At 36.1% G+C, this 94,028-nt stretch carries 86 protein-coding genes and 1 pseudogene (1 of these 87 only partly in view); 54 read left to right on the top strand and 33 right to left on the bottom strand.

The window, feature by feature from the left end:
* Positions 1 to 93: 93 nt before the first annotated feature.
* The 4 genes from AEQU1_RS11855 to AEQU1_RS11840 form a co-directional block, all read right to left on the bottom strand.
* Entirely contained in the window at positions 94 to 795 is a 702-nt protein-coding gene (locus AEQU1_RS11855) for an ABC transporter ATP-binding protein (RefSeq protein WP_111881372.1), read from the bottom strand.
* 194 nt (positions 796 to 989) lie between these two features.
* Positions 990 to 1,766, bottom strand: a complete 777-nt coding sequence (locus AEQU1_RS11850; protein ID WP_111881370.1) for an O-methyltransferase — start codon at positions 1,764 to 1,766, stop codon at positions 990 to 992.
* Positions 1,767 to 1,847: 81 nt separating this feature from the next.
* A complete protein-coding gene (locus AEQU1_RS11845; protein ID WP_111881362.1) occupies positions 1,848 to 3,719 on the bottom strand; it encodes an ABC-F family ATP-binding cassette domain-containing protein in 1,872 nt (623 codons plus the stop codon).
* Positions 3,661 to 4,008, bottom strand: coding sequence for a hypothetical protein (locus AEQU1_RS11840; protein WP_146743748.1), 348 nt, complete (start codon positions 4,006 to 4,008; stop codon positions 3,661 to 3,663). The genes AEQU1_RS11845 and AEQU1_RS11840 overlap by 59 nt, the downstream gene beginning before the upstream one ends.
* Before the next feature lie 16 nt (positions 4,009 to 4,024).
* On the opposite strand from AEQU1_RS11840, the gene AEQU1_RS11835 reads away from it, so the two are divergent.
* The 28 genes from AEQU1_RS11835 (at position 4,025) to AEQU1_RS11705 (ending at position 34,580) form a co-directional block, all read left to right on the top strand.
* Complete coding sequence (locus AEQU1_RS11835; RefSeq protein ID WP_111881360.1) at positions 4,025 to 4,819, top strand: polysaccharide biosynthesis/export family protein; 795 nt, start codon at positions 4,025 to 4,027, stop codon at positions 4,817 to 4,819.
* A 5-nt stretch (positions 4,820 to 4,824) separates the two neighbouring features.
* Complete coding sequence (locus AEQU1_RS11830) at positions 4,825 to 7,293, top strand: tyrosine-protein kinase (protein ID WP_111881358.1); 2,469 nt, start codon at positions 4,825 to 4,827, stop codon at positions 7,291 to 7,293.
* A 333-nt stretch (positions 7,294 to 7,626) separates the two neighbouring features.
* Positions 7,627 to 8,913, top strand: a complete 1,287-nt coding sequence (locus AEQU1_RS11825) for a nucleotide sugar dehydrogenase (RefSeq protein WP_111881355.1) — start codon at positions 7,627 to 7,629, stop codon at positions 8,911 to 8,913.
* Positions 8,914 to 9,001: 88 nt separating this feature from the next.
* A complete protein-coding gene (locus AEQU1_RS16385; protein WP_309300260.1) occupies positions 9,002 to 9,145 on the top strand; it encodes a four helix bundle protein in 144 nt (47 codons plus the stop codon).
* Positions 9,120 to 9,305, top strand: a complete 186-nt coding sequence (locus tag AEQU1_RS16380) for a four helix bundle protein (protein WP_309300259.1) — start codon at positions 9,120 to 9,122, stop codon at positions 9,303 to 9,305. Before AEQU1_RS16385 ends, AEQU1_RS16380 begins: the two co-directional genes overlap by 26 nt.
* Before the next feature lie 106 nt (positions 9,306 to 9,411).
* On the top strand, positions 9,412 to 10,386 hold the full coding sequence (locus AEQU1_RS11815) for an SDR family oxidoreductase (protein ID WP_111881353.1): 975 nt from the start codon (positions 9,412 to 9,414) through the stop codon (positions 10,384 to 10,386).
* A gap of 440 nt (positions 10,387 to 10,826) precedes the next feature.
* Complete coding sequence (locus AEQU1_RS11810) at positions 10,827 to 12,701, top strand: hypothetical protein (RefSeq protein ID WP_111881351.1); 1,875 nt, start codon at positions 10,827 to 10,829, stop codon at positions 12,699 to 12,701.
* 780 nt (positions 12,702 to 13,481) lie between these two features.
* Complete coding sequence (locus AEQU1_RS11805; protein ID WP_111881350.1) at positions 13,482 to 13,775, top strand: GIY-YIG nuclease family protein; 294 nt, start codon at positions 13,482 to 13,484, stop codon at positions 13,773 to 13,775.
* A gap of 458 nt (positions 13,776 to 14,233) precedes the next feature.
* Positions 14,234 to 15,079, top strand: coding sequence for an ABC transporter permease (locus tag AEQU1_RS11800; RefSeq protein ID WP_111881348.1), 846 nt, complete (start codon positions 14,234 to 14,236; stop codon positions 15,077 to 15,079).
* Between the two features lie 173 nt (positions 15,080 to 15,252).
* Entirely contained in the window at positions 15,253 to 15,603 is a 351-nt protein-coding gene (locus AEQU1_RS11795; protein ID WP_111881346.1) for a four helix bundle protein, read from the top strand.
* 110 nt (positions 15,604 to 15,713) lie between these two features.
* Entirely contained in the window at positions 15,714 to 16,961 is a 1,248-nt protein-coding gene (locus AEQU1_RS11790; protein ID WP_111881345.1) for an ABC transporter ATP-binding protein, read from the top strand.
* Between the two features lie 2 nt (positions 16,962 to 16,963).
* The gene (locus AEQU1_RS11785) at positions 16,964 to 17,719 is read left to right on the top strand and encodes a bifunctional 2-polyprenyl-6-hydroxyphenol methylase/3-demethylubiquinol 3-O-methyltransferase UbiG (protein ID WP_181566762.1); all 756 of its coding nucleotides are present in this window, start codon (positions 16,964 to 16,966) and stop codon (positions 17,717 to 17,719) included.
* 83 nt (positions 17,720 to 17,802) lie between these two features.
* Entirely contained in the window at positions 17,803 to 18,645 is an 843-nt protein-coding gene (locus AEQU1_RS11780; RefSeq protein WP_111881342.1) for a sulfotransferase, read from the top strand.
* Positions 18,646 to 19,506, top strand: a complete 861-nt coding sequence (locus AEQU1_RS11775; RefSeq protein WP_111881340.1) for a glycosyltransferase family 2 protein — start codon at positions 18,646 to 18,648, stop codon at positions 19,504 to 19,506. It begins immediately after the preceding gene.
* Position 19,507: 1 nt separating this feature from the next.
* The gene (locus tag AEQU1_RS11770; protein ID WP_181566761.1) at positions 19,508 to 20,443 is read left to right on the top strand and encodes a sulfotransferase; all 936 of its coding nucleotides are present in this window, start codon (positions 19,508 to 19,510) and stop codon (positions 20,441 to 20,443) included.
* Positions 20,444 to 20,445: 2 nt separating this feature from the next.
* Positions 20,446 to 21,192 (top strand): FkbM family methyltransferase, encoded by a 747-nt coding sequence (locus AEQU1_RS11765; protein WP_111881337.1) that lies wholly within the window; start codon positions 20,446 to 20,448, stop codon positions 21,190 to 21,192.
* Positions 21,193 to 21,239: 47 nt separating this feature from the next.
* Complete coding sequence (locus AEQU1_RS11760) at positions 21,240 to 22,088, top strand: glycosyltransferase family 2 protein (protein WP_111881335.1); 849 nt, start codon at positions 21,240 to 21,242, stop codon at positions 22,086 to 22,088.
* Positions 22,089 to 22,177: 89 nt separating this feature from the next.
* On the top strand, positions 22,178 to 23,290 hold the full coding sequence (gene gmd, locus AEQU1_RS11755) for a GDP-mannose 4,6-dehydratase (RefSeq protein ID WP_111881334.1): 1,113 nt from the start codon (positions 22,178 to 22,180) through the stop codon (positions 23,288 to 23,290).
* Positions 23,283 to 24,206: a GDP-L-fucose synthase gene (locus tag AEQU1_RS11750; RefSeq protein WP_111881332.1), complete on the top strand. Its 924-nt coding sequence runs from the start codon at positions 23,283 to 23,285 to the stop codon at positions 24,204 to 24,206. Before gmd ends, AEQU1_RS11750 begins: the two co-directional genes overlap by 8 nt.
* A 47-nt stretch (positions 24,207 to 24,253) precedes the next feature.
* Positions 24,254 to 25,066, top strand: a complete 813-nt coding sequence (locus tag AEQU1_RS11745; protein WP_111881330.1) for a glycosyltransferase family 2 protein — start codon at positions 24,254 to 24,256, stop codon at positions 25,064 to 25,066.
* A 69-nt stretch (positions 25,067 to 25,135) separates the two neighbouring features.
* Complete coding sequence (locus AEQU1_RS11740; protein ID WP_111881329.1) at positions 25,136 to 26,218, top strand: glycoside hydrolase family 99-like domain-containing protein; 1,083 nt, start codon at positions 25,136 to 25,138, stop codon at positions 26,216 to 26,218.
* A 123-nt stretch (positions 26,219 to 26,341) separates the two neighbouring features.
* Positions 26,342 to 27,247, top strand: a complete 906-nt coding sequence (locus AEQU1_RS11735) for a glycosyltransferase family 2 protein (RefSeq protein ID WP_111881327.1) — start codon at positions 26,342 to 26,344, stop codon at positions 27,245 to 27,247.
* Entirely contained in the window at positions 27,244 to 28,170 is a 927-nt protein-coding gene (locus AEQU1_RS11730; protein ID WP_111881325.1) for a DUF6625 family protein, read from the top strand. Before AEQU1_RS11735 ends, AEQU1_RS11730 begins: the two co-directional genes overlap by 4 nt.
* Before the next feature lie 35 nt (positions 28,171 to 28,205).
* Entirely contained in the window at positions 28,206 to 29,348 is a 1,143-nt protein-coding gene (locus AEQU1_RS11725) for a glycosyltransferase family 4 protein (protein WP_111881324.1), read from the top strand.
* Positions 29,348 to 30,481 carry a glycosyltransferase gene (locus AEQU1_RS11720; RefSeq protein ID WP_111881322.1) on the top strand — a complete coding sequence of 378 codons (1,134 nt, stop codon included), beginning with the start codon at positions 29,348 to 29,350 and terminating at the stop codon, positions 30,479 to 30,481. The genes AEQU1_RS11725 and AEQU1_RS11720 overlap by 1 nt, the downstream gene beginning before the upstream one ends.
* A 2-nt stretch (positions 30,482 to 30,483) precedes the next feature.
* Complete coding sequence (locus AEQU1_RS11715) at positions 30,484 to 31,506, top strand: glycosyltransferase family 4 protein (RefSeq protein ID WP_146743747.1); 1,023 nt, start codon at positions 30,484 to 30,486, stop codon at positions 31,504 to 31,506.
* 29 nt (positions 31,507 to 31,535) lie between these two features.
* Entirely contained in the window at positions 31,536 to 32,603 is a 1,068-nt protein-coding gene (locus AEQU1_RS11710; RefSeq protein ID WP_181566760.1) for a phosphotransferase, read from the top strand.
* Positions 32,604 to 33,401: 798 nt separating this feature from the next.
* Positions 33,402 to 34,580, top strand: coding sequence for a glycosyltransferase family 4 protein (locus AEQU1_RS11705; protein ID WP_111881316.1), 1,179 nt, complete (start codon positions 33,402 to 33,404; stop codon positions 34,578 to 34,580).
* A gap of 185 nt (positions 34,581 to 34,765) precedes the next feature.
* On the opposite strand, the gene AEQU1_RS11700 is transcribed toward AEQU1_RS11705, so the two are convergent.
* Positions 34,766 to 35,128 (bottom strand): endonuclease domain-containing protein, encoded by a 363-nt coding sequence (locus AEQU1_RS11700; RefSeq protein ID WP_111881315.1) that lies wholly within the window; start codon positions 35,126 to 35,128, stop codon positions 34,766 to 34,768.
* 280 nt (positions 35,129 to 35,408) lie between these two features.
* On the opposite strand from AEQU1_RS11700, the gene AEQU1_RS11695 reads away from it, so the two are divergent.
* The 15 genes from AEQU1_RS11695 to AEQU1_RS11625 all read left to right on the top strand — a co-directional run bounded on the left by AEQU1_RS11695 (position 35,409) and on the right by AEQU1_RS11625 (position 53,094).
* Positions 35,409 to 36,797: an asparagine synthase-related protein gene (locus tag AEQU1_RS11695; RefSeq protein WP_111881313.1), complete on the top strand. Its 1,389-nt coding sequence runs from the start codon at positions 35,409 to 35,411 to the stop codon at positions 36,795 to 36,797.
* A gap of 252 nt (positions 36,798 to 37,049) precedes the next feature.
* Positions 37,050 to 37,925 carry a bifunctional 2-polyprenyl-6-hydroxyphenol methylase/3-demethylubiquinol 3-O-methyltransferase UbiG gene (locus tag AEQU1_RS11690; RefSeq protein ID WP_111881426.1) on the top strand — a complete coding sequence of 292 codons (876 nt, stop codon included), beginning with the start codon at positions 37,050 to 37,052 and terminating at the stop codon, positions 37,923 to 37,925.
* A 95-nt stretch (positions 37,926 to 38,020) separates the two neighbouring features.
* The gene (locus AEQU1_RS11685) at positions 38,021 to 39,019 is read left to right on the top strand and encodes a glycosyltransferase (RefSeq protein WP_111881312.1); all 999 of its coding nucleotides are present in this window, start codon (positions 38,021 to 38,023) and stop codon (positions 39,017 to 39,019) included.
* A gap of 9 nt (positions 39,020 to 39,028) precedes the next feature.
* Complete coding sequence (locus AEQU1_RS11680) at positions 39,029 to 40,291, top strand: glycosyltransferase (RefSeq protein ID WP_111881310.1); 1,263 nt, start codon at positions 39,029 to 39,031, stop codon at positions 40,289 to 40,291.
* A 185-nt stretch (positions 40,292 to 40,476) separates the two neighbouring features.
* Positions 40,477 to 41,223, top strand: a complete 747-nt coding sequence (locus tag AEQU1_RS11675; protein ID WP_111881309.1) for a bifunctional 2-polyprenyl-6-hydroxyphenol methylase/3-demethylubiquinol 3-O-methyltransferase UbiG — start codon at positions 40,477 to 40,479, stop codon at positions 41,221 to 41,223.
* 130 nt (positions 41,224 to 41,353) lie between these two features.
* On the top strand, positions 41,354 to 42,292 hold the full coding sequence (locus AEQU1_RS11670) for a glycosyltransferase family 2 protein (RefSeq protein WP_111881307.1): 939 nt from the start codon (positions 41,354 to 41,356) through the stop codon (positions 42,290 to 42,292).
* Positions 42,293 to 42,331: 39 nt separating this feature from the next.
* On the top strand, positions 42,332 to 43,411 hold the full coding sequence (locus AEQU1_RS11665) for a glycosyltransferase (RefSeq protein ID WP_111881306.1): 1,080 nt from the start codon (positions 42,332 to 42,334) through the stop codon (positions 43,409 to 43,411).
* Positions 43,412 to 43,420: 9 nt separating this feature from the next.
* Positions 43,421 to 44,626, top strand: a complete 1,206-nt coding sequence (locus AEQU1_RS11660) for a glycosyltransferase family 4 protein (RefSeq protein ID WP_111881304.1) — start codon at positions 43,421 to 43,423, stop codon at positions 44,624 to 44,626.
* Positions 44,627 to 44,906: 280 nt separating this feature from the next.
* Positions 44,907 to 46,235: a glycosyltransferase family 2 protein gene (locus AEQU1_RS11655; protein ID WP_111881302.1), complete on the top strand. Its 1,329-nt coding sequence runs from the start codon at positions 44,907 to 44,909 to the stop codon at positions 46,233 to 46,235.
* Between the two features lie 119 nt (positions 46,236 to 46,354).
* The gene (locus AEQU1_RS11650; RefSeq protein WP_258455284.1) at positions 46,355 to 47,620 is read left to right on the top strand and encodes a glycosyltransferase family 4 protein; all 1,266 of its coding nucleotides are present in this window, start codon (positions 46,355 to 46,357) and stop codon (positions 47,618 to 47,620) included.
* Between the two features lie 98 nt (positions 47,621 to 47,718).
* A complete protein-coding gene (locus AEQU1_RS11645) occupies positions 47,719 to 48,852 on the top strand; it encodes a glycosyltransferase (protein WP_111881301.1) in 1,134 nt (377 codons plus the stop codon).
* A 58-nt stretch (positions 48,853 to 48,910) separates the two neighbouring features.
* Positions 48,911 to 50,209, top strand: coding sequence for an O-antigen ligase (locus AEQU1_RS11640; protein ID WP_146743746.1), 1,299 nt, complete (start codon positions 48,911 to 48,913; stop codon positions 50,207 to 50,209).
* Entirely contained in the window at positions 50,172 to 51,194 is a 1,023-nt protein-coding gene (locus AEQU1_RS11635; protein WP_111881298.1) for a glycosyltransferase family 4 protein, read from the top strand. Before AEQU1_RS11640 ends, AEQU1_RS11635 begins: the two co-directional genes overlap by 38 nt.
* Before the next feature lie 110 nt (positions 51,195 to 51,304).
* Positions 51,305 to 51,667 (top strand): four helix bundle protein, encoded by a 363-nt coding sequence (locus AEQU1_RS11630; protein WP_111881422.1) that lies wholly within the window; start codon positions 51,305 to 51,307, stop codon positions 51,665 to 51,667.
* Between the two features lie 35 nt (positions 51,668 to 51,702).
* Positions 51,703 to 53,094, top strand: coding sequence for a sugar transferase (locus tag AEQU1_RS11625; RefSeq protein WP_111881421.1), 1,392 nt, complete (start codon positions 51,703 to 51,705; stop codon positions 53,092 to 53,094).
* A 381-nt stretch (positions 53,095 to 53,475) separates the two neighbouring features.
* Here the strand turns inward: AEQU1_RS11625 and AEQU1_RS11620 are convergent, their stop codons facing one another.
* Together AEQU1_RS11620 and AEQU1_RS11615 are read right to left on the bottom strand one after the other, a co-directional pair.
* Positions 53,476 to 54,657, bottom strand: coding sequence for a DUF4105 domain-containing protein (locus tag AEQU1_RS11620; RefSeq protein ID WP_258455283.1), 1,182 nt, complete (start codon positions 54,655 to 54,657; stop codon positions 53,476 to 53,478).
* A 48-nt stretch (positions 54,658 to 54,705) separates the two neighbouring features.
* On the bottom strand, positions 54,706 to 55,773 hold the full coding sequence (locus tag AEQU1_RS11615) for a PorV/PorQ family protein (protein WP_181566759.1): 1,068 nt from the start codon (positions 55,771 to 55,773) through the stop codon (positions 54,706 to 54,708).
* Positions 55,774 to 56,006: 233 nt separating this feature from the next.
* Here AEQU1_RS11615 and AEQU1_RS11610 point away from each other — a divergent pair, with 233 nt between their 5' ends.
* Entirely contained in the window at positions 56,007 to 56,783 is a 777-nt protein-coding gene (locus AEQU1_RS11610; protein WP_111881295.1) for a phosphatidylcholine/phosphatidylserine synthase, read from the top strand.
* 150 nt (positions 56,784 to 56,933) lie between these two features.
* Positions 56,934 to 57,206: pseudogene (locus AEQU1_RS11605) on the top strand (GxxExxY protein); the annotation flags it as partial.
* A gap of 146 nt (positions 57,207 to 57,352) precedes the next feature.
* Here AEQU1_RS11605 and lptB read toward each other — a convergent pair.
* The 4 genes from lptB to AEQU1_RS11585 are packed head-to-tail and all read right to left on the bottom strand — an operon-like array spanning position 57,353 to position 60,371.
* Complete coding sequence (gene lptB, locus AEQU1_RS11600) at positions 57,353 to 58,093, bottom strand: LPS export ABC transporter ATP-binding protein (RefSeq protein WP_111881293.1); 741 nt, start codon at positions 58,091 to 58,093, stop codon at positions 57,353 to 57,355.
* A 60-nt stretch (positions 58,094 to 58,153) separates the two neighbouring features.
* Positions 58,154 to 58,507, bottom strand: coding sequence for a carboxymuconolactone decarboxylase family protein (locus AEQU1_RS11595; RefSeq protein WP_111881292.1), 354 nt, complete (start codon positions 58,505 to 58,507; stop codon positions 58,154 to 58,156).
* A 56-nt stretch (positions 58,508 to 58,563) separates the two neighbouring features.
* Positions 58,564 to 59,406, bottom strand: coding sequence for a twin-arginine translocase subunit TatC (gene tatC / locus AEQU1_RS11590; protein ID WP_111881290.1), 843 nt, complete (start codon positions 59,404 to 59,406; stop codon positions 58,564 to 58,566).
* Positions 59,406 to 60,371 (bottom strand): SIS domain-containing protein, encoded by a 966-nt coding sequence (locus AEQU1_RS11585; RefSeq protein ID WP_111881288.1) that lies wholly within the window; start codon positions 60,369 to 60,371, stop codon positions 59,406 to 59,408. Before AEQU1_RS11585 ends, tatC begins: the two co-directional genes overlap by 1 nt.
* A gap of 164 nt (positions 60,372 to 60,535) precedes the next feature.
* On the opposite strand from AEQU1_RS11585, the gene recQ reads away from it, so the two are divergent.
* Positions 60,536 to 62,767: a DNA helicase RecQ gene (recQ, locus tag AEQU1_RS11580; protein WP_408730906.1), complete on the top strand. Its 2,232-nt coding sequence runs from the start codon at positions 60,536 to 60,538 to the stop codon at positions 62,765 to 62,767.
* A gap of 80 nt (positions 62,768 to 62,847) precedes the next feature.
* Here recQ and AEQU1_RS11575 read toward each other — a convergent pair whose 3' ends face one another.
* The 6 genes from AEQU1_RS11575 to AEQU1_RS11550 form a co-directional block, all read right to left on the bottom strand.
* Positions 62,848 to 63,306, bottom strand: a complete 459-nt coding sequence (locus AEQU1_RS11575; protein WP_111881287.1) for a hypothetical protein — start codon at positions 63,304 to 63,306, stop codon at positions 62,848 to 62,850.
* 21 nt (positions 63,307 to 63,327) lie between these two features.
* Entirely contained in the window at positions 63,328 to 64,386 is a 1,059-nt protein-coding gene (locus AEQU1_RS11570) for a nucleoid-associated protein (RefSeq protein WP_111881285.1), read from the bottom strand.
* A gap of 85 nt (positions 64,387 to 64,471) precedes the next feature.
* Complete coding sequence (locus AEQU1_RS11565; RefSeq protein WP_111881282.1) at positions 64,472 to 64,987, bottom strand: IS1096 element passenger TnpR family protein; 516 nt, start codon at positions 64,985 to 64,987, stop codon at positions 64,472 to 64,474.
* A 74-nt stretch (positions 64,988 to 65,061) separates the two neighbouring features.
* Positions 65,062 to 66,075, bottom strand: a complete 1,014-nt coding sequence (locus AEQU1_RS11560; RefSeq protein ID WP_111881281.1) for a COX15/CtaA family protein — start codon at positions 66,073 to 66,075, stop codon at positions 65,062 to 65,064.
* A gap of 41 nt (positions 66,076 to 66,116) precedes the next feature.
* Positions 66,117 to 67,535 (bottom strand): CCA tRNA nucleotidyltransferase, encoded by a 1,419-nt coding sequence (locus AEQU1_RS11555; RefSeq protein ID WP_111881279.1) that lies wholly within the window; start codon positions 67,533 to 67,535, stop codon positions 66,117 to 66,119.
* Between the two features lie 4 nt (positions 67,536 to 67,539).
* The gene (locus AEQU1_RS11550; protein ID WP_111881278.1) at positions 67,540 to 68,106 is read right to left on the bottom strand and encodes an L-threonylcarbamoyladenylate synthase; all 567 of its coding nucleotides are present in this window, start codon (positions 68,104 to 68,106) and stop codon (positions 67,540 to 67,542) included.
* Positions 68,107 to 68,232: 126 nt separating this feature from the next.
* Between AEQU1_RS11550 and AEQU1_RS11545 the strand changes: the two genes are divergently transcribed.
* Complete coding sequence (locus tag AEQU1_RS11545; protein WP_111881276.1) at positions 68,233 to 69,018, top strand: glycosyltransferase family 2 protein; 786 nt, start codon at positions 68,233 to 68,235, stop codon at positions 69,016 to 69,018.
* Here AEQU1_RS11545 and AEQU1_RS11540 read toward each other — a convergent pair.
* Positions 69,013 to 70,149 carry a CDP-glycerol glycerophosphotransferase family protein gene (locus tag AEQU1_RS11540; RefSeq protein WP_111881275.1) on the bottom strand — a complete coding sequence of 379 codons (1,137 nt, stop codon included), beginning with the start codon at positions 70,147 to 70,149 and terminating at the stop codon, positions 69,013 to 69,015. The genes AEQU1_RS11545 and AEQU1_RS11540 overlap by 6 nt on opposite strands.
* 6 nt (positions 70,150 to 70,155) lie before the next feature.
* Positions 70,156 to 70,917 carry a glycosyltransferase family 2 protein gene (locus AEQU1_RS11535; RefSeq protein WP_111881273.1) on the bottom strand — a complete coding sequence of 254 codons (762 nt, stop codon included), beginning with the start codon at positions 70,915 to 70,917 and terminating at the stop codon, positions 70,156 to 70,158.
* A gap of 59 nt (positions 70,918 to 70,976) precedes the next feature.
* Here AEQU1_RS11535 and AEQU1_RS11530 point away from each other — a divergent pair, with 59 nt between their 5' ends.
* Positions 70,977 to 71,681 carry a polysaccharide deacetylase family protein gene (locus tag AEQU1_RS11530; RefSeq protein WP_181566758.1) on the top strand — a complete coding sequence of 235 codons (705 nt, stop codon included), beginning with the start codon at positions 70,977 to 70,979 and terminating at the stop codon, positions 71,679 to 71,681.
* A gap of 11 nt (positions 71,682 to 71,692) precedes the next feature.
* Here the strand turns inward: AEQU1_RS11530 and AEQU1_RS11525 are convergent, their stop codons facing one another.
* Positions 71,693 to 72,430, bottom strand: a complete 738-nt coding sequence (locus AEQU1_RS11525) for a glycosyltransferase family 2 protein (protein WP_111881271.1) — start codon at positions 72,428 to 72,430, stop codon at positions 71,693 to 71,695.
* A gap of 48 nt (positions 72,431 to 72,478) precedes the next feature.
* Here AEQU1_RS11525 and AEQU1_RS16335 point away from each other — a divergent pair, with 48 nt between their 5' ends.
* Complete coding sequence (locus tag AEQU1_RS16335) at positions 72,479 to 74,119, top strand: glycosyltransferase family 2 protein (protein WP_111881269.1); 1,641 nt, start codon at positions 72,479 to 72,481, stop codon at positions 74,117 to 74,119.
* A gap of 21 nt (positions 74,120 to 74,140) precedes the next feature.
* On the opposite strand, the gene AEQU1_RS11510 is transcribed toward AEQU1_RS16335, so the two are convergent.
* Positions 74,141 to 75,214 (bottom strand): glycosyltransferase family 9 protein, encoded by a 1,074-nt coding sequence (locus AEQU1_RS11510; RefSeq protein ID WP_111881268.1) that lies wholly within the window; start codon positions 75,212 to 75,214, stop codon positions 74,141 to 74,143.
* Positions 75,215 to 75,262: 48 nt separating this feature from the next.
* On the opposite strand from AEQU1_RS11510, the gene AEQU1_RS11505 reads away from it, so the two are divergent.
* The gene (locus AEQU1_RS11505) at positions 75,263 to 76,009 is read left to right on the top strand and encodes a lipopolysaccharide kinase InaA family protein (protein ID WP_111881266.1); all 747 of its coding nucleotides are present in this window, start codon (positions 75,263 to 75,265) and stop codon (positions 76,007 to 76,009) included.
* 437 nt (positions 76,010 to 76,446) lie between these two features.
* Here AEQU1_RS11505 and AEQU1_RS11500 read toward each other — a convergent pair whose 3' ends face one another.
* Positions 76,447 to 77,262, bottom strand: a complete 816-nt coding sequence (locus AEQU1_RS11500) for a 2,3,4,5-tetrahydropyridine-2,6-dicarboxylate N-succinyltransferase (RefSeq protein ID WP_111881261.1) — start codon at positions 77,260 to 77,262, stop codon at positions 76,447 to 76,449.
* Between the two features lie 144 nt (positions 77,263 to 77,406).
* Between AEQU1_RS11500 and ruvX the strand changes: the two genes are divergently transcribed.
* The 4 genes from ruvX (at position 77,407) to mazG (ending at position 79,930) form a co-directional block, all read left to right on the top strand.
* Positions 77,407 to 77,817, top strand: a complete 411-nt coding sequence (gene ruvX, locus AEQU1_RS11495; RefSeq protein WP_111881260.1) for a Holliday junction resolvase RuvX — start codon at positions 77,407 to 77,409, stop codon at positions 77,815 to 77,817.
* Positions 77,818 to 77,821: 4 nt separating this feature from the next.
* Positions 77,822 to 78,412, top strand: coding sequence for a peptide deformylase (gene def, locus AEQU1_RS11490; RefSeq protein WP_111881258.1), 591 nt, complete (start codon positions 77,822 to 77,824; stop codon positions 78,410 to 78,412).
* 64 nt (positions 78,413 to 78,476) lie between these two features.
* Positions 78,477 to 79,025: a DUF5606 domain-containing protein gene (locus AEQU1_RS11485; RefSeq protein WP_111881257.1), complete on the top strand. Its 549-nt coding sequence runs from the start codon at positions 78,477 to 78,479 to the stop codon at positions 79,023 to 79,025.
* Between the two features lie 131 nt (positions 79,026 to 79,156).
* Positions 79,157 to 79,930 (top strand): nucleoside triphosphate pyrophosphohydrolase, encoded by a 774-nt coding sequence (mazG, locus tag AEQU1_RS11480; protein ID WP_111881255.1) that lies wholly within the window; start codon positions 79,157 to 79,159, stop codon positions 79,928 to 79,930.
* Positions 79,931 to 79,994: 64 nt separating this feature from the next.
* On the opposite strand, the gene AEQU1_RS11475 is transcribed toward mazG, so the two are convergent.
* The 11 genes from AEQU1_RS11475 to AEQU1_RS11425 all read right to left on the bottom strand — a co-directional run.
* Positions 79,995 to 82,148, bottom strand: a complete 2,154-nt coding sequence (locus tag AEQU1_RS11475) for a DUF349 domain-containing protein (protein WP_111881254.1) — start codon at positions 82,146 to 82,148, stop codon at positions 79,995 to 79,997.
* Between the two features lie 103 nt (positions 82,149 to 82,251).
* Positions 82,252 to 82,983, bottom strand: a complete 732-nt coding sequence (locus tag AEQU1_RS11470; RefSeq protein ID WP_111881252.1) for a shikimate dehydrogenase — start codon at positions 82,981 to 82,983, stop codon at positions 82,252 to 82,254.
* On the bottom strand, positions 82,976 to 83,998 hold the full coding sequence (locus AEQU1_RS11465; RefSeq protein WP_111881251.1) for a DUF368 domain-containing protein: 1,023 nt from the start codon (positions 83,996 to 83,998) through the stop codon (positions 82,976 to 82,978). Before AEQU1_RS11465 ends, AEQU1_RS11470 begins: the two co-directional genes overlap by 8 nt.
* Positions 83,999 to 84,025: 27 nt before the next feature.
* Positions 84,026 to 85,012, bottom strand: coding sequence for a DUF368 domain-containing protein (locus AEQU1_RS11460; RefSeq protein WP_111881249.1), 987 nt, complete (start codon positions 85,010 to 85,012; stop codon positions 84,026 to 84,028).
* Positions 85,013 to 85,048: 36 nt separating this feature from the next.
* Positions 85,049 to 86,449, bottom strand: coding sequence for a tetratricopeptide repeat protein (locus AEQU1_RS11455; RefSeq protein WP_111881248.1), 1,401 nt, complete (start codon positions 86,447 to 86,449; stop codon positions 85,049 to 85,051).
* 146 nt (positions 86,450 to 86,595) lie between these two features.
* Complete coding sequence (locus AEQU1_RS11450; RefSeq protein ID WP_111881246.1) at positions 86,596 to 87,774, bottom strand: aspartate aminotransferase family protein; 1,179 nt, start codon at positions 87,772 to 87,774, stop codon at positions 86,596 to 86,598.
* The gene (locus tag AEQU1_RS11445; protein ID WP_408730908.1) at positions 87,774 to 89,522 is read right to left on the bottom strand and encodes an OstA-like protein; all 1,749 of its coding nucleotides are present in this window, start codon (positions 89,520 to 89,522) and stop codon (positions 87,774 to 87,776) included. The genes AEQU1_RS11450 and AEQU1_RS11445 overlap by 1 nt, the downstream gene beginning before the upstream one ends.
* A 53-nt stretch (positions 89,523 to 89,575) precedes the next feature.
* Complete coding sequence (locus tag AEQU1_RS11440) at positions 89,576 to 90,847, bottom strand: adenylosuccinate synthase (protein ID WP_111881243.1); 1,272 nt, start codon at positions 90,845 to 90,847, stop codon at positions 89,576 to 89,578.
* 5 nt (positions 90,848 to 90,852) lie between these two features.
* The gene (locus AEQU1_RS11435; RefSeq protein ID WP_111881241.1) at positions 90,853 to 91,323 is read right to left on the bottom strand and encodes a Fur family transcriptional regulator; all 471 of its coding nucleotides are present in this window, start codon (positions 91,321 to 91,323) and stop codon (positions 90,853 to 90,855) included.
* Between the two features lie 27 nt (positions 91,324 to 91,350).
* The gene (locus AEQU1_RS11430; RefSeq protein ID WP_111881239.1) at positions 91,351 to 93,555 is read right to left on the bottom strand and encodes a bifunctional (p)ppGpp synthetase/guanosine-3',5'-bis(diphosphate) 3'-pyrophosphohydrolase; all 2,205 of its coding nucleotides are present in this window, start codon (positions 93,553 to 93,555) and stop codon (positions 91,351 to 91,353) included.
* 128 nt (positions 93,556 to 93,683) lie between these two features.
* Positions 93,684 to 94,028, bottom strand: partial view of a hypothetical protein gene (locus tag AEQU1_RS11425; RefSeq protein WP_111881238.1) — the 3' portion only. The gene runs 12 nt beyond the window's last position; 345 of the gene's 357 nt are visible here — the last part of the coding sequence; its start codon lies beyond the right edge, outside the window — the gene reads right to left on this strand; the stop codon is at positions 93,684 to 93,686.

Genomic DNA, 94,028 nt, shown 5'->3' with positions numbered 1-94,028 from the left:
CCCAACCCACACCACCATACCCAATACCCACACCTCACTACTCACTACTCACTACTCACTACTCACTACTCACTACTCACTACTCACTACTCACTACTCACTACTCACTACTTCCTTCTTAGTATCGCTTTCAACAACTCCATCCCGAAGCCGAATGATTCTATGTGCATTTTCCGCGATTTCCTCTTCGTGGGTTACAAGTATAACGGTGTTACCAGCTTTGTGTATATCATTGAAAAGGTTCATTATTTCTTCCGAAGTCTTTGAATCTAAATTCCCTGTGGGCTCATCAGCTAAAATAATGGAAGGTTTGTTCACCAATGCACGTCCTACAGCCACACGCTGCCTTTGTCCGCCTGAAAGTTGATTGGGTTTGTGATCCATTCTGTCCGCAAGACCAACATCTGTCAATACTTGTTTAGCGCGTTCGGTACGTTCACTTTTTGAAGCGCCTGCATAAATCATTGGCAGTGCCACATTTTCAAGGGCAGTGGTGCGGGGCAGAAGGTTAAAAGTTTGAAAAACGAAGCCGATTTCTTTGTTTCTAATTTCGGCCAATTCATCATCGGTCATATTGCTAACGTCTTTTCCGTTAAGTTCATAACTGCCGGAAGTAGGCGTGTCCAAACATCCCAAAAGGTTCATCAGTGTTGATTTTCCAGAACCAGAAGGTCCCATTAATGCTACGTATTCACCGCGCTCAATATCAAGATCGATTCCTTTTAAAACTTTAACTATTTCATTTCCAAGTGGAAAATCTCTAGTGATATTTCGAATTTTTATAACTAAACTCATATTCGTTTTTCAGTGTGCTTTATAGGACGCAAAGGTACGTGGGTTGTTACAGATTTAGCTTAAAGCTCAAAGTTAAAAGTTAAAAGTGAAAAGGAATTAGCGGAAAATTAATTTTAAACTTCGCACTTCCAACTTTGTATTTCGTATTTCCAACTTCATACTTCCAACTTCATACTTCCAACTTCTTACTTCCATCAACCAACTCGTATTACAAAATGTTGCTTCGGTTGTTCTTTTCTAAAAAAGACCATTCCCCATTGAAAAGTGTCGATGCTAACAGTAACATTTTCGTCCGCTATTATTTGTTGCCAAGCGGCCGTCATATCTTTGCTCCAGTAAATATCGTCAAAAATTAGTACGGAATCATTGTGCACATTTTTTAAAAGCGATTTAAAATAGCCTAAAGTCCGTTCGCCATTGTGGTCGCCATCTATAAAAATGAGATCGTATTTTTCTAAAACATTGGCTGCAAGAAAGTCTTTAAAAACTTTTTGGTGGATTTCAATATTATGCAGATTGAATTTTTCAAAATTATCCTGTGCCTTTCTTAATGTATTGGGACAACCCTCCACAGTGTGGATAGCGGCAAATTCATTTGAAACAGAAAGAGCTACAGTTCCAAGCCCCAGTGAAGTGCCCAGTTCCAAAATATTTTCACTTTTAAAATAGGAAGCTAATCGGAAGAGCATTTTTTGCCGCTTCTTTTTCATCCCTGCATTTTTTACAACTGACGAAACTTTGCGGGCATTACCTTTAAAGACTCGCGAACCTTGACCAAAATCCTTCATTTCAATCATTGAAGGATCGCTTCGTAATGCTTTTCGGTAGGATTTTAAAATATGATATTCAGGATATTTGGTTTTATCGTTGAAACATTTTGTCACCAAATCATAAACAAAAGGCGAATGGACGCCGTGCTTGTTTTTTGAAAGCCGAACAAATTTTATATAGCTTTTTGATTGGTGAATCATTTTTTTATAGCTGTATACTTTAGGCAAAAATACAAATTCTATATATCTAATACTTACTGCCTATAGCCTATTGCTTGAAGCTTATTGCCCCATTTTTGCTGACAATTCAAACCAACGCTCGGTTTGTTTTTCAATTTTATCTATAATTTCCTGAAGTTTTATTGATTGTTTGTCAATTTCTGCTCCATCCCAGTTTTCGGTGGCGAATTTATTTTGAAGCTCCTCTCTATTTTTTTCCAGGTTCGCTATTTCCTTTTCCAGTTTGTTGTATTCCTTTTGCTCGTTGTAATTTAGTTTTGCAGGACTTGAATCTTGCTTCCAATCTTTTTTAGCCTTAGGTGCTGTCTCACTAGCCTCACGTTTTTCTTGAATGTTGCTATCTTCATAAACCCTAAAATCTGAATAATTTCCTGGAAAATCTTCTACTTCCGCATTTCCTCTGAAAACAAAAAGGTGATCCACAATTTTATCCATAAAATAACGGTCGTGACTCACTACTAGCAGACAGCCAGGAAAATCTAAAAGAAAACTTTCCAAAACATTTAGGGTAACAATATCAAGATCGTTTGTAGGCTCATCAAGAATTAGAAAGTTTGGATTTTTGATTAAAACGGTACATAAGTAAAGACGTTTGCGTTCTCCACCGCTCAGTTTTTCAACAAAGTCATATTGCTTTTTGGGATCAAAGAGAAAACGCTCCAAAAGCTGCGAAGCAGAAATCTGTCGTCCTTTTTTCAATGGAATGTAATCCCCATATTCACGAATTACGTCAATCACTTTCTGCCCATCTTTAATGTTGATTCCAGCTTGGGTGTAATAACCAAATTGAACCGTTTCACCTACAACAACCTTTCCCGAATCTGGTTTTAAGGCCCCGGTTAAAATATTTAAAAACGTAGATTTTCCGGTTCCATTTTTTCCAATAATTCCAACCCGTTCGCCGCGATTGAAGTTGTATTCAAATTTGTCTAGCAGTAATTTATCGCCAAACGATTTTGATATTTTATGCAACTCCACCACTTTGGTGCCCATACGCTCCATGTTCAGTTCTAGTTGTACTTGGTGATCGTTACGGCGTTTACTTGCACGATCCTTTATTTCGTGGAAATCGTCAATACGGCTTTTACTTTTGGTAGTTCGTGCTTTGGGTTGGCGGCGCATCCAATCCAATTCCTTTTTAAATAGTTGTTTTGCTTTCCCAGTTTCGGTGACTTCGTTTTCTATACGAGCATCGCGCTTTTCAAGGTAATAGCTATAGTTTCCTTTATAACTGTAAAGAACTCCTTCATCCAATTCCACAATTTCGTTGCAGACGCGTTCCAGAAAATACCGGTCGTGCGTAACCATAAATAGGGTGAAATTTTCCTTGGCGAAAAGATTTTCCAGCCACTCTATCATTTCAAGATCTAAATGGTTGGTAGGCTCATCCATTATTAATAAATCAGGCTTGGTTAGAAGCGCATTCGCCAAAGCCAAACGTTTTTTCTGTCCGCCGCTGAGCGTGGAAACCTTTGCGTGCAAATCTTCCATTTTCAGTTTAAACAGAATCTGCTTGTAACGCGTTTCAAAATCCCAAGCGTGATGAGCATCCATCGCGTCGAAAGCTTTGTGATAGGCTTCGGAATCGTCCGGATTTTCAATGGCGTGTTCGTAAGCCTCAATTATTTTCAGGATTGGATTATCTGAAGAAAAAATTGTTTGCTCCACAGTTAATTTTGGATCCAAATCTGGTTCCTGTGGGAGATAGGCTATTTTTAAACCTTTTCTGAATACTACATTACCGGTATCTGCTTTGTCATTTCCGGCAATTATATTTAGAAGGGAGGTTTTCCCCGTTCCATTTTTAGCTACGAAGCCTATTTTTTGTCCTTCGTTTACTCCGAAGGAAATATTTTCAAACAAAACCCGCATCCCGAAGGATTTGGAGATATTTTCTACTGAAAGGTAATTCACGGTTTAGATTTTCGGCAAAAGTACTGTAAATGTTTAATGAATAATGATTAATGAATAATTTGTTGGGAAGATTTGGTTGGTTTGGGACTGTGGATGGTATCCATGTTATGGATTCTGTTGCTACTATTGTTTTTATTTTTATTTTGCTGTTCTTGGATTTCAGGTTTGAAGCCTTGAACCTTGAACCTTGAACCATTCTTTTCTCTCTATTCTTTGTTCTATTTTCTAAAAACCCCGCTTTCCCGAAAATATGTTTCATTATTAAATACGTTACTTTATATTTGTCCATTAACAACCCTATCTTTATGAAGCTTACGTATGTATTGCTGTTTTTAATTGTCGCCTTGTGCGCCACTTCGTGTGTAACCACCAAGCAACTTACTTATCTACAAGAAAACACCAGTAATACAGATACATTAGCACTTTTAAGAAAAAGACAGGAACCATATCGACTTCAAATAAACGATTTATTGAGTATTCGCGTAAAGGCCTTGGACCAAGAGACTGTGGGTATTTTTAATCCTATTAGCGATGCCAACCCGAATGCTACGGGAGAGGAAAGATTGTATTATGACGGTTTTGTGGTAGATGATCACGGCAACATCCGTATCCCTAGTTTAGGCGAAATGAATGTTTTGGGTTATACCGTTGATGAGGTTCGGGAAAAGCTGGAAGAACGCTTATTGCAAGATTATTTTAAAGCGGAAGCAAATGTTTTTGTAACGGTTAAACTGGCAGGAATCCGTTATACTATTAATGGAGAAATTGGCGGTCCGGGTTCCAGAATAATTTACCGTGACCAAGTAAGCATTATGGAAGCTATAGCCAATAGTGGCGATATAACTCTTACGGGAGATAGAAGTGATGTTGTGATTATTCGCCAATATCCTGCGGGGCAGAAAGTACATCATATAGATCTTACCAAGCTTGACGCGATGAACTCGCCCTATTACTACGTAAAACCGAATGACCTGATTTTAATTAATCCGCTACCACAAAAATCTTTGGGTACTGGAACCACAGGTCTACAGTCATTCACAACAATTATTTCCATAACCACAGCCTTGGTTACAACAATATTGTTGTTCACCCGATTATAGAAAATATGAGCGAGGAATTCGAAATAAACGAAACCCATACTACCTTTGATTTTAAAGGTTTTCTCTTTAAGCTTTTACGCCACTGGCCGTTATTTCTTATTTCCTTGGCAATTGCTTTTTCAATTGCTTATTACGTTAATGTTCGCAAATTACCCATATACCAAATGGAAAACTTGGTTTCCATCAAGGATGACCAAAACCCTTTTTTTACAACCAATACAAGTTTAACCTTCAATTGGGGTGGCACTACCGATAAAGTAAATACAGCCGTTATTATCCTGCAATCCCGATCGCATAACGAAAAAGTTGTGGAGAGGCTGCAATATTATATGAGCTATCTACGCGAGGGAAAATATCAACAAGTTGATGCATATAAACAAACGCCATTTTTTGTGGAAGTTGATACTACAAAACCGCAAATGCTTAACCAGCAAATAAAAGTGGTTTTTAAGGATTCAGTAAATTTCAATTTAAGTGTTGCCTTTGAAGACGCCAGAAATATTCCACTTCAAAATTATGCCACAAAGGAAAAATATAGCAAGTTTGTGGATGCAGGTGAATTTTCTAAAGATTTCAAAATAGGGCAGCCTATATCCTTACCTTTTTTTAATGGAACATTTATGCCGAATCCCGATGTGGTCTCAAAACCGGGAACGCCATATTATATTGTTTTTAGGAATTATGACGGTATCGTAAAAAAATATCTCAACATCCGCGTTGATCCCGATAGCAAAGGGTCTTCGGTTTTAAAAATGAGGCTTACCGGAGATAACAAGGCTAAATTGGTGGATTATTTAAACACTTCTGTAGAAGTGCTCAGTGAAGATATGCTGGAACGCAAGAACCTGTTCGCCACCAAAACCATTAAATTCATCGATAGCAGTCTTGCCATAAAATCTACGGAGCTTTCCAATGTGGAAGATGAGCTTAATAAATTCAAAAATAAAAATGCCATCTTTGACCTTCAAAGTGAGGGTTCGGAAATAAACTCAAAACTTAACGGATTAGACCTTCGGAAAGAATCAGTTAATCGTGAACTGAACTATTTTAATACGTTGCAGGATTATCTTATAAACCGCTCCGATTACAGAGATGTACCTGCGCCATCAGTGGCGGGTATTTCTGAGGCTAGTATTGTGAGTGGTGTTGGAAAAATAGTAGCTCTCGCTCAAGAGCGGAACAAACTTCAATATTCCTTTAAGGAAGGCGCACCTATTTTCAATGACATTGATAGACAGATTGACGCTGTTAAGGCGGTTTTACTTGAAAATATACGCTCCTCAAAAAGTCTAAAAAACCAAGAGCTCAGTTCTATTAATAGCGATATAGGTCGTTACGAAGGTGAAATTAGAAAACTGCCCAAAGAGCAACAGGATCTTCTAAATATTGAGCGTCGTTACAATCTAAGCCAAGGCACTTACAACCTGTTTTTGGCAAAACGCAGTGAGGCAGGTTTGGTAAAGGCCGCCAATGTTAGTGATGTAATGATTATAGATTCCGCTAAAGATACAGGCGGTGGCCAAATAGGCCCCAATACGCAATTAAACTATATGATGGCAGGTCTTCTTGGGCTTTTCATTCCCTTATTGTTTGTCTTTGTGCGGGTGTTCTTTGATACTAAAATCAGTAATGTCAAAGAGTTGGAGCGAATTACGCCCATTCCATTGCTTGGTATTCTTGGTAAAAGCCATATGGATAATAACCTTGTTGTAATTAATAAGCCTAAATCAGCAATTGCTGAAGCATTCAGGGCACTGCGATCCAGTTTGCAATTTATTTATAAAAAACAGGGAATAAAAGGAGCGAAGACAGTGCTTGTAACAAGTTCGGTAAGCGGGGAAGGAAAAACCTTCTGCTCCATCAACCTTGCTTCTGTTTTTGCTTTAAGTGAGAAAAAAACAGTATTGGTCGGTCTAGACCTAAGAAAGCCTAAAATCTTTGGAGATTTCAATATAAATAATTCCATAGGGGTTGTGAACTATCTTATTAATGAAGTAAATGTTGATGACATAATTAGTAAGACTGAAATTGAATATCTGGACGTAATTCCTTCTGGACCAATCCCTCCGAATCCATCGGAACTTTTAATCAGCGAAAAACTTGATGAACTTATAGACAAACTAAAAGATCGGTATGACTATATTATTCTAGATTCACCCCCATTGGGTCTTGTGTCAGACTCATTGGAATTGATGAAACATGCAGACGCAACGCTCTATATGGCGCGCTTCAACTATACCCATAAAAATATGTTCACTTTCGTCAACGAAAAATACAAGACCGGGGAAGTGAAACACATTAGCATAGTACTTAACGATTATGTAGAAAAATCAGGCAGAGGCTACGGATATGGCTATGGTTACGGCTACGGTTATGGTTATGGTGGGTATGGAAACTACGGAAATGGGTATCACGAAAATGCAAAACCGCCCACACTTTTAGATAGGGTGAAGAAGGTTTTAAGGAAGAAATAACATCTCCCCCAAATCCCTTCACTTCAAGAGGCTCAGTGCAGCGCTTCGAAGAGGGGGCTTTTTATTTCTGCCTACAAACTCTAAAGTTCATCCAAATCAATTCCTCCATTTGAAGGCGATGTGCTGAGCCTGTCGAAGTTGAGGCTGGAGGATGTTATTCACAAACTGCAATGTAAATCCAAAACCTCCTGCATTTAAAAGCGATGGGCTGCAGGCTGGCAGGGATGTTTATTTAGCCAAATTTAACACTCCTTATTTCGATAAAACCCTTAATTTTGCCGACCAAAGAAACACATTGCCCCTAACTAACCACAGAAAAATAGCATCAATAGAATGAAACAAAACCCTACAATCGCAATCATAGGTCTTGGCTACGTAGGCTTACCCCTTGCTGCAGCCTTTTCGGAAAAGTATAAAGTAATCGGTTTTGATATCAATTCAAAAAGAATCCAGCAATTGCAACAAGGGATTGATAATACGCTGGAACTTTCTTCGGAAGAATTAAAAAAAGCGTTGCAGCAAACCGAGAATTCAGGGCTTATCGTTACCGATGATTCTTCAATAATGGCGAATGCAACAGTATATATTGTTACTGTACCAACACCCACCAATAAATACAATCAACCCGTTTTGATTCCGCTTCAAAAAGCGAGTGAAACTATAGGTATAATACTAAAGGAGGGCGACGTGGTAATCTACGAATCTACGGTCTATCCTGGCGTAACGGAAGATATTTGTGTTCCTATTTTAGAGGAACATTCAAACCTTACTTTTAATAAGAATTTCTTTGCTGGCTATTCGCCAGAGCGAATCAATCCAGGCGACAAGCAACATACGGTTACAAAAATTTTAAAGGTAACTTCTGGCTCCACACCAGAATCTGCTAAATATATTGATGATCTATATGCGTCCATCATAACTGCGGGAACGCATTTGGCTCCATCTATTAAAGTTGCCGAAGCAGCAAAGGTGATCGAAAATTCACAACGCGATATCAACATTGCCTTTGTAAACGAGCTTTCCAAAATTTTTCGCCTTTTGAATATTGATACTCAAGATGTTTTGGAAGCTGCGGCTACCAAGTGGAATTTTTTAAAATTCACGCCAGGACTCGTTGGCGGCCATTGTATAGGAGTTGATCCCTATTATTTGGCGCAAAAAGCCCAGGAAGAAGGTTATAACCCAGAGATTATTTTGGCGGGAAGAAGGATGAACGACGGCATGGGTAATTATGTGGCTCAGGAAGTTGTTAAGCTTATGATTGGTAAAGATTGTAAAGTAAAGGGCGGCAACGTGTTGGTGATGGGCATTACCTTTAAGGAAAACTGTCCCGATATTAGGAACAGTAAGGTAATAGATGTAATTGAAGAACTTCAGAAATACAATCTGAATATAGATGTATACGATCCATGGGCCAATGCAGATGAGGTGAAAAGTGAGTTCGGGCTTTCGCTTATTTCAGAAGAGGCAAGTTTGAAAAAGAACTATGATGCTATCGTTTTAACAGTTTCACATAAAGAATTTTCGAAAATTGACATAGCCCAATTTAAGGCTGGCGCCTGTGTAGTTTTCGATGTGAAAGCTTTTTTTGATAAGAGTACAATTGATGGAAGATTGTAGCTATTTATGAGTAGTGAGAATTGAGAATTGAGAAGTGAGAAGAGAAATGGATAATTTGAAAATTTGTTTTACCATTAATGCATAAATAATGGACCATAAAGAGCTGGATGTTTGGAAAAAGAGCATGGATTTAGTGGAATTAATATATTCACTAACTTCTTCATTTCCTATATCAGAACGTTTTGGTTTAACTTCACAGATGCGAAGTGCGGCTGTTTCAAATACCATCTAATATAGCAGAGGATAGTGCAAGAAAAAGTAGTAAAGAGTTATTGCAATTTTTGAATATTTCACTCGGCTCGCTTGCAGAGTTAGAAACCCAATATATAATTGCCATAAGGTTAGACTTTATTTTACAGAACAGGCAAGCCGAGAAATTGATGGACGATTAAAAACGCCTACTTTTAGGATATAGAAATTACATAAAGAAAAAATCCTAAACAGCGCAATCTTCTAACTTTTCACATCTCACGTCTCACTAATAAGAATAATAATTATATGAAAACTCAAAAATATCACACTCAAGACCTTTCAAAATTAAATTTCCTTATAACCGGCGGCGCTGGCTTTATTGGCTCCAACCTTGTTGCATATTTGCTTGAAAACAACGCTAAAAAAGTACGGGTGCTGGACAATCTCGCTACTGGGTTTATGAAGAACCTTGCCGCTTTTCAAAACAATCCGAGTTTTGAGTTTATGGAAGGCGATATCCGCGATTTGGAAACCTGTAAAAAGGCAATGGAGGGTATAGACTATGTTTCACATCAAGCTGCATTAGGCTCGGTGCCCCGTTCCATTAATGACCCACTTACTTCCAACGCAGTGAATGTTACGGGTTTTCTGAATATGCTTGTAGCTCAAAAGGAAAGCAAAACAGTAAAGCGTTTTGTATATGCTGCATCCAGTTCTACCTATGGCGACAGTAAAACCCTTCCAAAACAAGAAGAAAATATTGGCAAACCTTTGTCTCCCTATGCCGTTACAAAATTGGTTAATGAGTTATACGCCGATGTATTCCATAAAACCTACGGCACGCAAACCATCGGTCTGCGCTACTTCAACGTGTTTGGTCCAAACCAAAGTCCTACGGGAGCTTACGCTGCGGTAATTCCATTATTTATGCAAGCGCTAAAAGACGAAAAAGCACCAACTGTGAACGGTGATGGCAAACAAACTCGCGACTTTACCTTTGTCCAAAATGCGGTTCAAGCTAACGTGCGTGCCTTTTTTGCAAAGGAGGAAGCGGTAAACGAAGTTTTCAATGTGGCCTATGGCGATAGAATAAGCTTGAATACATTATGGAGCGATCTACAAACCATTTCCGGTAAAAATTTGAAAGCCATTTACGGACCAGACCGCAAGGGTGATGTACGCGATTCTCTAGCCAATATTGATAAAGCGAAAAACCTTTTGGGTTATGATCCTTTATTTTCTGTAAAGGATGGATTGGAGATTACTTGGAATAAATTTTAATGAATCGTCATCGCGGAGGTAGAGAAGCAGTCTCGTGAGTTAAGGTTCCATTAAGAATATTAGCTAAAGTAAAGCAGATTACTTTGTTATTTTCTCCCTCTAAACAACAACGGAAAACCGACAACTGAAAATCAACAACCCACAACATTTTTTTTCTTCCCCAAACCATTTTTTGGAAGAAATTTTCCTCATTTTGTAAATTTTCACACTGTTAAAGTTTCAATTAGCTACAATTGAATCATTTAGAAATAGGTGGTTTCCTACATATAAAATTCGTTTATCGAAATTTAAAAACATCTTAACGGATTTTTTAAGTATTTTTTAACAAAACCTCTACAACCTTAAGTATACCTTATAAAATTTGCATTTAGTATGCGGGTTTTATATTATTGTTTCGCCCCTTTGAGTTAATAATAACCTTATTAATTAAACATTTTTCAATGAAAAAAATGTACACTCCTCAAAGTTGCGCTTTACTTTTTTGCTTCCTTTTATCTCTTTTTTCTTTTAATGTTTTTTCGCAGGTCGGTATTGGAACCACAAACCCGAATCCGAATGCACTTTTGGATTTAGATGCCTCTACCACTTCTGGAGGTTTACTTTTACCGCGTTTATCATTAGCGGCTACTAATAGCTTTGCTCCATTAACAGCGAATGTAGCAGGGATGGTAGTTTATAATACTTCTACAGGGGGTATTGCGCCAAACAATGTAACCCCAGGATATTATTATAATGATGGGACAGGATGGGTGCGCGTGGGTGTGGCTAGTGTCGACTGGAGTATACTAGGGAATGCCGGTACTAATGCGACAAATAACTTTATTGGTACAACAGATAATCAACCTTTAACATTTAGAGTAAACAATTCAGAACGAATGGGTATTTTAACTAATGGTAATGTTGGGATGGGTGGTTATTATGGTAATGTAAAATTGAATATTACCGGAGGTACTAACGATTATGGTGTTTTTAGTACTGTAACTAGAAGTGGTGCGCAGGCAATTTATGCCAGTACCAATCAGAGCGATGGCTTGGGTATTATGGCTACGAATTCAAATACAAGTTCCAGTACTGGAATTGTAGGTATTGGAAATAACTCTGGAACATATGCTACGGGTAGTTTAGGAACTGGTATAGCCGGTACTGCTGCCGAAAATGGTTATGGTGTAATGGGATCACATTTTAATGGTACTAATACTAATCGATTTGGTGTTTTAGGTACTCCTTTGTATGGAGTTGGCAGTAATTTTGGTGCAAATAATTTTGGATATATGAATTCTGAAACAGAAGGATTATATACACAAAGAAATAATAATAATTATGCAATTTTAGCTAGTTATGATAACTTTTATGATGAAAATTTTGGAATAATGGCTTCTGCGAGTGGAGGCACTTATAATACGGGTTTGATTGTTCTTTCTGGTGAAACGGTAATATCTGCACATTTAGGAGCCAATAATAATAACCCCCAATTACCAAGAGGATATAATGGATCCATATTTTTACAGCGAACTGTAAATTTAGGGGGGGCTGGTAATCGTGGCAGAATATATTTCTCAGTAGGTAATGCAGACTGGTATATTAATTCAAGTGGAGCGGGTGATTATTCAGAATATTTTAAAACAAGTGACAGAACACTTGGCGTGGGTGAGATAGTAGCTATGGATACAAATAATGCGAGTGGCGTAAGAAGGGCCCGGCCAAGTGATGTATCAAAAACCGTAGGTATTGTCTCCATAGGGGGAACAAGAAATAATGACAACATTGGAGGCACAAGAGGAGGTGACCCCAATTATGTAAATGTAGGGCTTTTGGGGCAGGTGCCAGTTTTAGTTACTGTAGAAAATGGAAATATCAAACCAGGCGACCCACTAACTCTTTCAAAAACATATAGGGGAAGAGCGGTTAAAGCCACTGAAGCCTGTCGCATTATAGGCTATGCGCTAACGAGTTTTCCTTATGTTAGCGGAGAACAAAGTTATGAAACTGATATTAACGGCACAGATAAGTTAAAGCTTAGAGATAATCACGTGATGTGCTATGTAAATCCGGTGTGGTATGAACCTGCGGATGAAAACTTGGGTGACGGAATTGAAATTCTCCCATCCGAAAGCGCCTTTGATATGGACGCCAGAGTAAGTTCAGAACTAGAAGCTGAAAATCCAAAAAAGGGCTTAATACGCGATAGACCAAATTTTGGTTCAAACAAGCAAGAAATGGTGCTTAAAACTGTCGATAATTCAAGTGAAGTTAAATTAGAAAAACATCAAGAGGAATTGAATTCAAATGATGAAAATGCTAAAGATAGAAACTAAACTATCTAGTTTATTGAAAATTTTACTAATGCACAACAACTTGGAATTAAAATAAGTAATAAGAATTCCACACTACTAATTTGTGCTGATGATGTGTCGTCCTAAATAATCGATACAGATTATTGAATAAAAATAATTAATTAAACACCTGCATAGCATAGGCTTTGCGGGTTTTTTATTACTGACATTTTGTGCCACTGTCAGTTCTAGTGTTTTTCAATGCAGCGATAGCGGAGTTGAAAAATGCGCTGTACTGAGCTTGTCGAAGTATATCGAGAACGACTTCAACGACGCAACCCCTAACTCGGTCTCGATACAAATTTGAATCCGCTGTCGCTCCCTCAAATTCACTCGACTTGACATTCCGTTGCTTTATTTTAAATCCACTCGACTTGACAGCAATACTAAATTGTCAGTTCGAGTGTTCGCCGAGGCACGAGGGCGAACGTATCGAGAACGTTTTTTTAGTTTGGAAGCTTCAACTCAGTCTCGATACAAATTTAAGCTCGGCTATCGCCTCCCTCAAATTCACTCGACTTGACAATCCATAACCCGGTCTCGATACAAATTTAAAATTGGCTGCTGCCTCTTTTAAATCCACTCGACCTGACAGCAGAGATACACTTGTCAGTTCAAGTGTTTTTTATTTTGCAGCGATAGCAGAATAAAAAAACCTACCCCATGTCAGTTCGAGTGTTTTTTGTGAAGCGCAGCGGAACAAAAAATGTATCGAGAACGGCTTTTCAAGAAAATCATCAATTTTTTTCATAATTTCATAATATGAAAACCTATTACGTATACATCCTTTCCTGTTCAGATGGTTCATACTATACTGGTGTTACCTCCAATTTAACACAACGATTGGAGGATCATCAGCACAAAAAGCATTTAAACAGTTATACTTCCTCCAGATTACCTGTAGAATTAGCATATTATTGCACTTTTACGGAAATAACGATTGCTATTGCCACAGAAAAACAGATCAAAAAATGGTCTCGAGCAAAAAAAGAAGCTTTGATAAATGAGGAGTATGATTTACTTCCTAATCTTGCCAAAAAGAAATTTAAGAAATAGGGTCTCGATACAAATTTAAGCTCGCTGCCGCTCCCTTAAATTCACTCGACCTGACAGGAGAATTACTTATGTCAGTTCGAGTGTTCGCCGAGGCACGAGGTGAACGTATCGAGATTGGTTTTGTAGTTTGGAAGCTTCAACTCAGTCTCGATACAAATTTAAGCTCGGCTATCGCCTCCCTCAAATTCACTCGACTTAACATTTCGTTGCTTTATTTCAAATTCACTCGACTTGACAGCAATACTACCATTGTCAGTTCGAGTGTTCGCCGAGGCACAGGGTGAACGTATCGAAAACGACTTAAAATACTAGAGCCTTCAACCCGGTCTCGATACAAATTTAAACTCGCTGTCGCTCTTTTAAATTCACTCGACCTGACAACCGATAACCGATAACAGACAACAGTTAAACCAAATTCCCTATCTTAGCCCTAACAAAAACAAGCCTCTCCCCAAACAATGAAACTGGAAACCAAAATCTATCAAAAAGAAAACAATTTCCATATTGGCAAAATGCTGAAAGAGAGCTTGGCAGACATTGCTAAGTCTCGTTTTTTGTCTTTCCAACTTGCTAAACGGGACATACAGGCCCAGTACCGGCAGAGTTATTTGGGTATTATTTGGGCCTTCGTTACACCTCTAGCCACTGCCTTTGTTTGGATCTTCCTTAACAACTCTGGTACGGTTCGGGTTACTGATACTGGAATTCCCTATCCGGTCTATGCTTTTTCTGGAACCCTTTTATGGTCCATTATGACTGAGGCTATTAATTCGCCTATGAGTAGCACCAATAGTGCTAAGGGCATTTTGTCTAAAATAAATTTCCCAAAGGAAGCCCTAGTTATTTCCGGTATCTATAAGCTGCTGTTTAACAGTTCCATAAAAATAATACTGCTATTGTTTTTTATTTTCTTTTTCGGGGTAGGTTTTCACTGGAGTCTTCTCCTGTTTCCAGTTGCTATATTAGGCGGAATACTTTTTGGAACAACCATCGGGCTATTTATCACCCCTTTGGGAATGCTATATAAGGACATAGGCAGGATGATAAGTTTCGGACTCGGATTTTTAATGTACGTAACCCCCGTGGTCTATGCCATCCCCAAAACCGGCATTATGAAAACCGTAATGGAATTAAACCCTTTTACCCCAATAATATTGACCGCCCGCGATTTGGCAGTAGGAATGACTCCGATATATGGTACCTATTTTTTGATAGTTATTGTTTGCTGTATTCCTTTGCTTTTTATTGCTTTGCTGTTCTATCGAATTTCGATTCCTATTTTAGTGGAACGGATGAGTGCGTAATAGTGAGTCGTGAATAGTGAATAGTGAGTAGGGAATAGTGAGTCTTGAATAGTGAATAGTGAGTAGGGAATAGTGAGTCGTGAATAGTGAGTAGTGAATAGTGAATAGTAAATAGAATTTTGATAACGTCTTACGAATAACGATTCACGACTAACGACAAACGATTAAAGAATATGGATCACAAGGAACTTGATGTTTGGAAAAAAAGCATGGATTTAGTGGAAGTTGTGTATTCAGTAACTATTAACTTTCCAAAAGAAGAGCGCTACGGATTAGCGTCGCAAATGCAAAGAGCGGCCGTTTCTATTCCTTCTAATATTGCTGAAGGGACAGCTCGAAAAAGCAACAAAGAATTATTGCAATTTATTTCAATTGCAATGGGTTCTGCCGCTGAATTGGAAACACAGTATCTTATATCTATTAGGTTAGGCTACAATACTGAAGAAAATAAGATAATGACATTAATTATTGATGTAAAGAAACTACTATTGGGTTTTAGAAATTATATAAGAAATAGTGAATAGTGAATCGTCAAGACTCACGAATAGCGATAACGATTCACGACTCACGACTAACGATTCACGAATAACAATCCACGATTAACGATTCACGACTAACGATTAACGACTCAAGAATGAACGAAGTACTAGTATCCGTCGAAAACCTCTCCAAAAAGTTCTGCAAAGACCTTAAAACCAGCTTATGGTATGGGGTGAAGGATTTGGCTTCTGGACTGAGCGGCAACCGCAACGAGCGGGAATTGCGACCACAAGAGTTTTGGGCGGTGAAGGATATTAGTTTTGAGCTACGCCGCGGGGAATGTTTGGGATTGATAGGCCACAACGGAGCTGGGAAATCTACCTTACTTAAAATATTAAACGGACTTATTAACCCAGATGCGGGGAAGGTGACCATCAAAGGCAGAGTTGGTGCGTTGATAGAGCTCGGTGCCGGTTTTAACCCTATTTTGAGTGGAAGGGAAAACATTTATAACAATGGCGCTATTTTAGGCTTTACCCGAAAGGAGATAGACCAAAAGGTAGAAGAGATTATAGACTTTGCCGAAATACGCGAGTTTATAGATATGCCCGTACAAAACTACAGCAGTGGGATGAAGGTGCGCCTTGGCTTTGCCGTGGCGGCGCAGATGGAGCCGGATGTGTTGATTATTGATGAGGTTTTGGCGGTGGGGGATCTAGGTTTTGTATTAAAATGTTTTAAACAGATAGATACTATTTTACCTAAAACAGCCATTGTTTTTGTTTCACATAGTATGCCAATGGTTTCGCGGATTTGCAATCAAATTATTTTAATGGATAGAGGGGAGTCTGTATTTCAAGGAGAAGAAGTAGGGAAGGCAATTGATCAATATTATAATCGTTTTGCTTCTAATGAAAGAAATATATTATTTGATGATGGACGTATCTCTTTAGAATCAATATCCATAAAAGATGCTGACTATACTGAAAAAAATTTTCCTAAATTAAATTGGGGAAATGATTTAAATTTAATTTTCAAATTCTCCATTAAGAAAAATCTAGATTTCATCCCTTTTTTTAAAATTATATTGGTTGATAAAGAGCAAAGACCTGTAGCACTTTTTGAAGAAAATAACATAGATTCAAATTTGAAAATAGAAAAGAATACTTTAGAGTTTACAGTTTCACATAAAAATTTTCAGTTGTCAAAAGGAGTTTATTCATTAGATATTTTAGTAGCCGAAGGACCGATTCGAGCACCAATATTACGAATGAATGGAATTCTTAATTTTCAAATGCTACATGAAAAAGAAGTTTGGCCTTCATTTCTTTTAGCTTCAAATTTTAGTAGTAATGATTACATTATGATAGATATTATTAAATATAATTTTAATAAAAAATGAATTTGAAAAAGTTACAAATAGATAAAAAAGAAATAGCCTTCTTAAAAAAGGATACTGATTTAATTGAAAATAATACAATACAAAATTGGGCTCTAAATTATTTGAATGGGCATATAGATCATTATAATGGAATACTTCTGCAAGTCATAAAGGCGCTTAAATTAGGTGTCGGTGAACGGGTTTTAGAAGTAGGCGGTGTGCCAGGTCAATTAACAACTTATCTTTCTAAAGAAGGTTTTGATATTGATATGATTGATATTGACCCTTTTCGAATTAATGGTATTTTGGAAAAACATTCAATAAAAGCGTACAAAGTGGACGTTGAAAGAGAAAATCTGCCAATAGACAATGAAGTATACGATTTAGTTTTGTTTAATGAGGTTTTTGAGCATTTACATATTAATCCCTTACGAATTATTATTGAAATTAATCGAGTTTTGAAAAGTAATGGAATTTTGTTAATGAGTGTTCCAAATATAAACCCCTTAATGAGATGGGAGTTTTTATTTGGTAAAGACTATAATGATAATCTTAAAAAGGAATTTGCGAAAATTGAAAATATTGGACATATGGGCCATTTCAGACTTTATTCAAAATCTGAAATTATTTCAATACTTGAAGATTTTGATTTTGAAGTTATCGAATCTACATTTCAAGGAAAGATTTATGATAAAAAATCTAAATGGTTGAAGCTTTTTAAATTTTTATTCGGCAATAAAATGAAAAATCAACTTCACGTTATTGCAAGAAAAAAATAAAATTGAATTTTTAAAGTGTTTTTAAAAATTATATTGAGGTGATAAATAATTATATAATGTTCTTATATACAATTTAAGTTTTTATGAAAAATGTAGATTTTAAGCATATTCATCATATAAGCACTAGTTATTTGTCAAATTTTTATGCTTCATACCAACCTGTGTTTATTTTAAACACGGGAAGGTCTGGCTCTGCATTTGTGAATAACTTATTACATCATTTCCCAGATGTTAAATCGTATCACGAAGCTCCGCCAAATATGTTTCTTCAATCTAATTACGCATACCATAATCAGGAAAAAAATGAAGTTCTTAAAAAAATGTTTGAAGTTGCAAGAATTGAGTTATTATTGGATGCATCCATAAAAAATAAGATTTATGTAGAAAGTAATCAATGCTTGGTGTTTTTTATATATCAAATAAAAGCGCTCTTTCCGAAAGCAAAATTTGTACACCTTACGAGACACCCTGGAAGATTTGTGACAAGTGCAATAAAGAAGGGATGGCATAAAAATGATTCTGTTTGGGAATATGGAAGAGTTAAAATGGAAGATGATAAAAGGTGGATGGGTTTATCACAAATAGAACGATTAGGTTGGGTTTGGAGTGAAACACATAGTTACATTGAAGATTTTAAATCTTTACATGCAAATGATTTTTTGACGCTAAAACTAGAAGATTTAACAACAAAGCCTGCCTATATTAACATCCTATTAAAGTTTATAGGGTCTGAAAATAGGCTAGACGAGAAAAAGATAGTTTCAATAATGCAAAGAAAGATTAACGAGGTCAAAATTGTAGATGAACCCAAAAATATGCATAAGTTGGCTACATATCCAAAATATTCTAACTGGTCTGTTCCAGATAAGGATGAATTAAAAAAGTTTGTATCTGAATCTGCAAGTTTGTACCAATACGAGATGTAAATGAAAATATCTGTTTATATAACATCTTATAATCAAAAAGCCTTTTTACAAGAAGCTATTGAAAGTGTTTTGGCACAGACTCTTCAGCCTTTTGAAATTATTATTGTCGATGATTGTTCTTCGGATGGCTCTCAAGAATTAATCAAAGAATATTTTAATAAGTATCCTTTTATAAAATATTTCTTTCACGAAAAAAATCAAGGTGTTTCTCAAGTTAGAATTACAGCCCTTTCTAATGTTACAGGTGACTTTGTAACTTATCTTGATGGCGATGATTTATATCTTCCAAACAAGTTAGAAATAGAATCCCAATTAATGAAGAATAACGATTGCAATATTGTTTTCACTAACAATATGTATGTGGATCCTGATGATGTTAATGATGTAAAGTGGATATGGGCGACTGATAAAATTAAACTAAGTTCAAACTTATTTGCCCAAACCATATCAAGAGATTTTCCTAGGAGAAGTCTTTTTAGAATGGAATTAATAAATTATGAATTTTTAAAAAATATTGGTTTTCATGATTTAAACTTAAAAATATATGAAGATTACGACTTAAGGATTCGACTGGCAAAAAAAGCTAAAATTTCATGCTCCATAGAGCCTACAACCAAAATTAGGATCAGTAAAAATGGGTTGTCAAGAACGAATAGAGAAGAACATATTAAATCATATAAGTATATATACAGCAAATACGAAACAGATGTAAATAATTTGAATGAATCTTTAAGAAATGAAGTCAAATTAAAGATGGAAAGGAACTTAAATTCCTTGTACAAGCAAAAAAATGAGTTTAGTAATAAGACACTCAAAGAAAGAATTAAAAACAAACTGCAAATATTAATTGACAAAATATAGTTTGAAAGAAAAACAACTCATATTCATCATTTCCCAGCCCCGTAGTGGTTCCACCTATCTACAGAATTTGCTGTCTAACAATGCTGAAGTTAATACTTGTAGTGAGTCTTGGATGCTGCTTAATTTTGCGAATCAGATAAAGCCAGCATTGGTGCAATCAAAATTTGATAATACTCTGGCGGTTGGAGCCTTTAAAGAATACTTAGGCAAGTATCCCAATTTTAATTTCAGGGAAGCATTTCATGATTTTCTATTGAAATTGTATAGTCCCATGTTTGAGGGATACCAGTTTGTGGTAGATAAGACGCCTCGATATTGGGAAATTGCATCTGAAATAACGACCCTATTTCCAGGGAGTAAAGTTATTGTATTGCATAGAAACCCTATTGATGTTGCAAAATCTATGATAAAAACGTGGGGGTTTACTTCTTTTAAGGAATTAAACATGTTTAGAAGAGATTTACTACAAGGTCCAGAAAAGTTGCGTTCGTTTTCAATAGCGAATAAGGATAATAAGAACGTGTATAATCTTTCTTATGAAGACCTAATTAACGATACCCCGAATGAAGTACAAAAACTATACAACTGGGTTGGCATACCCTATGACGCTTCTGTTTTAGATACTCGGAAGAATGATAAATACAAAGGGGGCTATGGAGATCCTTTTCAAAATGCCGATGTTAATTATAAGACGGTGAAGGCAAGGACAGATCAGAAGGGGATAAATAAAGATTTTAAAGATTTTCTAAACGGATACGCAAATTATCTTGGTACAGATATTCAAAAGGAGTATAATGGCTTTCAGAATATAGCAATCAAGAATACAACCGCTTTTAACTACTTTATGCATTTAGGCGATGTAGCAGCTGAATCAAAAAAGAGAAGAAGTATTATTTGGCTTTTGAAAAAGCATCTTTATGAATTAAGATTTAAGTAGGTATGATTAAGAAGATTGTAAAAAATTTGCTTCGTAAAAGCGGGTATCAGATAAAAAAAATAGACCAGAAAACGATTCATATCCCAAAGAATAAATTTTCTATGGAAGAAGGTTTTAAGCGTTGTCTGTCTAGAGGATTAAATATAGCTACAGTAATTGATGTAGGAGCCTCAGACGGTCGCTGGTCTGAACGCCTAATGAAGTTTTACCCCGATGCAAACTATTTATTAGTAGAAGCCCAGCAAGGTCACTTGGAAGGACTAAAAGCTTGTAAGGAGCGAAACCCTAAACTCGATTTTGTATTGGCCGCAGCCGGAAGAGCAGCGGGAAAAATTTATTTTGACCATAATAACCTGTTTGGGGGCCTGGCATCAGATACGCCTCTTGAGGGCAATTGTATAGAAGTCCCGGTGATAAGTGTGGACCAAGAGATTAACAAAAGAAAACTTCAAGGCCCTTATTTGTTGAAGTTGGATACGCATGGGTACGAGATCCCCATACTTGAAGGCGCAAAAGAAGTGATTCAAGCCGCGGGGTTGATTATTATAGAGGTATATAATTTTCAGTTAACAAAAGATAGTCTTAAGTTTTGGGAAATGTGTGCTTATATGGAAAAGCTCGGCTTTTCCCCGGTAGAATTAGTTGACCCCATGTTGCGAAAAAACGATCGTGCTTTCTGGCAGATGGATTTGTTTTTTATACCTTCTAAGAGCCCCATATTTTTAAACAACACCTACGAAGCTATATAAGCTGTAGCTTTGTATTTATAGGAAAAATTTGAAACAATTTATTTAAATTGAACACTGTCTCCACATATCCAAAAATAACCGTAGTAACTCCTAATTACAATCAAGGAGAATTTTTGGAGCGAACTATTTCGTCGGTTATAGAGCAGGAGTACCCCAATTTGGAATATATAATTGTCGATGGCGGAAGTACAGATACTTCTGTGGATATTATAAAGAAATATCAGCAGCAATTACACTATTGGGTTAGTGAACCCGATAAGGGTATGTATGACGCTATCAATAAGGGGTTTTTACAATCATCTGGAGCTATCATGTGTTGGATTAATTCTGATGATGTTCTATGGGAAGGCTCGCTATACTACATAGCAAAGAAGTTTACAGAAAATAAAAAAGTTCAATGGTTGCAGGGATTGCCTTCCGTAATTAATGAAAAAGGGGCATTGATTTTACAGCGGGAACCCGTTTTTTCTTCCTGGTTCTTTTACCTTAAAGAGCACAGAAAACATTTTTCTTTTATACAGCAGGAATCTACATTTTGGTCTCGTCAGTTATGGGATAAAGCGGGAGGAGAACTTAGCCTGCAATATTCGCTAGCATCCGATTTCGATTTGTGGATGCGTTTTTTCAATTTTGAGACCATGTATTGCAGTAAAAGGCAATTAGCCGCCTTTCGGAAAAGGGAGGGACAAAAATCAAGTAATCAAACTGCGTATTTAGAGGAGGTCGAAAGGTCATTAAAAGGCAACTTCAAAGAGATTTCAGTATTAAAAAAGATAAATTTTTATGTAACACGTGCAGCAACAAAAATACTTAGTAAATTACCTTGGGGTGTTTTAAAGCGGCTTAAGAATAAATGGATTGAACATTTAATAGGTTCACCCAAATGGATAGATTAAATTTTTTACCTCGGTTAGATTGGCGAAATTTGTGACCTATACTAAGAATATGTTGAGTAGTATATAATTATAGCAATGAATTTAACTAAATGAAAAAAGCACTAATTACTGGTATCACTGGGCAAGACGGAGCTTATTTGGCAGAGCTGCTTTTGGAAAAAGGCTATGAGGTTCACGGAATAAAAAGACGGGCTTCCTCCTTTAACACTACTAGAATAGACCATTTATACCAAGATCCCCACGAAAAGAATATCCGCTTTAAATTGCATTATGGCGATTTGAGCGACGCGATGAACCTTACGCGTATCATCCAAGAAGTACAGCCTGACGAAATCTACAACCTTGGGGCAATGTCACATGTTAAAGTTAGTTTCGATACGCCAGAATATACAGCGAATGTAGATGGTTTGGGTACCTTGCGTATATTAGAAGCCGTGCGTTTGCTAGGGCTAACACAGAAAACGAAAATATACCAAGCTTCAACATCAGAGCTTTACGGCCTTGTGCAGCAAGTACCACAGACCGAGAAAACACCTTTTTATCCACGAAGCCCCTATGGAGTTGCAAAACTGTATGGGTATTGGATTACGGTAAATTATAGAGAGGCTTATAATATGTATGCCTGTAACGGTATTTTGTTTAACCACGAATCGCCCTTGCGTGGCGAAACTTTTGTAACCCGAAAAATTACCCGTGCCACTGCAAAAATCGTGATGGGTATGCAGGATACCTTATACCTTGGGAACCTAAATGCAAGACGGGATTGGGGCCATGCCAAGGACTATGTAGAAGCCATGTGGCTGATGCTCCAGCAAGATAAACCCGATGATTATGTAATTGCCACAGGAAAAACTACTTCTGTACGCGAATTTGTGCAAATGTCGTTTGGCGAAGTGGGGGTGATCTTAAATTTTAGTGGTGAAAGCGAGCACGAAATTGGAAGGGTTGTTTCCTGTAGTAATCCAGCATATCAATTGCCAAAAGGAAAGGTAGTAGTTAAGGTAGATCCAAAGTATCATCGCCCTACCGAAGTTGATTTATTGATAGGCGATGCTACTAAGTGTAAAGAAAAGCTGAATTGGACTCCAAAATATACATTGCCGCAATTGGTTGCCGAAATGATGGAGGCAGATTTAAAACTTTTCAAAAAGGAAAAGTATTTACAAGAAGGAGGACACGATACGTTGAAATATAATGAATAAAGACGCCAAGATATATATTGCCGGTCATAATGGAATGGTAGGGGCTGCTATTCTGAGGAAACTTAAAGACGAAGGGTATACCAACTTTGTTTTGAGAACTTCAAAGGATTTGGATTTACGAAACCAAAACGATGTTGAATCTTTTTTTAAGTTAGAAAGACCTGATTATGTTTTTTTAGCAGCGGCAAAAGTAGGTGGCATTCATGCTAATAACACTTTTCGAGCCGATTTTTTGTATGATAATTTAATGATACAAAACAATGTAATACACTCAAGTTATACCTATAAAGTTAAGAAATTACTGTTTTTAGGCTCCTCTTGTATTTATCCAAAATTAGCCACTCAGCCTTTAAAAGAAGACTATTTGCTTACGGGGAAATTAGAATATACCAATGAGCCATACGCCATTGCAAAAATTGCGGGCATCAAGCTTTGTGAGAATTACAACAAGCAGTATGGATGTAATTTTATATCGGTAATGCCCACCAATTTATACGGGCCAAATGATAATTACGATTTGCAAAACTCACATGTATTACCCGCTTTGCTTCGAAAATTTCATGAAGCTAAAGAAAAGAACCTACCTTCTGTTGAGGTTTGGGGATCTGGAACCCCCAAAAGAGAGTTTTTACATGTAGATGATTTGGCAGATGCGTGTTATTTTTTGATGCAAAATTATGATGGAACTGAATTCTTAAACATTGGAACGGGAATAGACCTTTCAATAAAAGAATTGGTAGCTTTAATTCAAAAAATTGTTGGCTATACAGGAGAGGTTACTTGGAATACCAATCAACCAGATGGGACTCCCAGAAAATTAATGGATGTGCAAAGGTTAAGTAACTTAGGATGGAAATATAGTATAAGTCTAGATGAAGGTATACAGAAAGTATACACCCAAAAGTTCTTAGTATAAATGGTTAATTCTTAAAAAAACATCCCTGCTATTTATTTTTAAATTCCATGAAAAACTATTTAATAACCATTGTAATACCAACTTATAACTGCCAGGGGACCATAAAAGAAGCCTTAAACAGTATTCTTAGCCAATCCTTTAAAAATGTAGAAATTTTAATCATAGACGGAGCCTCTACTGATAACACCCTTAAGATTCTTCAAGAATATAAAACACAAGAGGAAAATTTAATAGTGCATTCTGCCAAGGATGAAGGAATTTATGACGCTATGAATAAAGGAATAAAATTAGCAAAAGGAGAGTGGCTATATTTTATGGGTAGTGATGATACTTTATATGAAACAACAATACTAGAAAAAGTAGCAAAATTAATAGAAGATTTAACTTATAATGTTATTTATGGGAATGTCAAAATTATAGGCAATACAGGTTGGGCTAAAGATGGTGCTATTTATGATGGTAAGTTTGATACTTCAAAAATTTTAAAAACGAATATTAGCCATCAAGCTATTTTTTATAAAAGTAGATTTATAAAAGAAAAAATAGTTTTTTTTAATTTAAATTATTCTGTTTGTTCAGATTGGGATTTTAATTTACGGTGTTGGTCCAAAACAGATTTCTACTATTCTGATATTATTATTGCAAATTTTTTCTCAGGAGGTTTATCAACGAATGGGTCTGATAAACTTTTTGAAAAGGATTTTATAGCTAATATTTTAAAGTATTTTAAAATAGGTTTATTTCATAATTTAATAAACACGCCCGATTTTCGAAAGTATTCAAGAGTTAAGTTATTGCAAAAGAAATATTATCCAATTAAATTGAAGGTTTATAACCTTCTAGGGCGCATTAAAAAATAAATAAATTGACAGAAATATTAAACTGCTAACTTTAGATAATGAAACTTTATCTGTAAAATTTTAAATTGAATGACCAAGCTTAGACCCATCGCTTTTGTACTTCCCCAATTTCATCCAATCCCCGAAAATGATATATGGTGGGGTAAGGGCTTTACTGAATGGACAAATGTTACAAAAGCAAAGCCCTTGTTTGATAGTCATTATCAGCCTCATTTACCAACAGATCTAGGGTTTTATGATTTGCGGTTGCCAGAGGCACGATCGGCCCAGGCCAATCTTGCCAAAAATCATGGAATATACGGCTTTTGTTATTACCATTATTGGTTTAATGGAAAGCGCCTCCTAAATCAACCGATAGATGGAATGCTTTATCAAAAGGATTTGGACATGCCGTTTATGTTCTGCTGGGCAAATGAGAACTGGACCCGGCGTTGGGACGGTAGGGATAAAGAGATACTTATAGAGCAAAAATATAGTAAAGACGATGATATTGCCCATATAAGATGGTTGTGTGAATATGTGTTTTCCGATGAACGCTATATTCGAATAGATGAAAAGCCCGTGTTGATGATTTACAGGCATAATTTATTTCCAGATTTTCGAGAAACCGTGAAGTTATGGCGTGAGATAGCCACTAAAGAATTTGGATATAAAGATTTGTACCTATTGATAACAGAAAGCTTAAACGACACAACAAACCCTGAAAACATGGGGGTGGATGCAAGCGTGGAGTTTTCTCCACATGTTATTATAAGTGATCATCAACAAAATGCTACCCAACATAAGCCGTGGGCTAAATTCTTGAAACTTAAAAAAAAGACATCGCCAAAATATCGTCATTATAGAACTGGAGTGGAATGGGCCCTGAAAAGAAATCTACCAGATTATAAATTGTATAGAAGCGTTACACCTTCTTGGGATAATTCAGCGAGAAGAGGAGAAAACGGTATCATAGTCCACGGGAGCAGCCCTGAACTTTATCAGTATTGGTTACAAAATATTGTACGTGCATTTAGACCCTTTTCAGAGGAGGAGAACTTGGTGTTTATAAATGCCATGAACGAATGGGCAGAGGGGAACCACTTAGAGCCATGCATTAAATACGGCAGAGCATATTTGGAGGCGACCAAAAAAGCCTTGGACGATATTTAGAATCCCTCTTTAAACACCCCATATTTCATCCAATTCACCAATTCTTTTTCCTATTTTTGAACCTAACAAATAAAGGGTTAATACTCTTTTCCATTTGTTTAAGCATACTAAAGTTACTTATAATTGATAGCAATAGTCATTCCTTATTATAAAAAAGCATTTTTCCGGAAGACGCTTACTTCCCTTGCAAATCAAACAGATAAAAGATTTACGGTCTATGTTGGAGATGATGCGAGTCCAGAAAATCCTGAAGATTTAATATCAACATATAGCGACAAATTTAACCTAACATACAAAAGGTTCGAAAATAATTTAGGTAGTATTTCTTTAACCCAACAATGGAAAAGATGTATAGAACTATCGTTAGATGAAGAATGGATAATAGTATTAGGAGATGATGATTATTTCGGTTTAAACCTTATTGAATCTTTTTATAGACATCTTAATAAGTTTTCAGGAAAAGTTAACGTGCTTAGATTTGCTAGGCAAAATATTTTTAGTGATAAAAATAGTACTACCCAAATTCAGTACAATCCTGTTTTTGAAACGGCTGCGGATTCCTATTACAGAAGGATAACAGGGCGAACGACTAGTACGTTATCAGAATATGCTTTTACAAGAAAGGCATATGAAAAATTTGGTTTTTATGAATATCCATTAGCTTGGCAGTCAGATAATCGAGCATGGATTGAATTTACCGAAGAAAAACCTATTTATTCTATAAATGATGCTATTGTTACGGTTATTTGTTCTTCACAGAGTATAACAGGAAGCAACTTGTATGCTAATGAAAAAAGAAAAGCCAATTTGAGTTTTTATAAGTATTTAATTACCGAGAAATTGTACGTATTTAATAAAATCCAATCGATTAGGATTTTACATAAATATGAAAATGAAATAAAACACAGAGAAACAGTAACATTTAAAGTATATTGTTTTTTATTGCCATATTATTTAAAAAATTATGAGCGGCATGCTTTTAAGCAATTTTTAAAGAAAATTACTAAATCAGTTTTTCATTTAGGATGAAATCAATTCTTTTAATAGTACCCTATTTCGGAAAATGGCCTTTATGGTTCGATGCCTTTTTACTATCCGTTGCTGCCAACCCTACTATTAATTGGTTATGCCCCACGGACTGTGAAATTCCAAAGAGCCAGCCAGCCAATATTACTTTTTTGTCAACCACTATTTCTCAATTAAACCAGCATATTAATAATGTGGTAGAAGCTGAAGTACCTTTAAACCCTCGAAAATTCTGTGACCTTAAACCAGCTTATGCCGAAATATTCGCAAAGCAGGTAGTGGGATATGATTTTTGGGGATTTTGTGATATGGATATTGTATGGGGCGATGTTAGAAAATTCATCACTGAAGATATTTTAAGTGAGCACGATATCATTTCTAGTAGAAAAGAAAATATTTCGGGACATTTTAATTTGTTTAGGAATACACCACAGCTAAATTCACTATACAAAAGATTGCCGAATTATCGTGTTTTATATGGAGTGCCGGAATTCAAATGGACAGATGAGGTTATCCTCTCCAATTTCATAAAAACCGATCCAGCCTTTAAAGCCTTAGGAATAAAGGTATATTGGTCAAAAATTTTATGCAACCAAGAAAATGGCCGCGACTCTCACCAAGAATACTATTTGGACAAATGGCTTTGGAAGGACGGCAAGATGCTGCAGCTTAAAAATGGAGAGCCTATAGACGAGGTAATGTATCTTCATTTTATTAATTGGAAACGGACCATGAAATATAGTGTGGTGAAGTATGAAGATAGTCCAAACCAATTTTACATCAGTTTTAATGGGATGCATTATAAACCTCATATGGCGTTTGAGATAATACTCAACCGATATAAGAATTTATATAATGGGTATTATGTAAGGGAATCCCAACGGAAAGGAAAGACAAGAATTAAAAAATTTTTTAAAAAAAATTAATAGAAAAATTATAAAACTGCTTAAAATTAATTGAATTGAAAAAAATCTCACTTCTTCATCCATTCACCCCAAAAGCTGCTGGCGTAGTTGAAAAAAGTGTTTCTACCTATCATAGCCAACCGCATTTAAAGGCCATTGAGGTGTTTGTTGCCAAAACTGGACTTGAATGTAGTATAGAGTATTTTACTCCAAAATGTAAACACTACTCCTTTACTTTTAATAAAATTCAGTACGTTTTTTATCCTGTTGACTTTAAATGGAATGGTGACCATAAAAAATGGAAAAAGCAGGTGTCAAAAAAATGCTTGAAAATCTATACGGCAAATACTCCGGATGTTACAATCATTAATATGTCCGGACATTCCAGCCCATTTTCTTATGAACTCTCTAAAATAATACTTCAAAACAACAAACAATATATTGCAATGTTGGGAGGGCAGCATTATACCGATACTACCAGAAATAGAGATTATTATAGAAATGCAAACCACATTTTGGTGCATACCCATCTTCAAAAAATGGAAATGGAAAAAATGGAAATATTTAAGGGGTTGGATATTCGGGTATTCCCATTAGGTGTTGATTGTGATTATTTCAACCCTTTGGCTCGCAAGAACAGTTCTCCCAAATTGTTGTATGTGGGTAGAATTGTGGAATGGAAAAGAATCCATTTAGCAATTGAAGCAATTTCGACTTTAAAAGAAAATGGATTTCCTGAGGCTTCTTTAAAGATAATCGGTCCTGTAAGCTCACAGGAATATATGCATTCCTTAAAAAAAATGGTTATTGATCAAGGCTTGCAAAATAATGTTGAATTTTTGGGTCATAAAGAACATGCCGAGCTTCCTAAATATTTTCAAGAAGCTGATCTTTTTACACTGCCAAGTGATAAAGAAACCTTCGGTATGGTAATGATAGAGGCAATGGCTTGTGGCACTCCAGTAGCAGGAATGGATTGTCCGGGAGGTCCTTCAGATGTTATCACACATTTAGAAAATGGTTTATTAACTACCCCAGAAAAATATTCTCAAACTATTTTAGATTATTTTAAAAATCAAGATAGAATTGCTACAATTGAAAAGAATGCACGTAAAAAGGTTATAGATGAATATAGCATTCAAGCCACCTATAAAGTTTTGGAAGAATCAATAAATGCTGCACTTTCAAAAAAAATGTAATGTCCAATATTACCATAACCATCCACACCCCACAGGAACTCAATCATTCCTCTTATATTCAAACAGGGCTGTTTGAACTTGAACGTATGGGGTTAATTAGAGTTAAGGTCAAACTTTATCTAGAAGAAAACAAAGGGACATTGACTGTAAACAAAAACGGTGACATCATAAAAACCAAACGAGCACAGCCCAAAACTTCTTTTTATACATTGGTGGATAATTCAACAAACAAAAAAATAACTTTTGCCACCGATTTATATGATTTTGCAGAACATTTTTCTGAAACGGCTTTAACCCATTGTGATTTCTATTTTAAAAGGAATTACATAGCCCATTTTGTAATTCCAATTCAAAAAGACTCGAAAGCCAAAATCCACAAGTTGGGAATAACCTTTGGCACTCATTCGGAATACAAACAAGATAGTTTTAAATTTTTTCTTGGATTGTTTTTCACCAATTTACGACTCAATCTTAAACGAGACCGAAATCTATTAAAACGAATACTTAAAAGCTATAAAGCGCAAAAAAGACATTGGCAATTTATAAATACATCCCGAAAAATTAGTCGTTTTGAAAATTTTGAGAGATCGACTGAAAATAGTATTATGTTCCAAACTCGTTGTTTTCTTCACGAAAAGGATGAAGATGTAAGACAGATCCATCAACAACGTTACCATCTTATAAGATTATTGAGACAACACTTTCCAGATACATTTCTGGGCGGTTTTGTGCCCTCCGAAATTGCGAATGAAAACTACGGCGATGCCCTTACCAATGTGCCCACCGCTCCAGAGGAATATTTGGATGCCCTGAAAAAGGCAAAAATAGTGATCTATACGCGTGGACTGGCAAATTCGCCAGCTTGGAAAATGGCAGAATATCTTTCGCAGGGAAAGGTTATTATCGCGGAGCGTCTTACCACGGAACTTCCTGAACCTCTTACAGAGGGAAAAGAACTCTTGTATTTCAAAAACGACACGGAGTTAGTTGAAAAAATAAAAATTGTCTTAGAAGACGAATTACTCGCTACTCGTTTTTCAAAAAACGCCCGTGCTTATTTTGAAACCTACGTGCATCCCGTTCAAAATACAAAACGTATCTTGGAGCTTATGTTAAACAAACCACTTGTGTGATTTTGAAAATATTCTTGATTCATCACCGCTCTCCACACCATGCCAGCAATTCCGGCTATGGCAGGTTGATGGATTATATAGATGCCAAAGTGGTTTATGGCAAGACCAAGTTTCCGTTCCGCATTGCTAAATTTATAGCGGGATTCCATTCTAAAACCGCAGGCAATTACAATGTTGGGAGTGTATTAAAGGCCATTGAATTATACCACTTGCTTAAGAAACAGAATGGGCAGAAGAACATCGTTCATTTTTTAAATGGAGAAAGAGATATTCGGCATTTGGGATTTTTTAAACGCAGGTTTCCCAACACAAAATTTTGTGCAACGTTTCACAAACCACCTGAAATTTTAAGACAAACCATTTCCAATTCAGTTGCATTGCGAAAATTGGACGGTGCTATAGCTGTTGGTTCTAATCAAGTTGAGTTTCTAAAGGAATGGCTAGGTTTGGAAAAGATTGTTTATATTCCTCATGGTGTTGATACGGAATTTTTTATCCCCAAGCCAATTTTAAAGGAAGAAAACACTCTGCTTTTTGTTGGTCAACATTTGCGCGATTTTGACTTGTTCAATGCAACTATTTTCATGTTGCTGACTCAAGTCTCCCATTTAAAAGTAGAGATAGTTCTGCATCCAGCTTATGTTTCAAAGGTTATTCCCCATCCCCAAGTCCATATACATAGTAAATTGACAGATGGTGAGCTATTGACGCTTTATCAAAGTGCCACACTCTTATATCTGCCACTTTTAAACAGCACAGCTTGTAATTCTATTTTGGAAGCGATGGCCTGTGGATTAACCATTGTGACCAGCGATGTAGGTGGAAATTCTTCTTACTTAAAAAACACAAAATCAGTTCTTATTAACAATCGAAATGTGGAAGCTCATTTTTATGAGGTAGTTTCTATGTTTAATGATAAAGATGGTTTGAATAAAGCTGCTTCTCTTTTAAGGAAAAAAGCAGAAGAAATAGATTGGAGCAAGATTAGCAAAAAAATAATCCTTTTTTATGAGAATCTTTATTAATTGTTGTTTACAAAGAAATGCTTAAAGAAATGAAACATAAGATCGAGGAAATTGACCAAATTTTATGTGATAAATATAACTTGGTTTCTAAAAATTATACCTATCGTAGGTTCGGGTCGAATTATGTAAAGAGTGCTATTTGGCCTTTTGGAGTTTATATGAATATAAAGAGTCATTCAGAACTTTCCGTAATTCCTTCTACTTATAAAAGAAGATGGATAAATTTATTAGTTGGTAATCAAGAATATTCCTTAACGGATTTATCAGGACCTCTTTTGGGTTGGTTTTTCTTGAGAAGATATGTATTCCAAGTACAGGCAAATTTTATATTCTATAAAGAACAGCGTGCCGGATTAATATTGTTATATAAAGATTTGGATATTGTTTTAAAAGCGAATTTGGTAACAGATTTAGATAATGTCTTAATTGAATACAAACAAACGAAAGAAGCTTATAATCAGGCTGAGGTAATAGGAATATTAAAAGTTCCTAATGTTTTTTTCCATTTCTATGCTCCTAATAAATATTCTTTTTTTCTTCAAGAAAGAATAAAAGGTACCACGCTGCAAAGACTTCCAACTGAGGTAATAGCCAAGAATATTGAAAAAATGTGTGATTTCCTTTTTCTATTTTACCAGCAAAATAAAGTTTCTTTAAAAAGTCCCGAGATAGATATTGAAAAAATGGAAAATATAATAAGTCTGTTTTATGGCAAAGAAATTCTATTTAAATTTTTATCTATAAAGAAACATTTTCATTATATTTTAAAAGAAGAAAAAAAATGTTTTTGGGGTAAAATCCATGGAGATATTCATACTCGAAATTTGATAGTTGATAAGCATGATAATCTATGGTTAATTGATTGGCAGGCCTCTAAATATGATTTTATCGCTGTAGATTTTCGGAAAATAAGAAATAATGATTATTTATTTAAGAAGTTATTGATTCTTTTTCCTTCTCAACAAACAGAAATTATGAATATAATTGATCAAGTTTTCATAGGGCACTTGTTGCGATTAGAGCGTAGTTTATTTGAACATAAACGTGGAATATCTAAGCAGGTACTTGGATTTATTGATTTATTGTATAGATTATAAATTATTTTTCTAGTGATGGAATTTTGTTGATAAGTCGTTGATCTAAGCACGTTCCCTAAAAAAATTAATCAGGAAATAGTCTATGTTAATTGCTGAATTGAAATGCACACAGAGAAAATTGAAGCGGTTTTTTATGAGGTGATTAAGATTTGTGAGATGTCCAAATACAATTATCTTTTCAAGTTTATCGGAATGCAAATCACACCATTTTACCAAACATTTTTTTTGACTCTGTCACTTTTATTACTGAGACAGTTTCTAAATTATTTGGGATTTAAGAATTGATTAATTTTGCAATTAAAATAGAGCGAAAGTTACGCACCACAAACATTTTGACGTTGAACTACCACAGGAATTTTGAAGAATTTAATACTTGGATAATAGTATATAAAAGTATAGCAATGATCAAGATATTTGATTATTGAGTAGTATTTTGTTGAAAAAACATTGCGATGTGATAATCTATGACTGTCAGAGTTCGTTTTGATGAATTTTGATTCTGTTCAGTTTTCAACCTTACCAAATTTTATAATGAACAAGGGTTTTCATCTATGTTGATTCTGGCTCAAAAAGTTAAAGTTATCCATGAACGATTAGGTTACAAGATGATGGTTACAGCTTTCCATTTTCAAAATTTTGAGTCGATGGATAAATTTGGAAAAAAAATAATCAGAAAATTAGAACATAAGCGACTATATATATCTAAGTTTGGCATAATTTCATACAGATCAAGCCTAACAAATTTGATTGTTTTTTAAAAAATAATTTGGATATAAAGCAGTATCAAAAATTTATAACTTGAAACTTCTAAAATTAATCATTTTCGACGGCAGTTTTAAAACCACGCCCTTTATTAATCGCTTGGTTAGGGTTTTGGCATTAAATCATCAAATATATATACTAGGGTTTAATGAGAAGTTAACGCATCCCATAGAGAGGGTTGGCTATATTTCAATGGGAAGCAACCAAAGCAAGTTGAGGCTCGCCTTCACTTCCTTAGGTTGGATCTTTAAGTCTGGCAAGTTTCAAATGCTATTTCCTACTCTTAAGAAATTATTTCTAGGCAACCGCCAATCTCTTCAACAACAGAATTTAGATATTGCGCTTAAAACCATTTCACCAGATATTATTCACTTGCAGTGGCCGTCTGTTATTCCTTGGTTTGAAGAGGTGTTACTAAAACAAGAGATTCCAGTGATTTTAAGTCAGCGAGGTTTCCATAGTAATGTCCGACCTTTTGTTGATGAGGACAATTTTAAATATCTTCAGAAATGGTATCCTAAAATGGCTGGGTTTCATTCGGTTTCTAAAGCTATTGCAAGGAATGGAGATAAAATTTATACTACCCCAAAAAAGATTGACAAAGTAGTCTATACCGGATTGCCTTTGGAGGAAATGCCTTTTTCTGAAGAATATATTCGTTCAACCCCTTTGAAGTTAATATCAGTAGGAAGAGCACATTGGATAAAGGGCTATGATTATTCCTTGCATTGCTGTAAGGTATTGAAAGAAAGAAATATCCCCTTTAATTATACCATTATTGGGGGAGCGGGGGATGAGGAGTTACAGTTTTTGGTTTCAGACCTCGGATTGCAGGATTGTGTGTTTTTAGAAAAGCGGAAACCACAAAAGGAAGTTTTCAGAATGATGAGTGAAGCTTCTTTACTATTAATGCCGAGTCTGGAAGAGGGTATTCCAAATGTGGTAGTGGAGGCTATGGCTATTGGCTTACCTGTAATCAGTACTGATTGTGGTGGTGTACCTGAATTGATTACTGATAGTGAACAAGGGTGGTTGGTTCCTACTCGTGATCCGCAGGCGCTTGCTGAGGCGATTGAAAGTTTTGCTGATTTATCAATAGAAAAGATTGAGGAAGTTCGTTTGGCTGCAAAGAAAAAAGTGGAAGAGCAGCATGGTATGGAGCAGATGGTGTTAGGGATGGAGGGATTGTATTTTGAAGTTTTAGGGGGGCAATAAACCCTCCGTCCCGCCGGAGGCGGGACACCTCCCTTTTGGAAAGGGAGGAGCCTTTCTGTTCTTGCTAAAATCAAGACTTTTACTCAGAATAATATTAATAGTTCAAAACAAAAGGCTCCCCTCTTGTTAGAAGAGGGGTGTCCGCTAGCGGACGGGGAGTTAGTTGAGCCTTCCCCAATTACCACTCATTCTCTAAAATGCTCCTTAATCCCCGCCAGAACCGAAGGCAACAAATCAAAAACCATTCTATTTTCAAACCTTATTACGTTGAATCCTAATTCATTTAACCTTGCTGTTCTTGCGGCATCATATTCCTGAACTTCAGGATTCAAATGTACCTGTCCGTCAAGTTCTATAATGAGCTTTTCTGAAGCGCAATAAAAATCCACTATAAAATTCTCTATACTATGCTGGCGGGTAAAGCGTTTCCCCTCAAATTGCCGGGCTTTTAATTTGGACCATAAAAAAGCTTCGGCAGGTGTCATACGTTCCCGCAGTTCCTTGCGGAAGGTTTTGAGATATTTTAGGGTATGGATTTGTTTTTTCATTGTGGTTAGTAGTGAAAATGGTAGTTTAAATTTAATGAAATTTATTAAGGGGATCAAAAAACCCTCCGTCCCGCCGGAGGCGGGACACCTCCCTTTGAAAAAAAGGGAGGAGCCTTTGATTCTTGCTAAAATCTAGATTTTTAATTCGAATTATATTAATAGTTCAAAACAAAGAGCTCCCCTCTTATTAGAAGAGGGGTGTCCGCTAGCGGACGGGGAGTTTTTTGATCCCTCCCAACCAAAATATTTCATTACTTTTACGAATAACCTAAAAACCCAAATGCCCACAATAAAAACCCCAATAATCCCAACCCAGCAACAATTCGTTAAAGCTCATGCTCTACACGAATTGGACAAAAAAGCTATTTGCATTTTCGCCGCAACGGGTTTCTTTTTGGATACGGACACCTATTGGCAAGATAAAAAAGTATTACCCGCAGCTTCCGAATGTAATATTGATGATAACGGTTTTTTAATTAAAAGCAACCCTTGGTTTCAATGGCATTATAGTCCGAGGGATATTAGTTTTGATAAAGTTTTAGAAGAGTTTACTTTTCTTTTTGAACAAATAGTATCGGAACAAGTAAAAGATACTAAGGTAATTCTTCCCCTTTCTGGGGGCTTGGATAGCCGTACGCAAGCAGTTGCTCTGGCGAAACTAGAAACGCCTGTTACGTCTTATAGCTATTCCTTTAAAGGTGGTTTCTCAGAGAGTGGAATTGGGAAGGAAATTGCAAAAGTATGTGGATTTGATTTTAAGAAGTTTACTATTGAATCAGGCTATCTCTGGCCAAAATTGGAGGAGCTAGCTTCTATAAACCAATGTTATTCAGATTTTACTCACCCTCGTCAAATGGCAGTGGTGGAAGAATTTGAAAAAATGGAAGGTGTCTTTTCTCTCGGACATTGGGGTGATGTGCTTTTTGATAGAGGAGCTCCAGAAGGAACGAAGGAGGAGGATCTGTTAGACATTATTTTAAAAAAAATAGTTAAAAAAGGTGGGATGGAACTTGCCACTGCCCTTTGGCAAGAGTGGGAGTTAGAGGATGATTTTGAAAGTTATTTGCGGGAAAGGATTGTTACCTTGCTCAATACTATTGAAATTGAAAACCCGAGTTCCAAGCTGAGAGCATTTAAAAGCCTGTATTGGGCGCCACGATGGACTTCAGTTAACCTATCAGTCTTTGAGGCCATTCATGCTATTACATTGCCTTATTACGACGATAGGATGTGTGAATTTATATGTACGATCCCCGAGGAATATTTGGCAGACAGAAAGCTTCAAATTGCTTATATAAAACAACAAAGTCCAGCTTTGGCTAGAATAACGTGGCAGGATCATAAACCTTTTAATCTTTTTACTTTTGAAAAGAACAAAGCACCACACAATCTGCCATACAGAATTGGAAGCAAGCTGAAACGAGAAGTTAAGAATAAAATGGGCAAGCCCTACATACAGCGTAATTGGGAACTACAGTTTTTGGGGATGGAGAATGATGAAAAGCTACAAGAGCAACTTTTTTCTGAAAATCTGCATCCGTTTATTTCCAAACCCTTGCTTGCACGATTTTATAATAATTTTAAAACTGTGGATGCGGTTAAGTATTCGCATCCTTTGAGTATGTTGCTTACTTTGAAAGTTTGGGATAATAATTTACGGAATAAATAAACTTGTTTAAGTGGGGGTATAACTTCTATTTTACTTAGATAATTTGATGAAAGTGATTTCCATTTTTGAAAGAGATCATTTTTGATTTTTAAATGACAGTTTCTAAAACTAGCCATATGATTCATCATTTTTTCATTAATTAAAGCCTAGCCTTTTATATTATGTTAGGTATTAATTTAAACAAGAATCTTAATGTAATTAGGAGCTTATAAAAATATTTTAATTTAGTTTTATGCCCAAATCATGCTAAAAATGCTTTCACCAACTTCAGAAAATAACACCGATAAAAATAGACTTCATTACGATAAACGCTATGCTAAAATAAACATAAGCAAAATCCTTAAAATTGTGGAGCATGTTGATGAATATCTCGATGATGTAACTGTTGTTGATACTTCCTGGGTTTGCATGTATTCGGGAAATTTTAGAGAACAGCTTAAAGGGAAAAAGATATTGGAGTTAGGTTGTGGCAATTGTTATAATGTTGCAGTAATGGCGGCTCTAGGAGCGGAAGTGTTTGCTAATGATATATCAGATAAAAGCGGAGATATAATTGAGGCACTGAATGTGAGTGTAAATTTCAAATTCCCCATTAAATATCTTCAAGGTGATTTTCTTAAAATTGAATTGATGCCAAATGATTTTGATTTGGTAGTTGGGAAGGCTTTTTTACATCATTTAACCCATGAGCAAGAACACGAGTTTATGAAAAAAATTGTCGCTAACTTAAAACCTGAAGGCGGCGCTCGTTTTGTGGAACCAGCCGTAAATAATCTGTTTCTCGATAAATTGAGATGGATGATTTCTGTTCCAGGACGTCCATCTTCTATGAACATTAAAAAATTTAAAGAATGGCAAGCCAATGACCCTCACCCAATAAGGAATAATAGTGGTAAGCACTATAAAGCTTTAGGCTATAGTAGTTTTAAAGAGGTTACTATTCATTCTATAGGCTCTTTAGAGCGTTTTCACCGTTTATTTCCAAAGGCTAAATGGAACAGAAAATTCAGGTATCGTGCTTTAAAGCTTGAACAGTTACTGCCAAAATTCATACAATTTGAATTGGCACGAACCCAAACCATAATTTATGAGTTTCCCCGAAAAAGCAATAGTGAAATTTCCAAATAATTCATATTGGTATTGAAAGAATAAGTTGATTTTATTGATCAAAAAGATTGATGTTCTTTTTTTAGTATTTCTAATAAATAATGTTTTAAACATCTATGAATAGAGCAATAAACGGAGTAAGTGTAATAATTTGCTGTCATAATAGTGCCAAAAGATTGCTTGATACCTTAACCTATTTAGCAAAGCAACAAATACCTATTGGTTTTCATTGGGAATTGATTCTTGTTAATAATAATTCTTCGGATGATACTACTGAATTAGCGGAAAATATATGGAAATCTCTAGGATCGCCAACGACTTTAAAAATAGTGAACGAGAGGAAAGCAGGATTATCATATGCTAGAGAAAAAGGTATGCATGAAGCGAATTATGAATTTATAATTTGGTGTGATGATGATAACTGGCTTTGTGATAGTTATGTACAAACAGCTTATGAAATTATGAATGCAAACCTAAGTATTGGAACTTTAGGTGGCTGGTGTGAGGCAGCTTTTAAATCAAAAAAACCCGATTGGTTTGATACACAAGCCAAGTATTTTGCGGTTTCTAAACAAGGTAATCAAAATGGTGATATTACCAACAAAAAAGGTTGTGTCTATGGTGCAGGTATGGTATTGCGAAAATCACATTGGCATCAGTTAAAAAAACACGGTTTTAAGCACCTTTTGAGTGATCGAATCGGGAAAAAGCTAAGCTCTGGGGGGGATACCGAATATTGCTATGCTTTAAGACTGTTAGGTTATAAGGTGTGGTATGATGAGCGTTTGTATTTTAAGCATTACATGACGACCGAGCGTTTAAGTATAAAGTATGTGTCGCGAATACGTCATGCTATGAATGAATCTAATTTTACCCTATGGGCATATTTAGATTTGTTACAGGGGCGTACACAATCACGAAGTGATTTTATGAAAGAAGCAATAAAAGATTTACCTCGATTGCTTGTTCGAAAAACAGGAGCCTTGTTATTTGGTTCTTTTGAGCAGAAGGAGCAAGCAAAGCGCTATTTTAGATTGTTAAAATTGCGTTTGTTTCATTATTCTGAATACCGACGTAATCAAGAAAGTATAAAACGTTGGTTAGCTAAAAACTAGGTATAGGTTATGACTAAAAAATCGATTGCTTTTGTCGTAAAATACTTCCCTACTGTGTCGGAAACTTTTATTGTTAACCAGATTAATGGGGTTATAGATGCTGGTTATCAAGTGAGTTTGTTTGCGTATAATAGAGTGGATAATAAGGTTATTCACGAGAGTTTAAAGCGTCATGACTTGTTGAATAGGGTACGGTATTTTAAAAAGGCGCCAGTTTCAAAGTTGAAGCGTTTTTTTGTTTTTATGAAATGGACAGTAAAGCATTTCTTAAAAATACATTGGCCCACGTTTTTTAGAAGTATTAATGTTTTTAAGTATGGTAAGGAAGCTTATACTTTAAAATTGTTTTTTGAAGCACAATGGTTTTTACTTCATTATGATTTTGATCTGATTCATGCCCATTTTGGTATGAATGGGGAACGGATAGCCTATTTAAAAGCATATGGTATAATTCCTAAATCGGTTAAAATAATTACGACATTTCATGGATACGATTTGGAACCCAAAAATGTAGAGCAATATAAAATTACATATGCTAATTTATTTAAGTATGCCGATGCATTTACTGTGAACACGCCATATTTGGAAGGGCTATTACAACAAGTAAATTTTTGTAATATACCACATTATGTATTGCCCGTTGGCTTGGATACTCAGTTTTTTAAGCGTAAAAACGCTAAGCTTAAAACTTCTTTTTTTGATTTAGTATTTTGTGGTAAACTAATTCCTTTAAAGGGAGCCGACCTAGCCATTAAAATGGTAGGTGAATTACAAGATATGGGTTATAAATCAGTTCGCTTACATATAATTGGAGATGGAATTTTACGCGAACATTTAAAACGACAGGTACAAATGTGCCAATTAGAGGATTATGTTCTGTTTTATGGAGCACTAACACAAGAAAATATTAAAGGACGTTTAGAGCAAGCTGATGTTTTTATTATGCCTGGACGGGTGGATAAAGAAAACGGACGAGCTGAAACCCAGGGTTTGGTTTTACAGGAAGCGCAGGCCATGGAGTTACCAGTCGTGGTTTCGGATGTTGGCGGTATCAAATATGGTCTTTTACTTAACGAAAGCGGTTTTGTTGTTAAGGAAAATGATATCATTGGTTTCGTTAAAGCAATTGAACAATTGATATTAAATCCCGCACGTAAAAAATATATGGGAAAGATGGGACGAGATTTCGTAGTAAAATATTATGAAAATCGTGTTTTATTAGAAAAGCTATTGAGTATTTATACCAACAGTATAAACGTAAAAAATGATTAAAAATAAATACCATATCAATTTTAAAGAAAATAGATCTTGAATTTAAGATATGAATTCAAATGCGACACAAACAAGGGTTAACTTTATATTAGTTTGTATTTGAATCTTATCTTGATTCTATTTGCAACAGAAATTAATAGAATTATACAAATTAGGAATATTTATAATATGTGAACGAAAATAATATGAGTAAATATAAACATGAAGAGATTGTGCACAATTTAGATGCACCCAGTGAAATTGTCCCTATTATTTATGAGCTTTTAAAGCCAAATAGTGTAGTTGATTTTGGGTGTGGGATAGGTACTTTTTTAAAGGTGTTTAAGGATTTGGGGGTAGACGATGTTTTAGGTATTGATGGTAAATGGGTAAATAAAAAGAAGTTATATAATTATATAGAGCCGAATGAATTCTTAGAATATAATTTAGAGAAAGCCATTGTATTAAAAAAACGATTTGATTTGGTTTTAAGTTTAGAAGTTGCAGAACATTTATCAGAAGATTCTGCAGATATTTTCGTAAAAAATTTAGTTGATGCTGGTGAAGTAATACTTTTCTCTGCAGCCATACCCATGCAAGGTGGGCAAAATCATTTAAACGAACAATGGTTGACTTATTGGGAATCTAAATTTTTAAAATATGATTATGTAATCCATGATGTTTTGAGACCCATTTTTTGGGATCATCCAAAAGTTAATTGGTGGTATAAACAAAATATGGTTTTAATAACACCAAAAAATTATAGCTTAAAGAGTGATTTAAAAATTAATCCTATAAGAAAATTAGTACACTATGATTTGTTAATAAAAAAAGACAAGGCATTAAAAGACACAAAAAGACGATTAGCTGTTATTAAAAGAGGAGAGGCGGGAAGGTTATTTTATTTTAAGCTCCTGCTTAAATCACTCTTTAAAAAACCTATACTTAAATGACGAGTTTCCTAAACAATATTTGACCAATTTATTGCAGAAAATTACCAGATGGCTAATCTATTCTTATGGAGTAATTAGTAGTCTAGCATTATATTAGTATTTATATAAATTACCTTATGAACGATAGCCAATGTCAATCAGTATAATAACACCTCACTATAATGATCCTACTGGGTTACTAAAAGTTTATAAGTGTTTGTTAGAACAAACTCAAACTTCATGGCAGTGGGTAATAGTAGATGATTTATCTGACACAAATATTCGTGATAAAGTGCAAAACTGGCACCAGGGTATAAAAGACAATCGGGTAAAACTTATTTGTAATCCAAAAAAAAGCAATGCTTCGGTTTCCCGAAATTTAGGAGCAGATACTGCGCTTTATGAAAATTTGGTATTTTTGGATGCCGATGATATTATTACTCCCAATTTTATAGCGAATAGACAAATTGAATTTTACGATTTTGCGGTATTAAAAAACACTGCGGTAATCAATCAAAATAAAGAGGTTCAATTTTCTGCCGAGATAAAGGGAAACTATTTAAACTATTTTCTTCAGGCTCGCTTTATATGGCCTATAACAGCAATAGTCTGGAAAAAAACATATTTCGATTCAATAGGACAATTTAATCCACAATTACCACGGCTTCAAGATGTGGAATTGGCAATACGTGCAATGCAAAATAGTGAAAATTTTATAGTGGTTGATAATGAAGTTGATTTTTACTACAACGTGAAACCGATACGTTCGCGTAAGAATTTTTTAAAACCCGTTTGTGATGCCACCTATATTTTTATTGATGAATTACTCCAGACACAAAACTTAAGCCAATATCAATTATCCCTCTTAAGTGGTTATTATTTTATGTGCACAAAGTATTTAGAACGTTCAGAAAGTAGAAAGGAATCTCACTTAGTATTTCGAAATCTTAGGTTGTTTTATAAAAAAGGTCATGTTGGTTTTTTTCAATTTCTAATTGGGGGTATCAGTTTGAAACTATATGAGTGGCGTGTATTATCAGGAAACCAATTTTTGCGAGTGAACCGCTATGTGTTTAAGCCAAAAAATTGATTAAGGAATGTAAGCAATTTTGATAAATCGAAATTAAAGATGACTAAGAAAATACATATACTCTATACAATCCCTAATTTTGATACCGCTGGGAGTGGAAAGGTGGTATTCGACTTGGCGCGAAAATTAAACCCCGAACGGTTTAGAGTTTCTATAGCTTGTACCCACAACAAAGGAGCTTTTTTTAAAGAAGTAGAAGGCTTGGGTATCCCAATCCATATAATACAAATAAAAGTTCCCTTACGACCCTATTACAATTTAATATCAAGACTTAAACCATTCAAAGATTTTCTCAAAAAACAAGAAGTGGATATTGTTCATTCATGGGATTGGAGTAGCGACTGGAGTGAAGTTTTGGCATGCAGATTAGCTGGTGTAAAATTTGTTTATACTAAAAAGGCTATGGGGTGGGGCAACATCCATTGGAAAATAAAGAGTTATTTAACTAATTTTATTATTACGGTTAATACTGATATGCGGACATTTTTCGCATATAAGAAGCAACAAAAATTGATTCCTTTTGGCTTTGATACAGACTACTTTAATCCGAGTTTGATTACTAAGGACAGTTCAAAAGAGGTTTTTAGGATAATAACTGTTGCCAATTTAGTGCCGGTAAAGGGGATTGAAGTTCTTATTAAAGCATTAAAATTAGTTAATCCATCAATTTTATTAGACATTGTTGGCGACACTCGAGATCCGTATGCCAATACCTTAAAACAAATGGTTGTGGACCTGCAATTGCAAGACAGGGTGACTTTTTTGGGGAAAGAGCCAGATGTACGCCACTTGCTGAAAAATTCCAATCTCTATGTTATACCTAGTAAACAAGAGGGTATGCCTATGGCATTGGTGGAAGCCATGTGTATGGGAATTCCGGTTTTAGGATCAAATATTTCAGGGATTCGCTATGTTTTAAAGGAATTTGAAGACTTGTTATTCCCAGTTTTAGATAGTGAGGCTTTGGCCAAGAAGATAGATTTACTGTATAATCAAACACCTCAAGAACGCAACACTTTGGGGGTAGCTCTTAGGGAATACTGTCTTTCCAATTTTAATATGAATAAGTTTATTAAAACCCATGAGCTGCTTTATCAAGATATTAATAATGCTACTTAGAATGAAATTATGAAAATAGGCATCATATTAGCTACTTGCCCAGGTTACTCTGAAACTTTTTTTAACTCCAAGATCAAGGGGTTAATAGAAAATGGGATGGAGGTAACTTTATTTTGTCAAAAGAAAGAGGAAAACTTTCAGCTTTGTCCAATAGTTGTGGCTCCCAAAGTATCGGCCAATCCTATTGTAATGACTTTCTATTTTTTTAAAGAATTTTTACAGTTGTTGCCATATTTAAATCGAGTACTTAAGTTTCTAAAATTAGAAAAGAAGGAAGGGACCTCATTAATACAAGTAGTTAAAATGCTTTATCTCAATGCCCATTTATTAAAATCAAAATTGGATTGGCTTCATTTTGGGTTTTCTACTATGGCCATAGGAAGCGAAACAGTTGCAAAAAGTATAGGCACTAAAATGGCAGTGAGTTTAAGAGGCTTTGATATTGCCGTTTACCCTTTAAAACATCCAGGATGCTATAGGCGTCTTTGGAGATATGTAGATAAAGTGCACACCATTTCTGATGATCTTTTGTTATTAGCCAAAAATCACGGACTTCCAGAAAGTGTAATTATCGAAAAAATTACTCCCGCAATCGACATCAATTTATTTCAGGCTCCTCCTCAGGATTTTGCCCAAACTGATAATTATATTTTTGTTACAACTGGGAGGCTGCATTGGAAGAAAGGTTTTATACATATATTAGAGGCCTTAGCACTGCTTAAAGACAAAGGGTATAATTTTGTTTATAAGATAATAGGAGAAGGCAAGGAGTACGAACGTATTGCTTATGCAGCTTACGAACTTGGCATCAAAGATCGGGTGCTTTTCTTGGGAAGATTAAGCCATCAAGAAGTACAGGCAACATTGGGTGAGGCCGATATTTATGTTCAGTACAGTATTCAGGAAGGCTTTTGTAATTCTGTATTAGAAGCTCAAGCAATGGGGAAACTTTGTGTGGTCAGCGATGCCGAAGGCCTGCCGGAAAACGTATTGCACGCTAAAACTGGCTGGGTCGTACCCAAACATTCTCCAGTACTTTTAGCACAACGGCTTGTCGAAATAATAGAATTAAATTCTGATGAAAAATTGGCGATATCAAGAAATGCCTCCAGAAGAGTGAGAGAGGAGTTTAATATAGAGAAACAACAAAAGAAGTTTGTTGATTTTATAATGATCTTGACCTCAATCAATAACCTTCATTGGTTTCTATTCTAAAACCTATAAATAATGAAATGAGAAGAATTGATTTGTATACATTCAGTTCCTCTCTTAAAATAAAGTAACTATCTTAATCAATAAAAAGATATGGTAAGGATTAAAGAAGATAAAAATATATTTATCGAGAAAAAGTAAATACGTTATGCATTGTATTAAATGTTTCAGATTTTATAGATTTACAGCATACCACTAAGAATAATTAAGGGAAGTATAGTTAACATACTATTAGTGATTTTGAAAACTAACCAAATATATTTTGTATCCCAAAAACTAATTAATGCTCTTTCAGTTCCTAAAATACCTACAACCCACTCATTATTTTCAATTATATAAGACAGATGGTACTTCTGTTTTTCCAATGATTGAAAAACTTCCTCAAGAGATTATTGTAAAACTGGAACCAGAAACAAGGTTCATAAGTATAAAAGCGAAGGAGTATGACCTCTCGTGGCAAGCGCTTCAAAAAGGATATATAGGCAATGCTGAAACCTATTCTTCTTTTGATAAAATACCTATAGTAGACGAATACCGATTTCTGCGGAAATATTTCCATCCAGTTTGGGTTTTGTATGTTTTGATGCTGCGTATCTTTTCATTTAAAAATCCTTTTAGAGAATTATCCGCTTGGAAAAAAAGTAGCGATGTAGTAAGAAGCGACTATTTAAATAAACCTATTTCCTATGATGATTGGGTTACTTTTGAATCGGAACTCATTTCTAAAAACCCATTGGTAAGTATTATTATCCCGACACTTAACCGCTATGAATATTTAAAGGATGTGCTGGAAGATTTGGAAAAACAGGAACACCAGAATTTTGAGGTCATTATTGTGGATCAGTCCAATCCTTTTCGGGAAGATTTTTACAATAATTTTAATTTAAAGATTCAACTTGTTCAACAAACCGAGCGTGCGCTTTGGCTAGCACGAAACCATGCTATTGAGATATCAAAAGGAGAATACATTCTTCTCTTTGACGACGATAGTCGTGCAGCACCAGATTGGATTAGCAATCATTTAAAATGTCTCAATTTTTTTAAAGCTGATATTTCCTCGGGGGTTTCCATCTCTACCGTTGGCGCTGAGGTGCCACAGAACTATTCGTTCTTTAGAATTTCTGATCAAATTGATACTGGGAATGTTTTGTTAAAAAAACAAATTTTTAGAGAAATCGGTCTCTTCGACAGACAATTTGAAAAGCAGCGTATGGGCGATGGCGAATACGGCTTACGGGCTTATTTAAATGGCTATAAAAACATTTCAAACCCCTTTGCAGATAGGATACATTTAAAAGTAGGTACGGGCGGACTCCGTGAAATGGGCAGTTGGGATGCTTTCCGACCAAAAAAACTCTTTGCTCCAAGACCCATACCCAGTGTGCTTTATTTGTACAGGAAGTATTATGGAAGTAAAAGAAGCCTACTCGCCATTTTAAAAACCGTTCCCCAATCCATAATCCCCTACCGTTACAAGAAAAACAAGAAAATGTTGGTCTTGGGTCTTTTTATCTCGCTATTTTTGTTTCCGTTCGTGGTGCTGCAGGTGTTTATTTCGTGGCGATTGGCAAGTAAGAAGTTGAGGGAAGGAGCGATGATTGATCGGTTGTGAATCGTGAGACGTGAATCGTGATTCTCAGTTCTCGGTTGTCTCCACCTAGACTGAAAAAGCTTCAGTGGACGAAGGTTGTCTGTTGCAATTTGTAATTTATTAGTTTTGAACATTGAAAATTGAACATTGAACATTCAACACTGGATAACCACAAAGTACACAAAGAAGTCACAAAGTTCACTAAGAAAAAAAACCAACAATCCACAACCCGAGTCCACCGAAGCTTTAGCGAAGGTGGAGACAACCATCAACCATCAACCATCAACCATCAACTAACAACTGACAACCCACTACCAACAATGACCAAAACCCTAATACTAGCCTCTGAATTCCCTCCCCAGCCTGGCGGTATAGGAAACCACGCCTATAATTTGGCGAAAGGACTACAGGCTAATGGTTTTAAGGTACAATTGGTTTGCGATACTCGTTCAGGAAGGGGAGAGGAGGAAAGGGATTTTGATAAAAGTTTGCCTTTTGAGGTAATTCGAATTCCAAGAAAGAAAATTATTCTATTTAGTTATTTAAAACGCATCAACACTGCCTTTTCCTTGACCAGTAAATCTGAAATCCTAATATGTTCTGGCAAGTTTTCGCTGTGGCTAGGAGCTTTTCTCACTTTTTTCTTTAAAAAGGAATTTATAGCCATCATTCACGGAAGTGAAGTGCGATTGCCTAATAAAGTACTTCGAAAACTTACAGATATGTCATTAAAACACTTTGATAAAGTCATTGCGGTAAGTAATTATACGAAGTCTTTAGTTTCCCGTCTCGCCTTAAAAAATATTGAAGTAGTCCCTAATGGTTTTGAAATGGAACTACCTTCTACTATACAAAGTAAAAAAAATCCAGTGCCAGTTTTGATAACCGTGGGCAACCTTACCCAACGAAAAGGGCAACATAATGTAATTAATGCTTTACCGTTGCTTTTAAGAAAATACCCCGACCTAAAATACCACATGGTTGGCATTCCTACTGATAAAGAAAGATTGGAGAGGTTAGCTTTGCATTTAGGGGTTGAAAATGCTGTAGTATTTTTCGGAAAAATTTCCGAAGAAGAGAAAATAAAATTGCTCCAACAAGCCGACGTGTTCGTAATGTTAAGCGAAACTACACAGACAGGTGATGCCGAAGGTTTTGGTATAGCTATTTTGGAAGCAAATGCCTTGGGAATTCCGGCAATCGGTTCCTTGGGCTGCGGAATAGAAGATGCAATAAAGGACGGAACCTCTGGTAAATTGATAAATAATAAAGACGCAAAGCAGTTCACCGAGGCCTTGGAAGAAATTTTAAATAATTACGGCACCTATTCCCACAAGGCAAAAAATTGGTCGAAGGATTTTACTTGGGAGAAGGTTATAGGCTTATATTTGGATGTTTTGAGATAAAAAAATAATAATAATCAAAAAAGCTTAAAAGGAAATATGATAATTTAATTTTACAGCATAAACGACTCACGACTCACGACTCACGACTCACGACAAAAATGAAACTCGCAATAATCTCCCATACCGAACACTACAAGCAGACCGATGGCACCATCGTAGGTTGGGGACCGACGGTTAGTGAAATCAATCATTTGGCGCAGGATTTTGAGGAAATATACCATATTGCCTTTTTACATCCCGGCACACCTCCGCCAAGTTCTTTGCCCTATACTTCCAAAAACATAAAATTTGTTGCCTTAATGCCAGTCGGCGGAAAAGGGATAGGGGCGAAGCTAAAGATTATAAGAAATATTCCCACAATCTTAAATACAGTACGAAAAATACTGAAACAAGTAGATTTCTTCCAATTGCGAACGCCTACTGGCATTGGGGTGTTTTTGATACCCTATCTTACACTTTTCAGCAATAAAAAAGGCTGGTATAAATATGCAGGGAATTGGAACCAAGAAAATCCTCCCTTAGGCTATGCGCTACAACGTTGGATGTTGAAAAACCAAAAACGAAAGGTAACAATCAACGGCCGTTGGCCGAAACAGCCCCAGCAATGTCTCACTTTTGAGAATCCTTGCCTTACAGCAGATGAGCGGGAAGAGGGTCTGCATATTACCCAAAGAAAATCATTTGAACCTCCCCATACCTTTTGCTTTGTGGGCAGGTTGGAAGATGCCAAGGGTGTGCAGCGTATTATTGAAGCGTTTGGCGCGTTAACAAATTTAGAAAAGATAAAAACCATCCATTTTATAGGTGATGGAGAAAAGATGGATCTCTATAAAAAGCAGTGTGATTCTTTTGGACTCCCTGCAGTGTTTCATGGTTTTTTGGAACGAAAAAAAGTTTTTAAAGTTTATAAAAAATCACAATTCATTTTGTTACCCAGTGATTCCGAAGGTTTTCCAAAGGTAATAGCAGAGGCAATGAATTATGGCTGTATTCCTATTGTCTCTGATGTTTCCAGCATTGGGCAGTACGTTAGCGATGACAACGGGTTTCTTTTAAACCCTATTAACGAATCTCGCCTAAAAGAAATACTACTACTAGCTTTATCAGAATCTCAAACAGACTTAAAAAAGAAAGCTTCAGATTGCTATCTTGTAGCCTCAAAATTTACTTTTTCAGCTTATGGGGAAAAGATAAAACTAAAAATAATAGATTCTTTAACCAACGCCCTTTAAAATCAAGTCCAAGATATTCCAAAATATTAACCCCCTTTCTGCCATAATCATTCATATTTTGATTGGTTTTTTGGCCTACCTGAGCCGCTCTTTGATGTTGGTTTATCTCTTTGTTGTCTTTGTTTATTTTATTTACTTAATACTTATTAAAAAAGACAAAGGTCAATATGTGCTTTTAGCTGCAGCTTATATAACAGGAGCGGAGGTTTTTTTAAGGATGACCAAGGCTTTTATTTTTTATGAAACAGGTAAATATGCAGTCATCTTTTTTATGCTGTTGGGAATAATTTATCTAGGTTTTAAGAAAAATGCATTCCCTTATGTAATCTATTTGTTCCTATTGTTACCTGGAGTTTTGGTGTCCTTTGACGCTATAAGTTATGATGCTAATTTTAGAACTGCGGTGCTATTTAATTTAAGCGGACCATTATGCTTAACTTTTGCGGCAATATTTTGTTATGGTAGAAATATTTATTTACAGGATTTGCTAAAGCTTCTTGACTATATTGTTTATCCTATAATAAGCATGGTTGTTTATATTACTTTATATACACCCAACGTCCAAGAAATGGTAACTGGAACCGCTTCCAATTCAGCATTATCGGGCGGGTATGGTCCAAATCAAGTAGCAACAGTATTAGGGTTAGGTGTTTTTATCTTATTTTCACGGCTTCTTATTCCCTATAAGAATATGCTTGTTCATTGGACTATGATGTTTCTAATGATATGTATGGCCTATAGGGCATTGCTTACTTTCTCTCGAGGTGGAGTTTTGGTGTCAGTTATCATGTGCCTGGCTTTCATTTTTATATTATACTTCAGCACAAGTTTAAAAACTAAGGCTAAAATTTCTGTAAAAGTGTTGGTTGTCATTGGAGTAGCTCTACTAGTATGGAGCTATACAATCATCCAAACGGGCGGACTTATAGGCAATCGCTATGCAAATGAAGATGCGTTAGGTAGGGAAAAAGATGATGTTACCACTGGACGAGTTGATCTATTGGAGGTTGAATTTGATGCATTTAAGACGAACCCTGTATTTGGTATTGGCGTTGGTCAAGGTAAGTTTCAATTTAGAGAAGAAGGGATTTCATCTGCATCCCATAATGAAATTTCCCGTATGCTTTCTGAGCATGGTTCGTTTGGCATTCTTGCTTTATTAGTGCTTATATTCGCCCCACTTGTTACAAAGATGAATGGCACGAAAAATATCTATTTTTATCCATTTCTTATTTTTTGGGGACTTACAATAGTTACAACTTCCATGCGTATAGCCGCCCCAGCCTTTATATATGCCTTATGCTTATTGAATATAGATTATGCGCCCAAGAAAAAGCCTGCTCTACATAGGAAATAAACTAGCGGTTCACGGAAAACCTCCAGCTGCTATAGATTCCCTGTCAGTTAAACTGCAAGCGGAAGGTTATACGGTTATATCTGGATCATCAAAAAAAAATAAACTATTTCGGATGCTCGATATGGTTTTAAAAACTATTAAATATAGAAATAGTGTTAAGCTTGTATTGATTGATACTTATAGTACCCAAAATTATTACTATGCTGTGATTGTTGCTATGTTATGCAGGCTTTTCAAGCTACCTTACATTCCAATATTACATGGTGGTAATCTGCCTAGTCGATTGAAAAACAGTAAAGGTTTGAGCAATCAACTTTTTGGAAAGGCATTCACAAATGTGGCACCTTCAAAATATATGATGCAGCAATTTAAGGAAGCAGGTATTCACAATATAACCTATATACCCAATGCCATTGAAATAGAAAATTATTCTTTTAAACATAGGGAAACGATTACTCCCAAATTGTTGTGGGTGCGCTCCTTTTCAGAAATATACCATCCGTTGTTGGCACTGGAAATCGTAGAAATACTAAAACAAAGAAAAATGGATGTTTCCCTTTGTATGGTTGGTCCAGACAAAGATGGCTCGTTAGAACAATGTAAAAAAGTGACAAAGGAATCAAACCTTCCCATACGCTTTACCGGGATGTTGCAAAAAGAGGCATGGATAGCCCTTTCCAAAGAGTTTGATATTTTTATAAATACCACTAATTTTGACAATATGCCTGTAAGCGTAATGGAAGCCATGGCGTTGGGGTTGCCAGTAATTTCAACAAATGTTGGTGGTCTCCCTTTTTTGATTGAAAATGAGGTTGACGGTATTTTGGTTCCTCCAAACAATCCAGAAGCTTTTGTGAATGCAATTGATGATTTGTGTGCAAATCCCATAAAAGCACAAGATATCACTAAAAATGCCCGGATTAAAATGGAAGAGTTTGATTGGCAAAAAATAAAACATAGTTGGATTAAGCTTTTAGGCGATTGAAATTTCAGTAAATTTGAATTAAACTGTTGTCAGTTGTGAGTTGTCAGTTAAAGAAAACACAGATTCAACAGCCTAAAACAAATAATCGGCAACAGACAACCGATAACATTATGAAAAGTTACAAGGATCTTGATATTTATAATTTAGCTTTTCAGTATTCCATCGAAGTACATCATGCTTCCCTAAAAATGCCAAAGTTTGAATTATATGAGCAGGGGAGTCAGGTGAGAAGATCTTCAAAGAGTGTTAAGGATAATATTATTGAGGGCTATGGTAGAAGAAGCTATAAACAAGATTTTATTAAATTCTTAACTTATTCGAATGCTTCTTTACTGGAATGTAAAGGGCAGTTGGAAACGATTCAAAGACTATACGATATTCCAGAAGTCCCCGAACTAATTATAAAATATGATGATTTAGGAGCGAAAATATTTGCTTTTATTTTGTATGTTGAAAAAAATTGGAAAACTTAACCGACAACCGACAACCGACAACCGACAAACCCAAAATGTCCAAAAACAACATCCATTTTGATATATCAGAACGAAAGATACTGCTTCGTATCCTGGATATTGTTTGCGTTTTATCAGTGCTATATGTAGTAAGTATTATTTTTAATTTTGACTATTTCAAAATCAATTCTGAACACTGGGTTTGGTCTATAGTTTTAGCAGTCTATCTCACTGTTTTTGCCACTATTTTTGAATTGTATAACCTTCAAAAAGCAAGCAAGTTTGATGTGGTAGTTAAGAACGTTATCATTACTTCTTCTGTTACAGTACTGTTTTATTTACTTACTCCATTTTATACCCCAATGCTGCCTTCAAATCGTTTGCAGATTGTCTATTTCTTTTTATCAATCAACGTTGCAATGTTGGCTTGGAGGTATGCATATATTATTCTCATTTCAGCGCCGCGTTTTTTTAAAAGAGTGATCCTGATTGCCCATGCCCAAGATGTAGATGCAATTGTAGCCTCTCTTCAAAAGTCTGATCCAAATTATAGGGTTATAGGATATTTTAATACAGGTCCCTATGACGCCACAATCGTCAATAATCTTGAAATAGATTCTATTGCTATCGAGAATATTGCTATGTTGACAGATGAAATGACTATATCTGAAATTGTAGTTGGTACGCCTCTTTCTGAGGGGATGACCGTTGAGCTAAATAACAAATTGATAAAACTGCTTGAAAATGGAATTCCAATTCGGGAATATACCCAAGTATATGAAGAATTGACGCATCGTATTCCAGTACAGCACGTGGAAAAAGATTTTTATCGCTATTTCCCCTTTAGTAGAAGCAACCAAAACAAACTCTATTTATTCTTTAATAGAATTTTAGATTTCTTTTTTTCTTTATTAGGCTTGTCATTTGGCTTGCTTTTATCGCCCATTTTATTAATAGGAAATTTAATCGCAAACCGGGGACCTTTTTTCTACAGCCAAACAAGAGTTGGGAAAAATGGTAAAAACTTCAAGATTTATAAATTGCGGAGTATGGTTATAAATGCAGAAAAGCACGGAGCCCAGTTTGCTAAAGTAAAAGACACCCGTGTAACAAAGTTTGGTCGTTTTTTGAGGAAATCTCGCTTTGATGAAATCCCCCAATTTATAAATGTAATAAAAGGAGAAATGAGTGTAATCGGCCCCCGCCCAGAACGCCCAGAGTTTGTAGAGGATTTAAAAGAAAAAATACCTTTTTATGAAGTACGCCATCTTGTAAAACCAGGCGTAACAGGTTGGGCACAGGTTAATGCCAAATATGGTTCCAGCGAAGAGGATTCCCTTGAAAAACTGCAATATGATTTATATTATATAAAACACCGAAGCCTCTTTCTAGACGTTACTATTATCATTAAAACCTTGAGTACTATTGTGTTTTTTAGGGGGCAATAAACAGCTATCCATAGATACTCCACAGATACTCCATAGCAAAGCCATAGCAAAGCCATAGCAAAGTCATTAGAATGTAGGAAAACAGCCCTTTTTTCCTACAAATTTTACCCCTGCTTAAATTTCCGATTCACAAATTTTGTAAACCCCTAGTAAGAAAGAGGGTTTCAATATAATTCTACTTTAAAAAAGACAGTTTTGGTTTCTAACTACAAGTATAATTTTTATCCAAATCAAGCCACCTTTAAAGGAGATTATCTGCCGAGCTTTACGAAGTAGCGGCGGGGAGGGATGTTTTTCGCAATTTCTATAGTAAACCCAAGTCAGGCTCCTCCATTTGAAGGCGATGTGCTGAGCCTGTCGAAGTAGAGGTTGGGAGGGATGTTATCTCTGTTTCCCAATAAAGTTCACCAAATAGACATACCGCACTGCCAACGCAATTAGTAGGGGCAATAGCGTAATAGCAAAAACCTGAACTCCTGTGATCCAATGAATAGTTAAAAGAACTAAAAGAAGCAACAGCATTACAGTGTATCTTTTTAGTTTTATGGAAGCATGTTTTTTAGAAATGGCAAAAATCAATAAAATTGAAATAGGAAATGCCCACAGCAAATTATAGTTATTCGCGGTGGCTGTATGGTCTGTAGCAAACCAAAGCAATAAAAGAAATAAACCAACAAAGCCTGTAAAAAAGAAAATAAATAAATCCAAATAACGGCTTCGTATATTTCTTTTGTAATCACGATAGGTAACAACAACAATTAAAAGTCCCAATATTCCCAATATAAACAGCGGACTCAACAAGAAATTATTTTCGGCTGGGGTAGGAGTGTTCTCAAAAAGAACGGTTGTTTTTTTTACTAAACTTTCTGAAGAACCATTTCTGTTTATAACTGCAGTTGTGGCTGCTTCATACACATAATCTGGAAGAAATTGATACTCTATTGGCTTTGCCTTCCTATCTATCACTGCGCCAAGAGCAATGTCTATTCCCAAACTTCCCCAGGAATTTGCTTGTAGGTTTTGCTGAATAAGTTCCCTAAATGTGGCTTCTTCTTTGATAAAATCTTCATTATATTCAAGATTATCGCCAAGAACTATTTGGACCACGTCACGAATTTTAGTGGCACAGTTGTCAAAAAAGAAATCGTATTTATATTTTTTGTTCTCTGGCCGGGCATTGTTCCAAAGAAAATCTGAGATAGCTTGTTTTTCAGTATAGTTGAGGTTCAAAGTTTGTTCTTTAATCCAACGATTTTGTGCTACATAGCTTTGAAAAAATGGTTGATAATAACTTACCCCTAGCTGATAAAGTAGCTTTCCTTGTGCAAATTTTGTATAGAAATTTGGTGTGTCAAAATCATAAACGCCGTAATTAAAAACCACGTCAACCCCATTCAAACTATCTTGAATTCGAAACGCACTGTGCCCAAACTTGTCATAAAGTTCAGCCCCTGGACCAATTGTGATAATGCTTATTTCAGAAGTTTCAGACAATGGAACAAACTGTGCTTTTGCCGAAAAACTTAAAAAAAGAAGTAAAAGAAGGATGTAATTTTTTGTCACAGTATTGATTGTTTCAAGTTTCGTGTTTCAGGCTTCAAATTTAGACATTTACCTAAAAATCTCCCAATCCAGTTTCAACGAAAAAACATTGGAATAAAGCGCAGCACTTTGGTCGCCAATATCGGTTAAAGCATAATCAACTTGAATGCCTTTATAACGAAAACCCACGCCAATATTTGGCTGAAAGCCTACTGACTCATTTCCGTCCAACTGTTTTATATTTTGAAAATTGCCAACCCCGCCGCGAACGTAAACCATATCAATATAAGCAAATTCAAGCCCCAATGAAGGTGTGATGCTGGCAAAAGAAGTTGAAATAACATCGTTGGTTTCTGCGAAACGGAAGTTTAAATCCACTTCGGCCAATAACGAAAAGTCGTAATGGTAAACAAATTTTCGAGCCATTCCCAATTGCAACTTCGGAATAGTGATTTCAGTAGTTTCTGGTAATTCTTGGTTTTGACCTTCTACTGCGCCTTGAATTTCAGCAAACTTTTTTTCATCAATACTCCAAGCATTGAAGGTAGTAGTAATATCTCTCGCCATCAGTCCAAACATCCACTTATCACTTCTAAACTGAATGGCTGCATCCAGTCCAAATCCCCAAGAAGATGCAAAGTCGCCTATAACGCGACGTATTACTTTTGCATTAACACCATAGTTTAAGCCATCTAACGGCAGTCTTCTTGCGTATGAAAACGTAAAGCCATAGTCTGCAGTAGAAAATTTGCTGATACGATCATAGGAAATATTTCCTTCGTCGTCTATCAATTGGGTAGTATTCAAAATATCATCTACCCCAAAACGGATTACAGAAAGACCAACGGCACTTCTATCGTCAAGAGGCATTGCAAATGCAGCGTAATCATAGTTCGCAATATTTGCAAAATAAGAGGCGTGCATCAAAGAGATTTGCTTGTCCTCAAGATTCACTAAACCTGCAGGATTCCAATAACCCGAATTTACATCGGAAGAGGAAGCTACCACGGCATTGCTCATTCCGAAGGCTGCGGCATCTACACCAATGTTCATAAATTCGTTGGAATACTTACGTACGGTCTGAGCACTCAGCGTAGCCGAAACAAGTAGTAAAAGGAGTAAAATTTTCTCTTTCAAGCTTAAAAATTTGGACAAATATGGCACTATTTTACAGAATAGTAAACTTTAAATTTATGCACATATTGTGTTTTGATAGCTTTGGACGGAAATACTTTGTTATTTTTACACTGAATCTCAATTTATATTAAGAAAACAGTCTTGTAAAGCGCCTTCTCTTTGAAAGAGAGGTTGGGAGAGAATGTTTTCACTAATAGAGAATCAACTCTAAAATACTTACCGAAGAAATGAATATGACAAAACAAATTCCAAACATCATAACCTCCCTGAACATACTCTGCGGCTGCGTAGCTGTACTTTTTGCCGTTTCAGGCGATTTGATAACCGCTTCCTTTTTTGTTTTTTTAGGAATTTTCTTCGATTTCTTTGATGGCCTTGCTGCGCGATTGCTAAATGCTCAAAGTGAAGTAGGACTTCAACTTGATTCCTTGGCAGATGTTATTACTAGTGGCGTAGCGCCGGGGGTTGTAATGTTTCAAATGTTTAATTTGTCCTATTTCCACCAAATGCAAACCTTAACGGATACTTTTTCTTTGGATGGTTGGAATGTGGGATTCAAAAATTATATGCCTTTAATTGGACTTTTAATTGTAATAGCTTCTGCGTACCGCTTGGCAAAATTTAATGTAGATACGCGACAAACTTCTGGTTTTATTGGTCTTCCAACGCCGGCAAACACACTTCTCATTTTAAGCTTACCCTTAATTTTACAGTTTCAATATTCTGAATTTGCAGAAAGTATAATTTTAAATCAATGGTTTTTGATAGGAATGACTTTATTAAGCTGCATACTTTTGAATGCCGAAATTCCGCTTTTTGCGCTAAAATTTAAAACCTGGGATTTTAAAAGCAACGCCGTTCGCTATGTGTTTTTAATTCTTTGTATTGTGCTTTTAGTATTTCTGAAGTTTTTGGCAATACCTTTTATTATTCTGCTTTATATATTGCTTTCCCTGTTTAACCACAAAGAACACCAAGAAGACACAAAGAGCACAAAGAAATCTCCGTGAACATTTAAATTTGTTTAAATCAGTTTGTTAAATTTAATTGTAATGACTGAAAACCAAATAGCAAATAAGATTATAGGCAGTGTTTAGGAAGTTCATAAGGCACTTGGTCCTGGATTGTTGGAGTCTGCATACCAATAATGTCTTTTTTATAAACTAACAAAGGAAGATTTGTCAGTTGCAAAACAAAAACCTATGCCCCTAATATTTGAAGAAGTAAAATTAGAGGTTGGATATCGAATTGATTTATTAGTTGAAAATAAAGTGGTTATCGAAATAAAAAGCGTGGAAGTATTGAACAATGTTCATTTAGCTCAAACACTTACCTATATGAGGCTCGGTGGTTTTAAGCTTGGGCTACTTATAAATTTTAATGTAAGTTTATTAAAGCACGGTATTAAAAGAGTGATTAATGGAGAGTTGTGAATTAAAAACCATAGTGAACTTTGTGCAACCCTTTTGTCCTTTGTGGTTCAAAAGTCAGGCCCATAAAAACACCCTAAAGCATAAAATAGGTAAGGGCTTAGTGAACTTTGTGCAACCATTGTGTCCTTTGTGGTTAAAAGTTGTTTTCAAAACTCCAACTTCTTCTTACGAAGCTCAAAATTCTGCCCAAGATATACTTTCCGAACCATTTCGTCTGCGGCAAGCTCTTCGGGGATGCCGTGTTTTAGAATACTACCTTCAAACATTAAATAGGTTCTGTCTGTAATTGCCAGCGTTTCCTGTACGTTGTGATCGGTAATAAGAATACCGATATTTTTGTTTTTTAGTTGCGCCACAATACGCTGAATGTCTTCAACCGCCACAGGGTCAACGCCCGCAAAAGGCTCATCGAGAAGGATGAAGTGTGGGTCGGTTGCTAAGGCACGAGCAATCTCGGTTCTACGTCTTTCGCCACCGCTTAAAAGATCACCCCGACTTTTACGGATATGACCTAAACCGAATTCTTCAATAAGCAATTCCATTTTGGCGCGTTGCTCTTTTTTGGAAAGCTTCGTAAGTTGCAAAACGCTTAAAATATTGTCTTCAACACTCAATTTTCTAAAAACCGAAGCCTCCTGTGCCAAATAGCCAATTCCGTTTTGAGCCCGTTTGTACATTGGATATTTGGTGATTTCTGTTCCTTCCAAATAGATATTGCCGCCATTGGGTTTTATCAACCCAACAATCATGTAAAAGGAGGTAGTTTTTCCCGCACCATTCGGCCCGAGCAAACCAACAATTTCACCTTGGTTCACTTCAACGGTAATACCCTTTACAACCTTTCGGCCTTTATAGGATTTCATTAAATTTTCGGCTTTTAGCTTCATTCGGTATTTGTTTCCGTAGATAAAACGATAAATGTACTATATAATTTTCCTAAGAAAAAATTAAGATTCTTGCGCTTCCAATGCTTCCCAGTATTCAAATGCCCTGCGTAAGTGCGGAACAACAATTGTTCCACCAATAAGTAATGAAATACTCATTCCTTCAACCACTTCTTCTTTGGTAAGGCCTAATTTGTGACATTCCTCCAGATGGTACCGCACGCAGTCATCACAGCGAAGTACCAATGAATTGCCTAAACCAAGCAATTCTTTCATCTTCTTTGGAAGTACACCTTCCATATAGGCGTTGGTATCTAAATTAAAAATACGCTTGATGATTTTGTTATTATCGGCAAGCATCTTATCATTCATCTTTTCGCGATAGGCATTGAATTCCTCAACTATATTATTTTTCATCTTTAGTATAAATTGTAAAAGGTTACCTTTTTTTTTGATTTAGAATATTTTCTCTTTTATTGACCTTGTTCTTTTTTTCTTTTTCTCTCTTCCTTTAACTGGTTTCTGATCACGATTTTTGAAATATAGATACTCACTTCATAAAGAATAAGTATTGGGATGGCTACAATTATCTGGCTCACAATATCCGGCGGCGTGATCACTGCAGAAAGGACCAAGACAATAATTAATGCGAATTTTCTATACTTTCTAAGAATTTCTGGTGTTACCAAGCCTATTTTTGTAAGAATATACATTAAAATTGGAAGTTCAAATACAATTCCACAAGCTAATACCGAGGTGCGAACTAGGGAAATATAGCTCTCCAGATCAAACTGGTTTATAACTTCCTCGCTTACTTGATAGTTTCCTAAAAAGTTGATGGACAGTGGTGTAATAAGGTAATACCCAAATAAAACTCCTAAAAAGAAAAGTACCGAAGCAATCGCAATAAAACCACGACTAGACTTGCGTTCTTTTTCTTTTAAACCCGGACTAATAAATCTCCAAAATTCATAAAGAATATAGGGGAAGGCAACAATGATTCCCGCATAAATTGATGTCCACATATGTGCCGAAAACTGTCCGGCCATTGTTCTGCTTTGGATACTAAAGGGCATCTCCTGAAAACAGAAGGTATCTATCCCAAGAGAGCGCGAAATTTCGCAAAACATGGTATAGGTAGGAAATTCTGGTTTTGAAGGACCAAAAATAAGGACGTCAAAAATAAATCGTTTAAAAATAAAAGCCAGAACCGCTACAATTAATACTGCAAGGGTAGAACGCACCAAGTGCCAGCGCAGTTCTTCCAAATGGTCCAAAAAGGACATCTCTTTTTCGGGTGAAGCTTGTTTTTTCATTAAATTATACCTTCTTTGGTAAGGTTATGAATATGAACAACCCCGCTATATTTGCCTTTTTCTTCAGCGAGAATCTGAGTAATGCCGTATTTATCCATCATTTCCATGGCTTCAACAGCCATGGCATTGTTAGCTATTTTTTTCGGATTATGACTCATAATATCCTTTGCGGTAAGGCCTGCAAAGCTATCGGTTTTGGTCAACATACGTCGTAAATCGCCATCAGTAATAATACCTACAATTACATCGTTTTCAACCACCGCAGTTACGCCCAGCATTTTTTCAGAAATTTCAACAATCACTTTTTTAACATCGGTATCGGGGCTTACCTGTGGTTTTTCATTTAGGGAGGTGAGATTGCTTACTCTCAAATATAATTTTTTCCCTAAAGAACCTCCAGGGTGGAATTTAGCAAAATCTTTGCTTGAGAAACCACGAAGGTCTAAAAGGCACATTGCTAAAGCATCACCTATCACCAATTGTGCAGTAGTGCTAGCGGTGGGTGCAAGATTGTTGGGACAGGCTTCTTTTTCAACGTAAGCATTCAAAACAAAATCGGCTTGTTGGCCTAAAAAGGAATCTCGGTTTCCGGTAATTGCTATCAATTTGTTGTCAATAGCTTTTATGAGGGGTACAAGCACCTTTATTTCAGGGGTATTTCCACTTTTTGAAATGCAGATAACGGTATCATTTTCTTGAATGGTACCCAAATCACCATGAATAGCATCAGCTGCGTGCATAAAGATTGAGGGAGTACCCGTAGAGTTCAAAGTGGCAACAATTTTAGTGGCAATGTTTGCACTTTTGCCTATTCCAGTAACAATAACTCTTCCTTTGGAATGGTAAATGTAATCAACTGCTCCCGCAAATTCATCGTCTACTAAGTGAGCGAGATTTGCAATGGCTTTACTTTCAGTTTCTATGGTGTTTTTCGCTACGGAAATAATTCTGTCTTGCTTGTTCAAAATTTTAATGCTTTTGAATGTTTGTAACTGTTTCAGAAATTAGTATATTTAGAATAGAATTTAACTTAATTCGGTAATCTTAATATAGATACTTTTCTTTTAAGATGCAGTCAACTTAATACGGTTGCAAAATTACAATTGTTAATCAGTAAAACAATGTATTGTTGACTAAAACTGAATTGTTCATTAAAAACCCAAGCAGCGTGGCAGAGATTGACATTTACGCAGCCCTGAAAAAATATTTTGGATTCACTCGCTTTAAAGGCCTTCAGGAAGAAGTTGTAAAAAGTATCCTCAACGGTAATAATACATTCGTGGTTATGCCCACTGGCGGTGGAAAATCGCTTTGTTATCAACTTCCCGCACTTATGCAGGAAGGGACGGCAATTGTTGTTTCACCCCTTATTGCACTAATGAAGAATCAAGTGGATGCCTTGCGCTCCCTCTCTTCAGACGAAGGAATTGCACATGTTCTGAACTCTTCTCTTAATAAAACAGAAGTAAAAAGAGTAAAGAGCGATATTGCTAGTGGAATAACAAAATTACTTTACGTAGCTCCTGAATCGCTCACCAAAGAAGAGTACGTGAATTTTCTACAGACACAGAAAATATCATTTATGGCTATAGATGAGGCCCATTGTATTAGCGAATGGGGACATGATTTTAGGCCGGAATACCGAAATCTTAAAAGCATTATTCAACGTATAGGCAACGACATTCCAATTATTGGGCTCACGGCTACAGCAACTCCAAAAGTACAGGAAGATATACTTAAAAACCTCAATATGCAGGATGCCAATACCTTTAAGGCTTCCTTTAACCGTCCTAACCTATATTATGAAATAAGGCCTAAGACTAAAAACGTAGATTCTGACATCATTCGGTTTGTTAAACAGAACGATGGTAAAAGTGGTATTATTTATTGTTTAAGCAGAAAAAGGGTAGAAGGGCTGGCCCAAGCATTACAGGTAAACGGTATAAAAGCGGTACCATATCATGCTGGTCTTGATGGCAAAACTCGGGTAAAACATCAAGATATGTTTTTGATGGAAGACGTGGATGTTGTTGTTGCAACCATTGCTTTTGGAATGGGGATAGATAAACCTGACGTCCGTTTTGTAATTCACAATGATATTCCAAAAAGTATTGAAAGCTATTATCAAGAAACCGGACGTGCAGGAAGAGACGGTGGCGAAGGTCACTGCCTAGCCTTTTACAGTTATAAGGATATTGAAAAGCTAGAGAAATTTATGAGCGGTAAACCAGTTGCCGAACAGGAAATTGGCCATGCACTTTTACAGGAAGTAGTTGGTTTTGCAGAAACTTCTATGTCTCGCAGAAAATTTATCCTTCATTATTTTGGGGAAGAATTTGACAATGAAACTGGCGATGGAGGCATGATGGATGATAATATGCGCTACCCCAAAAAGAAACACGAAGCAAAAGATGACGCAAAGCAAGTTTTGGAAGTAGTTTCCAAAACCAACGAGCAATATAAAAGTAAGGAAATTGTAAATGTTTTAATAGGGAAGGTAAACGCCCTTATTAAATCACACCGCACAGATGTGCAGGAATATTTTGGTTCTGGTATAGATCACGATGCGCCTTATTGGATGGCACTACTTCGCCAACTTTTGGTTGCAGGATATTTAAAGAAAGATATTGAAACATACGGTGTAATTCATTTGACGGATTCGGGAAAGAAATTCATTAAATCGCCCACCTCATTTATGATGACCGAAGACCATTCCTTTAAAGATGCCAATGATGACATTATTGTTACAGCAAGTAAGGGAGGAGATATTGTAGATGAAAATCTTTTCAAGCTATTAAAGGCTGAGCTTAAAAAAGTGGCGCACGATTTAGATCTTCCGCCGTTTGTTATTTTCCAAGAACCTTCTTTGGAAGATATGGCTCTCAAATATCCAGTAACAATGGAAGAACTTTCCAATGTCCATGGAGTGGGTGAGGGGAAAGCAAAAAAATATGGAAAGACTTTCTTGAAACTCATCCAAGATTACGTTGAAGAAAACGAAATAATCCGTCCGGAAGATTTTGTGGTAAAATCTACAGGTACCAACAGTTCACTAAAATTATATATTATTCAAAATGTGGATCGGAAGTTATCCTTACCCGACATTGCAAACGCCAAAGGCCTTGAAATGCCTGAGTTTATAAAGGAAATGGAGGCTATTGTTTACAGCGGAACTAAATTGAATATAAATTATTGGATTGATGAAGTGTTGGATGAAGACCAACAGGAAGAAATCCATGAATATTTCTTAGAAGCAAAATCTGATAAAATAGAGGAAGCCTTAGACGAGTTTGATGGAGATTATGATGAAGAGGAATTACGATTGTACCGTATCAAGTTCATCAGCGAAGTGGGGAATTAATTTCTAGGGAACACTTAATTGCTTTTGGGACAATTGCCATTAGCGGATTACAGTACCTAATCCTGAAAGCTGAAAGTTTTTTATAGCTCCACTAAAACTTCATAAACCCCAGTTTCAGGATTTAGCTCAAAACTTGCGTTTGTAATTTCTAGTTTATTTACTTGCACAAAAGAGCAACAATCTTCTGTTTTTTCTTCTGCATCAACATGTAATGTAAAAATATCGCGATCACCTACTTTCAAAAAATAATTTGCAATATTTGTTTCCCAACCGAATGGACCTAAGTTGATGATGTTTATATCATTTTCAGAGTTGAAGGTGAATTGTACACTACTATTATTGTTGTCCAAATCTAAAACATCAATATCGTTTGGATCAAATGTGCCATTGGTAAATAGATTTTCACCAGTAGCTTTATTTAAAAGTTCAAAATCCAATTCCAATGGTCCGGAATTACAATCCACGTCACATTTATCAACGCTACACGAATTCAAAAGGAAAATTGCAAAAAACAATAAAATAAAACCTTTTGTCTTCATTAAAAAAATAATTAGTAATTGTTAGCTTTTTTCTTCTTTGTTGAAATACACCAAATAATAATACATCTGCTTTTCTTCATCCCAGCCTTTTTCTACAAATTTTTCGGCACTTTCCGGATTGATGAAATCTAGTTTTATCTGAATGTTTGTATCTAGATTTATTACATTTTTTATTTTTTTTCTAGCAGCAGTTACGGCGGTATTTGCAATAGGGAAGGAGGTTAAATCTTCAATACTGTATTTTGGTGCTTTTTCACTTTTGTAATGACGGAATTCAGGTAACAAATCTGGATTGTCAATTACTTCGTTCATAAAAGCAGTTTCCTCAAAATTGTCGTTTTTGGCAAAATGGTTTACAGCACGGTTCATAAACATTACTTCCTGCTTTTTATCTTCGGCAGGTAAAACAACATCTTTCGCAAAATCCTGACAGAATTTTAAATACTTTTTTGTGTAAAAATTATCATCTGCCAAAGCTTCCACTCCTAAAAAGCTTTCCAGCCAATAACGGGCATCGTAACGATTACTGTCAACAGAAAGTATTTTATAGCCTTCCTCTTTTTTTGAATTGAAAATAATACAGCCTTTATCCAATTTATTAAGGCTCACACCGTGTTGCAACATCGCATCCAACTGGTTTCCTTCTTCAGAAAACTGAAGAAAATCCTGCTTCAATTCACTTTTAAAAATTCCGATAGCGTCCATTTTCAAATTGTCCAACTGAACACCTTCTAGATATGCTATATAAACTTCACCACTTTTTATATGAGGATGCTCGGATTGATTGAAAAGATAAGTAGCAATTTTTCTGCTCTCTTCATGGATATCTTGCGGATTGTCAAAAATTTTATTTGCGCTGTTGTACAACTCATGAAACTCCAAATCTGCCTCATGGGAAAAATGAAAATAATTTTCCTCTTTATCTCTAAACGGTTTTAAGAAGAATTCTTTCAGCAAAGGTGTTAGCTCATCGTCCGTTTTATAAGGTTTTTCAGAAAGAAAAATAGCTTCGTTTCTACTTTTGTTACCCACTCGGTGTATGGAAAGGGATTCAATGTGGGTACTGAAAAGGTTTATCATTCTTTAAGTGTGAATTAGTAAGTTTGTGAATAAGTGAATTTGTGAGTCTGTTTTGGCGATCATGAACCATTAACGTTCAATCAAATCAATTCCAATTTTCGTCAAAATCGAGATTGTCGTAATCTTCTGGGTCAAGGTCAAACTCTTCATCAAAATCGTCTTCATCTTCAATAGGTTCTGAAGTGAATTCTTTTTCTGGAGCTTCTTCTGGAATTTGACCGTGGGAATACATTAAATTAGGATATATCTGGCCAGCTTCAGCTTCGGCAATATCGGCAAGCTCCACCATAAACGTCCACATATTCAAAAAATCGTACACATAAAGGAGACGGGTTTTTTCTTTGTTCACAACATCTTCCAAATGGGTTTCGCCCATAATGCGAATACTCCCTGGTTCATCACTAACATCAAAAAGAGAAATTTCCTCGCCTTCTTCCCATAAATCGTTACTCGTGTAAAAAGAAGCCATTTCCTGCCCATCAAAACCGAAGGATTGGGTAATGGCATTATGAAAATCTTCCAATGTGGCTGAAGCTTCTATTTCTAAGTCGCGGAAAACGTCTTCGTGAGTGTCGAGGATTATTCTGAAACGGTAAATCATTTTAAAAAATTTTAGTTTGCAAAGTTACAATTTTATACCTCTTTTTAGGTCTTGAAATTTTTGTTTTTTCAGTATTATTTGCTGAATCTATGTAAAACAAAAGTCATTGCGGCAAGCAGGAAAAATGCGGTTACTTGATGCAAAACTCCCAAAACTACGGGCACTTGCAGTATAAGCGTGAAAACGCCTAAAGTGAACTGTACCAAAACCAAAAGCAATAATACATTTATTCCGTTTTTCTGTGGTAAGGTGAGCTGTAATTTTCGAGTTTTGTACCATATAAAGAAAATGATTCCCACTACAGCATAAGCCATATATCTGTGAACAAACTGAACACCACTTTTGCCTTCCACAAAATTTTTCCACACCGGGACTTGCTCCGTTGTAACGGTTTCGTGCATCCATTCACCATCATTCATTAGTGGCCAATGGTTATGAATCCAACCGGCATCAAGCCCTGCCACAAAAGCACCCCAAATAATTTGGATGAGCAGGACTGCCATTCCAAAGCGGATGATGTTTCGGATGTGTTTATTTATTTCTTTTTTTACAGGATAGATTAAATCCATCGCCACCCAAAAGGTATAAGAGAAAGTTATAAATGCTGTGGTTAAGTGCATTGCGAGCCGATAGTGACTCACATCGGGTCTGTCTACCAAGCCGCTTTTAACCATATACCAGCCCAAAAATCCTTGAAATGCACCTAGGCACATTAAAATTATAGCTTTTTTTATGGTGGGTTTAGTGAGTTGTTTTTTCAGTAAAAAATATAAAAAAGGAATGATGAAAACAACGCCCAAAAGTCTGCCCAACAGGCGGTGAAACCACTCCCAGAAATAAATATCCTTAAAATCCTTTAAACTGAAATGATTGTTCAGTTTTTGGTATTCGGGAAATTGTTTGTAATGATCAAATTCCGCAATCCACTGTGCTTCATTTAAAGGCGGCAGCGTACCTGAAATAAGTTTATAACTGGAAATTGATAACCCAGAATGGGTAAGCCGCGTGATACCACCTACTACCACCATCACAAAAATCATGAAACATCCTGTGAGGAGCCAATAGATTACTTTTTTGTTGTCTTTCACTGTTGATACAATTATTTTTTACTGAACACTGCTACTGCTTATTATTTAATTGACTTAAGTCCAATGGCCGCTCCTTTCGTCAACATAAACTCTTTTGCGGCTTCATATTCATTGGGAATTTCGCCTTCAAGGATTGCTTCTTTTATGGCGTCTTTTATAATACCAATTTCGCGAGATGGTTTTAAGTTGAAGGTTTCCATAATCTCTTCGCCGGTTACTGGCGGCTGAAAGTTTCGAACTTGATCGCGTTCTTCCACTTCCACAATTTTATCGCGCACCAATTGGAAATTAGCGTGATATTTCTTAAACTTTTTTGGATTTTTGGTTGTAATATCAGCTTCACAAAGCGTCATTAGATCTTCCACATTTTCACCCGCGTCAAAAATCAATCGGCGTACGGCACTATCAGTTACATCGCTCGCCAAAACAATAGGACGGGAGCTCATTAAAACCATTTTTTGGACGAACTTCATCTTTTCGTTCAGTGGCATTTTCAAGCGTTTGAAAAGCTTATAAACCATTTTTGCACCCACAAATTCGTGCGTGTGAAAGGTCCAGCCCAGTTTTTTGTCAAATCGTTTCGTCGGTGCTTTTCCTATATCGTGTAGTAATGCTGCCCAGCGTAGCCATAGATCGTCTGTTGCTTTTGAAATATTATCAACAACTTCTAGTGTGTGCCAAAAATTGTCTTTATGCGTTTGACCTTCTTTTTCGTCAATGCCTTGCAGTGCTACCAATTCTGGTAAAATAAAAGGGAGTAATCCCGTTTTGTGCAAAAGACCGAATCCTTTTGAAGGAACTTCTGAAAGCAAAATTTTGTTCAACTCGTCTACAATACGTTCTTTGGAGATGATTTTAATGCGTTCAGCATTTCTGGTAATTGCTTGCAAAGAATCCTTTTCAATTATAAAATCCAATTGCGATGCAAAACGAATGGCACGAAGCATACGCAATGGATCGTCACTATAGGTAATGTCTGGATCGAGCGGTGTTCTGATTATCTTTTTCTGAAGATCTTCAATACCGTTGAAGGGATCGAGCAACTCTCCAAAATTGTTATCACTCAAGTTAAGGGCTAAAGCGTTTATTGTAAAATCACGGCGGTTTTGGTCGTCTTCTAAAGTACCGTTTTCAACTGCAGGATTTCGGCTTTCCTCAGAGTAGGATTCTTTTCGAGCCCCAACAAATTCCAGTTCTATTCCTCCACTTTTAAGCATTGCGGTGCCGTAGGTTTTGAAGACTGAAACCTTTGGTTTTCCGGGTAATAATTTTGAAACTTCCTCAGCTAAATCTATTCCGCTTCCAACGGCAACTATGTCTATATCTTTTGCTTCGCCTCGTTTCAATAGAAAATCGCGAACGTAACCGCCAATTACATAGCTTTCCATATTTAGATTTTTGGAAGCTTTTGAGATAGTTCTAAAAACGGGATTTTGAAGTGCTGTTGGGTATTGTGGCATTTTTTTATTGTCGAATTACCCTTACCGAACCATCATTTTTCAACTTAATAATGGCAGAGGGTTTTCCTGATTTTTTTTCCTGATGCAAATTTACAACATAGTCCACTCCTTCCAAAATTAAAGGGTCTATTTCGGCAAAGCTTTGTGGAGTTTTTGCACTGCTGAAATTTGCAGATGTTGAAACTATAGGTTTTCTGAATTTTTGAATTAGTTTCTTGCAGAATGCATCTTTGGTTACACGAATGGCCAATGAATTGTCTTCGGCAATAAGGTTTTCTGCCACATGAAGCGGGCGATCATAAATTATTGTAGTGGGTTTTTTAGCATACTTCAAAATATCGTAGGCTACTTCTGGCACATTTTCAATATACTGGTTGAGCATTTTAAAATCGCTCACCAAGCAAATCATAGATTTACTTTCGGCGCGTTTTTTTAGTTGAAAAACTTTTTCAATCGCTTGATAGTTTGTGGCGTCACAGCCTATTCCCCATACGGTATCTGTTGGATAAAGTATTATTCCTCCTCGTTTAAGGATGGTTACCAGATTTTTTATTTCGTCTTCTTGTGTCATACGGCTTCACGTTTAAAAGTGCAAAGTACTTCAAAAAACACTTAAAATCCTTGACGAATTCAATTAAACTTTATTGCAAAAGCTGGTTATATTAATTGGCTATATTTGAGGAAAATTTAGCTTATAATGAAAACTTCATTGTTAATTTCAACCTATAATTGGCCCGAAGCGCTGGGCTTAGTGCTAAAAAGTGCCGAAAGGCAAAGTGTTCAGCCATTTGAAATACTTATCGCTGATGATGGTTCAAAGGAAGAAACTAAAAAATTGATTGAAAATTTTAAAATGAAAACGCTCATCAAAGTTGTTCATGTATGGCATGAGGATAAAGGTTTTAGAAGATCAAAAATCTTAAATAAAGCAATTGCGGTTGCTGCGGGCGATTATATTGTGCAGATTGACGGGGATTGTATAATGCATTCAGATTTTGTGAAGGATCATCAAAAAATGGCAGAAAATAATCAGTTTCTTTTTGGGAGTCGCGTAAACATCCAACAAGGTTTTTTAAAAGAGCTTTTTGAAAGGGGAACCATAAATTTCGGTTTTTATTCAAAAGGCATAAAAAAACGCACACGGGCGATGCGGATCCCGATTTTAAGTAGTACTTATAAAGCCAGCAATGAGCTTTCCACAAAGTTGCGCGGCTGCAATCTATCATTCTGGAAAAAAGATTTTATAGCTATTAACGGCTATAATGAAGATTTTGAAGGGTGGGGCAGGGAAGATTCTGAAATGGTTATTCGCCTATTGAACTCTGGTGTAATGGGGAAACGCTTGCGGTACCGCGGTATTATTTATCACATTTGGCATTTGGTTAAAGACCAAAGCCGTTTTGAGATTAACGATTCCTTGCAGTTACAAACACAGAAAAACAAAGTGAAACGTTGTGAGAATGGAATTACTAAATATTTATAGACTTCTGTCCAAATATTCAGTTATCGCAGTAGCAGCAAGTTGTGAAGCAGTAGATCCTTCCTCAATATGAAAATTCTCTGAGTTCATTTTTTGCTGAATCTCTCTGTATTTTTTATTAAATTGTTTCGGGGCTTTTTTAAGCGCTTTTGGCAACTTGCCCACTTTTTTGATTATTTTTCCGCAACTCCAAAAACGATAATTTATGTCGCCTTTAAACTTCACCTTTTTAGGATTGAGAAATATGCAGGGTCTTGGATTTATTATAAATTCAAATACTTGGCTGGATACATCGCCCAGATAAATATCAGCTTCGTTCACATAGGCCATATTCACGCTTTTTTCACTGCCCAAGTCAATATGTATATTTTTTGCAGTAAAATATTTTTCGGGAACTGTAGAATTATTGTCAACCCCAAGTTTATTGAAAAGGTTGATGTGTGGTGCGAAGATAAGGTTGTATTTTTTTGAATTATAAAAGAATTCCAGAATTTCCAAACCTATTAAAGGCCACGAAGAAAGTGCGGGCTCAAAATGCGGATTGTAAATTACTGTTGTTTTTTCATCAGAAAATATAGGCTCAATATTCGATTTTTCTATTACGTCTAACTTGGGAAATCCGGCAACGGCCCAATTCTTTGATAATAATTTTTTTTCCTCCATTTGTTCAACGTGAAAATTGCCATATAACAATTGAAAATCAAAATCAAGAAGCTCTTTATTATAGCTATATCCTCTTCCGGGCAATCCGTGCGGAACTTTAATAAACTTAGGTTTATTTCTTTGGCCGCGGGCTTCCAATAAATAATGGTGAAAATAATCCGTGAAAATAACGGCATCAAAATTATTGAGTATATAATTTTGGTGTTTCTTCACCCAAAACCCTTTACGCGGCAGTTTTCTATTTTTTAACTTGTCGGTAAAGGCTCTAAAAAGTGAGGTTTGTAGTTTTTCTACAATTACATTTTCGCCATTGAGATTTTTTAAGGTTTTATAAAGAAACTCCTGTTTTCCGGGATGGGTGAGTAAATGAACTTCATTGTTTTTTGAAAGCTCTACGGCAATACTTGTAAAATGGTAAATATGATGGATTTCATCCAGAAAGATGATTGCTATTTTGTGGTTTCCCTTCATATATTTTCAATTCAATTTTTTGTGCAAAAGCCAAAGATTCACATATCTCTTAAACACGGAAAAAGCGCTCACATACGCCAAAATGAACCCTTCTTTCCCGTCTAAAATACCCAAACGGAAAATAAATTGGTTCCAAAATCTGTAAAAAGGTCTGAACAAAAAATGATAATAATTAGGCCTCTTTCCTTTTTTGAAAAGCATTTCCGCTTGCAACGCACTGTATTGATGCATTTTTGCGGTATAATCATCAAAAGATTTATAAGTATGATGTGGTAGACTGTTTTTTAAATTTTCGGTTTTTCCGTCAGTTTCCAAAGTTTCGTGAACTAAATTTGCATTATATAGACAATACTTTTTGTTGAAAAAACGCACAATATAATCATTCTGCAAGCCACTGTATTTTATACGCTTGCCCATAAAATAAAAGTCTCTTTTTACTAAATACGCAACAGCAGTTGGGTTTTTAAAGGTTTCCAAAATTTCGTTTGCGAGTTCGGGTGTTATTTCCTCATCCAAATCAAAGAAAGTGACCCAATCATTTTTCGCTTTTGAAATGGCGAAATTCTTTTGTGCTGAAAAATTGTCAAAAACGCGTTGATGCACCTTAACTTTTTCGTGCCTTGAAGCTAAAGCCACCGTTTCATCGTTACTGAATGAATCAACAACCACAATTTCATCTGCAAACCAAAGGCTTTTAATATAGCCTTCAATATTGTGCGCCTCGTTGAGGGTAATGGCAAGAGCGGTAATTTTTACAGGGTTTTCCAAAAACAGCTTGTAGTTTGTGTAAAAGTAATAATTTTACAGCTATAAACTCGAAAACCGTTATGGCGAAACTTCCTATTTTAATGTACCACCACGTTACCGTTAAAGAGGGAAAGGGTTTAACTATTTCTACCAAAAACCTTGAAAAACAATTTAAGTATTTATCCGATAACGATTACAGAACCTATCATTTTAAGGAGTTGCAAGAATTAAAAATCTTGCCCAACGCAAAAAATATAGTCATCACTTTTGATGATGGCTATGTAAGCCAACTGGAATTGGCACTTCCTTTGCTGAAAAAATACAAGCTGAAAGCTACTTTTTTTGTGCCATTGGACTTTTTGGGAAAAACCGACAGTTGGAATACTTCTTTGTTGGAAATAATGACTTCCGATCAATTGAAATTAATCGATCCAAAAATTGTGGAGCTCGGTTTTCATTCCTTTTACCATAAAAAATACACCGATCTTTCCAATGCCGAAATTGAAGCAGATACTAGACGTTGTTTGGAATTTGTTTCTGAAAATGAGTTGAATTTTTCACCTGTTTTGGCGTATCCTTTTGGGAAGTTTCCGAAAGAGAAAAGAAGTAATGAAATTTTTAAAAAAAATCTTTCGCAAAATGGAATTCAATTTGGAGCGCGCATTGGCAACCGAATAAATCATTTTCCATTTAAAAAACCTTTTGAAATAGAACGAATAGACGTGAAAGGAGAATTTTCAATGCTAAAGTTTCGGCAGAAAATTAGGTTTGGGAAGATTTTTTAATCAGTCAATAATCAACGAATTCCTTTCTGCAAAAGCATCAGTTTCACATATCTTGAAAAAACACCATAGGCATTTATTGCTGCAATTGTTAATCCGGGAACTCCATCTTTATAGCTTCCACGAATAATGTAAGATTTTATAAAGCGGAAAGTGGGTTTAATTAAAAGATGTCCCCACGTAACTTTTTTTCCTTTTGCAAAAAGTTGTTCCGCTTGAAACCATGCATACGATTCTTTTTTTGATATGTAATTTTGCAGTCCTTTGTAGGTGTAGTGCTCAACCATAGCTTTCAACTTGCCTATAGAACCTGTACAATTTAGTTTTTCGTGGACAAGCCCAGTAAAATTTGCGCCTTCACGTTTTACTAAGCGTAAAACATCATCGCTATGATGATACAGAAAGCGATCCATAAAATAGTGGGGGAAATTTAGTTTATAACCATCGTGCTTTGGGTGCTGTAAGGTTGTAAGGATTTCGGCCTTTAATTTTTGCGGAATTCTTTCATCGGCATCCAAAAAAAGCACCCAATCTCCAGTGGCTTCTTTTAATGCGAAATTTTTCTGGTTGGAAAAATTGTCAAACTTGCGTTGCAGAAATTTGGTAGCATATTTTTTGGAAATCTCTGGAGTTTTGTCGGTGCTGAAGGAATCCACCACAATAATCTCATCAGCAAAAGAAATACTTTTAAGTGCTTCTTCTACAAAAGCTTCTTCATTGAAAGTGGGAATTATTACCGAAAGATTTACCATATTCGCAAAATTAGCAAATAAGATTATCTTTGCACAAAATATATTTTCATGAGCATGCCATCAATTTCAGTAATAATAAGTACTTACAATTCGGAAGAATGGTTGAGAAAAGTGCTGGAAGGCTATATGTATCAAGATTATGAAAATTATGAAGTAATAGTAGCAGATGATGGTTCAAAAACCGAAACACGCGAGCTTATTGAATCTTTTCAGAAAAAATATACTGTGCCACTACGTCATATTTGGCATGAAGATCAAGGCTACCGCCGGCAGCGTATTCTCAACGATGCTATTACAAAATCAAAATATGAGTATATTTTGTTTACGGATGGCGACTGTATTCCGCGCAAAGATTTTGTTTCGGTACATGCAAAATTTGCCGAAAAGGGATATTTCCTTTCTGGTGGCTATTGTAAGTTGCCAATGAAAACCAGTGAAGCAATTTCCAAAGAAGATATTGAAACAGGAAATTGTTTTAATGTGAAGTGGCTGAAACAGCACGACAGGCTAAAGGGAACACAAAGCTTAAAATTGAATTCAGGCCCAACAGTTGCCACTATTTTGGATTTGATAACTCCCACCAATGCCAGTTTCAATAATTGTAATTCTTCTGCTTTTAAGGAAGATCTTTTAGCAATAAACGGTTATGATGAGCGAATGCAATATGGTGGTCCAGATAGAGAACTGGGCGAGAGACTTGAAAATTACGGGTTAAAATCAAAACAGATTAGACACAAAGCTATTTGCTTACATCTGGACCATGCCCGTGGATATAAAACCAAAGAATCTTTGGAGCGCAATCTTGCTATCCGGAAGGATACAAAAAAAAGCGAGCGGTTTTGGACAGAACATGGAATTCAAAAAATGCCATCCATATCTGTAATTGTAAGTACATATAATCAACCAGAATGGTTAAAAAAGGCCTTGTGGGGTTTTGAAAATCAGACCGAAAAAGATTTTGAAATAGTAATTGCAGATGACGGTTCTACTCCAGACACTTTGGAAATGATAGAAACCTTTAAAAAGAACTCTCCTCTAAAAATATCACACGTTTGGCAGGAAGACAAAGGATTTCGGAAGACAATGATATTGAATAAAGCTATTCAAGCTTCCAAAGGGGAGTATATTATTTTTACTGATGGAGATTGCATTCCAAAATATGATTTTGTGGAAACCCATAAAAAACACAGAAAGCCAGATTGTTTTCTTTCAGCGGGTTATTTGAAACTTCCAATGGAACTTTCAAATAAAATCACAAAAGAAGATATAGTTTCCCGTGACTGCTTTGATCCAAAATGGCTTGTGAAACAAGGTCTAAAAAGAAGTTTCAAAATAAACAAGCTTACCTCCAACGAGACAAAAGAAAAATTTCTTAACGCAATAACCCCTACCAGCCCTACTTGGGACGGAAACAATGTTTCGGGTTGGCGTAGGGATATTCTTTCTGTAAATGGTTTTGACGAACGGATGCAATACGGAGGTGAGGACCGCGAGCTTGGCGAACGCCTTATGAACAAAGGTATAAAACCATTGCAGATACGCTATAGCACGGTAACTATCCATTTAGATCATCCGCGCGGATATGTAACTGACGATATGATTGTGAAAAACAAGGCAATTAGAAAACAGACCAAAAAGAACAAAAGTATTTGGACTGAATACGGAATTGAGAAAAAGGAAGTGGTATAATTGTCCGAAAAATTTCCGTTGCTATTTTTTTGCCTTTTTTAAATGATGGGCCAGAAAAGGTTTCAGTTTTTCAAAAATTAATGCTGGAGTAAGTTCGTTGTACATTACGGAAGGGTTTTCCTCTATTTTTTTTCTTTCTTCCCGTGTAAAATCTGTGTATAAATCGGGTTTTTCTTCTAAAAGATGGATAGACTCGTGCTGGATATGATCTTCAAAACTACTCCAATCCTCTTTTTCAATATAGGGGGAATATACAGTAAAAGTAGGTTTGTGTAGCGCTTTGGCAATGTGTACGCTTCCACCTTCATTAGCAATAAGCATATCACATTTGTTCATCAATTTTATAAAACCCCGGATAGAATCTTCATAAATATTTAAATCTATCTGTGCTTTGTTTTTGCACAGCTCATAAATTTTTAATGCCTCATCTTTTTGATTTGGAGCATAATTGAAAAGTATTTTCACGTTATAACTTTCGGCAACATAATCTATCAGTTCCGCCACGTAAGGGTAGGGCATAGATTTTTGTGGTGTACTGCCCAAAACCCCAAGCATAATTACGGGAAGGTTTTCGTTATTGGGAAGATGATATTTTTTTTCTTCCTCGGTTAAATAAATTAAGGGTTCATCAGCAGGTTTGGCAATCGGAAAAACCGATTGTACTAATTTTATTCTATTTTCAATGGCTTTGCCGCAGAACATAGTATGACTTGGAATATAATTGAAGGGATGCGAATAGAACGGAAGACGTAATTTCTTTTTTATTCTTTTAAAACCGATACGATATTCCGCCCCAGAAATAAGACAGATCATTCTACTTTGAAACTTGGAATACGGATCAAAAATGATGTCGTAATTTTCCTTTTTTATTTTTGAAATGGTCTGTAAAAGCTTCGAAAATTTCTTCAGTTCCTTTTCTTTTACCGAAATAACGCGATCTATAAAAGGATTGTTTTCCAATACGCCTATTGTATAATCATACACAAAATAGGTAACTTCGCTTTTTGGAAACACTTTTTTAATGTTTTCGGCAATTACAGAGCTGATTAGTACATCGCCAATTCTTTTGTTTTGTATTACTAGTATTTTCTTCATATAGATTACCTTCGCAAAATACCTTTTTTGAATATATCTTTTTTATAAATGCGCGAGAATTTTGTTATTCACCCAAATTATACACACCTAGCTGCAAAGCTAGGGGATGTGCTTCATAATTTTTCCAAAAAAGGCGAATATGTGACCAAGGGCGACCGGAATGTTATAAAAATGGTGCAGCTGGAAGGAATCTCCTTTAATATTAAGAAATTTAAAACTCCCAATGTTTTTCAAGCTTTGGTTTATGAATTTATTCGGAAAAGCAAGGCGAAACGATCTTTTGAGTATGCTTCAAAATTGATTGAATTAGATATAAAAACACCTTTTCCCGTTGCATATTTAGAAATGTTTTCGGGAGGATTGCGGGAGAGTTTTTATGTAAGTGAGCACATTAACTACGATTTTGATTTTCGGGAATTGATTCATAATCCTGAATTTAAAAAAAGGAACGAGGTTTTACGACAGTTCACGAGATTCACCTTTAAACTCCACGAAAATGGCGTGAATTTCTTGGACCATTCTCCTGGAAATACGCTGATAATGGATCACGGAAATGATAATTATGAATTCTATTTAATAGACCTAAATCGTATGCGTTTTGAGCCAATGGATTTCAATGCACGTATGCACAACTTCCGTAGATTATGGCTTTCAAAAACGATGATGAAAGTAATGGCTGAAGAATATGCCAAGCTTTATAAAAAGCCTATTGATGGAACTTATGAACTGATGTTGCATTACAGTCGGATTTTTCAGAAGAAGATTAATAGTAAGAAGTTGCGGCGGCGGAAATGAAAGATTATACATTATTGAAAATAGTTTTTTTTATTCGGCTTATCTCAGAATTCAGATCGCTCCAAGGTTCAGTATTCAGAGCTAATTTTTTACTCATGATACCATTAGTTCCGTTATATTTTAAAATCAGAATATAAAGAGTGTTTCTATATAATATTTCGCTAATATCAGTTTTTGAAATTTTAAATTCCTCTTTTTGGCTTACAATTGAGTAAGTCTCAAAAATGTAAAATCCGTCTTTCACTACGATATTGGTTAATAACTTTGGGCTATATGCAATTCCGATAATTATTACCAATAGCGAATAAATACAACTGTTTTATTTATTCACGTTATAATGAGAAGTTATATATTTTTACTTCAAATTTAGCGTAAAATCAATATTTCAGACTACCGAGCAAAGCCTTTCAATTTAGTTATGCAGCGTTAAAATACTTCTAAACCGCCACCCCATACTCCCGCAAAGCATCATTCAAAGAGGTTTTTAAATTAGTGCTTTCTTTACGCACACCAATAATCAGGGCACAGGGTACTTGAAACTCGCCTGCAGGAAATTTTTTAGTATAACTTCCAGGAATTACTACAGAGCGTTTAGGAACATACCCTTTAACTTCAACTGGGTTTTCACCAGTAACGTCTATTATTTTTGTGGAAGCGGTTAGTACTACATTAGCACCCAAAACAGCTTCTTTGCCAACCCGAACACCTTCAACAACGATGCAACGTGAACCAATAAAGGCACCATCTTCAATAATTACAGGGGAAGCTTGTAGCGGTTCTAATACCCCGCCAATGCCTACGCCGCCGCTGAGGTGAACGTTTTTGCCAATCTGTGCACAACTGCCCACAGTGGCCCATGTGTCCACCATTGTGCCTTCATCCACATAAGCACCAATGTTTACGTAGCTTGGCATTAAAATTACACCTTTAGAAATGTAAGCGCCATGTCGTGCAACAGCATTTGGTACTACGCGAATACCTTTGGCTTCGTAACCAGATTTTAGCGGAATTTTGTCGTGATATTCAAAAATACCAGCTTCAAGCGTTTTCATTTTTTGGATGGGAAAGTACAACACGATTGCTTTTTTAACCCACTCGTTTACTTGCCAACCATCAGCGGTTGGTTCAGCACAGCGCAGTTTGCCTTCGTCGCAAAGGTTTACCACTTCGCGAATGGCGACGATGGTTTCGGTTTCGGTGAGTAGGGAACGGTCTTCCCAAGCTTTTTCTATGGTTTGTTGTAGTTCGGTCATAATATATAAGTACTTTAAATTCTATTTTAAATCTGTTATCTGGTATTAGCCATATAGCATCTTTTCACAAATATAAAACCTCCGTTCCAAATAACTGTCCAATTGTAGCATACTATTTCCGAAACCCTTATTTTTGCATTTGGTATGGGAAGAATTTTAGCACTAGATTACGGAAGCAAGCGCACAGGCATTGCTATCACTGATGAGCTGCAATTAATTGCTTCTGGCTTAACTACGGTGGCTACTCCTGTATTGATGGATTTTTTGAAAAAATATATCGCTTCTGAAAAAGTGGAACTGGTTTTAGTAGGGGAGCCCAAACAAAAAGACGGCACCCATTCCAACATTGAAGAAGAAATTAAGAAGTTTTTAAAGAAATTTTCTGAAGTTTTTTTCGACTTACCTGTAAAGCGTGTTGATGAGCGTTATACCAGTAAAATGGCTTTTCAAACCATGATTGATAGCGGCTTGAAGAAGAAGCAACGACAGAACAAGGCGCTTGTTGATGAGATTAGTGCGACAATAATTTTACAAGAGTTTTTATATAATAAATAGTTAGATGATACTACCCATTGTAGCTTACGGAGATCCCGTATTACGAAAAGAGACCGAAGAAATATCCAAAGATTATCCAAAATTTGATGCGGTGCTGGAAAATATGTTTGAAACCATGTATGAAGCCCGTGGTATTGGTCTTGCCGCACCTCAGGTAAATTTACCCATTCGCCTTTTTATTGTGGATGCAACACCTTTTGCGGATGATGAAGATCTTTCGGAAGAAGAACAAAAATTTGTTTCAACCTTTAAAAAAGTTTTCATCAATCCGCGAATTCTTGAGGAATCTGGTGATGAATGGGCATTCAACGAAGGCTGTTTGAGCATTCCGGACGTGCGTGAAGATGTTTTCCGTCAGCCAAATATCGTTATTGAATACGAAGACGAAAATTTTGAAAAACAGAAAGAAACGTTCAGCGGGATGGTGGCGCGAATAATTCAGCATGAATATGATCATATTGAAGGGATTCTCTTTACTGATAAGCTTTCGCCGTTGAAAAAAAGATTGATTAAAGGTAAGTTGACCAACATTTCAAAAGGTAATGTGAGTATAGAATACCGCATGAAATTTCCGAATGCTAAAAAGAAACGTTAACTCGCTTGTTTTTATTAACCAAACCAAAGATATTTGCAACTGTTAAAAATTTTAAAAGTAATTTATGAGCTTAGAAAAAGTGCTTTCCATTGCCGGCAAACCCGGACTTTATAAATTAAAAAACCAGACCCGTGCAGGATTCCTTGCAGAATCACTTTTGGACGGAAAGACCATAAATGTAAGTGGTAGGCATAACGTAAGCTTGCTTTCTGAAATTGCTATCTATACATTGACGGAAGAAGTTCCACTTCGTAAAGTGTTCGAAAAGATTTCTGAAAAAGAAGGCGGTAAAGAAACCATAGGCCATAAAGCTTCCAAAGAGGAACTTGAGGAGTATTTCTTTAGCGTAATGCCAGATTATGACGAAGACCGTGTTTATGCAAGTGATATTAAAAAAGTTGTGCAATGGTATAATATGCTTGTAAAAAACGGTATTACCGATTTCTCTGAAGCAAAAGAAGAAACCAAGGAAGAGGAAAAAGAAACTGCAAAAAAGGCAGTTTCACAAAAAACTACTGCTCCAAAATCTGCTGCACTTAAAACAGCAAATCCTAAAGCTTCCTCAACCAAGAAAGGCGGTTCTACAAAAAATGCAGCTTCACGTAAAACCTAATATTCAATTTTTATAAATATTACAAATCCCGAAAGTTTTGGCTCTCGGGATTTTTTGTTAATGGTTTTTAATAAATCATTTCTATAACCAATTGCATTTACAGTAGCTTTGTTTATAAAAATTTCAACAAAATGAATTCCCGAGAGAACCAACTAAAAGCCTTCGATAGATTATTAACAATTATGGACGAATTGCGCGAGCAGTGCCCTTGGGACAAAAAACAAACCATGGAAACACTACGCCATTTGACCATTGAGGAAACTTATGAATTGGGCGATGCTATTTTAGACAAAGATTTAAATGAAGTGAAAAATGAACTGGGGGATGTTTTGCTCCACATTGTTTTTTATGCAAAAATAGGGAGCGAAACGAACCATTTCGATATCGCCGACGTTTGTAATGATATTTGTGAGAAATTAATTTCACGTCACCCACATATTTATGGAGACGTTAAAGTGGCTGACGAAGAAGAAGTAAAAAGAAACTGGGAAAATTTAAAACTCAAAGAGGGCAAAAAAAGTGTTTTGGAAGGTGTTCCAAAATCATTGCCAGCTTTGGTGAAAGCGAGCAGGATTCAAGATAAAGTGGCCGGCGTAGGTTTTGATTGGGAAGAACCACAGCAAGTTTTTGAAAAATTGCAGGAAGAATTGGGCGAGCTACAACACGAAATTAACGAAAATAATCAAGATGAAATAGAAGCAGAATTTGGGGATGTTCTCTTTTCAATGATAAACTATGCGCGATTTCTAAAAGTGAACCCCGAAAACGCATTGGAACGCACCAACAAAAAATTCATCAAGCGCTTTCAATATTTGGAAAGTAAGGCCAAGGAAATGGACAAGTCTTTAAAAGATATGACGCTAGCAGAGATGGATGTCTTTTGGAATGAAGCAAAAATTCAGTAAGCTTTGTTCACTAGCAGTTTGCAGTAAAAAAAAATGCCAGATTTACATCTGGCATTTTTAATATTTAATCTTCTCTTATCTCTTTAATTTTGGATAGCTTCGCCTTCCAAACTTCAAGCTGTTCTTTGTGTCGCTCAATGTTTTTATGAACTTCTTTTACCATTGGGTTATCATCGGGCACATGGCGAAAGAAACCTAAATTGTTTTCCAATTGACGAATTTCATCACGGGTTTCATCTATCTTTTTCGAAATAAAGAAATGCTCGTTCTGCAATTTGCGATCGTCTTCTCTATTTACGAGCGTATTTAATTTATTATCGAATTTAATAAGCTCAGTCTCCTTTTTACCTAAATCAAGTTTTGAAAAAAGACCATCCAAGATTTTGTTGAATTTCTGTTCAATATTACGTTTGTTGTAGGGCACACGGCCAATTTCTTTCCAAGAAGTTATGTGTTCTTTAATAGACTTCACATCAGCTTTGTGGTCGCCGCTTAATTCAAAAGAAGCAAGCTTTTCAAGCATTGCCTGTTTTGCTTCAAAATGAACTACTTCTTCTTTATTGGCTTCATTTTTCTGCGCGTGTACTCTGTCAAAATAATGATTACAGGCTTTTTTAAACTGCTTCCAAATCTTATCGCTGTCCTTTCGTGGCACGTGCCCAATACTTTTCCAGTCACTCTGGATTTTTTTCATCAATTGGGTTGTGGCATCAAAATCGTCACTTTCTTTGTTATCTTCGGCAATTTTTATCAGCTCACGTTTCTTTTCCAGATTGGTAAATTGTTCCTTTTTCTGGTTTTTATAAAAGCTATTTTTCTGATGGTTAAAATTTCCGGTAGCATCCTTAAAATCCTTCCAAATTTCTTTGTTGTTTACTCTTGGAACACGTCCAGTATTAAAAAAAGCATCTCGAAGTTCCTGCACTTTTTTTATGGCATTTTGCCAACCTTGGTGACTTGGCTTGGTTTCTTCAGTTATTTTTTTTATTTCTTCTATTAATTGTTTTTTTGTTTCGTAATTATTTTCAAAATTCTTTTCAAGTTCCTGTAACTGCTCTTGGCGCTTATCATGGATAACTTTTGTGGCCTCACTGAATTTGTCCCAAACTTCATCGCGATATTCTTTGGCTACGGGCCCAACATCTTCTTTCCACATTTTGTGGAGCATCTGCAGTTCGCGAAATGCTTTGTTTATGTCTTCTTCCTGTCCTAGCTCTTCAGCACGGGTAATCAGCTTAATTTTGGCGTCAAGATTATGTTTAAAATCTAAATCGCGAAACTCTCTGTTCAGGTGAAGAAAATCGTAAAAATTCTCAACATGATGGTGATATGTATTCCAAACAGTGTTGTATTTATCGCGCGGAATTGCACCGGCGACATGCCATTTTTCCTGAATTTCCTTAAAATGTTTGTAAGTGGTATTTATGTTTTCCTCAGCGCCTAGAAGACCCTTTAACTCCTCAATAAGTTCCCAACGCTTGTCTAGGTTGCCTTGTAGATCTTTTTTAAGATTTTTATAATGGCTATTGCGCTTTTCTTTATAGTCGAAATAAAGTGAATTAAAATCCTTTTTTAATGGAGTAGTGTAGTGGAAGTCAATGATGTTTCCGCCCTCGGCAAGAAACTCCTCTTTTTTATGTTCCAGTTCTTCATTGAATTTACTGTTGAATTCGGAACGAATTTCTTCAACATCGTGCTTTAATTCTTGAATTTTTTTTGTTTTCAGAAGCATATCAAGTTCAGCAACTAATTCCTTTTCAGAAAGTGTGCTATAATCTTTTTGAGCTTTTTCCTCGTGTTCTTCTTCATCCTCATCGTCTTCTGAAGAAGCTACTTCCTCTTCATCTTCACTATCAGACTCCGAAGAATCAACCAAAGATGCGTCTTTGCTCTCTCCTACTACTTCTTCATCCGAAGCTTCAATCTTTTCATTTGAAGTGGCTTCAATCACTTCTTTCTCTTTTACCGATTCCTTTTCGGCAATCATTGCTTTTTCAACTTCGTTTTCTTCCTCAGTTTCATTTTCAACGACTGAACCACTTTCTGGATTTTTTTCCGAAGCATTTTTTTCTTCATGAACTTCTTCAACTTGGGTTTCAGGTGTGTTTTCCTTGGTCGATGTCTCTGATGTTTCAGATGCAGCGTTTGTTTCTTCCGTAGTTTCGTTCGTTGGAATTTCTTTCTCGTTTTCTTCCTGAGGCAATTTTTCGTCAGACATTTGTTTCAATGTTTAGGTTCGTTTTTCTTGGAGGGTCAATATACTAACAACTGCGCAACTGGCAAAGCACACGAAGTTTTTTTGAACCTTTTTATGTAAATTTTTATGAATTCCAGACCTCCCAAGCTCTTTCGGCTTGATGTTGCAACATTTTTAAACCATTACTCGTTTTTGTGCCTTGTGATTTTCCGCGTTTTAAAAATTCGGTTTCTGAGGGATTATATATTAAGTCGAAAAGCAAATGGTTTTTTGTGAGATATTGATAGGGAATGTTCGGGCAGCCTTCAATATTTGGATATGTTCCCAAAGGCGTACAATTAATGATTAGCAAATGTTTTTCAATAATAGCTTGATTTAATGAAGAATAGTCTAGCATATTTAAAGTGGCTGTTCTGCTTACAAACTTGAAATCAAAACCTAAGTTTCCGAGCGCATATGCAATGGCTTTTGAAGCTCCACCAGTGCCTAAAATAAGAGCTGTTTTCTGTTGAAGTGGTAAAAAATCTTTCAGCGATTTTTGAAATCCGAAGTGATCGGTATTATAGCCCGTGAGTTTTTTTTCATCGGAAATTTTAATTGTATTTACGGCGCCAATTATTTCCGCTTCCTCATTTAAATTATCTAGAAATGGAATAACTTGCTGCTTATAAGGAATAGTTACGCTAAGTCCCTTTAAATTAGGTGTTTTTGAAATTATATTTGGGAATTTTTCAATAGAAGAAATATCGAAATTTTCATAAGAATGTGGCAGGTTTTCTTTTTCAAATTTTTCTGAAAAGAATGATTTTGAAAAGGAATAGCCAATGTTTTTTCCTAGTAATCCAAATTTAGACATTATGTTTTTTTTTATGGTTATCGTACCAATCCAAACTGAGCACGATTAAAACACCAATAACTACAAAAACGATTGCCATAGTGGTTTCTGTGTTAAACTCAGAAGGGAAAAATCTGTTATAGCCTGTTATGATTTCCCTGCCGTTGTTGTCAAATTGAATTTGACCCAAAGCATCGAGATCGTATTTTTTTTCTTTCCAAGGCCAAACTACGCCTAAAGAACCTGCAATAAAGCCTATAATAACAGCATAGGTAGCTTTTTTGAAACGTTTTAAAACATAGGCCAAAAGGTGTGAAAGTGAAACTAGACCTACTAATGAGCCTAATGAAAAAACGGCCAAGACTTTTAAAAGCTCAATGCGTTCTGGGTCATAAATCCAACTGAAATTCCATTGAAAAATATTGGCGAATGTATCAAAAAGCGCATTTACTGAATCTACCAATAACAGCACATAATTTCCGAAAAGTATTAATATAAAAGAGCCTGACAGTCCCGGCAATGTCATTCCCGAAACGCTTATAATTCCGCAGAAAAAGACAAAAAAGAGATTGCTGTTTTCCTTTGCCGGTTCTAGGAAACTAATGCCAACGCCGGCAATTACTCCGCACAATAAATAAGCAGCATATTTGCGATTCCAATCGCCAAAATCTTTTGCGATAAAGTAAATAGAGCCGATTATCATTCCAAAGAATGCGCTCCAAACATAAAGTTCATAGTGGTCAATTAAATAATCGAGAAGCTTTGAAATACTGAAATAACTGATGATCATTCCTAAAATAAGAAGACTCAAAAACTGTCCGTTGGTATACCTATAAAAACTTTGAAAACGCCCACCAAGTAAAAGTTTAAAAGCTTTTCTATTCACTTTTTGAAGTGAATAAATAAATTCCTCATAAAAACCAGCCACAAATGCCACCACACCACCAGAAACACCAGGGACTTTATTGGCAGCGCCCATACCCAGTCCTTTTAGAACCAGCCAAGTTTTATCTGATAAGGAGCGGTTTTCGTACATTTTTAGTTCTGGTACATAAAGGTTTTACTACTCACTTTCATTTTTAACTGTCACTTTATTCACGGCAATTCTTTCCAATAAAAAAATGGTCAAAAAGCCTATAACAGCAAAGATAATAGCATATAAAATTTGTGGATTACTTTCGTAATTTTGTGGGAGGATGCTTCTCTCAATAAACGGAATTTGCTCTCCCACATGATTCATTCTATACTGTAATACTTCTTTCCAAGGCCATATTTTATTAAGGGCACCTACCATAAAACCAGTAAGTACCGCTAAAATCAAGTTTTTGTGATGTTTAAACATCCAGTTTAATGCTTTTGAAAAAACCTTAAGTCCAATAATAGCACCTAAGGCAAATATTAAAAGCTTACCAAATGCACCCAAGAAAAGCGAACTGTTGAAAGTTGTAATGCCCTCTGTCAATTGGGTTACAATTCCAATAACCGTTGTGTAGGCGCCCAAAAGCAAAAGAATGAAAGCTCCGGAAATTCCAGGAAGTATCATAGCGATAATCGCTATAAAACCTGCAAAGAAAAGAAACCATGTACTTCCCGGAGAACCAACTGGGTCTGCAATGGTAATTAAATAGGAAAGTATTGAAGCAATAACCAATGCTACAATTACCGCTAACCTCCAATTGTTTATTTGTTTTGCAACGTAAACAATACTTGCAATAACCAACCCAAAGAAAAAAGACCAAACCATTATGGGGTAAACATCCAAAAGCCAGGTGATAAGTTTTGCGAGAGAAATAATACTTATAAAAACTCCGGAAAAAAGCGCGACTAAAAAAGATAGGTTGTAATGCTTCCAAGCCTGAGTGAAACCTTCTTTTTTCCAAATTTTAAAAAAACCAAGATCAATGTTGTTAATGGTTTCAATCAATTCTTCATAAATTCCGGAAATGAAGGCGATGGTTCCGCCCGAAACACCCGGAACTACATCTGCAGCGCCCATAGCGAGCCCTTTTGCCGTAACGGTTAAATATTGAAGGAAATTTCTTTGAGGCATAGGTTTATTTTGCTAATAACCCCAAAAATACTGAAATTAAAGCGAAGGATTTTTGTGTTGTTTAATTATTTCAACAACCGTTTTCATTTGATAGACTTGAGGAAATAATTCTTCAATTATCATTAAATATTCGGGTTCTGCTTTTAAAGCGTTTTTTAAATGGAACGCTCCTTTGTCGTTTTCATTCAACGAATAATACAGACCTGAAAGTCGGTATTCTAATTCGGCGTGTTCGGGATAAAATTCTAAAGCTTGGTTAAAATTATTTACTGCAGCTTCAAATTCGCCTAGGTTAGTTAGAATATCGCCGCGAGTTAACCAGGATTCCAATTCATAATTACCCAATTCCAAAGCTTTACGATAACCTACTTCCGCTTCTTCATAATGGTTTAAACGATTGTTTATTTTGGCATATCGCTTCCAATAAAGCACATTTTCACTATCAATATTTATAGCTTTTTCTATGTAATAAAGCGCTTTTTGGAATTGTTTGCTTTTAGAGTAAAAATCTGTGATGGCTATCCAACCTTTATCTAGCAATGAATCCTCTTCAACACATTTAGTGAAAAATTGAAGCGCCATTTCAGCATTGCCGAGCTTTTCATAACATTTTCCAATTCGCAAAAGTGCATAAGAAGTTGGATCATCTAAACCTAAGGTTATTGAGTAGCTCTCTATGGCTTCTTCATATTTCTTTAATTTTTCCAACACGCGCCCTTTTTCAAGGTATGCGCCTATAAAGCGATCATCGCTTATTATTGCAAAATCAAATGCTGCAAGTGCCTTTTTGTAGTCTTTAAGTTCATAATATTGTTTACCAACTTGATGCCAAGCCACTTCACAGTATGGATTTTTGTTTAGAAAATCGTTTAAATAATCTATAGCTGCTTCATATTCATCAAGATATTCGAAGCAGTAAATAATATTGTAAAGTGCGGAATAATCTTCTTCATCTTCCTCCAAGCACTTCATGAAATAAAATTTAGCATTTACGTAGTCTTCCATAAAAAGATACTCCATGCCTAATAATGACAGTACGTCAGCTTCATCATCGGTTATTTCTAAAGCCTGTTCCAAAAGTGTAATAGCTTCTTTGTGTTTGTCGCGACGTGAAAAAATGTTTGCCTTTTGAATGTAGATTTCCTCATTGCTTTGTTCCAATTGGTACAATTCGTCCAAAAGTTCTTCGGCGATATCTAATTGGTTTTCAAAAATGTACATTTCTATTTGGAAAAGCTTAAGGTTTGTTGAGGAAGGATGTTGCTCAAGCCCCAATTTGGTAGCCTTTTTGGCTAGTGCAATTTTACCATTTTCAAGGTAGTGGTGCACTATCTCTTCAAATTCTTCTGAGTCGAAAAATAGAACGCTGTTGGTTTTCAGCATAGATTCAAATCTTTCCAGCGAGAAGTTGTTATGCTCGTTTGAACTTAATTGCATACGCACGGTTTAACGGTTTCTTCTATTTTAAAGATAATAATGTAAATACTGTTTCAATAGTTATGCCGTCTTTCTTGTTAACGGACTTATCAACAGAAAGGTAAGGCGTAAATTCCTATTAATAAAGGGGTTGTGCAAAATTGACTTCATTTGACGCGATTTAGCACGTTTTGAACAATTTTGCAACCTTCTGCAATTTCGTCATTGCTTATTGTGAGTGGTGGAGTTATACGGATTGCGCGACCTTCAAAAAGAAGCCAGAAAAGAATCAATCCTTGATCTTTGCAAGCGAGAATCACTTCGGAAGCAATCTCGGGAGTTTCCAACATTGCCGCAAGCATCAAACCTCTTCCGCGTACTTCTTTTATCATAGGGTGTTTAAGAAGTTTTCTGAAAAGTTTTTCCTTTTGAAGAGTTTGTTGAATAATGTCCGTTTCCGTCAGTTCCTGAAGCGTTGCCAAAGCGGCAGCCGCAATTACAGGATTCCCGCCAAAAGTGGTAATATGCCCAAGTTTTGGGTTTTCCTGCAGTAGTGCCATCACTTCGTGTGAAGCTGTGAAAGCGCCAATAGGCAATCCGCCACCCATTCCTTTTCCCATCACTACTATATCGGGAACAATTCCGAAATGTTCAAAAGCGAAAAGTTTTCCCGTGCGACCAAAACCAGGTTGAATTTCATCCAATATCAAAAGAGTTCCAGTTTCATCACAACGCTCACGAACCTTTTTTAAGTAATCATTCTCTGGTTGTATAAAGCCTGCGCCACCTTGAATGGTTTCTAAAATAATGGCTGCTGTTTCTGAGGTGATTTTTTGAAGATCCGCTTCATTATTGAAAGTAACTGGAAAACAATCGGGAACCAAAGGTTTAAAAGCATTTTTTCTTTCTTCGTAACCCATCACGCTCATCGAGCCCATTGTATTGCCGTGGTACGCATTGTTTGCATATAAAAGCTGGGTTCTTCCAGTAGCACGACGAGCCAACTTTAAAGCTCCCTCAATAGCTTCGGTGCCGCTATTTACCAAATATGTGGTATTTAAATTTTTCGGAAGATTTTTTGCGAGAAGTTTTGAAAGTTCAACTGCTGGCTCCTGAATATATTCGCCATAAACCATTACGTGTAGATACTTTTCAGCTTGATTTTTTATTGCTGAAACAACTCGTGGATGGCAATGCCCGAGTGTACAAGCCGAAACTCCAGCTACAAAATCGAGATGCTTATTTCCCGAGGTGTCATAAATATAACTTCCTTTAGCGTATGAAATTTTCAAGGCCAACGGATGCGGGGTGGTCTGCGCTTGATATTTAAAAAAATCTTCGGTCATTAGTTGCCGGATTGAATGGAATCGTTCTTTTTCTGCTGAATGGAATCGCGTTTCGCTTCGCTTTCCTGCGTTTCGGGTTTTGGGTCGTCCGGACGGTTTTGCAAATCTTTCGGACTTAGTTTTGATTCTTCGGGAAGTTGAATTTCATCTTCAGGAATATCTTCAAAAAATTCGCCTTCGTCTTTCGGTAATGGAATTCCCGTTATTTTGGGAAGCACGGGTGCTGGTTTTCCTTTAAATAAATTTTCCACAGAATATAATCGTTCTTCCCCGCGCCATTGAAAACCGGGAAGAATCCGAGCGTTTTCTGGTAACATGGAAGGCGGATATACTTTTCCTGAAGCTTTTTTTATAAATCGAATTCCGGTAATCTGTTGTTCTTCCAAATACATTTGAATAGAACTGGAAACGGTATTATTTATTCCTACCAACTCCCCATTATCATTCCTAGGATAGTAAATTACTTGTGCATTTTTATTAATGTTTACCGTATCCAATTCATTATTTGTAAAAAGCCCGATAAGCCGTTCCCCCTTAACCTGATTATAGCCCAAACTATCCTTCTGAACTAAAAAAGCGTTATTGAAGACTTTAAGTGTATCAAGTTTATTCGTGATCGTGTCTGAAAGAAGGTGGATGGTATCGCCGATCATCTGGTTTTCACCGCTCCACAAAACAGGATTTCGAAGCAATTTGGTAATCCCCCGTTTTTCATTAACATAAATAGAATCACATTTTCCACTAGTGGGATCATCGCCAACTTTTCCGGGTTTAAATAGTCTTGCGCGGTAAAAACCTTTCATAATTCTATTTTCTGGCTTTCCCGTTATTTGTAATGTATCTGCGTGAACATAAATTGAATCGCCATCACGAACAGTAATGGCAATGGCGCGTTTCGTAATAAAAACGGAATCTTTTTCCCGAAAAACTTCAGCGTAATGTCCTCGAATTACACTTTTATTTATAGTGTCCAAAACCCGAATATTGTTTGTGGCGGAAGCAAAACTTTTGTTTCGGTCAAAATAAATACTGTCGCCGTAAAGTGTACGGTTTTCATAATCCACTTTTGAATTTTTCACAAAATACCCTGTATCGCCTCGTGTGTCGTAATACCCTCTTTCGCAATAAACGGTGCTGGTTTCACTAACAATTGTTGAAGGGCCATAGAGATAAGCGGCTCCCGTTTCCGAATAGAAATCGAGTTGGTTGCTATTTACGGTATATTTTGGATTTACAATTTTTACATTTTGAAGAAACTGATACTTTTTAGTTTCGGCAAAATACCTACCCGAACGGCTGGTCAAAACACTTGCAGTGTCACGAACGGTTCCACCGGTTCTGTAATAAGCTTGCTGTTTTATTCTATCAAAATAGAGTGTATCTGTAGTAAGCGTGGTTTTTGGTTCGGTCAAAACCACATCGCCACTTGCGAAGGCAAATTGCGTGTTGCCATTGTATTCGGCGTATTTGCTATCCATTGAAATGGTGTCGCCCTGGGTAATTCTAACTTTCCCGTAGGCTTTCACAAAATTGTTTTTCAAATACACAAAAGCTTGGTCGCACCACATTTCTATACCTTCGTGAATAATATAAACCTGTCCGGTTTCATCTTTGGTATAAATGGCGGCGTCGGGAAATTCGGGTCGCAATTCAAGATAGCCCGATTGTATATCAACCTTTTGCTTTTCTTGAGCGGAACCATTTATTCCGAATAAAACAAAAAATAGAACAAATATGAAAGATGATATTTTCAAAAAAGAATTATTTATCATTAGCAACGAAAATATCAACAACAAATTGATTATCGATCAATAGTCTGCTTTCTGTCTGGCCCAACTGAAACGATTTTGATAGGTACTTCAAGTTCTTTTTCAAGAAAATCGATATAATCGTTTAATGCCTCGGGCAACTGGGAAGCTTCGCTCATTTTAGTTAAATCTGCCTTCCATCCTTTCATTTTGGTGAAGATTGGCGTAACATTTTCAGCCTCGATATTATAGGGTAAATGGTGAATGGTTTTACCTTTGTAGTTATAAGCAGTGCAAACCTTTAATGTTTCGAAACCGCTTAAAACATCGGCTTTCATCATTATTAATTGGGTAACGCCATTCACTTGAACAGCATAGCGTAGTGCTACTAAATCTAGCCAACCACAGCGTCTCGGACGCCCAGTTACAGCTCCAAATTCATTTCCAACTTTTGCCATTCTTTCTCCGTCCTCATCAAAAAGCTCGGTAGGAAAAGGGCCGCTACCCACGCGAGTAGTATATGCTTTAAAAATTCCGAAGACATCTTTCACTTTGTTTGGTGGTATGCCCAAACCTGTGCAAGCACCTGCTGCCGTTGTATTTGATGACGTTACAAAAGGGTAAGTTCCAAAATCAATGTCTAACAATGAACCTTGGGCGCCTTCGGCCAAAATTGTTTTTCCGTTTTTTTGGGCTTGGTGCAAATATTCCTCACTGTCAATGAAAGTTAGCTTTTTCAATGTTTCAACCGCCGTAAAAAATTCAGCTTCAAGATCAGCCAAATCATATTGAACGTCAACATTGTAAAAAGCTATCATTGCTTCGTGCTTATCTGCTAAGGCACGATATTTATCTTGCCAATTTTCTAGCTCTAAATCGCCAATACGGATTCCGTTTCTTCCGGTTTTATCCATATAAGTTGGTCCAATTCCTTTTAGCGTGGAACCAATTTTTGCTTTTCCTTTGGAAGCCTCTGAAGCTGCGTCCAGCAAACGATGTGTTGGTAAAATAACGTGTGCTTTTCTGGAAACGATTAGGTTTTTTTTATAATCAATATTGTATTTTTCCAGTGCTTCCAGTTCTTTTACAAAAACAACGGGGTCAATTACAACACCGTTTCCTATAACGTTTACTGATTCTTTATGGAAAATTCCTGAGGGAATGGTTCGCAAAACGTGTTTTATTCCATCAAACTCCAAAGTGTGCCCTGCGTTGGGCCCGCCCTGAAAACGTGCAATTATGTCATAATTTTTTGTGAGTACGTCAACAATTTTTCCTTTGCCTTCGTCGCCCCATTGTAGTCCAAGTAGTAAGTCTACTGCCATAGTTTTTAAGAATTGTCCGCCTTAACGTTTTTAGCGGTTTTTTTATTTCCGTAGAAATAAAGTGAATGGTTGGTTATTTCAATATCGAAAACTTCTTCGATGGTTTTTTTTATACTTTGAATTCGTGGATCGCAAAACTCTATTACTTCACCGTCCCCAAGAATTACGTGATCGTGATTGCGGTCAAAATATGATTTTTCATAATGTGCTTGGTTTTGCCCAAATTGATGTTTGCGCACAAGGCCACATTCTAAAAGTAATTCAATAGTGTTGTAAAGCGTGGCACGGCTAACACGGTAATTTTTATTCTTCATATTTATGTACAGCGACTCAATATCAAAATGGTCGTCGTGATCATAAATTTCCTGAAGAATGGCGTATCGTTCCGGGGTTTTACGGTGTCCTTTTTCCTCAAGGAACCCCGTGAAAACGTTCTTTACAATTGCCTGATTATTTATATTTGTTTTTGAACTCATAATTAAGATTGCAAAGTTACTCAAATTTTACACTCTGGTAACTTTATCAATTCCGTTTATTTTTTTGATGTTGTCTACTAAATTATTTAGAATGGTTTTGTTTTTTACTACAACCACAATTTTCCCCGTGAAAACACCATCGTTACTGTCAAAGTGTACGCTTTTCATATCTATGTGAAGGTTGTTGGAGATCACTTTTGTCACCTCATTTACTAAACCAATGGTATCTATTCCGCTTATTGTTAAATCTGCCTTAAACTCGCGCTGGGTGGAGTCAATCCACTTTGCGGGCATAATGCGGTAGCTATAGTTGCTTTGAAGTTGTAGCGCGTTGGGACAATTGGTTTTATGCACCTTTATCCCTTCGTTAACCGTTACAAAGCCGAACACATCGTCCCCTGGAATAGGGTTGCAACAATTCGCCATTTTGTAATCTAATTTATCTTCGTTCTTGCCAAAAACTAGTTGATCAAACTTTTCGGTTATTTCTTCTTTATGGACATCTTCCGGTTTGTCTGGCTTTCGAATTCTATTTTTAAAGAAACTGATAAAGGCATTGCTTCGGGAAGCTGCAAAATCTTTTAATTTCGGGTTGTCAATAATTCCTGCACCCACACGATAATATAGGTCTAGGCTAGTTTTTACTTTAAAGAAGACCACCAGCTGATTTAGTGTGCCTTCGTCTAGATTTAACTTTAACGACTTTAGTTTGCGGGCCAAAATTACCTTTCCTTCTTCTGCGAGTTGTTTCTTTTCGTCTTTTAAAGAGGATTTTATTTTGGAACGTGCTCGACCTGTTGTTGCGTAGTTTAACCAGTTTGCAGTGGGTTTGGCATTTTCTGAAGTAATTATTTCCACTTGATCGCCACTTTTTAGTTCATGACTTAGTGGAACGAGTTTTCCATTCACCTTTGTGCCTCGTGTATGCATCCCAATTTCAGTATGAATATGAAATGCGAAATCCAATGCTGTTGCGCCTTTGGGAAGTGAATACAGATCTCCTTTTGGCGTAAACACGAAAATTTCTTTTGCATAAAGATTCAATTTGAATTCCTCTACAAAATCTACCGCGCTTATTTCTGAATTTTCAAGCGTGTCTTGCAGTTTATTCAACCAGTCTTCAAGTCCGCCGTCGTCTTTTTCTTTGTTTTTGTATTTGTAGTGGGCGGCAAAACCTTTTTCTGCAATCTCATTCATCCGTTCGCTGCGAATTTGCACTTCCACCCATCTACCTTTTGGGCCCATAACAGTAATGTGCAGTGCTTCGTAGCCAGTTGATTTAGGTGAAGAAATCCAATCGCGCAACCGTATTGGATTGGGACGAAAATGGTCTGTAACAATAGAATATATTTTCCAAGCAAAGAATTTTTCGTTTTCAGGCGCACTGTTATAAATAATTCGGACAGCGAATTTGTCATAAACTTCGTCAAAACTTACGTTCTGTGTCAGCATTTTTCTTCTGATGGAAAAAATTGATTTTGGACGGCCTTTTATTTCATATTTCAAATCTTCAGCATCCAAAGAATCTTTTATCACTTTGTTGAAAGCAGCAATGTAGGCGTCTTGTTCTTCTTTGCTTTCTTTTATTCGCCCTAAAATCTCTGCATAAACTTCAGGTTCGGTAAATTTCAAACCGAGATCTTCCAATTCTGTTTTTATGTTGTAAAGCCCAATACGATGGGCGAGGGGGGCGTAAATGTAAAGTGTTTCCGAAGCTATTTTCCGCTGTTTGTCTGGCGGCATACTGTCCATCGTTTGCATATTATGCAATCTGTCCGCGATTTTTATGATGATTACCCGAATATCCTCATTAAGGGTAAGCAACATTTTCCGGAAGTTTTCCGCTTGCATGGAAACATCTTCAGACATGTTTATGTGGGCAATCTTGGTAAGCCCATCAACAATACGCGCCACTGCGGTGCCAAACATATCCTCAATTTCCTCTAAAGTATAAGTTGTGTCCTCAACAACGTCGTGCAACAGTGCTGCAGCTATACTGGTGGCGTCCAACCCAATCTCAGCAGCAACAATTTTTGCTACGGCTATTGGATGAAAAATATAGGCTTCGCCACTTTTGCGGCGTTGCTCTTTGTGTGCATCCACGGCAAGATCAAACGCGCTTCGAATCAGTTTTTTATCATCACTACTAAGCGTGCGATAACTGATTTTTAGTAACTGTTTATATTGCTTGGCGAGTTCTTTTTTCTCTTCTTCTATAGCGGCTTCTGTCATAACCTAAAAGTACTGATAAGTAATTTAATTGGCAAGAAAATTAATGAGGGGTTGCTATATGAATTAAGGGCAAATGGAAAAAAGAAAGCTAAAAATGCAGCTGGCTATAATTAAGGATAAGGGAGTTTTTAGCTCAGTTCTTCGTCGTCTAAAGTATTCTGTTTTGCTAAAAGTTTATTTGAAACTTTATAGGTTGCAGAATAAGAAAGTCCGGGTTGACGTGATTTAAATGTCAAAAATGCTTTTTTATACCATTTTGGATCTGTGGCTTTCTTTTTGAAATCATCGTGTGCTGCAACCTCAGAGGTTTCACCATTGTGCCAAGACTCAATTTTATAAACTCCTATCCCGAAATGCTCAACGCGTTCAAGAACTGTTTCAAATTCCGACTCAGAAAAAATTTGCACGGTGTCTTTCTCGGATTCGTCATTTAGATTTTTCAAATCAGTAAATATGTTTTTCTCTAAGAATTC

The organism is Aequorivita sp. CIP111184 (assembly GCF_900489465.1).
In the GTDB taxonomy this organism is placed as follows: domain Bacteria; phylum Bacteroidota; class Bacteroidia; order Flavobacteriales; family Flavobacteriaceae; genus Aequorivita.
This window is presented reverse-complemented; position numbering and strand designations above follow the sequence as displayed.

Coding starts and splice junctions, on each gene's coding strand:
- AEQU1_RS11855 (WP_111881372.1), bottom strand. CDS start 795: ATGAGTTTAGTTATAAAAATTCGAAATATCACTAGAGATTTTCCACTT.
- AEQU1_RS11850 (WP_111881370.1), bottom strand. CDS start 1,766: ATGATTCACCAATCAAAAAGCTATATAAAATTTGTTCGGCTTTCAAAA.
- AEQU1_RS11840 (WP_146743748.1), bottom strand. CDS start 4,008: ATGGACAAATATAAAGTAACGTATTTAATAATGAAACATATTTTCGGG.
- AEQU1_RS11835 (WP_111881360.1), top strand. CDS start 4,025: ATGAAGCTTACGTATGTATTGCTGTTTTTAATTGTCGCCTTGTGCGCC.
- AEQU1_RS11830 (WP_111881358.1), top strand. CDS start 4,825: ATGAGCGAGGAATTCGAAATAAACGAAACCCATACTACCTTTGATTTT.
- AEQU1_RS11825 (WP_111881355.1), top strand. CDS start 7,627: ATGAAACAAAACCCTACAATCGCAATCATAGGTCTTGGCTACGTAGGC.
- AEQU1_RS16385 (WP_309300260.1), top strand. CDS start 9,002: ATGGACCATAAAGAGCTGGATGTTTGGAAAAAGAGCATGGATTTAGTG.
- AEQU1_RS11815 (WP_111881353.1), top strand. CDS start 9,412: ATGAAAACTCAAAAATATCACACTCAAGACCTTTCAAAATTAAATTTC.
- AEQU1_RS11810 (WP_111881351.1), top strand. CDS start 10,827: ATGAAAAAAATGTACACTCCTCAAAGTTGCGCTTTACTTTTTTGCTTC.
- AEQU1_RS11805 (WP_111881350.1), top strand. CDS start 13,482: ATGAAAACCTATTACGTATACATCCTTTCCTGTTCAGATGGTTCATAC.
- AEQU1_RS11800 (WP_111881348.1), top strand. CDS start 14,234: ATGAAACTGGAAACCAAAATCTATCAAAAAGAAAACAATTTCCATATT.
- AEQU1_RS11795 (WP_111881346.1), top strand. CDS start 15,253: ATGGATCACAAGGAACTTGATGTTTGGAAAAAAAGCATGGATTTAGTG.
- AEQU1_RS11790 (WP_111881345.1), top strand. CDS start 15,714: ATGAACGAAGTACTAGTATCCGTCGAAAACCTCTCCAAAAAGTTCTGC.
- AEQU1_RS11780 (WP_111881342.1), top strand. CDS start 17,803: ATGAAAAATGTAGATTTTAAGCATATTCATCATATAAGCACTAGTTAT.
- AEQU1_RS11775 (WP_111881340.1), top strand. CDS start 18,646: ATGAAAATATCTGTTTATATAACATCTTATAATCAAAAAGCCTTTTTA.
- AEQU1_RS11765 (WP_111881337.1), top strand. CDS start 20,446: ATGATTAAGAAGATTGTAAAAAATTTGCTTCGTAAAAGCGGGTATCAG.
- gmd (WP_111881334.1), top strand. CDS start 22,178: ATGAAAAAAGCACTAATTACTGGTATCACTGGGCAAGACGGAGCTTAT.
- AEQU1_RS11750 (WP_111881332.1), top strand. CDS start 23,283: ATGAATAAAGACGCCAAGATATATATTGCCGGTCATAATGGAATGGTA.
- AEQU1_RS11745 (WP_111881330.1), top strand. CDS start 24,254: ATGAAAAACTATTTAATAACCATTGTAATACCAACTTATAACTGCCAG.
- AEQU1_RS11740 (WP_111881329.1), top strand. CDS start 25,136: ATGACCAAGCTTAGACCCATCGCTTTTGTACTTCCCCAATTTCATCCA.
- AEQU1_RS11730 (WP_111881325.1), top strand. CDS start 27,244: ATGAAATCAATTCTTTTAATAGTACCCTATTTCGGAAAATGGCCTTTA.
- AEQU1_RS11720 (WP_111881322.1), top strand. CDS start 29,348: ATGTCCAATATTACCATAACCATCCACACCCCACAGGAACTCAATCAT.
- AEQU1_RS11710 (WP_181566760.1), top strand. CDS start 31,536: ATGAAACATAAGATCGAGGAAATTGACCAAATTTTATGTGATAAATAT.
- AEQU1_RS11700 (WP_111881315.1), bottom strand. CDS start 35,128: ATGAAAAAACAAATCCATACCCTAAAATATCTCAAAACCTTCCGCAAG.
- AEQU1_RS11695 (WP_111881313.1), top strand. CDS start 35,409: ATGCCCACAATAAAAACCCCAATAATCCCAACCCAGCAACAATTCGTT.
- AEQU1_RS11690 (WP_111881426.1), top strand. CDS start 37,050: ATGCTTTCACCAACTTCAGAAAATAACACCGATAAAAATAGACTTCAT.
- AEQU1_RS11685 (WP_111881312.1), top strand. CDS start 38,021: ATGAATAGAGCAATAAACGGAGTAAGTGTAATAATTTGCTGTCATAAT.
- AEQU1_RS11680 (WP_111881310.1), top strand. CDS start 39,029: ATGACTAAAAAATCGATTGCTTTTGTCGTAAAATACTTCCCTACTGTG.
- AEQU1_RS11675 (WP_111881309.1), top strand. CDS start 40,477: ATGAGTAAATATAAACATGAAGAGATTGTGCACAATTTAGATGCACCC.
- AEQU1_RS11670 (WP_111881307.1), top strand. CDS start 41,354: ATGTCAATCAGTATAATAACACCTCACTATAATGATCCTACTGGGTTA.
- AEQU1_RS11665 (WP_111881306.1), top strand. CDS start 42,332: ATGACTAAGAAAATACATATACTCTATACAATCCCTAATTTTGATACC.
- AEQU1_RS11660 (WP_111881304.1), top strand. CDS start 43,421: ATGAAAATAGGCATCATATTAGCTACTTGCCCAGGTTACTCTGAAACT.
- AEQU1_RS11655 (WP_111881302.1), top strand. CDS start 44,907: ATGCTCTTTCAGTTCCTAAAATACCTACAACCCACTCATTATTTTCAA.
- AEQU1_RS11645 (WP_111881301.1), top strand. CDS start 47,719: ATGAAACTCGCAATAATCTCCCATACCGAACACTACAAGCAGACCGAT.
- AEQU1_RS11635 (WP_111881298.1), top strand. CDS start 50,172: ATGCGCCCAAGAAAAAGCCTGCTCTACATAGGAAATAAACTAGCGGTT.
- AEQU1_RS11630 (WP_111881422.1), top strand. CDS start 51,305: ATGAAAAGTTACAAGGATCTTGATATTTATAATTTAGCTTTTCAGTAT.
- AEQU1_RS11625 (WP_111881421.1), top strand. CDS start 51,703: ATGTCCAAAAACAACATCCATTTTGATATATCAGAACGAAAGATACTG.
- AEQU1_RS11610 (WP_111881295.1), top strand. CDS start 56,007: ATGACAAAACAAATTCCAAACATCATAACCTCCCTGAACATACTCTGC.
- lptB (WP_111881293.1), bottom strand. CDS start 58,093: ATGAAGCTAAAAGCCGAAAATTTAATGAAATCCTATAAAGGCCGAAAG.
- AEQU1_RS11595 (WP_111881292.1), bottom strand. CDS start 58,507: ATGAAAAATAATATAGTTGAGGAATTCAATGCCTATCGCGAAAAGATG.
- tatC (WP_111881290.1), bottom strand. CDS start 59,406: ATGAAAAAACAAGCTTCACCCGAAAAAGAGATGTCCTTTTTGGACCAT.
- AEQU1_RS11575 (WP_111881287.1), bottom strand. CDS start 63,306: ATGAAGACAAAAGGTTTTATTTTATTGTTTTTTGCAATTTTCCTTTTG.
- AEQU1_RS11570 (WP_111881285.1), bottom strand. CDS start 64,386: ATGATAAACCTTTTCAGTACCCACATTGAATCCCTTTCCATACACCGA.
- AEQU1_RS11565 (WP_111881282.1), bottom strand. CDS start 64,987: ATGATTTACCGTTTCAGAATAATCCTCGACACTCACGAAGACGTTTTC.
- AEQU1_RS11555 (WP_111881279.1), bottom strand. CDS start 67,535: ATGCCACAATACCCAACAGCACTTCAAAATCCCGTTTTTAGAACTATC.
- AEQU1_RS11550 (WP_111881278.1), bottom strand. CDS start 68,106: ATGACACAAGAAGACGAAATAAAAAATCTGGTAACCATCCTTAAACGA.
- AEQU1_RS11545 (WP_111881276.1), top strand. CDS start 68,233: ATGAAAACTTCATTGTTAATTTCAACCTATAATTGGCCCGAAGCGCTG.
- AEQU1_RS11540 (WP_111881275.1), bottom strand. CDS start 70,149: ATGAAGGGAAACCACAAAATAGCAATCATCTTTCTGGATGAAATCCAT.
- AEQU1_RS11530 (WP_181566758.1), top strand. CDS start 70,977: ATGGCGAAACTTCCTATTTTAATGTACCACCACGTTACCGTTAAAGAG.
- AEQU1_RS11525 (WP_111881271.1), bottom strand. CDS start 72,430: ATGGTAAATCTTTCGGTAATAATTCCCACTTTCAATGAAGAAGCTTTT.
- AEQU1_RS16335 (WP_111881269.1), top strand. CDS start 72,479: ATGAGCATGCCATCAATTTCAGTAATAATAAGTACTTACAATTCGGAA.
- AEQU1_RS11510 (WP_111881268.1), bottom strand. CDS start 75,214: ATGAAGAAAATACTAGTAATACAAAACAAAAGAATTGGCGATGTACTA.
- AEQU1_RS11505 (WP_111881266.1), top strand. CDS start 75,263: ATGCGCGAGAATTTTGTTATTCACCCAAATTATACACACCTAGCTGCA.
- AEQU1_RS11500 (WP_111881261.1), bottom strand. CDS start 77,262: ATGACCGAACTACAACAAACCATAGAAAAAGCTTGGGAAGACCGTTCC.
- ruvX (WP_111881260.1), top strand. CDS start 77,407: ATGGGAAGAATTTTAGCACTAGATTACGGAAGCAAGCGCACAGGCATT.
- def (WP_111881258.1), top strand. CDS start 77,822: ATGATACTACCCATTGTAGCTTACGGAGATCCCGTATTACGAAAAGAG.
- AEQU1_RS11485 (WP_111881257.1), top strand. CDS start 78,477: ATGAGCTTAGAAAAAGTGCTTTCCATTGCCGGCAAACCCGGACTTTAT.
- mazG (WP_111881255.1), top strand. CDS start 79,157: ATGAATTCCCGAGAGAACCAACTAAAAGCCTTCGATAGATTATTAACA.
- AEQU1_RS11475 (WP_111881254.1), bottom strand. CDS start 82,148: ATGTCTGACGAAAAATTGCCTCAGGAAGAAAACGAGAAAGAAATTCCA.
- AEQU1_RS11470 (WP_111881252.1), bottom strand. CDS start 82,983: ATGTCTAAATTTGGATTACTAGGAAAAAACATTGGCTATTCCTTTTCA.
- AEQU1_RS11465 (WP_111881251.1), bottom strand. CDS start 83,998: ATGTACGAAAACCGCTCCTTATCAGATAAAACTTGGCTGGTTCTAAAA.
- AEQU1_RS11460 (WP_111881249.1), bottom strand. CDS start 85,012: ATGCCTCAAAGAAATTTCCTTCAATATTTAACCGTTACGGCAAAAGGG.
- AEQU1_RS11455 (WP_111881248.1), bottom strand. CDS start 86,449: ATGCAATTAAGTTCAAACGAGCATAACAACTTCTCGCTGGAAAGATTT.
- AEQU1_RS11450 (WP_111881246.1), bottom strand. CDS start 87,774: ATGACCGAAGATTTTTTTAAATATCAAGCGCAGACCACCCCGCATCCG.
- AEQU1_RS11440 (WP_111881243.1), bottom strand. CDS start 90,847: ATGGCAGTAGACTTACTACTTGGACTACAATGGGGCGACGAAGGCAAA.
- AEQU1_RS11435 (WP_111881241.1), bottom strand. CDS start 91,323: ATGAGTTCAAAAACAAATATAAATAATCAGGCAATTGTAAAGAACGTT.
- AEQU1_RS11430 (WP_111881239.1), bottom strand. CDS start 93,555: ATGACAGAAGCCGCTATAGAAGAAGAGAAAAAAGAACTCGCCAAGCAA.